The organism is Streptomyces sp. NPDC032472 (assembly GCF_040636955.1).
Taxonomy (GTDB): domain Bacteria; phylum Actinomycetota; class Actinomycetes; order Streptomycetales; family Streptomycetaceae; genus Streptomyces.
In genome coordinates this window covers 57,672-169,174 of record NZ_JBEZVK010000009.1, presented here as the reverse complement: position 1 = coordinate 169,174, position 111,503 = coordinate 57,672, and the positions used below count along the sequence as shown (strand labels likewise).

The 111,503-nt window shown below is 72.6% G+C and carries 76 protein-coding genes and 1 pseudogene (1 of these 77 only partly in view); 46 read left to right on the top strand and 31 right to left on the bottom strand.

The window, feature by feature from the left end; genetic code table 11:
* Positions 1-125 precede the first annotated feature (125 nt).
* Together AB0F11_RS08415 and AB0F11_RS08410 are read right to left on the bottom strand one after the other, a co-directional pair.
* On the bottom strand, positions 126-788 hold the full coding sequence (locus AB0F11_RS08415) for a TrkA family potassium uptake protein (protein ID WP_053691455.1): 663 nt from the start codon (positions 786-788) through the stop codon (positions 126-128).
* Positions 785-1,453 carry a TrkA family potassium uptake protein gene (locus AB0F11_RS08410; protein WP_362169722.1) on the bottom strand — a complete coding sequence of 223 codons (669 nt, stop codon included), beginning with the start codon at positions 1,451-1,453 and terminating at the stop codon, positions 785-787. Before AB0F11_RS08410 ends, AB0F11_RS08415 begins: the two co-directional genes overlap by 4 nt.
* A 197-nt stretch (positions 1,454-1,650) precedes the next feature.
* On the opposite strand from AB0F11_RS08410, the gene AB0F11_RS08405 reads away from it, so the two are divergent.
* The 12 genes and pseudogenes from AB0F11_RS08405 to AB0F11_RS08350 all read left to right on the top strand — a co-directional run.
* Positions 1,651-3,699 (top strand): APC family permease, encoded by a 2,049-nt coding sequence (locus tag AB0F11_RS08405; protein ID WP_362169721.1) that lies wholly within the window; start codon positions 1,651-1,653, stop codon positions 3,697-3,699.
* A 113-nt stretch (positions 3,700-3,812) separates the two neighbouring features.
* Positions 3,813-5,150, top strand: a complete 1,338-nt coding sequence (locus AB0F11_RS08400; RefSeq protein WP_362169719.1) for a TRAM domain-containing protein — start codon at positions 3,813-3,815, stop codon at positions 5,148-5,150.
* A 387-nt stretch (positions 5,151-5,537) separates the two neighbouring features.
* The gene (locus AB0F11_RS08395) at positions 5,538-5,831 is read left to right on the top strand and encodes a transposase (RefSeq protein WP_362169717.1); all 294 of its coding nucleotides are present in this window, start codon (positions 5,538-5,540) and stop codon (positions 5,829-5,831) included.
* Entirely contained in the window at positions 5,824-6,159 is a 336-nt protein-coding gene (locus tag AB0F11_RS08390) for a transposase (protein WP_362169715.1), read from the top strand. The genes AB0F11_RS08395 and AB0F11_RS08390 overlap by 8 nt, the downstream gene beginning before the upstream one ends.
* 105 nt (positions 6,160-6,264) lie before the next feature.
* Entirely contained in the window at positions 6,265-6,432 is a 168-nt protein-coding gene (locus AB0F11_RS08385; protein WP_362169713.1) for a DDE-type integrase/transposase/recombinase, read from the top strand.
* A gap of 62 nt (positions 6,433-6,494) precedes the next feature.
* Entirely contained in the window at positions 6,495-6,734 is a 240-nt protein-coding gene (locus AB0F11_RS08380; protein WP_362169712.1) for an integrase core domain-containing protein, read from the top strand.
* 346 nt (positions 6,735-7,080) lie between these two features.
* Positions 7,081-7,731 (top strand): hypothetical protein, encoded by a 651-nt coding sequence (locus AB0F11_RS08375; RefSeq protein WP_362169710.1) that lies wholly within the window; start codon positions 7,081-7,083, stop codon positions 7,729-7,731.
* An 11-nt stretch (positions 7,732-7,742) separates the two neighbouring features.
* On the top strand, positions 7,743-10,484 hold the full coding sequence (locus AB0F11_RS08370; RefSeq protein WP_362169708.1) for a TIR domain-containing protein: 2,742 nt from the start codon (positions 7,743-7,745) through the stop codon (positions 10,482-10,484).
* A 58-nt stretch (positions 10,485-10,542) separates the two neighbouring features.
* Positions 10,543-11,325 (top strand): hypothetical protein, encoded by a 783-nt coding sequence (locus AB0F11_RS08365; RefSeq protein ID WP_362169706.1) that lies wholly within the window; start codon positions 10,543-10,545, stop codon positions 11,323-11,325.
* Positions 11,326-11,363: 38 nt separating this feature from the next.
* Entirely contained in the window at positions 11,364-14,174 is a 2,811-nt protein-coding gene (locus tag AB0F11_RS08360; RefSeq protein ID WP_362169704.1) for a TIR domain-containing protein, read from the top strand.
* Positions 14,175-14,379: 205 nt separating this feature from the next.
* Positions 14,380-14,889 carry a hypothetical protein gene (locus tag AB0F11_RS08355; protein ID WP_362169702.1) on the top strand — a complete coding sequence of 170 codons (510 nt, stop codon included), beginning with the start codon at positions 14,380-14,382 and terminating at the stop codon, positions 14,887-14,889.
* A gap of 152 nt (positions 14,890-15,041) precedes the next feature.
* Positions 15,042-15,802, top strand: a pseudogene (locus AB0F11_RS08350) (AMP-binding protein); the annotation flags it as partial.
* Positions 15,803-16,798: 996 nt separating this feature from the next.
* Here AB0F11_RS08350 and AB0F11_RS08345 read toward each other — a convergent pair.
* Positions 16,799-18,931 (bottom strand): UvrD-helicase domain-containing protein, encoded by a 2,133-nt coding sequence (locus AB0F11_RS08345; RefSeq protein ID WP_362169700.1) that lies wholly within the window; start codon positions 18,929-18,931, stop codon positions 16,799-16,801.
* 103 nt (positions 18,932-19,034) lie between these two features.
* Between AB0F11_RS08345 and AB0F11_RS08340 the strand changes: the two genes are divergently transcribed.
* The 5 genes from AB0F11_RS08340 to AB0F11_RS08320 all read left to right on the top strand — a co-directional run bounded on the left by AB0F11_RS08340 (position 19,035) and on the right by AB0F11_RS08320 (position 31,004).
* The gene (locus AB0F11_RS08340) at positions 19,035-21,623 is read left to right on the top strand and encodes a DUF262 domain-containing protein (RefSeq protein ID WP_362169698.1); all 2,589 of its coding nucleotides are present in this window, start codon (positions 19,035-19,037) and stop codon (positions 21,621-21,623) included.
* A 144-nt stretch (positions 21,624-21,767) separates the two neighbouring features.
* Positions 21,768-22,268 carry a DUF4365 domain-containing protein gene (locus AB0F11_RS08335; protein WP_362169696.1) on the top strand — a complete coding sequence of 167 codons (501 nt, stop codon included), beginning with the start codon at positions 21,768-21,770 and terminating at the stop codon, positions 22,266-22,268.
* The gene (locus tag AB0F11_RS08330; protein ID WP_362169694.1) at positions 22,265-23,416 is read left to right on the top strand and encodes a hypothetical protein; all 1,152 of its coding nucleotides are present in this window, start codon (positions 22,265-22,267) and stop codon (positions 23,414-23,416) included. The genes AB0F11_RS08335 and AB0F11_RS08330 overlap by 4 nt, the downstream gene beginning before the upstream one ends.
* Positions 23,417-23,541: 125 nt before the next feature.
* Positions 23,542-26,802 carry a DISARM system SNF2-like helicase DrmD gene (gene drmD, locus AB0F11_RS08325; RefSeq protein ID WP_362169692.1) on the top strand — a complete coding sequence of 1,087 codons (3,261 nt, stop codon included), beginning with the start codon at positions 23,542-23,544 and terminating at the stop codon, positions 26,800-26,802.
* Positions 26,799-31,004 carry a hypothetical protein gene (locus AB0F11_RS08320; protein ID WP_362169690.1) on the top strand — a complete coding sequence of 1,402 codons (4,206 nt, stop codon included), beginning with the start codon at positions 26,799-26,801 and terminating at the stop codon, positions 31,002-31,004. The genes drmD and AB0F11_RS08320 overlap by 4 nt, the downstream gene beginning before the upstream one ends.
* A 28-nt stretch (positions 31,005-31,032) precedes the next feature.
* On the opposite strand, the gene AB0F11_RS08315 is transcribed toward AB0F11_RS08320, so the two are convergent.
* From AB0F11_RS08315 to AB0F11_RS08305, 3 genes are read right to left on the bottom strand one after another with little or no spacing between them, the layout of a single operon-like run.
* Positions 31,033-31,263 carry a hypothetical protein gene (locus tag AB0F11_RS08315; RefSeq protein WP_327133903.1) on the bottom strand — a complete coding sequence of 77 codons (231 nt, stop codon included), beginning with the start codon at positions 31,261-31,263 and terminating at the stop codon, positions 31,033-31,035.
* 10 nt (positions 31,264-31,273) lie between these two features.
* Positions 31,274-31,411: a hypothetical protein gene (locus AB0F11_RS08310; protein ID WP_362169689.1), complete on the bottom strand. Its 138-nt coding sequence runs from the start codon at positions 31,409-31,411 to the stop codon at positions 31,274-31,276.
* Positions 31,408-31,635 carry a hypothetical protein gene (locus tag AB0F11_RS08305; protein WP_362169688.1) on the bottom strand — a complete coding sequence of 76 codons (228 nt, stop codon included), beginning with the start codon at positions 31,633-31,635 and terminating at the stop codon, positions 31,408-31,410. The genes AB0F11_RS08310 and AB0F11_RS08305 overlap by 4 nt, the downstream gene beginning before the upstream one ends.
* A 168-nt stretch (positions 31,636-31,803) precedes the next feature.
* Here AB0F11_RS08305 and AB0F11_RS08300 point away from each other — a divergent pair, with 168 nt between their 5' ends.
* The 7 genes from AB0F11_RS08300 to drmC all read left to right on the top strand — a co-directional run bounded on the left by AB0F11_RS08300 (position 31,804) and on the right by drmC (position 42,900).
* A complete protein-coding gene (locus AB0F11_RS08300; protein ID WP_362169686.1) occupies positions 31,804-32,598 on the top strand; it encodes a helix-turn-helix transcriptional regulator in 795 nt (264 codons plus the stop codon).
* The gene (locus tag AB0F11_RS08295; RefSeq protein WP_362169684.1) at positions 32,574-32,777 is read left to right on the top strand and encodes a DUF397 domain-containing protein; all 204 of its coding nucleotides are present in this window, start codon (positions 32,574-32,576) and stop codon (positions 32,775-32,777) included. The genes AB0F11_RS08300 and AB0F11_RS08295 overlap by 25 nt, the downstream gene beginning before the upstream one ends.
* Before the next feature lie 251 nt (positions 32,778-33,028).
* A complete protein-coding gene (locus AB0F11_RS08290; protein ID WP_362169683.1) occupies positions 33,029-33,865 on the top strand; it encodes a hypothetical protein in 837 nt (278 codons plus the stop codon).
* Positions 33,866-34,021: 156 nt separating this feature from the next.
* Entirely contained in the window at positions 34,022-36,241 is a 2,220-nt protein-coding gene (locus AB0F11_RS08285; RefSeq protein ID WP_362169681.1) for a hypothetical protein, read from the top strand.
* 121 nt (positions 36,242-36,362) lie between these two features.
* The gene (gene drmA / locus AB0F11_RS08280; protein WP_362169679.1) at positions 36,363-40,229 is read left to right on the top strand and encodes a DISARM system helicase DrmA; all 3,867 of its coding nucleotides are present in this window, start codon (positions 36,363-36,365) and stop codon (positions 40,227-40,229) included.
* 2 nt (positions 40,230-40,231) lie between these two features.
* Positions 40,232-42,142 carry a DUF1998 domain-containing protein gene (locus tag AB0F11_RS08275; protein ID WP_362169677.1) on the top strand — a complete coding sequence of 637 codons (1,911 nt, stop codon included), beginning with the start codon at positions 40,232-40,234 and terminating at the stop codon, positions 42,140-42,142.
* Positions 42,139-42,900, top strand: coding sequence for a DISARM system phospholipase D-like protein DrmC (gene drmC / locus AB0F11_RS08270; protein ID WP_362169675.1), 762 nt, complete (start codon positions 42,139-42,141; stop codon positions 42,898-42,900). The genes AB0F11_RS08275 and drmC overlap by 4 nt, the downstream gene beginning before the upstream one ends.
* A gap of 69 nt (positions 42,901-42,969) precedes the next feature.
* Here the strand turns inward: drmC and AB0F11_RS08265 are convergent, their stop codons facing one another.
* From AB0F11_RS08265 to AB0F11_RS08185, 17 genes are all read right to left on the bottom strand, one after another.
* Positions 42,970-46,869: an AAA domain-containing protein gene (locus tag AB0F11_RS08265; protein ID WP_362169673.1), complete on the bottom strand. Its 3,900-nt coding sequence runs from the start codon at positions 46,867-46,869 to the stop codon at positions 42,970-42,972.
* On the bottom strand, positions 46,866-47,297 hold the full coding sequence (locus AB0F11_RS08260; protein ID WP_362169671.1) for a hypothetical protein: 432 nt from the start codon (positions 47,295-47,297) through the stop codon (positions 46,866-46,868). Before AB0F11_RS08260 ends, AB0F11_RS08265 begins: the two co-directional genes overlap by 4 nt.
* A gap of 313 nt (positions 47,298-47,610) precedes the next feature.
* Positions 47,611-48,891, bottom strand: coding sequence for an MFS transporter (locus tag AB0F11_RS08255; RefSeq protein ID WP_362169669.1), 1,281 nt, complete (start codon positions 48,889-48,891; stop codon positions 47,611-47,613).
* On the bottom strand, positions 48,888-56,114 hold the full coding sequence (locus AB0F11_RS08250) for an amino acid adenylation domain-containing protein (RefSeq protein ID WP_362169667.1): 7,227 nt from the start codon (positions 56,112-56,114) through the stop codon (positions 48,888-48,890). The genes AB0F11_RS08255 and AB0F11_RS08250 overlap by 4 nt, the downstream gene beginning before the upstream one ends.
* Complete coding sequence (locus tag AB0F11_RS08245) at positions 56,107-64,005, bottom strand: amino acid adenylation domain-containing protein (protein ID WP_362169665.1); 7,899 nt, start codon at positions 64,003-64,005, stop codon at positions 56,107-56,109. Before AB0F11_RS08245 ends, AB0F11_RS08250 begins: the two co-directional genes overlap by 8 nt.
* 65 nt (positions 64,006-64,070) lie before the next feature.
* A complete protein-coding gene (locus AB0F11_RS08240) occupies positions 64,071-65,798 on the bottom strand; it encodes a condensation domain-containing protein (RefSeq protein ID WP_362169663.1) in 1,728 nt (575 codons plus the stop codon).
* Positions 65,799-65,850: 52 nt separating this feature from the next.
* On the bottom strand, positions 65,851-67,377 hold the full coding sequence (locus tag AB0F11_RS08235) for an AMP-binding protein (RefSeq protein ID WP_362169661.1): 1,527 nt from the start codon (positions 67,375-67,377) through the stop codon (positions 65,851-65,853).
* Positions 67,378-67,435: 58 nt separating this feature from the next.
* Positions 67,436-68,746, bottom strand: coding sequence for a PLP-dependent aminotransferase family protein (locus tag AB0F11_RS08230; protein ID WP_362169660.1), 1,311 nt, complete (start codon positions 68,744-68,746; stop codon positions 67,436-67,438).
* The gene (locus tag AB0F11_RS08225) at positions 68,743-69,810 is read right to left on the bottom strand and encodes an alpha-hydroxy acid oxidase (protein ID WP_362169731.1); all 1,068 of its coding nucleotides are present in this window, start codon (positions 69,808-69,810) and stop codon (positions 68,743-68,745) included. Before AB0F11_RS08225 ends, AB0F11_RS08230 begins: the two co-directional genes overlap by 4 nt.
* Positions 69,811-69,845: 35 nt before the next feature.
* Complete coding sequence (gene hppD / locus AB0F11_RS08220) at positions 69,846-70,928, bottom strand: 4-hydroxyphenylpyruvate dioxygenase (protein WP_362169658.1); 1,083 nt, start codon at positions 70,926-70,928, stop codon at positions 69,846-69,848.
* Positions 70,925-71,743 (bottom strand): alpha/beta fold hydrolase, encoded by an 819-nt coding sequence (locus AB0F11_RS08215; RefSeq protein ID WP_362169656.1) that lies wholly within the window; start codon positions 71,741-71,743, stop codon positions 70,925-70,927. The genes hppD and AB0F11_RS08215 overlap by 4 nt, the downstream gene beginning before the upstream one ends.
* Positions 71,740-73,560, bottom strand: a complete 1,821-nt coding sequence (locus tag AB0F11_RS08210) for a non-ribosomal peptide synthetase (RefSeq protein WP_362169654.1) — start codon at positions 73,558-73,560, stop codon at positions 71,740-71,742. Before AB0F11_RS08210 ends, AB0F11_RS08215 begins: the two co-directional genes overlap by 4 nt.
* The gene (locus AB0F11_RS08205; protein ID WP_362169652.1) at positions 73,553-74,674 is read right to left on the bottom strand and encodes a TauD/TfdA family dioxygenase; all 1,122 of its coding nucleotides are present in this window, start codon (positions 74,672-74,674) and stop codon (positions 73,553-73,555) included. Before AB0F11_RS08205 ends, AB0F11_RS08210 begins: the two co-directional genes overlap by 8 nt.
* Complete coding sequence (gene ddaH, locus AB0F11_RS08200) at positions 74,671-75,519, bottom strand: dimethylargininase (RefSeq protein ID WP_362169650.1); 849 nt, start codon at positions 75,517-75,519, stop codon at positions 74,671-74,673. Before ddaH ends, AB0F11_RS08205 begins: the two co-directional genes overlap by 4 nt.
* 4 nt (positions 75,520-75,523) lie before the next feature.
* Positions 75,524-75,736 (bottom strand): MbtH family protein, encoded by a 213-nt coding sequence (locus AB0F11_RS08195; RefSeq protein WP_362169648.1) that lies wholly within the window; start codon positions 75,734-75,736, stop codon positions 75,524-75,526.
* Positions 75,737-75,747: 11 nt separating this feature from the next.
* The gene (locus tag AB0F11_RS08190; protein ID WP_362169647.1) at positions 75,748-76,062 is read right to left on the bottom strand and encodes a hypothetical protein; all 315 of its coding nucleotides are present in this window, start codon (positions 76,060-76,062) and stop codon (positions 75,748-75,750) included.
* A 9-nt stretch (positions 76,063-76,071) separates the two neighbouring features.
* Positions 76,072-76,275, bottom strand: coding sequence for a hypothetical protein (locus tag AB0F11_RS08185; protein WP_362169645.1), 204 nt, complete (start codon positions 76,273-76,275; stop codon positions 76,072-76,074).
* Positions 76,276-76,594: 319 nt separating this feature from the next.
* Here AB0F11_RS08185 and AB0F11_RS08180 point away from each other — a divergent pair, with 319 nt between their 5' ends.
* Positions 76,595-77,572, top strand: a complete 978-nt coding sequence (locus tag AB0F11_RS08180) for a helix-turn-helix transcriptional regulator (RefSeq protein ID WP_362169643.1) — start codon at positions 76,595-76,597, stop codon at positions 77,570-77,572.
* 180 nt (positions 77,573-77,752) lie between these two features.
* Entirely contained in the window at positions 77,753-81,268 is a 3,516-nt protein-coding gene (locus AB0F11_RS08175) for a BTAD domain-containing putative transcriptional regulator (protein ID WP_362169641.1), read from the top strand.
* Here AB0F11_RS08175 and AB0F11_RS08170 read toward each other — a convergent pair.
* Positions 81,252-81,446, bottom strand: a complete 195-nt coding sequence (locus AB0F11_RS08170) for a hypothetical protein (RefSeq protein ID WP_362169639.1) — start codon at positions 81,444-81,446, stop codon at positions 81,252-81,254. The two genes, AB0F11_RS08175 and AB0F11_RS08170, sit on opposite strands and share 17 nt — an antisense overlap.
* Positions 81,447-81,715: 269 nt before the next feature.
* A complete protein-coding gene (locus AB0F11_RS08165; RefSeq protein ID WP_362169637.1) occupies positions 81,716-82,690 on the bottom strand; it encodes a ScbA/BarX family gamma-butyrolactone biosynthesis protein in 975 nt (324 codons plus the stop codon).
* A gap of 104 nt (positions 82,691-82,794) precedes the next feature.
* Between AB0F11_RS08165 and AB0F11_RS08160 the strand changes: the two genes are divergently transcribed.
* From AB0F11_RS08160 to AB0F11_RS08150, 3 genes are all read left to right on the top strand, one after another.
* On the top strand, positions 82,795-83,475 hold the full coding sequence (locus tag AB0F11_RS08160) for a ScbR family autoregulator-binding transcription factor (RefSeq protein WP_362169729.1): 681 nt from the start codon (positions 82,795-82,797) through the stop codon (positions 83,473-83,475).
* Positions 83,472-84,455 (top strand): NAD(P)-dependent oxidoreductase, encoded by a 984-nt coding sequence (locus AB0F11_RS08155; protein WP_362169635.1) that lies wholly within the window; start codon positions 83,472-83,474, stop codon positions 84,453-84,455. The genes AB0F11_RS08160 and AB0F11_RS08155 overlap by 4 nt, the downstream gene beginning before the upstream one ends.
* Positions 84,456-84,573: 118 nt before the next feature.
* A complete protein-coding gene (locus tag AB0F11_RS08150) occupies positions 84,574-85,941 on the top strand; it encodes a phosphomannomutase/phosphoglucomutase (protein ID WP_362169633.1) in 1,368 nt (455 codons plus the stop codon).
* A gap of 97 nt (positions 85,942-86,038) precedes the next feature.
* Here the strand turns inward: AB0F11_RS08150 and AB0F11_RS08145 are convergent, their stop codons facing one another.
* The gene (locus AB0F11_RS08145; protein ID WP_362169632.1) at positions 86,039-87,286 is read right to left on the bottom strand and encodes a transposase; all 1,248 of its coding nucleotides are present in this window, start codon (positions 87,284-87,286) and stop codon (positions 86,039-86,041) included.
* A gap of 300 nt (positions 87,287-87,586) precedes the next feature.
* Between AB0F11_RS08145 and AB0F11_RS08140 the strand changes: the two genes are divergently transcribed.
* The 11 genes from AB0F11_RS08140 to AB0F11_RS08090 all read left to right on the top strand — a co-directional run bounded on the left by AB0F11_RS08140 (position 87,587) and on the right by AB0F11_RS08090 (position 100,879).
* Positions 87,587-88,207 carry a TetR/AcrR family transcriptional regulator gene (locus AB0F11_RS08140; protein ID WP_362169630.1) on the top strand — a complete coding sequence of 207 codons (621 nt, stop codon included), beginning with the start codon at positions 87,587-87,589 and terminating at the stop codon, positions 88,205-88,207.
* A 62-nt stretch (positions 88,208-88,269) separates the two neighbouring features.
* A complete protein-coding gene (gene galU / locus AB0F11_RS08135; RefSeq protein ID WP_362169629.1) occupies positions 88,270-89,181 on the top strand; it encodes a UTP--glucose-1-phosphate uridylyltransferase GalU in 912 nt (303 codons plus the stop codon).
* Positions 89,182-89,382: 201 nt separating this feature from the next.
* The gene (locus AB0F11_RS08130) at positions 89,383-90,444 is read left to right on the top strand and encodes a ParB/RepB/Spo0J family partition protein (protein WP_362169627.1); all 1,062 of its coding nucleotides are present in this window, start codon (positions 89,383-89,385) and stop codon (positions 90,442-90,444) included.
* Between the two features lie 77 nt (positions 90,445-90,521).
* Positions 90,522-91,940 carry an MFS transporter gene (locus AB0F11_RS08125; RefSeq protein WP_362169625.1) on the top strand — a complete coding sequence of 473 codons (1,419 nt, stop codon included), beginning with the start codon at positions 90,522-90,524 and terminating at the stop codon, positions 91,938-91,940.
* 117 nt (positions 91,941-92,057) lie between these two features.
* A complete protein-coding gene (locus tag AB0F11_RS08120; RefSeq protein ID WP_362169623.1) occupies positions 92,058-92,855 on the top strand; it encodes an SDR family oxidoreductase in 798 nt (265 codons plus the stop codon).
* A gap of 8 nt (positions 92,856-92,863) precedes the next feature.
* Positions 92,864-94,123 (top strand): MFS transporter, encoded by a 1,260-nt coding sequence (locus tag AB0F11_RS08115; RefSeq protein WP_362169622.1) that lies wholly within the window; start codon positions 92,864-92,866, stop codon positions 94,121-94,123.
* A gap of 9 nt (positions 94,124-94,132) precedes the next feature.
* On the top strand, positions 94,133-95,824 hold the full coding sequence (locus AB0F11_RS08110; protein ID WP_362169620.1) for an FAD-binding protein: 1,692 nt from the start codon (positions 94,133-94,135) through the stop codon (positions 95,822-95,824).
* Positions 95,825-96,138: 314 nt separating this feature from the next.
* A complete protein-coding gene (wecB, locus tag AB0F11_RS08105) occupies positions 96,139-97,335 on the top strand; it encodes a UDP-N-acetylglucosamine 2-epimerase (non-hydrolyzing) (RefSeq protein WP_362169618.1) in 1,197 nt (398 codons plus the stop codon).
* Positions 97,336-97,358: 23 nt separating this feature from the next.
* On the top strand, positions 97,359-98,153 hold the full coding sequence (locus tag AB0F11_RS08100) for a hypothetical protein (protein ID WP_362169616.1): 795 nt from the start codon (positions 97,359-97,361) through the stop codon (positions 98,151-98,153).
* Entirely contained in the window at positions 98,150-99,466 is a 1,317-nt protein-coding gene (locus AB0F11_RS08095) for a VCBS repeat-containing protein (RefSeq protein ID WP_362169614.1), read from the top strand. The genes AB0F11_RS08100 and AB0F11_RS08095 overlap by 4 nt, the downstream gene beginning before the upstream one ends.
* A 144-nt stretch (positions 99,467-99,610) precedes the next feature.
* A complete protein-coding gene (locus AB0F11_RS08090; RefSeq protein ID WP_362169612.1) occupies positions 99,611-100,879 on the top strand; it encodes an acyltransferase in 1,269 nt (422 codons plus the stop codon).
* A gap of 16 nt (positions 100,880-100,895) precedes the next feature.
* Here the strand turns inward: AB0F11_RS08090 and AB0F11_RS08085 are convergent, their stop codons facing one another.
* Positions 100,896-101,837 carry a helix-turn-helix transcriptional regulator gene (locus AB0F11_RS08085; protein ID WP_362169610.1) on the bottom strand — a complete coding sequence of 314 codons (942 nt, stop codon included), beginning with the start codon at positions 101,835-101,837 and terminating at the stop codon, positions 100,896-100,898.
* A 178-nt stretch (positions 101,838-102,015) separates the two neighbouring features.
* On the opposite strand from AB0F11_RS08085, the gene AB0F11_RS08080 reads away from it, so the two are divergent.
* The 4 genes from AB0F11_RS08080 to AB0F11_RS08065 all read left to right on the top strand — a co-directional run bounded on the left by AB0F11_RS08080 (position 102,016) and on the right by AB0F11_RS08065 (position 105,966).
* A complete protein-coding gene (locus tag AB0F11_RS08080) occupies positions 102,016-103,434 on the top strand; it encodes an MFS transporter (protein WP_362169625.1) in 1,419 nt (472 codons plus the stop codon).
* Positions 103,435-103,544: 110 nt separating this feature from the next.
* Positions 103,545-104,450, top strand: a complete 906-nt coding sequence (locus AB0F11_RS08075; RefSeq protein WP_362169608.1) for an alpha/beta hydrolase fold domain-containing protein — start codon at positions 103,545-103,547, stop codon at positions 104,448-104,450.
* Entirely contained in the window at positions 104,447-104,974 is a 528-nt protein-coding gene (locus AB0F11_RS08070; RefSeq protein WP_362169606.1) for a hypothetical protein, read from the top strand. The genes AB0F11_RS08075 and AB0F11_RS08070 overlap by 4 nt, the downstream gene beginning before the upstream one ends.
* Before the next feature lie 20 nt (positions 104,975-104,994).
* Entirely contained in the window at positions 104,995-105,966 is a 972-nt protein-coding gene (locus tag AB0F11_RS08065) for an LLM class flavin-dependent oxidoreductase (RefSeq protein ID WP_362169604.1), read from the top strand.
* A 34-nt stretch (positions 105,967-106,000) separates the two neighbouring features.
* Here the strand turns inward: AB0F11_RS08065 and AB0F11_RS08060 are convergent, their stop codons facing one another.
* Genes AB0F11_RS08060 through AB0F11_RS08050 form a run of 3 tightly spaced genes read right to left on the bottom strand, consistent with a single transcriptional unit; the run spans position 106,001 to position 109,084 of the window.
* Positions 106,001-106,852: an ABC transporter ATP-binding protein gene (locus AB0F11_RS08060; RefSeq protein WP_362169602.1), complete on the bottom strand. Its 852-nt coding sequence runs from the start codon at positions 106,850-106,852 to the stop codon at positions 106,001-106,003.
* A 1-nt stretch (position 106,853) separates the two neighbouring features.
* Positions 106,854-107,936 carry an iron chelate uptake ABC transporter family permease subunit gene (locus tag AB0F11_RS08055; RefSeq protein ID WP_362169601.1) on the bottom strand — a complete coding sequence of 361 codons (1,083 nt, stop codon included), beginning with the start codon at positions 107,934-107,936 and terminating at the stop codon, positions 106,854-106,856.
* On the bottom strand, positions 107,933-109,084 hold the full coding sequence (locus tag AB0F11_RS08050) for an iron ABC transporter permease (protein WP_362169599.1): 1,152 nt from the start codon (positions 109,082-109,084) through the stop codon (positions 107,933-107,935). The genes AB0F11_RS08055 and AB0F11_RS08050 overlap by 4 nt, the downstream gene beginning before the upstream one ends.
* Before the next feature lie 205 nt (positions 109,085-109,289).
* Here AB0F11_RS08050 and AB0F11_RS08045 point away from each other — a divergent pair, with 205 nt between their 5' ends.
* A complete protein-coding gene (locus tag AB0F11_RS08045; protein ID WP_362169597.1) occupies positions 109,290-110,309 on the top strand; it encodes an iron-siderophore ABC transporter substrate-binding protein in 1,020 nt (339 codons plus the stop codon).
* A 20-nt stretch (positions 110,310-110,329) separates the two neighbouring features.
* Here the strand turns inward: AB0F11_RS08045 and AB0F11_RS08040 are convergent, their stop codons facing one another.
* On the bottom strand, positions 110,330-111,271 hold the full coding sequence (locus AB0F11_RS08040; RefSeq protein ID WP_362169596.1) for an iron-sulfur protein: 942 nt from the start codon (positions 111,269-111,271) through the stop codon (positions 110,330-110,332).
* A gap of 227 nt (positions 111,272-111,498) precedes the next feature.
* On the opposite strand from AB0F11_RS08040, the gene AB0F11_RS08035 reads away from it, so the two are divergent.
* Positions 111,499-111,503, top strand: the 5' end (the start) of a protein-coding gene (locus AB0F11_RS08035) for a siderophore biosynthesis protein (RefSeq protein WP_362169594.1). Its footprint extends 1,180 nt past the window's final position; the window shows 5 of its 1,185 coding nt (coding positions 1-5); the start codon lies at positions 111,499-111,501; its stop codon lies beyond the right edge, outside the window.

The window sequence follows — 111,503 nt, the reverse complement described above, 5'->3', positions numbered from 1 at the left end:
CGCCGCGGGGGCCCGCGGCGGCGGCGCCCGGGCCGGGGGTTTTGTTACCGGGGGGCCCGGGGGGGGGCCCCGCCGCGCCCCCCCCGCCCCTTCCCCGTGTCGCTGTGTGCCGGCTCGCGCAGCCGTCAGTGGCGGGCCTGGAGGAGGTCCTCCAGCTGCTCCTCACGGGCCTGCGCGGCCACGAACAGCAGCTCGTCGCCCGGCTCCAGGGTCTCCTCCGCGTGCGGGGTGAGGACCCGGTTGCCCCGGATGATCGTGACCAGCGAGGTGTCCTCGGGCCAGGTGATCTCGCTGATCTGGGTCCCGGCGACCGAGGAGTCGGCCGGCAGGGTCAGCTCGACGAGGTTCGCGTCGCCGTGGCTGAAGCGCAGCAGGCGCACCAGGTCGCCGACGCTGACGGCCTCCTCGACCAGGGCGGACATCAGGCGCGGCGTGGAGACCGCGACGTCGACGCCCCAGGACTCGTTGAAGAGCCACTCGTTCTTCGGGTTGTTCACGCGCGCCACGACGCGCGGCACCCCGTACTCGGTCTTGGCCAGCAGGGACACGACCAGGTTGACCTTGTCGTCGCCCGTCGCGGCGATGACCACGTTGCAGCGCTGGAGCGCCGCCTCGTCCAGCGAGGTGATCTCGCAGGCGTCGGCCAGCAGCCACTCGGCCTGCGGCACCCGCTCCACCGAGATGGCGGTCGGCGCCTTGTCCACGAGGAGCACCTCGTGCCCGTTCTCCAGGAGCTCGCCCGCGATGGAGCGGCCCACCGCGCCGGCTCCGGCGATCGCGACCCTCATGCGTGTGCCTCCTCGGGGCCCTCGGCGAACGCCGCCTCGACCTTGTCGATCTCGTCCGTGCGCATCATCACGTGGACGAGGTCGCCCTCCTGCAGGACCGTCTGCGACGTCGGCAGCATGGCCTCGCCCAGGCGGGTGAGAAACGCCACGCGGACGCCCGTCTCCTCCTGGAGCTTGCTGACCTTGTGGCCGATCCACGCCGCGGAGGTGTGCACCTCCGCGAGCTGCACGCCGCCGCTCGGGTCGCGCCACAGCGGCTCGGCGCCCGAGGGCAGCAGCCGGCGCAGCATCTGGTCGGCGGTCCAGCGCACGGTCGCCACGGTGGGGATGCCGAGGCGCTGGTACACCTCGGCGCGCTTGGGGTCGTAGATGCGGGCGGCGACGTTCTCGACACCGAACATCTCGCGGGCCACGCGGGCGGCGATGATGTTGGAATTGTCACCACTGCTGACCGCCGCGAAGGCGCCCGCGTCCTCGATTCCGGCCTCGCGCAGCGTGTCCTGGTCGAAGCCGACGCCCGTGACGCGGCGGCCGCCGAATCCGGCTCCCAGCCGGCGGAATGCTGTGGGGTCCTGGTCGATGACCGCGACCGTATGCCCCTGCTGTTCCAAGGTCTGCGCGAGGGCGGAGCCCACCCTTCCGCAGCCCATAATGACGATGTGCACGGCCGTCCTTCCGGCTGTCAGCGCTCGCTGGTTCCCAGCCTCATTGCATCTCTGGCTTAACAGGGTCTCAGACCATGGCTCAAGCTACACACGGGTGGTCACCGATGTGACCTCTTGCGGCGCAGTGGGCGACTCAATGCCGCGGAATACGGGCGGGGGGTTCGTCAGCCGGATTTCGAACGCTTACGATCCTTCCCGTGTCCAAACTGACCGACGTGCCCAAACGGATCCTGATCGGCCGGGCGCTGCGCAGCGACCGCCTCGGGGAAACCCTCCTCCCCAAGCGGATCGCCCTTCCCGTCTTCGCATCCGACCCGCTCTCCTCCGTGGCATACGCCCCCGGCGAGGTCCTGCTGGTCCTGTCGATCGCGGGTGTGTCGGCGTACCACTTCAGCCCCTGGATCGCCCTCGCGGTCGTCGTGCTGATGTTCACCGTGGTCGCCTCCTACCGGCAGAACGTGCACGCGTACCCCAGCGGCGGCGGCGACTACGAGGTCGCCAATACCAACCTCGGACCCAAGGCCGGTCTGACGGTCGCGAGCGCCCTGCTCGTCGACTACGTCCTGACCGTCGCCGTGTCGATCTCCTCCGGAGTGGAGAATCTCGGCTCCGCGGTGGATTTCGTCATCGAGCACAAGGTGCTCTCGGCGATGATCATGATTCTGCTGCTCACGCTGATGAATCTGCGCGGCGTGAAGGAATCCGGGAAGCTCTTCGCGATCCCGACCTACGTGTTCGTCGGCGCGGTCTTCGTGATGATCGCCTGGGGTGCCTGGCGCGGCCTCGTCGCCGGCGACACCATGCAGGCCCCGACCGCCCACCTGGAGATCAAGGCCGAGCACCAGGGGCTGGCCGGCTTCGCGCTGGTCTTCCTGCTGCTGCGGGCCTTCTCCTCCGGCTGCGCCGCCCTCACCGGCGTCGAGGCCATCAGCAACGGCGTGCCCGCCTTCCGCAAGCCCAAGAGCAAGAACGCCGCCACCACGCTCGCCCTGATGGGCGCCCTGGCGGTCACCATGTTCTGCGGCATCATCGGCCTGGCCCTGGCCACCGACGTGCGGATGGCCGAGAACCCGGCCGAGAACCTGCTCGCGGGCGGGGTCCCGGTCGGCCCCGAGTTCGTCCAGAACCCGGTGATCTCCCAGGTGGCCGAGGCCGTCTTCGGCTCCGGCAGCTTCCTGTTCATCGTGCTCGCGACCGCCACCGCGCTCGTGCTGTTCCTGGCCGCGAACACCGCGTACAACGGCTTCCCGCTGCTCGGGTCGATCCTGGCCCAGGACCGGTACCTGCCGCGCCAGCTGCACACGCGCGGCGACCGGCTCGCCTTCTCCAACGGCATCGTGCTGCTCGCCGGCGCCGCCATGCTGCTCGTGTGGATCTACGACGCCGACTCGACCCGGCTGATCCAGCTCTACATCGTCGGCGTCTTCGTCTCCTTCACGCTGAGCCAGATCGGCATGGTCCGGCACTGGAACCGCCACCTGAAGACCGAGACCGACCCGGCCGGCCGCCGCCGGATGTTCCGCTCCCGGGCGATCAACACCTTCGGCGCGATCTTCACCGGGCTCGTCCTGGTCGTCGTCCTGGCCACGAAGTTCACGCACGGCGCGTGGGTCGCCCTGCTCGGCATGCTGATCTTCTACGGCACCATGACCGCGATCCGGAAGCACTACGACCGCGTCGCCGAGGAGATCGCCGCCGCGGAGGGGCCCAGCGACGACAGCGTGCGCCCCTCCCGCGTCCACTCCATCGTCCTGGTTTCCAAGGTGCACAAGCCCACCCTGCGCGCCCTGGCCTTCGCCAAGCTGACCCGCTCCGACACCCTCGAAGCGCTCAGCATCAGCGTCGACCCGGCCGAGACCAAGGCCCTGCGTGACGAGTGGGAGCGGCGCCGGATCAACGTGCCGCTCAAGATCCTGGACTCCCCGTACCGCGAGATCACCCGCCCGGTCGTCGAGTACGTCAAGGGCCTGCGCACCGAGAACCCGCGCGACGCCGTCAGCGTGTACATCCCGGAGTACGTCGTCGGCCGCTGGTACGAGCACCTGCTGCACAACCAGAGCGCCCTGCGCCTGAAGGGCCGCCTGCTGTTCACCCCGGGCGTGATGGTCACGTCCGTCCCCTACCAGCTGGAGTCCTCGGAGCTGGCCAAGCGGCGGGCGAAGAAGCGGCAGGAATGGAACGCCCCGGGCGCCGTCCGCCGCGGACCGGTGGACACGCCCCGCCCGAAGGACCGCGCGGCGAAGTAGCGCACGCACGTGCGCACGAGGGTTGGCGAACGGCCGGACGGAACCCACGTAGACTGATGGGTCGACCGTCCGGCCTTCGCCTTGGACCCCTGAACCTTGGAGCACTCCCCACCATGACCCTCCCCGAGCAGAACGAGAAGCAGTCCTTGGTCGGGGAGGAGTACGAGGTCGAGGTCGGCCCCGTCGCGCACGGCGGCCACTGCATCGCCCGGACCGCCGACGGCCGGGTCCTGTTCGTCCGCCACGCCCTGCCCGGGGAGAAGGTCGTGGCCAAGGTCACCGAGGGCGAGACGGACTCCCGCTTCCTGCGCGCCGACGCGATCACCGTCCTGACCGCCTCCAAGGACCGCGTCGAGGCCCCCTGCCCGTTCTCCGGCCCCGGCAAGTGCGGCGGCTGCGACTGGCAGCACGCCAAGCCGGGCGCCCAGCGCCGGCTCAAGGGCGAGGTCGTCGCCGAGCAGCTGCGCCGCCTGGCCGGGCTCACGCCCGAGGAGGCCGGCTGGGACGGCACCGTGGTCCCGGCGGAGGGCGACAAGCTCCCGGCCGGCCAGGTTCCGCAGTGGCGCACCCGCGTCCAGTACGCGGTCGACGAAGAGGGCCACCCGGGCCTGCGCAAGCACCGCTCGCACGACATCGAGCGGATCGACCACTGCATGATCGCCGCGCCGGGCGTCTCGGAACTCGGCATCGAGAAGCGCGAGTGGCCCCAGATGGCGACGGTCGAGGCCATCGCCGCGACCGGCTCCCAGGACCGCCAGGTGGTCCTCACCCCGCGCCCCGGCGGCCGCCTCCCCCTGGTCGAGCTCGACAAGCCGGTCTCGGTCCTGCGCGTCGAGGAAAAGGACGGGGGCGTGCACCGGGTCCACGGCCGCCCCTTCGTCCGCGAGCGCGCCGACGGCCGCACGTACCGCGTCGGCATGGGCGGCTTCTGGCAGGTCCACCCCCAGGCCGCCGACACCCTGATCAAGGCCGTCATGCAGGGCCTGATGCCGCGCAAGGGCGAGATGGCCCTCGACCTCTACTGCGGCGTCGGCATCTTCGCGGGCGCCCTGGCCGAGCGCCTGGGCGAGACGGGTGCCGTCCTCGGCATCGAGTCGACGAAGCGCGCGGTGGAGGACGCCCGCCACAACCTCGCCGACTTCCCCCGCGTCCGCATCGAGCAGGGCAAGGTGGAGTCCGTCCTCCCCCGCACCGGCATCACCGAGTGCGACCTGGTCGTCCTGGACCCCCCGCGCGCCGGCGCCGGCAAGCAGACGGTCCGCCACATCGCCGGCCTCTCGGCCCGCCGCATCGCGTACGTGGCCTGCGACCCGGCAGCCCTGGCCCGAGACCTCGCGTACTTCGCCGAAGCCGGCTACAAGCCCCGCACCCTCCGCGTCTTCGACCTCTTCCCGATGACCCATCATGTTGAGTGCGTGGCGATCCTTGAGCCGATTGGAAAGGGCATCTGACCTGCAGGTTAGGGCAGTGTGCGTTATGCGCGCTGTGGGCGCTACGGGCGATATCTTGACGCCGATTTGACGCTCGTGACGCACGTTTGACGCACGCCCAGCGTTTTCCTGATGAGGCGTCAGCACGAAAAGGCCGCCTTCCGCACCAGGGTGAAGTCCTGGTGCGGAAGGCGGCTTCTTCATGCTCGTCGTACTCGGCGAGGCTCCAACCCGGCCCGGGTTCACGGACCTGGGTCCGACTGCGTACGGTGACGGCCGTGACCGGATTCGGGGCATCCTGCGTGCCGGAAATAGATCTAGCTGGCTGTGTGTTGGCGGTAGGTCGGTACGGAGGGGGAGGTGTCGGGTGTCTCTCCCCTCGTAGCGTGGAGACCGTGACTGCAGGGGATGTTGAGAGTCATGGCGGAGAAGCGACGAAAGTTCGAGCCGGAGTTCCGTGAGGGGGCTGTACGGATCGTGACGGAGACCGGCAAGTCGATCCCTGAGGTCGCGGAGGGCTTGGGGATCAACGAGACCACGCTGGCCAGCTGGGTGTCCCGAGCCCGCCGGGCGGGGACCGCGCCGACGGGCGCGAGCGATGAACTGAACGGCTGCGGCGGGAGGATGTCCAGCTCAAGCGGGACAACAAGGAACTGGCGATGGAGCATGAAGTCCTCAAACGCTGCATGGTCCTGTGGGTGAAGTAGCCGTGGCGGACCCGGCGGCCGTCGTCGGGGTGATCAGCGACTTCAGGACCGAGCACGGCATACCGCATCGCCTGCCATGCCCTGGGCATGAGCGAGTGGTGGTTCTACAAGCATCGCAACCGCACCCCCACCCGGCGGGAGGTACGCCGTCAGCAGCTGACGGAGGCGGTCACGGAGGAGTTCGCCAAGTCCGGCGGCACGGCTCTCCGAAGATCTGGATCACGCTGGTCAGACAGGGGTGGCGGGTCTCGGTGAACACCATTGCCAAGCTCATGGCCGAGCTCGGCCTCATCGCTCGGAACGTCCGCCGCCGGCGAGGCTGACCCGGCCCGGGAAACGGCTGGTGAGCCCGGACTTCGTGCACCGCGACTTCACCGCCGAGGAGCCGGACCTGGTGTGGTGCGGGGACATGACTGAGATCGTCACCAGTGAGGGAAACCCTCTACCTGGCCACGGTCATCGACCTGTCCTCCCGCCGCCTGCTCGGCTACGCGATGGGAGCCCGCCACGACGCCGACCTGGTCGTCGCCGCCCTCAACATGGCCGCGGCCACCCGGGGAGGCGACGTTCGCGGAGTGATCTTCCACAGCGACTGAGGCAGCGAGTACAGCACGCGGAATTTCCATCGTGCCTACCGCAAGCTGGGCGCACCCAGTCCATGAGCCGCGTCGGATCATGCTTCGACCACGCCGCGAGCGAGGCCTTCAACAGTGTCCTGAAGGTCGAGTGCGTCCACCGGCGCGCCTTCACCACCCGCACCGAGGCCCGGATCAGGATCGCGACCTGGATCACCGACTTCTACAACGCAAGACGGCTACACAGCGTGTGCGGCTGGAAGAGCCCGATCGACTACGAACACGACTACAAAGCCGGCCTCACCGAGGAAGTGGCTGCATAGGAAGGCCTCCAAGTTCGGAGGGGATTGGCAGAGTTCATGTCCCCCCTCGGACACCAGCAGGAACCCCACTTCGGTGGGGTTCTTCTGCGTTTCCGGGGCTGCGAGGCGGGCAGGGCACGTGGATGCCGGCCCCTGCAGTTCGAGGGCCCAGGATCACGACGCGGTGGTTCCGGTTCCGGATGGTCGGGTTTCGCGGAAGCCGTCCCCTGCAAGGCATGCGCCTGGATACCATTCGGCCCTGCTTCCCAGTCGATCAGTGTTGTTCCGGCACAGGGGGAATGCCATGCCTCCCAGTACTCAACGGCCTTTACGTCGGCGGTTACCGCGGTGCACGCGCGGCTCGGCCGTGCAGCGGATCGCGGTGCTGGTCCCGGCTCTGGCGCTGGTGTTCGTCAGCGGGTGCACGGACGGCACGGACGCGGACGGCAAGAGCACACGCGGCACGAACGGATCGACCCGATCGGCAGCGCCCTCCCCCGCCTCGTTCCCCTCCGTTCCGCCGGAAGCCGCTCACTGCCCGGGTACGGTTCTCGATCACCGGGACGTCAGCCATCCCGACCTCGGGGCGGTCCGCGTGTTCCTCATCCGGCGGACCGGTTCCGGCGCTTCCACCGGATGCGTCGCGTCCGTCACCGGTAGCGGCAAGGCACTGGCATCCATCGACGTGGACATCCACGAGAACGATCTGCATTTCGCCTCGCCGGAATCCGACGCCACCAAGAACACCTTCGTGATCTACAACCCCGGACGCTATGAGGGGGTACTGGTGCTCGTACCCGCCAAGGACGGGTTCGAGGACGTGAGGTGGACCGACCTGGACATCCACTATCGCGGCGGCAGGTACGCCTTCTACCACGCACGGCTCGCCGGCCCCGGCGCAGACGGTCGGTACACGATCATCCAGTCCCAGAACTCGTGCAACCCCAGCTGTGCCGACGGCGCCACATCCAACGTCACGCTGCACTGGAACGGCCACGAATACCTGCCGACCGGATGAGGACGTGGCACATGGCCCGCCGCTGGCGGCTCAGGGCCGAACTTGGGTACGGCGCCTTTCTCTCCTACAGCGGAGAGCGCGACCGGGGATGGCTGCCGCATCTGCGGCGGGCGATCGAAAAGCAGTCCCGCCCCTGGTACAAGCCGCCTCGGATCAGGGTGTTCCTCGATGACAGCAGCATTTCGATCGGTCCCCAACTCTGGGGAAAGATCGAGGCCGGCCTCGCCCGCTCGGACTGGCTCGTGGTCATGGCGTCGCCGGAGTCAAAGGCCTCGGTGTGGGTCGACCGGGAAATCGAATGGTGGTTGAGGCACAAGTCGGTCGACACCATCCTGCTCCTCGTGACCGCGGGGCTGTTGGTATGGGACGAGCAGCGCGGCGACTGGGATCCGGAACTCTCGACGGCGCTGCCCGCCCGCCTGTTGGGACGGTTCACGCAGCAACCCGTCTGGAAATCCCTGGCCCTGCGCCAACCCGAGAACGGCACCGGTCCCGTGCCGGACGTGGACGACGTCGCACTCGGTATCGCATCCGTCGTACGCGGCCTCGCGGAGGAGGACCTCAGGTCGGAGGGCATCCGCGACACCCGGCGCAATCTGCGGACGGCCAGGATCACCGCGGCCGTACTCGGCTTGCTCCTCCTGGTCGCCAGTACGGTGTCCGTGATCGCGCTGATCGCGCGGGCCGAGGCAGCCCGCCAGCGGGACCACGCCGTGGCCCAGCAGTTGATCGGCCAGAGTTCCTTCCTCGCGATCCGTGACCCGTTCGGCGCCCGGCTGAAGGCGTTGGCGGCATGGCGCATCGATCCCACCCCGGAATCCCGCCTTGCCGTGCTCAACGCCGCCGCCAACCCGGCATCCGGACTGCTCGCCCATTCCTGGCCCGTGAAGTCCGTGGCATTCAGCCCGGACGCCAAGACCATTGCCACCGGGAGCGACGACGGCGTCGTGCGGCTCTGGGACGCGGCCACGCAGCGGAAGATCGGGGAGTACATCGGGCACCACCAAGCCGTCACCTCGGTGGCCTTCGGACCGAGTGGCGAGACCCTGATCAGCTCGGGCTTCGACGGCACTGTCCGGCTCTGGAGCATCGCCGACCACAAGCAGATCGGTGACGCTTTCGATGCCCGAGCCGGGATGATCTCCTCGGCCGCCCTCAGCCCGGACGGAAGGACTCTCATCCTGGTGGGCGACGGCTCCTCCGGGGCCGTACAGGTGTGGGACGTGGCGACGCACCGCCGGATCGGCGATCCGCTGGGAGGTCGTGCCTACGGCTCCGGCACCGTGGCTTTCAGCCCCGACGGCAGAACCTTCGCAACCGGTGCCCGCAACGAGGTACAGCTCTGGGACGCCGGTTCCCATGCCCCTCTCGGCACGGCACTGACGATCAGCGACCACCAGGTCTCGTCCGTCTCCTTCAGCGGTGACGGCCGTACCATCGCCGCCTCCGATACCGACGGCAGCGTCCAGCTCTGGGACCCCGCCACCCGGGCCCCGATCGGGAAGCCGTTCGCCGCAGATGCCGGATGGGTCGGCTCGGTGGCCTTCAGTCCTGACGGTGCGGTGTTCGCCGCCTCGTACGCCGACGGCAGCGTGCGGCTCTGGGACATCGTGGGGCACACCCAGGTGGGAGCTCCGCTCACCGGCCACATCAGCAACGCCCGGGCCGTGGCCTTCAGCCCGGACGGTTCGACCCTGGCCAGTGCGAGCGACGACACCACTGTCCGGCTGTGGGACGTCCGCGCACAACGGCAGATCGGAACACCGGTCGGTACCGGGGGCCACGGGGCGGCGGCGTTCAGCCCTCGTGGGCATCTCCTCGCCATGGGGGGATCCTCCTACACGGTGCGCTTCTGGGACATCGCCTCACGTCGCCAAATCGGTGATCCGCTGGTCTCCCGTGACGTGGACGCGGGTTCTCCCTTCTCCCTCAACCCCGATGGCACCGTGCTCGCGACCACCTCGTTCGCAAGCGACTACGCCGTGACGCTCTGGGACACCACGACACACCGCCGGATCGGCGAGCCACTGCCGACCGGCGACGGCTACATCCGTGCGATGGCTTTCAGTCCCGACGGCAAGAGCTTCGCCACGTCCGGCCGAGACTCGGTGCGCCTATGGGATCTGGCAACGCACGGCCAGATCGGCAAGGAACTCGCCGTCAGCTCGTGGAGACTCGACTTCAGCCCCGACGGCCGCACCCTCGCCACCAACACCGCCGACGACACCGTGGCCCTCTGGGACGTCGCCACGCAGCGACGGATCGGCGAGACGCCCCCGAGCCACACCGCGCAGATCAACGAGGTCACCTTCAGCCCTGACGGCACGATGCTGGCGACCGCGAGCCGCGACAGTACCGTCCGGCTCTGGAACGTGGCCACGCGCGAACAGATCGGGGAGCCGCTGACCGGGCACCGCGGCGGCGTGACGTCCGTCGCCTTCAGTCCGAACGGGAGGACGCTGGTCACCGGCAGCATGGATCACACGGTCAGGCTCTGGGACGTCACCACCAGGCAGCAGATCGGCGCCCCGCTCGAAGGGCACAGCGCCGACGTCACCGGTGTGGGATTCGGTCCCGCCGGCAAGACGATCGCCGCTTGGGGCAAGGAGGACACGCTACGGCTGTGGGACGCCGAGCCGACGGTGGACCCGGTGGACTCGCTGTGCCGGTGGGCGAGGGGCGCCTTCGATGCCGGCCGGTGGCGCGAATACGTACCCGCGGGCCCCGCTTTCCAGCCGCTCTGTCCGCGTTGACCCCTCGCGGGCTATGTTCTTCCTACAGCGGAGCACGACGCGGGGAACGGACGAGACGATGAGCGACCAATTAGCGCAATCCAGAGCCCGGTTCGCGGGTGGGAGGCGCATCCTCGACAGCACCCTGCTCCGGCTCGTCGCGGCCACGGCCGTCGGCGCGCTGACGGGACTCGTCCTCTTCAGCCTCACCCAGGTGACCAACCGCAGCCTCTTCGTCATCACGGGCGCCGTCGCGGGTGCGATGGCCGTCCTGGTCGTGCAGTGGTATCAGCGCACGGCACGCCTCACCGAGGTCAAGGTCTCCGTCCCCCAGCTGAGCGAGCTCACGTTCGCCGTCAACAACGACTCCCGCCAGGTCGCCTGGCAGATGTTCGTCGAAACGGTGACCCGCGTGTCCACGCAGCCCCTGGCCAGCGACGAGGGAGTCGTCCGGGAAGCGCTCACCTCCATGTACGGGCTGTTCGCGACGACGCGCGAGACCCTCAAGACCGCCCGCCCCTCGGCCCCCGTTCCCGGCGGGCAGACGGTCGAGTACCTGGCGATCACCATGCTGAACCGCGAGTTGAGGCCGTTCCTATCCCAATGGCACCCCCGGCTGCGGGAATTCGAGCGGGCCCATCCTGACGGCCCGGAGTCCGGCTGGGCCGACAACGCCGCCTGCCGGGCGGAGTTGCAGCGGGTGCAGCGTGACATCCACGCCTACGCGGTGGGCTTCGCCCGTCTGGCCGGTGTACGGGAAGCCGAGTCGATGATCGGCCAGGTTCCCGCACCTCGTGCCCCAGACGACCGGTCCGAGAGGAGCGCCAGTCCCTCGGCGGACAGCACCCGGCGCCCGCGCTGAACGCCCCGGAGGCCACGGGCGGCGGCACCGCCACGGGCGTGGAGCGTGAGGCCGGGGAGCCGACCGGATACGACGCCTTCATCTCCTACAGCCACAGTTGGGACAGGAAGCTCACCAAGGCCTTCCAGAGCCGATTACAGACCTTCAACCGGCCCTGGTACAGGTCGAGAAGCCTCAGGCTGTTCCGCGACGAGACCAACCTGGCGGCAAGCCCCCATCTGTGGCGCGAGATCGAGCGGGGACTCACCGGGTCCCGGTGGCTCGTACTGATGGCCAGCCCGGCCGCCGCAGCTTCCCCCTGGGTCCGCAAGGAGATCCGCTGGTGGCTCACCCACCGGTCGGCGGACACGCTCCTCATCGCCTGGACCGACGGAACACTCGTCTGGGATGACTCACGGACGTCGTTCGACTGGTCGAGGACCGACGCCCTCCCGCGCGAGGAGATGGACGGCGTCTTCGACCAGCAGCCCCGCTGGGTCGACCTGCGCTGGCTGCACGGTCCGGAGCAGACCGGTGTGGCCGACCCGCGGTTGATCGAGTGTCTGGCGGAGTTCGCGGCGCCGATCACGGGCAGGTCCAAGGACGAGGTGATCGGCGACCACATACGCCAGCACCGCCGGACGCTGCGCCTGGTGTGGTCGACCGTCGCCGTGCTCACCGCTCTGCTCCTGGTCGCGATTGCCGGGGGCGTCACGGCGTACCAGCAGCGCAACGCCGCTCGGTCCCAGGCCCTGATTGCGCAGTCCCGTCAGCTCGTCGCGGAGGCTTCGTTGATCAGCGACACCCAGCCCGACCTGGCCCGCCAACTGCTGGTCCAGGCCTACCGGCTCGCTCCGACCGCCGAGGCGGCCGGGGCTCTCGTCGGCAGCCGCAGCCTTCCCCGCGTCATCGACGGGATCGGCGCTCCTCGCGGGGTCGCGTGCAGCAGCGGGGGGCTCCTCGCCGTGGCCGATGACCGGGTACGGCTCTACGATCTGGCCACCGGCGCACTCCGCGCCTCACTGGAGGAGCTGGACAGCAGCGTCGCCGCCGTCGCGTTCAGCCCGGACGGACGACTTCTGGCGATCGGCGACGCCGACGGCGGGGTCCGACTGCTTGACGTGACGTCAGCGGACACGCCCAGGACCGTGGCGGTCGTGGCGGCGGCGGAGGGCAGCACGAAGGAACTCGTGTTCACCCCCGCCGGCAGGCTCGTCGTCCTGACCGCCACGGGCGGGTCCGTGCTCGACATCGAGGACCCAGCCCGCCCCCGTTCCCTGGGGTCCCTGCCCCCCGACACGATCGCGGCCGGTCCCACGGGCTCGCTGGTCCTCACGGAGTCGCATGAAGACCTCTCGCTCGGACTGTGGACCCTGTCCGACTCGGCCCGAGCGAGCCGGGTCGCCACCCTCGCCCCTCCGTCCGACCGTGCGCTCGTCACCAACGCCCGCGCCGCGTTCAGCGCGAACGGCCACCTTCTGGCGGTCGGCGGTGCGGACAACCGGGTGCGGCTGTGGGACGTCGCCGACCCCACCCGGCCGGCGCTCCGCTCGGATCTGCACACGCAGGGGCGCGACGGCGTCAGCAGCCTGGAGTTCTCCTCGGACGGGACCGTCCTGGCCCTGGGCGGCCGCGACGGAGTGATCACCCTGTGGGACGTCGCCGACCCCTTCCGCCCCCACGCCGGTGCGCGCCTGACCGGCTACCCCGGATTCGCGTCCGTTTCCGGCATCGCCTTCGGCCCTGACGGGCAGACCCTGGCATCCATCGCGAGCGACCGGGAGCGGCGGACGTCGGCAAGGGTGTGGGCCGTGTCGGGCTACGACAGGACCTCCACCCTCACGATCCTGCCGACTGAGGGAACGTTCCTTCCCTCCTTCAGTCCTGACAGCCGGCTGCTGGCCGCGGGCGGAGAGCCGACCACCGTGTGGAGGATGGACGACAAGCCGGGACCCCGTCTTGCCGCCACCGTCGAATCCTTCAATGCCGGCGGTCAGGCTGCGGCCTTCGGCCGGGACGGCCGCACCCTGTTCTCCGGTCTGCCCGTGGTCGCGTGGGACATGACCGACCCGGCGGCTCCGCGGAAGGTGACCCCACAGGCCACGCGTGCGGACGGTGGTACGGGCATCGGCGTGAACCCCGTGCTTCCGCTGCTGGCGACGGGGACAGGGCCGCATTCCCGTTCAGCCGTGCCCTTGGGAACCGTGCAGCTGTGGGACGTAGGCGACCGGACACGGCCCGTGCTCGTCGACACCCTCGGGGGTGCCGCGGTCGGCCGCCAGAGCATCTCGTTCAGCCCGGACGGCGGACTCCTGGCGGCGCCGACCGACGAAGGAGGCGTACGGCTGTGGAACATCGCCGAGAACACCCGACCCACGGCCGCGGGAATCATCGACGTGGCGGGGGCGCAGGCCACCGCATTGGCCTTCGCCCCCGACAACCGCACCCTGCTCGTCGGCGACGACAGCGGGGCGATCACCACCTGGGACGTCTCACGTCCCGCGCGGCCGTTGCGCAGGGGCAGTGCCGCCCCGCACGCCGGCCAGATCAGCGGATTCGCCCATCACCCCGACGGCGCGCTCGCGGCCGGCGCCGCGGAGGACGGGCGCATCCGGCTGTGGGACACGAGCGACCCGGACCACCTCGTGGAGATCGCCTCGCTCGCCACCGGCGGCCTGTACCCGCAGGCGTCCCTCGCGTTCAGCCCGGACGGCAGTCTCCTCGCGGCCAGCGGCGACCGGGGCACGCGGCTGTGGAGCGTGGACCCGGCCGCGATCCTGCGGCGGTTGTGCGCGGAGTCCTCCCGCATCACCCGCGACCAGTGGAACCAGTACCTCCCCGACCAGCGGTACGACCCGCCGTGCGCCTGAGCGCACGAGAACGGAGGACACGATGACAAGCGGCTTACGGCGCGGAACCACCTCGTCCCTCGCGCTGCTCACGCTTCTCCTGCTCATCGGCGCGTGCGGCTCACCCCGCCCGGCTCCGCCCGTCCCACCCCTCACTCCCTCGTCCGTCGCCCCGGTGCCCGACTCCCCCTCGCCCTCCCCTTCACCCTCGCCGGCTCAGGGCCCGGTGCTCGTCGGCCCGGCGCCGGCCGATCTCCATGATGTGGATTGGTCGAAGACCCCTGTTCCGGGCGAGTTCTGCGGCGTCCCGGGACTCGTCACGCTCGACGCCGAGGGAAACGCCACCGCGACGTCCCGAACGTGGGGCACCGTGCGCATCCGACGGGGGACCAGGGTCGCGTACGGCGACACGGACGGTGACCAGCGCGACGAGGCGGCCGTCTACATGGGGTGTGATGACAACGGGTCGACGATGAACGGACAACTCGTCGCCGCATACGTCGTGTTCACGCATCAGGGGAACGGCCTCGCCGCGCTCGGTGCGATCACGCCGCAGCAGAAGTCGGCCCTGTACATCACCGCGCTCGTCGGACTGGAATTCGCGCCCGGCCGTATCACCGCGCACGAGCGTTGGTACCGCCAGACCGACGCCCACTGCTGTCCCAGCGGAAACGCCGATACCGTCTGGACACGGGAAGGGGACCGCCTGACGCCGGGAGCACCCCGTGTCGTCTGATCGGGCCTCCGCAGGCGGCCCCGGTCGGGGGCCCGTCCTCCACCGGGTCCTGGCGCACCTCCCTGGGGAGGTCTTGTGGAGGTCTTCGATCGGTGATCAATCGCGGGGAGGTGTGGGGTAGCGTCGCCGCGCTGCGCGGAGAGGAGCGGGGCATGCGCGAGATCACCGTCCCACCAGTCGTCATGGCGGCGCCCGTCGGCGGGCTCGCCGACGCCGTCTTCCGGCATGCCCAGGAGGATCCCGGCCGGGTGGTGCTCGGGCGCAAGGTCGACGGGGCCTGGCGGGACGTGACGTCCGGGCAGCTGGCCGCCGAGGTGCTCACGCTGGCGAAGGGGCTGCTGGTCCAGGGGGTCCGGTTCGGGGAGCGGGTCGGCGTCATGTGCCGGACCCGGTACGAGTGGACCCTGTTCGACTTCGCCCTGTGGGCGATCGGTGCCCAGCCCGTCCCCGTCCACCCGACCTCCTCCGTCGAGCAGGTGCACTGGATCCTCCAGGACTCCGACTGCACCGCCTGCGTCGTCGAGGACGAGGACCAGGCCATGACCGTCGGGTCCGTCATCGAGCGGCTCCCGCACCTGCGCCGGTTGTGGCAGCTCGACACCGGGGCCGTCGAGGTGCTCGTCGCGGACGGCCACGGGGTCGCCGACGACCTGGTGCACCGGCACCGCGCCGCTGTCACGCCCGACGCCGTCGCCACCGTGATCCACACCTCGGGGACCACCGGCCGCCCAAGGGCTGTGTGCTCACCCACGGCAATTTCATGTACGAGGCCGACACGATGGTGGCCCGCTGGAAGTCCGTCTTCCAGGCCGGGCCCGGGGAGCAGCCCTCCACGCTGCTGTTCCTGCCGCTCGCCCATGTCTTCGGGCGGATGGTGGAGGTGGCGGCCGTCCGGGCGCGGGTCAAGCTCGGGCGTCTGCGCCTCGCGGATGACCCGCTCGTACATCAGCAGTACATCGGCGTCGTCGGCCAGGTCGTATTCGTAGTGCGGGCCCCAGTCCAGGTGCCGGGGCAGAACCACGAGGCCGTCCGCCGACCCGCTCAGCTCCGCGAGCGAGCCAGGCAGGGTGTACGGCCGAAGCTGTGCGTACCTGCTGCTCATGCTCACCGGCATGCCCGAAACCGGGGCCCTGCGGTACGCATACCCGCGAGGGCGGCGCTCCCGGGAGCCCGCCGAGGCAGGGCACGTGGCACGCCTGCCTCCGCGTTCCCAGCATCTGCCCTGGCTGGGCCCGGGGCGTTTCGCCTCCCGCGAGCGCTGGCGATTAAGATTCCATCCCCTGCTGGATGGGCGCGGCAGCCACACGCGAGAGGCGGAGTGAGCGTCTCGGCCAGATTCCTGGTCAGGCCGGCGTGGCTCTCCGCGCGGTGTCCCCATTCGCGCCCGAGTCCGTTCCTGGGTGGCTTGAGGCCCTCTTTGCCGGCCGACAAGAGGCGGCGCAGAGCGTCAGCGCGCCGCACATAGCGCCGACTCTCCACGTAACGCGCACGGGCAGCGTGTCCAATTTGCGCCTTGCGTGCCTCTGACCTGCGGGTTTCTTTGACGTGTTTTTGATAGATCTTATTTCGATGACCCACCACGTGGAGTGCGTCGCGATCCTTGAACCGATCCGCGACGACGCCTGACCTGGGGTTTCAGTAGGAAACGTCGCGGTCTTCGCCACAGTCGGAAGCCCGTCGTCGCTCCCGTCCCGTCCAGGGACGCGACGGGACCGGGTGTTGGCCACAGCGAGGCCCTGGACGTCCAGGAGAGGCCGACAGCGGCCCGCGAAGCCGATCTCCCGGTGGCCACCTTCGGAGTGCCAAAGACAGCCGGTTCTCGGTGGCCTGCTGCCGAGACGACCCACCGGCCTCCTCGGGCCGGTGGGTCGTCTTTCGTTCGACCTTCCGCACGCCGGCGCAGTCTGCCTCACGGGGCGAGGAACGGGCTCGGTACGCCATGCCAGGAGACCCGCAGGACCTCGCGTGCGCGAGTGCAGGCGACGAAGAGAAGACTCAACTCGCTGAGGAGGTCTTCCCGGTGTTGCCGGGGGTCCACTTCTGCGGGCGTCAGAGCCGAGGGCAGAGGGACGATGCTGTCGTTCACTCCGGCCACAGCGACGAAACGGAACTCCAGCCCCTTCATACGGTGCATGGTTCCGATGCAGACGCCGTTGCCGGACGCCTGGGCCGTGCCGAGGAGGCGAACGGGCAGATCGGCTTGTTCCAGCGCGTGCGCGATCTCCTTGCCCAGTTGCAGGTACCGGACGGCCACCCCGATCTCGCTGGGTGCCACACCGTCGTCCACCCACTGGGCGATGCACGACGTGAGGTCCGCGATCTCTTCGGCCCTGTCGGCCGATGCCCTCAGCTCGGGGTGCCCGCCATTCAGCACGGACCGGTAACCCGTGAGCGATTCGGTTCCGCCGTCCATGTCGTCCAGGCTCTCCCCGTTCAGCAGGGAAGCCGACCACTGCAGGATCTGGTGTGTGGTGCGGTAGTTGATGCGCAGCCGGTGGGATCTGCCGCTCACGTTCACGCCGAGGCTGCGCAGTGACACCTTGTTGCCGTAGATGCGTTGGTGCGTGTCGCCGGCGATGAACAGATCGTCAGGCCCGGGTGTGACCGATGCCCGCAGCAAGCGCCACTGCGCCGGGTGGAGGTCCTGGGCCTCGTCGATCACCACGTGGCGGAACGGGCGGTCGGTGCGCGGCTCCAGCAGCCGGGCGGCCTCGGCGCACACCTGCAGGAAGGTCCACTCGCCGGCCTGGCGCAGTTCCCGTGTGAACCCCTCGACGGCTCGCCAGACCTGGGCGCGCCGCAGCGGGCTCAGCGCGGTGCCCCGGCCGGTGCGTGACGCCTTGAGGTAGGCCTCGGGTGAGCGCAGGTCCTGGGCCAGGACGACCTGTCGCCATTCCTGGTCGAGGAAGATGTCGCTGTAGTCGAGCCCGAGTCTGCGGGCGAGGGCGTTCCAGCGGGAGTTGATCTCCTTCTGGCTGGTCAAGATGGTCAGCGGGCCGCCCCGGTCCTCGCGCACGAGCTGGTTGGCGAGGGCGTCGACATTGACGACACGGATCTTCGCGCGCAGCGCCTCGTCCGGGATGAGCAGTTCGAGTCCGTGGCGCAGATCGGCTGCGAGATTCCTGGTGAAGGTCGTGAGCAGCACCGATTCGTCGGGTGCGTCGTCCGGCAACTGTTGCGCCAGATGGAGAGCACGGTGCAGGGCTACCACGGTCTTGCCCGTCCCGGGGCCGCCGGTCACCCGGGCAGGCCCGTTGTAGGACGCGTGGTACGCGATGCGCCGCTGACTGGGGTGCAGAAAGACCCGCCACGCATCGAACGGGCGGGACAGGACGTCCAGGAGCTCCTCGGGCCCGGAGAGCAGGGCGATGCGCCCCTGCGAGCGGGCCATGGCGGCGGTGAGTTCGTCCTCGGCCGCCGTCTGCTGCGCCGCGGTGGCGGCGGCCCGCTCGGCGTGCACGGCCACGGATTCGCGCCAGACGTCCTCAGGAGTCAGCCCTGCGGCCAGGCCGGCGAGTACGTCGTACTGCTGCTCGGGAAGGATCTTGCGGAGCGCGTCGAGATGGGTCTCGGTGCTGAGGTTCCTCACGAGAGGGAGCAGATCGGGGTCGATGCCGAGGCGTGTCAGCTCCTTGTCCGCGACCTCGCTGAAGAGCCGGCTTTCCATCGCGGTCGGGGCGTGGTGCACGTCGGCGGCGGCTTGCTCCAATGCGATGTCGTCGCGCAGTTCGATGCCCTGGGTCGCAGAGTTGACGGATGCCCGATGGCTCAGTGCCCAGGCGATGGCGTCGTCGTGCGCCATGACCTTCAGGAGAAGGAAGCTGTCTCCGGAGTCGGGTGCGAGAACGACGCCGCGCATGAACTTGCCGACGCGGATGGTGCGGATCCGCGAGTCTCGGGGATTCTCCAGTTTTTCCAGGTGAAGCCCGGCATGGCGGTGTTCGCGGAATTTGGCGAAGACCTCGTGGACCCGTTTCTGGACGGGCTTCTCCAGCTTGGCGAACTCCAGGAGGAAGTCCTTGTGGATTCCGAGTGTCGCCATGTGTGCCCCCGGGTCGTGCGTATGCCGACGTTTCGACTGATCACCGTACGGTACGGGGCGACAATGGCTGGTCGAAGTCGAGGGGTTGGGGGAGAGGACGGTCATGCACGCTCAGGAGACCACATTCAGCAAGCTGGTCCAGGGGGAGCAGCAGTTCCAGGTGCCGCTCTACCAGCGCACCTACAGCTGGCAGCGCGACGAGCTGCGCCAGTTGTGGGACGACGTGCAGGAGCTGGTCGAGGACCGGCAGGATGGGCGGCCCGGCTCGGTCCACTTCCTCGGTTCGGTCGTGCTGGCGCCCGAGCGCGTCGTCGCCGGCGGGATGCAGCGCTGGCTCGTCGTCGACGGTCAGCAGCGGATGACCACCCTGATGCTCGCGTTCACGGCTCTGCGGGACCACCACCGGGACCGGGGCTCGGCGAAAAAGGCTGCCCGGATCAACGACCTCATCCTGGTCAACACGTATCAGGACGGATACGACGGATATCGGCTGCTGCCGACGCAGGCGGACCGTGAGGCGTACACGGCCTGCGTGGACAGCCTCCCGAAGGCCGGCGGCGCCGGAAACGTGGGCGCTGCCTACCGCTTCTTCGTCGCTGCCCTGGCCGACGGTGCCGAGAGTGGTGGTGAGGCCTGGGTGGACGCGGTCGAGTCCGTCCTCGGCGACTGCCTCTCGATCGTGGCGATCACCGCCGCCGAGGGTGACAACGTCTATCGCATCTTCGAGTCCATCAACAACACCGGCGTGGGGCTCAGCCAGAGCGACCTGCTGCGCAACTACCTCTTCATGTGTCTGCCGAGCAGGGGCGAGGACGTCTACCGCAAGCGGTGGCTCCCCATGCAGGAGCTGCTCGGCCCCGCCCATCTGGAGCTGCTGGTGTGGCTGGACCTCGTCGTCGGAGGGAACAGCCGGGCCCGGCAGAGCGAGATCTACCGGGATCAGAAGAAGCGCCTGGAGCCGCTGAGCGGGGACGAGGCGGCGCTGGAAGCCGAGATTGCCCGGTTCTCCCGGCGTGCCGACCGTCTCATGCGGATCCTGGAGCCCGAGAGGGAAGGCGATCCCGGGCTGCGGGCGGTACTGGAGCGCCTGTCGCGTTGGGGCGGCCAGACGCACTACCCGCTGGCCCTGCACCTCCTGGACCTCGTGGACGAGGGCCGGACCACGGCCTCGGAGGCGGCGGACGCGCTCGCCTTCGCGGAGAGCTACATGGTGCGGCGCCTCTTCGCGGGCCTGTCCACGACGGGCAGCAACCGGGTGTTCATGGAACTCCCCAAGGAACTGGACAAGGACGGCTCCCCGGCGGAGGCGGTACGCCGGTTCCTTTCGCGCCCCCGTACGGGCGCCCGTGTATGGCCGGGCGACGACGCGGTCCGCGAAGCCGTCCGCACCCGCCCCTTCTACAAGACCGGACGCAGCAACCAGCGCTTCCAGATCCTGCGCAGACTGGAGGAGAGCTACGGTTCGAGCGAGCCCGTCGACTACGACAAGGCGCCGCTCACCGTCGAACACGTCCTGCCCCAGAGCCCGGCCCAGCAGTGGTTCGACCTGCTGGCCGAGGAGGCCGCAGACGGCGAGAGCCCCCAGGAGATCCACAACCTGCTCGTGCACACCCTCGGAAACCTCACTCTCTCGGGTGAGAACGCACGGCTCTCCAACCACCCCTTCCACCGCAAGCAGGAGCTGCTCGACTCCAGTGCGCTGCGGATGAACCAGGAGATCGCCGCACAGGAGCGCTGGGGCCGCAGGGAGATCCTCGCCAGGGCCGAGGACCTGGCCGACCGGGCCGTGAGGCTGTGGCCCGGGCCTTTGGAGGGAGTCGTGCAGTCGGACGACGAGTGGGCGGGCTGGCGGGAGTTGCGGGAGATCCTGCTCGCCGTGCCGGCCGGGACCTGGACCTCGTACGGTGAACTGGCCGCACTCATCGGTACCAGTGCCATTGCGGTGGGCAACCACGTGGCGGCCAGGCCGGGACTGCACTGCGCCTACCGCGTGCTGACCGCCGACGGCCGCATCGCGGGCGGATTCCGGTGGACCGACGACCGCCACGGCGGGGATCCCAAGGCCGTCCTGGAGGCCGAGGGCGTGCCCTTCGACGGAAACGGCCGCGCCTCCAAGGCCCATCGGTTGAGCAGCACCGACCTGGCCGTCCTGGTGGGCAGGGAGCTGCCGGAGGAGACCCCGGCGGCGTCGGCCGTATCGCAGACCGGCGGCGACGAGGCCGGCACCCGCTTCGAAACGCTGCTGCATGCGAACCAGACGCCGGCCGTCGCCGAAGGCGTCCTGGCAGCACTCCGCTTCTGGGAGGAGCAGGGCGGCCACCGGGTCTACGGCAAGGCGAACGAGACCAGCTGCTTCCCGACCGTTGACACGGGCGGGCCGGGCTCGCCGCGTGCTCTGTGGCCGATCGGCATCTACCCGGTGACCGGGACGGCGGAGGTCGTCTTCCAGTACCTCAAGCGACGCCCGCCGTTCGACGACGAGCCGCTGCGCCGCGCCCTGATGGAACGGTTCAACGCCATCGACGGTATCGACCTCGCCGAGGCCAAGCTCGATCTGCGTCCCTCCTTCCCGCTGGAGGTCTTCGCCGCGCACCCCGAAGAGATCCGTTCGGTACTGGAGTGGTTCATCCACGAGGTCGCTTTGGCAGAAGCCCGGCGCCCGATCGACGATGACGCCTCGGCGGTGTTCTGACACTGCGGCGGACGGACGTGCTCAGCTGGCCGGTTCCGGCCCTTACCGGAAGATCACTGCTCGGGTAACCTGCCCGGGCAGTGATCGGTGTCACTCCGGACGTGGGTGCGTGGCGGGTGGCCTGCGACCGGAGCACGGGGGCGCATGGAGCTCAACAACCACCAGGGCTGGTACGGAGAGACCTTCGTGGCCGCGATCGCCGCGGCGGCCGGATTCCAGGTGGCTGTGCCCTATCCGGACATCGGCAAGGACCTGATCCTGGGCCGGGACCACGAGGAGCCCGAGCTCGATGTCCAGATCGCGCTCCAGGTGAAGACGCGCCGGGTCGAGGGCCTCGAGGACACCGACACCGGGTTCAAGGTCACGCTCTCGGTCGCGCAGTTCAAGCGCCTCCGCGGCAAGCGGCAGGTGCCCGTCTACCTGGTTGTCGTGCTGGTGCCCACGGACCCGGCGGACTACATCCACACGGATGAGAACGCCCTCGTCCTGCGCCGCTGCGCGTACTGGGTCTCGCTCGAACACCACGTCCCCGCACAGGCCGGCCGGGACAGCGTCACTGTCACTGTTCCGCGCGACAATCTGCTCACGGTCGACGCTCTGCACGAGTTCTTTTCCCGGGCGTGTGAGGAGGTGCCCGCACCATGACCGCGATCGGCGTACCCGAGGACGAGCTGGAGCGGCTGCGACCGCAAGACGTCGCGTACTACCTCCGCAGCAGAGGTTGGCAGGAGGCAGGCCAGGTCCGCTACAGCCGCCGCTGGGAAAGGGACTGGGCCGGGCGGGCGCGGCGACTGCTGCTGCCCATGGACACCGATCTGGCGGACTTCACGGACCGTATGGCGGATCTCGTCGGCGCGCTCGCCGAGCTGGAGGCTCGGCCGCCGACGGCCGTTCTCCAGGATCTGCGGGCGACCGGTCTCGATGTCCAATACATCAGGACCATGCCCGGCACACCGTCCGGCACGATCCCGGTTCAGGCGGGAGTGCTCGCCGTGACCAGTGCCCGGGACCTGCTGATGGCGGCGGCCTGCCACACCATCGAGCCAAGGCTCGTCCAACCGCGCCGGAAGCCTCGCGCGGCACGCGACTTCGTGGACAGTGCCCGCTTCGGACCCACCGCGGCGGGCAGCTACATCCTGAGCGTGCAGGTGCCGCTGCCGGAGCGGAACGTACAGCCGTCGCTCTTCGGCGACGACCCGGAGCCCTTCGCACGGAGCGTCTCGCGCAGGATGTACCAGGCAGTGGCGGCGGCCCGCACAGCGGCCGAGTACGCGATGGATGCAGATGACTCGGCGCCCTTCGCGGATGCCGTCGTCGACGGCGTCTCCGCGGACCTGTGTGAGGCGCTCGCGGGCCTCGGCGGGCACGACGGCCGGGCCACGAGCACCGTGCATGCCTTCTCGATCGACTTCGCATGGTCGCCGAGGTGGCGCGTACCGCCCATGGAAACCGTGGCTGCGTTCACTCCCCGCCTGGTCCATGTCCTCCGCGAAGGGGCGCAGGACCTGCGCCAGCAGGAGCCGGAGCCCGGCGTAACCGTGATCGGCCGCTCGACCAAACTCAAGCGCGCCGCGGAGTTCGGTCCCGGCGAGGTGACGGTGGAGGCGGTCGTACTCGGTGTGGCGGGGAAGATCGGCCCGAAGCGCCAGATCCATGTGACCTTGGCTGAGGACGAGTACACCCGTGCCACCGATGCGCATGCACAGGGGAGGACCCTCAAGATCGAAGGCGATCTCGCGCGCCGGGGCACCTATTACGAGCTGACCCGCGTCACCGCCTTCGACGTGCTGTAACGGCCAGGCCGCAGCCGGTGCACCGAAGTTCCACGAGCATGGCAGGGCGGCCTTTCGTACGTGTTTGAATGACTGTGTTTGACGTGAATCGCCCTGGCGGGGCGGTATGGAGGGGCGGAGACCCGATGACGACGCCGACCACCGACCTGGCGGGTGTGGCGCAGCGGGCGGTACGCCGCCGTGCCGCCGCGCAGGACCACACTGCCGTCCCCGAGATCAGCGATCTCGTCGAGGTGCGCGGGCAGCGCTGGGTCGTGGCCGATGTCGATCACGGCACGGGATCCCCGGCGATCAGCGCGCCCGGTACCCTCGTCACGCTCAACAGCGTCGAGGACGGCCGCTACAACGACACCCTCACGGTCATCTGGGAGATCGAACCGGGCCGCCGCCGACTCCCCGCCGGCTCCCTCCCCGAGGTCACCGCGCACCACTTCGACCCGCCGGAGCGCCTGGCCGCCTTCCTGGACGCCGTCAGGTGGTCCGCAGTCACCTCGGCCGACGTACGCACCCTCCAGGCGCCCTTCCGCTCCGGCGTCGCCGTCGAGCCGTACCAGCTCGAACCCGTCTCCCGGGCCGTGGCCGCGCCCCGTGTGAACCTGCTCCTCGCGGACGACGTCGGCCTCGGCAAGACCATCGAGGCGGGCCTGGTCGCGCTGGAGCTGATCCTCCGCAACCGCGCCCACAAGATCATGATCGTCTGCCCGGCCGGCCTCACCGTGAAATGGCGCGACGAGATGTCCGAGAAGTTCGGCCTCGACTTCACGATCATCGACTCCGAGCGGGCCGCCGAGGTCCGCCGCAGCCACGGCAGCGCCGCGAACCCCTTCAACATCCATCCGCGCAGCATCGTGAGCCTGCCCTGGCTGCGCGGCCCGAAGGCCCAGCGGCTGCTCGCCGAGGTGCTGCCCGCCCAGGACGCCGAGGCGATCGTCCCCGGCAAGCGGGCCTTCGACCTGCTCATCCTCGACGAGGCCCACCACGTGGCGCCGTCAGCGCCCAAGCAGTACTACCCCGTCGACTCCCAGCAGACGAAGCTGATCCGCCGGCTCGCCCCGCACTTCGAGCACCGGCTGTTCCTGTCGGCCACCCCGCACAACGGCTACCAGCAGTCGTACACGGCCCTCCTGGAGATCATCGACAACCAGCGCTTCGCACGCGGCGTCGAGCCGGATCCGCAGGCCGTCGAGGACACCGTCGTCCGCCGCCTCAAGACCGACATCCGCGACCCGGAGACCGGCGAGCGGCGCTTCCTGGAGCGCCGCACCACCTCGCTGCCCGTCGAGTACACCGAGGACGAGCGCCGCATCCACGCCCTGCTCAAGGAGTACGCCCAGCTCCGCCGGGCCAAGCTCGGCACCCGGTTCAAGGGCGGCCGCAAGGCGGCCGACCTGGTCACCCTGCTGCTCAAGAAGCGGCTGTTCTCCTCGCCCGACGCCTTCGCCCGCACCATCGAGGTCTACCTGGAGACCCTGCGGACCAAGAAGCAGCAGGCGGCCGAAGAGGTCGAGGACTGGCAGGAGACCTTCTTCGACGACTACGCAGACTACGACGACGAACCCCTCGCCGAGGCCGAGGACGACGCCATCGCCCGAGCCACCACCCTCCAGCCCAGCACGGACGGCGACGAGTCCGCCCTGCTGGAGCAGATGCGCGACTGGGCCCAGCGCCACCAGGCGCAGGCCGACTCCAAGGCCCGCGAACTCATCACCTACCTCAAGGCCAACTGCCTGGCCGAGGGCGGTCACTGGCTCAACGAGCGCGTGGTCGTCTTCACCGAGTACCGCGACACCCAGATCTGGCTCCAGAACCTGCTGCGCGACCACGGACTCGGCGGCGACCGCGTCGCCCTCCTGCACGGCGGTCTGAACGCCAGGGATCGGGAAGATCTGCGCCTCGCGTTCCAGGCCGATCCCACCGAGAACCCCGTACGCATCCTGCTGGCCACCGACGCGGCCAGCGAGGGCATCGACCTCCAGCGGCACTGCCACCGGCTGGTCAACTACGACATCCCCTTCAACCCCAACAAGCTCGAACAGCGCATCGGCCGCATCGACCGCTACGGCCAGCGCACCGCCCCCGAGGTCGTGCACTTCGTCGGCAGCGGCTACGAGAAGAGCACCGACACCTACGAGGCCGACCTCGAATTCCTGGCCCGCGTGGCGGTCAAGGTCGCCCGAATGGAAGAGGACCTCGGCAAGGTGAACGCCGTCCTCGCCGACGCCGTACAGCGCCGGATGACCGGCGACCTCGGCACCGATTTCGACGTGGAGCGCGCCGAGGTCTACGCCGGCCGCAAGGCCAGGAAGAACGGCGGGAACGTCGCCGCCGAGCGCGACGCCCAGGCACAGGCCCAGCGCCTGAGCGAGCAGGTCGCGGGCGCGGTGGCCACTCTCGGCATCACCCCCGAACGGGTCGCCCGCGTGGTCTCCACCGCGCTGCCGCTCGCCCGTCAGCAGGACATCCGGCCCGTCCTCGACGACAAGGACGGGGCCGAGGGCTTCTACGAGGTCCCCACCCTCACCGGTTCCTGGGAGCGGGCCGCCCACGGCCTCGCCGACAAGCTGCGCCCCGAGATCCAGCGCCCGATCACCTTCGCGGCGGCGGGCCTCAAGGACCGCGACGGCAAGGAACGCGACGACGTCGTCCTCGCCCACCTCGGTCACCCACTCGTCGCCATGTCCACCCGGCTGCTGCGCGCCGCCGTGTGGAACAAGGAACAGACGGGCCTGGCCCGCGTCAGTGCCGTGATCAGCGACCACCCGGAGCTGGAGACCACCCTCGTCGGCGGCTTCGCCCGCTTCGTCCTCGTGGGCGCCGACGGCGTGCGGCTGCACGAGGAGGTCCTCCAGGCCGGCGGTTGGCTCCGCGCGGCGGAGGGCACCGGCCAGCCTCGCTTCAGCCGCCTGGAGAAGGTCACCACGGTCCGCGAGATCCTCGACGACGCCTTCGCCGACCACGCCACCCAGGCCGCCCCGCTCCTGCGCGGCAAGCTTGCCGATGCCTGGCCGCACGTCAGCGAGGGCCTGGTCTCGGCGCTGGAGTGGCGGGCCCGCAATCGCCAGACCGCACTGGAGACCCGCCTGGAGACCCGCCGCCGCGACGAGGCCGAGCGGATCACCGCCCAGATCGACCGCTTCCGCGAATCCCTGCGCCGGGCCATCGGCAACCCCGCGGAGCAGGAGGAGGAAGGCCAGCTGGAGCTGGCCTTCGACGAGGTCGAGCAGCAGCGTCGGGACCGGGAGAACTGGGAACAGCGCCGGGACGCCCTGGAGAGCGAGAAGCAGCGCGAGCTCGCCGCCATCGCCGCCCGGTACGACCGGCCCAAGGCCCTGCTGTTCCCCGTCGCCGTCGTCTTCGTCGTTCCCCGCCGGGAGGCCGTGAAGTGAGCACCACCCACCGTACGAACATCGGCCGCGGACGGACCCGGAGCGGAGCCCCCGCCCCCGACGGCCGACAGGACCACCTGGACTGGCTCAGCCTGGTCGACGTATCCGGCCCCTTCCTGACCCTGCCCGTCCTGCTCAAGACCTGGCCGCAGCTCGACTCCATCGACAAGCCGCTGCGGGCCCGGCTTCGCTACGAGCACGGCGTTTGGCAGTCCGACCCGGCGGCCGGGCAGAAGGCCTGGACGGACTTCGTCCTGAACGAGCTCCTGGGCTGGGGCGACGCGATGCGCGAGGGCACGGAGCTGTCCGAGGCGCTTGCCGTGGACGTCCCCGAGCACGACGAGCGGATCGCCCCCACCTTCGCCCTACTCGAACCGGGCAGCACCGCCGAGGACACGGCCGGTCTGGTCGCGGACTGCGCGATCCTCGGCATGACCGTCCCCGCGGGCCGGCACCCGTCCCAGCGCGTCCCCGGCTCGGCCTGGGCGGCGACCCCCGTCGACCGCATGGCCCACCTGTGCCGCCACCACGGGGTGGAGCTCGGTCTGGTGACGGACGGCCGCTGGTGGACCCTGGTGTGGGCGCCGCGCGGCGGTGTCACCACGTCGGCGCTCTTCGACACGGTCGCCTGGACCGAGCCGGTCGAGCGGGTCGTCGTACGCGCCTTCCTGTCGCTGCTCAGCCGTCGCCGGTTCTTCGCCGTCGAGGACGCCGAGACGCTGCTGCCGCTGCTCAAGGAGTCCCTGGACAGCCAGGAGGATGTCACCGACGCCCTCGGCGTACAGGTCCGCCAGGCCGTCGAACTGCTGGTGGAGGCCATCGGCCGCGCCGACGTCGCCGAGCGCGCGCGGGGCGGCAAGGGCCTCGTTGACGTACCGGCCCAGGACGTCTACCGGGGCGCCGTCGCCGTCATGATGCGGGTCGTCTTCCTCCTCTTCGCCGAGGAGCGCGGGCTGCTGCCGAGCGACAACGAGCTGTACGTGCAGGCATATTCGGCGGGGCGGCTGTGCCAGGAGCTGGAGGACCGGGCCCGGGAGACCACCGAGGACGACCTGGAGCAGACCGGGGTGGGCTGGCACCGGCTCATCGCGCTCTTCAACGCGGTGTACGGGGGAGTGGACCACCCGGCGCTGCGGATGCACGCGTACGACGGCTCGATCTTCGACCCGAACGCCTTCCCGTGGCTGGAGGGCCGGGGCACGGCTGAGGGCGACCCGACGGACCCGCTGCCGATCGACGACCGGACCGTCCTGCACATGCTCCAGTCGGTGCAGCACGTCTGGATCGGCACGGGCAAGAAGCGGGAACGCCGCCGGCTGACCTTCCGGACGCTGGACGTCGAGCAGATCGGTTACGTGTACGAGGGTCTTCTGTCCTACCAGGGCCGCCGGGCGGAGGACACCATCGTGGGCCTCGTCGGCAAGGCGGGCCTGGAGGCGGAGGTGCTGCTGACCCGGCTGGAGGCGCTGGCCCGTACGGAGGGCGAGGGGCTGGGCGCGGCGCTGGCGGAGGAGTACAACAAGACGACGGGACTGGGCAGTCCGGCCAAGGTGACGAAGCTGCTGGAGCCGCTGAGTGATGTGGAGCGCGCTGCGGCGCGGAGCAAGCTGCTGGCGGCGACGGGCAGCGATGCCGAACTGACCGAGCGGCTTCTGCCGTTCTACCGCCTTATCCGCCGTGACCTGCGTGACCTGCCGGTCGTGATCGGCGCGGGCGGGCTGTACGTCACGGAGTCCTCGCTCCGGAAGAACACCGGGACGCACTACACCCCGAAGTCCCTGGCCCAGCAGGTCGCGGACGGCGCGCTGGAGCCTCTGGTCTACGAGTACGGCCCGCTCCAGACGGCGGACCGCACCCAGTGGCGCCCCAAGACGGCGGACGAGATCCTGAAGCTGAAGGTCGCGGACATCGCGATGGGCTCGGCGGCGTTCCTGGTGGCGGCCTGCCGTTACCTGGCGGGCGCGCTGGTGGAGGCGTGGAGCCGGGAGGGCGACGCGCGGGCGGTGAAGTATGTGGCGGCGGCGGACTCGCTGTCGGCGTCGGCGGTGGAGGCCGAGGCCGAGCCGGTGATGGTGGAGGCGCGTCGGCAGATCATCGAGCACTGCCTGTACGGCGTGGACATCAACCCGATGGCCGTGGAGATGGCGAAGCTGTCGCTGTGGCTGGTCTCAATGGACCGGGACCGACCGTTCACGTTCCTGGACGACCGCCTGGTGGCGGGGGACTCGCTGCTGGGCATCACGTCGGTGGAGCAACTGGAGGCGATGCACCTGGATCCGGTGCGGGGGCGTCGGATTCACGGGGGCGGCATCGACTTCACGGGTGGTGTCCGGCAGATCATCGCGGAAGTCGCGGAGGAGCGCCGCAAGCTGGCCGGCATCCCGGGCACGGGGCTGGAGGAGCTGGAGCTGAAGCGCGCCATGCTGGCCTCCGTGAGGGAGAAGACCCGCCAGGCGAGCGTCTTCGCTGACTTGGTTGTGGGAGCGGCGCTGGCAGGTGCGGGGCGGGCCGAGAAGGATCAGGACCAACTGTCGTTCGCGGCAGTGACGGCAGCGCACGCGGTGTCCGATGCGGCGGACGACGAGGAGCTGGCGGCTGCTGAGCTGCGGCGGGCCGAGACGCTGGCGCGGGGGTGGCTGGCCACCGGGAAGCCGGCGGGGGCGTTCGAGCGCGAGCCGGTGCATTTGCCGCTGGTGTTCCCGGAGGTCTGGGACGAGCGGGGCGGGTTTGACGCGGTGGTGGGTAATCCACCGTTCCTCGGGGGCAAGAAGCTAACCGGTCCCTTTGGGGTTGCTTACCGTGAGTACCTAGTTAACGGGTTGGGAAGAGGAGCTCGGGGCAACGCCGACCTGGTGGCGTATTTTCTTCTGCGTGCGCACGATTTGTTGAATGCCACGGGCCAGACAGGTGTGATCGCTACGAATACCCTTGCTCAAGGGGACTCTCGCGAGGTGGGTCTCGATCAGCTGGTCGCTGGCGGCACGGAGATTCGACAGACCGTGAAAAGTGCTCCTTGGCCTTCGCGTAGTGCTGTACTTGAATACTGTGCGGTCTGGACGAGTCAAGCTCCGGTTGCGGACGGTGCGCCACGAGTAGCTGACGGTGTGCCGGTGAGGGGAATTAACTCATCGTTGGACTCTGCTTCTCGGGTAGCAGGGTCAGCCAAGCGGCTGATAGGGAGTTCAGGGGTCGCGTTCATTGGGTCCTACGTTCTTGGGCTTGGTTTCATGGTGGAACCGGACGCGGCTCAGGGGTTGATCGCAAAGGATGAGCGATACCGTGACGTGCTGTTTCCCTACCTCAATGGACATGACCTCAACTCCAGCCCGGACGGCTCTGCAAGCCGGTGGGTGATCAACTTCCACGATTGGAGCGAGGAGCGCGCGAAGCTATATCCGGAGGCGTATAAGCAGGTTCTACAGCGGGTGAAGCCCGAGCGTAGCGGGAAGGACCCTCGAACCTATGCCGGCCTCATGGACCGCTGGTGGCTGTACTGGCGACCTCGGGGTGAGCTACACGAAGCGATCCGAGGCATGGATCAGGTGCTTGCAATCACCTTGGTTAGCAAGGTTGTCATGCCTGTCATGGTCCCTACGGGGCAGGTCTTTTCCCATATGCTTGGCGTGTTCGCCACTGACGATGTCGGAGCATTGGCACTTCTGAGTAGCGCACCCCACTATTGGTGGGCCATAAGTCGAGCTTCCACTATGAAGGGAGACTTGCGCTACACGCCATCCGACGTATTTGAGACCTTCCCGCGGCCGGAAATGAGTAGCGAGCTCAGGGGCATTGGCTACCGGCTTGACATCCGACGTCGGGAGATCATGCTTGACCGAGGCGGCTTGACGGCCACCTACAACCTCGTCCACGACGAAGCCTGCACAGACTCGGACATTGCCGAAATGCGCGAGATTCACCGTGCCATCGACGAGGAGGTCGCACGCGCCTACGGCTGGGACGACCTCCTGAGTCAGCCCGGCGGCCTCGACCACGGGTTCCACGACACCCGGCAGGGGCCCCGCTACACCGTCGGGCCGGTGGTCCGGCAGGAGATTCTTGACCGGCTGCTTGAAGAGAACCAGCGGCGTTACGCGGCCGAAGTCGCCGCCGGTCTGCATGACAAGAAGGGCGCCAAGAAGAAGGCGGCCCCCGCTCAGCGGAAGTCGAAGCCTCCGGAGGAGGAGCCGCCGAGCCTGTTCTGAGTGTGAGGACGGGGGAGCGGTGGGCCGGTCAGCGCCAGTGGCGTACCGGTCCGCCGCCGGCGTTCCGATCGCGGGAAACCTTGATCGCGACCCACGGGCCCAGAACGAAGACGTTCCCGTCCTCGAACTCCAGCCGTTTCCGCCGCCCCCGCAACTCCCTTACATCCCGCACCCGGTGCGGGATGCCGCCCACGGCGATCACATCCCCTCGCCGCACCCCATCGGGCATGACCTCTAAGGTCTGCATCACGCGCTGCATGCCCAGCCCCCTACCGCCGAGGCGCAAGGCTTCGCTTGTTGGCCTCGCGGACCTTGGCCAGTAGTGCCTCGCGGCGTACGGCGTCGGTCGCGACGTCTTCGCCCGAGTCGGCCTGCTCCTCCGGATCGGGTGCCGACTCCTCAGTCACTGGGCGCACTTCCTCAGGGCTGCTGCCAACTTCCACGCCACATCGGCCCGGCAGCATCCGAGTTCCACCAGCGGCGACAGGTACTCGCTCGTCAGGGACACCAGATCGCCACCGAGCGACGGCAGCACGACATCCACCCCCGCCAACGCCTCGCGCAGCTCGTCCCGTGCCGCCTCCGCCTCCCGCGCCTTCTCAGTCGCGCGCCCGCGCTTGCCCGCATCCATGTCCGCCGTCCTCCTTGCCGATCACTGTCTTTCCGTGATGAGCATGGAGGCGTAGCGCTACGCTCACCAGGGGTAACGGTTTTCGGAGCATCGGAACGAAAACGGGAGTCGCAAGTGCCCGCACCGAAAGAACTCGACCCGAGTACATCCCTGGCTGCGCTCTACGGCGTGAAGCTGCGCAAGCTCCGCATCCGCGCTGGGCTCACCCAGAAGCAGTTGGGCGAGAAGCTTCCGATCGCGCACAGCAGGATCGCTCAGTTCGAGCTGGGCAACGAGGTGCCTCCGGAGGATGTCAACGGCCGCTTGGACGAGTTGCTCGACGCAGACGGCGACTTGATCGACCTGTGGAGTCACGTCAAGCCGACGCCGCACCCGCAATACGCGCGCAGATTCATGGATCTTGAGCCCAAGGCCGTCAAGATGCTGAAGTTCCTGTCGCAGACTGTGCCTGGCCTGCTGCAGACAGAAGCGTACGCCCGGGCGCAGATGCGCATCGGAAACCCCCGAGACCCTGCCGCGCGGATTGAGGAGCGGGTGCGTGCCCGGCTGGGGCGGCAGTCGATCCTCCACAGCAGCCAGCCGCCACTGCTCTGGTGCATCCTAGATGAGGCTGTCCTGCGGCGGCCGATCGGAGGCCCGCTTGTGATGGCAGAGCAATTGGCCCACCTGATCGCCTGGGCCCAGACACCTCATGTGGTCGTGCAGATGCTGCCGTTCGCGGCGGGCGGCCACCCCATGCTCGCGGGATCGCTGACGGTCATGAGCTTCAGGCGCGGGCCTGACGTGGTCTACGTAGAGGGCTCCCGCACCGGCGAACTGGTGAAGGAGACGGAAGAGGTTGCCCAGTACGCCCTCACCTACGATCTGTTGCAGGCGAGCGCATTGTCACTGGACGAATCGCTGACCGCCATCCACGAGTTCATGGAGGGGTACCGAGCATGCGCACCACACGCATTGCGCTGAGCAAGGTCAGTTGGCGCAAGAGCACTTACAGCAGTGACGACGGCGGTGACTGCCTGGAGTTCGCCGACGACATCCCCGGCGCCGTGCCCGTCCGCGACAGCAAGGCGCCCGCCGGTCCCGTGGTCCTCTTCGGGGACGCCGCCTGGAGTGCCTTCGTTCAGCACGTCCGAGAGGCGTAGGGCGGTTCGCCGCCGGGGCGCGGATTCCTGGACCCCGGTGCGGCGCGCCGCCCTTCAAAGGAACGGGAGAGAACCCACCCAACCAAACCGGTGGTCCAACTCCCCTCGCTACACGATCGGGTGAAGGGCGCGACGCGCACCCTGACCGGTGGGGTACGGTCGGCCGCAACAACCTCACACATGCAGACGGCCCCCGACAGGACGGCAATCCTGGCGAGGGCCTGACCGATCCGGAAGAGCGAAGCTTCCCGATGGCTGATCCACAGTCTAACGCGGTCGCGCCCGCGCGCCCCGCGAATCCGATCCCCACGGACGCCCCCAGCGCCGGGGTGATCCACTTCCGTCACCGCCACACCGACCGGTTCACGGTTGTCGGCAACCACCTGGCCCAGCACCGGCAACTCTCCGCCGTCGCGATCGGGCTCGCCGTGTACATCCAGTCCGTTCCGGACGGTGTCAGCGTCACGGCCAAGGCCCTCACCCTCCGCTTCCGCGAAGGCGAGGTCACCATCCGTCGAGCCCTCAACGAGCTTGAGCAGGCCGGATATCTGGAGCGCCGGAGGATCCCGCTCGGTGGCGGCCGTTTCGCGACCCGCACCCTCGCCTACGACAAGCCCGGCTGTGGTGCAGAAGCACCTTCAGCCGCGCCGGTTCGGCAGGAACGAGCCGCGCCGCCCGAACCCGAGCCCGAGCCCGTCCCACCGCCGGCCGCGGGCCCGGCCTCGGACCTCCTGGCCCGGCTGCGGACCGTCGACGCCCGCCTCGTCCTCTCCGTGCGCGACGTCCAGCGGCTGACGCCCGCCGTCGAGGAATGGCTCGCTCGGCACGCCACCTCCGAGCAGATCACCCGTACCCTCACCGCCAACCTGCCGCCCGCACCGGTCCCCATCCACCACCCGCCCCGCTTCCTGGAGCACCGGCTCACAGCCCTCCTGCCGCCACCCCTCCCGGTGTCCGCTCCCGAGCCGCAACGCCCCCGCCCCGCACCCCTCATCACGTGCGACGGCTGCGAACGTGCCTTCCGCAGCCGCGTTCCCGACGCCCGGTGCGGGGACTGCGGCCCCGCGCCGGACCGGTCCGCGGCGTGAGCAATTGCGCCCGCTCCCGACAGATGTGGGCTTTGCCCTGGTCAGGGGGCGCGAGAAGGGTGATCATGGAGTGACTGTCAGTGGGGGCCCGTAACGTCGAGCGAGTCAGTCACCGACCGTGGCCGCATGCCCCCGTCTCTGGAGTGTCGCCCGACCATGACATCTGCCGCGCCGTACGCCTCCACTTCCCTGGCCGATCTCCTGCCCGCCGTGCGCTACGCCGATCCGCAACTGCTCGCCGCCCGGCTGGAGGACGTACGGCTGCCTCTCGGCTGGTGGCACGCAACCCCGTTGATGGAGATCGAGCGCGTCATCGGAGCCGAGGCGCTCAGTCACCAGGTGGCGCAGGCGTTGCGGTCGCTGTGGCCGCATGTGGAGCTCGGGGACGTGCTCCCCGTGCTGCGGCTGCTCGGTACCCCCGGGGCCGAGCCGGGGAAGACGGTGGCGCAGGTCGCCCGGGAGGCAGGGCCCGGCGTGGTGGACGGGGACCGGGTTCTTGCGGCGGCGTTCGGTTCGATCCTGGACCGGCTGCACCAGCGCGGCGTGCCCCGGGAGGAGAGCGAGGGCGCACGCGTACGGGATGCCGTGGCCGTGATCGCCCGGTGGCTGCCGGCGGACGCACCGGCCGAGGTACGTGCGGCGCTCGCCGTGCTCCAGGGGGTGGAGGAAGAGCCGGAGGACGGGCCGTCGCCGGTGTCGGTACCCGAGCCCGTCGAAGAGCAGGCGGCCGAGGATCAGCCCCCGGCCGCGGAAATTCCGGCGCCCCGCGAGGACTTCGAGGACCGCGACCCGGCCGAAGGCGACGAGGAGCCGCATGTCGGCGACGATGCGAGCCCGACGCCCGCCCCCGCGCTGATGGCAGAGCCGCTCGCCGCCTTCAAGCGACTGGTCGGCGGCTGGGACGAGCGCGCACTGGTGATCGCCGGACAGCGGATGTTCACCGACGAGCCGGTGAAGCTCCAGGTCCTGGGCGAGCGGTTCTCCGTCAGCCGGGAGCGGGTGCGGCAGCTGGAGCGCTCCGTGGCGGACTCCCTCAGGCAGTGGATGGTGGCCGACGCGGACGGCCGGGCCTTCGCCGGGCACCTGGCCGCCGTCGCCGAACAGCTCGGTACCGTGGGCCGGGTGGCCGAGGTGCACGCCCTGCACCCCGACCACGCCCGCCCCGTAGAGGTGGTGGGCGTCCCCCTCGGGGACATCGTGGCCCGGCTGCTGCCCGGAGGGACCCTCGACGGGACCTGGATCGTGCAGGGCGACGCAGCCGCACTGCGGGCGGTCATGCAGGAGGAGCTGCTCGCCGCCTGCGGGGACACCCCCTTGGCCTGGGACGACGCAGTGGCCCTCGGGCTGCGGTACGGAGTCCGGGGCGAGGTGCTCGCCGCCTGGGCGGCCGAGATCGGTCGCTTCCAGGTGCGGGAGGGGCGGCTGCTGTACTGGGGGCGTTCGCTCAACGACCGGGCCGCCGCGGTGCTCGGCCTGCAGGGGACGCCGATGTCCATGGAGGACATCCACGAGCAGCTCGCCGACGGCACCGCCATCAACAGCATGCGCAACCAGATCTGGACCGACGAACGCTTCATCCGGCTCGACCGGAACCTGTACGGACTGCGCGCGTGGGGCGGCGAGGAGTACCTCGGCATCCGGGAGATGATCGCCCGTGAGATCGCCAGCGCGGGTGGGGAAGCCGAGGTGAACGCGATCGCCGAGGCCATCAGCTCCCGGTTCGACGTGTCGGCGGCATCGGTCCGCACCAACCTCGGCGGACCCGGGTTCGCCCGCACCCGCCGCGGCTGGGTCCGCGTCGCCGACGAGCCGGGCGAGCAGGACGCGCCGTACGTGCCGCGCAACGACGTCGCCGCTACGCGACGCTGCTTCGTCGGAGCCGACGGACGCTGGTGGTACCGGATGGAAGTGACCGGCGACCATCTGCGCGGCTCCGGCTTCCCGGTGCCCGCAGGCTGGGCCGCCCACGTCGGAGCCGCCCCCCACCGCGAACCGGTCCCGCTGCGCCACGAGGCCGGAGAGACCTCACTCACCTGGCGAGCCCAGCCCACCTTCGGTTCGGTGAAGCCGCTGCTGGAGCACATCGGAGCGACCGTCGGCGAACAGGTCTTCCTCAACGTGACCGACGGCCGGCTCAACGCGCTGCGGCTGCCCGTACCGGGAGACGGACTCAGCCCCGAGGGCGGGGCTGCCCGGCTCACCGGCTGGACGGCCGCGGTGATCCCGGCGGAGGCGGTCGAGGTCATCGCCCGGCGCATCGGCATGGAGCCGGGCCAGGACGCTGCCGCCTTGCTGGAGCGACTGGCTGAGCGCGGCGACAAGGACATCGGTGAACTGCTCGAACAGGCCCTGTCCCGTGCGGTAACGGCATTCTGATGTCGAAGGCGCTCGCTAGCATCGGGTTCGTGACCGGCCGTCACGGTCCGGGCAGCGTCGGCCGCGCTGTGGGGAGGGGCTCGCGAGGGCACCGCGCGCAGGACGAAAGAGGGAGGCACTGATGGCGACGGGAAAGACCGTCGAAGTCCCGGGCAGCACGCGCGGATCGACGGAGGAGGACCTCCTCCAGCGGGTCCGCGAGGTGGCGCAGGAGTTCGTACCGGCGTCCTCGTACGAGATCCGGGACGACCTGGGCGAGCTCATCAGCCGGGACTTGCTCGGCCCGTGGGACGGACCGGACGAGGAGTTCGACCACCGGGCCGCCGGCCCCCGCGACCGGTATCTGGTCGGGCGCATCGGGCCGAAGCGCGCCCTCAGCACCACCCTCGCCGCCGCCGACGAGCAGCTCCTCGACGACTCCGACGGCGAGGGCGACGGTACCGACCAGGGGCTTCCGGAGCGGCTCACCACCCAGAACGCGGGGCGCATGTGGGCCTCGTCGATGGGCCTGATGTTCGCCGTCCCGGCGACGGACGACGCGGCAGCGGTTGCCGTGCGGGTCCGCTGGGGGCAGTACCACCGTGCGCAGGTCCTGGGTGACGACGGCGTTGCACGTGCCACCTGGACCCGGGAGCAGGTGGAGAAGCTCGTCACCGTCCCGGTCGACGGAGTGCCCCGCCAGGTGCTGCCGCTCACCGCCGACCAGGAGGACGCCCCCGGTGTCCGGCTGGTCGCCGAGGTGCGCAACCGGCCGGGGGCTGCCGGGCCGAGCCGAGTCGTCGAACTGTCCCTCGTGAACGCGCAGGACGAACCCCAGCAGGCCAAGGACGCGGCCTGGCTGTTCCAGGCCGAACTGCACGTCACCGCCACCGACGGCAAGGCCCCGGTCTTCCTGCCGATCTCCGACCCGCTGGACGAGGCAGAGAAAGCCGCCCAGGACGCGCTCGGAGCGGCCGACCTGGAGGAGCAGCACCTGACGCTGCTCTACCGCAACCACCTGAAGCACGCGGCGGGCCGAAACGTGGCCGTTGCGGTCACCATCGACAAGGGGGAGCGCAGGGCCCACGCCCTCACGACCACCTGGCTGCCGGTCCACGACGTGCCGGCCACGATCGCCCCGTCCGGGGCGGAATCGCAGCACCTCGACGGCATCGAGCTGTCCATGGACGAGCTCGCCGTGCTCCCCCCGTCCGCGCTGAGCGACGCGCTGGCTCCGCTCGCCAACGGTTACAGCGCCTGGCTCGACGAGCGGGAGGCGCAGGCAGAGCAGCTGGCCGGGGCGCTGCGCACCAGTGCCCTCGACGCGGTGAGCCGGGCCCGTGACGTCGCCGTCCGGATCACCCTCGGCGTGGACGCCCTCTCGAACCCCGAACGCCCCGAGGTGCTGGAAGCGTTCCGCTTCGCCAACCGGGCGATGGCCCTCCAGCGGCGACACACCGCCATCGCGGCCCTGCGGGAGCGGGAGGGCCTCACGTTCCAGGAGGCCAAGAAGCGCATCGACGCCGAGGGGGCGGAGGCCGCGTCGTGGCGTCCGTTCCAGCTGGCCTTCGTCCTCCTCAACCTCCGGGCGCTCGCCGACCCGACGCTGAAGGAACGCGAGGCGGGCCCGGACGGCATCGTCGACCTGCTGTTCTTCCCCACCGGCGGTGGCAAGACCGAGGCCTACCTCGGGCTCGCGGCCTTCACCTTCGCCATCCGTCGGCTCCAGGGGACGATCGGCACCGGGGAGGACGCCCGCAGTGGCGAGGCCGGCGTCGCCGTGCTGATGCGGTACACCCTGCGGCTGCTGACCGCCCAGCAGTTCCAGCGTGCGGCGGCGCTGGTCTGCGCCGCCGAAGTGCTGCGCCGCGAGGCCTACGACGGCGGCGACGTGCGCTGGGGGACCACCCCCTTCCGGATCGGCCTCTGGGTGGGCGGCGCGGTTTCCCCGAACGGGTTCGACGAGGCTCAGAAGCAGATCGCCGAGGCTAAGGACAACGGGGACGGCAAGGGCGCGAAGGTCCTCCAGACGCTGGCCTGCCCCTGGTGCGGCTCCGCACTGAGCGCCCAGCGCGACCTGCACGCCGACGAGGACCTGCGCCGCATCCTGCTCTACTGCCCCAACGGCGAGGGCAAGCAGGCCTGCCCGTTCTCGCAGCGCCGCTCACCGGGCGAGGGACTGCCCATCCTGACGGTGGACGAGGAGATCTACCGGCTGGCTCCCAGCCTGCTGATCGCCACCGTCGACAAGCTGGCGCAGCTGCCCTGGCGCGGCCAGGCGGGCATGCTGTTCGGGCGGGTCACCGACCTCTGCCCGCGGCACGGGTACCGCCACGCGGACCTCGACACTCGCACCAAGTGCGGGGACAAGCACCAGGCCAAGGGCAAGCACGCGGCGGTGAAGAGCAAGCCGGTGACGCGGCTGCGCCCGCCGGACCTGATCATCCAGGACGAACTCCACCTGATTTCCGGCGCGCTGGGCACGACCGTCGGCCTGTTCGAGGCGGCCGTCGACGAGTTGTGCGGCTGGCAGGTGCAGGACGCCTACGGCACGACCGTCCGGGTCGGCCCCAAGATCGTGGCATCGACGGCGACGACCAAGCGGTCGGCGGACCAGATCAACGGCGTCTTCGCGCGGAAGTCGGCGATCTTCCCGCCCCAGGTCATCGACATCGGCGACACCTTCTTCTCCCGGCAGGTTGAGCTCTCGAAGGAGGCACCGGGGCGGCGCTACCTGGGCATCTGCGCCCACGGCGTCCGTATGAAGCAGGCCGAGATCAGGGTCGCCGAGATCCTCTTCCTGGCCGGCCAGACCCTCTTCGACCGGCACGGCAAGCCCGCGGACCCGTACATGACGCTCGTCGGCTACTTCAACGCGACGCGGGAACTCGCCGGTATGCGGCGCTTCCTCGACGACGACATCGCCACCCGCGTACGCATCCACGGAACCCGCAAGGGCCTGTCGAACCGCCTCCTGCGGCGTACGGAGATGCTGTCCGTCCAGGAGCTGACCTCGCGCATCTCCTCGGCGGACATCACCGAGGTGCTGTCCCGTCTGAAGGTGCCCTTCGACGAGTCCATGGACACCACCGTGCGGCGCCAGGCGGTGGCCGACGAACTGCGGGCGGCCGCACAGCACAAGCAGCGCATCGACGTCTCGAAGCTCGGACTGCGCAACGAGGGCACCGGAGCCGTTGACGCGGTCATCGCGACCTCCATGCTCCAGGTGGGGGTCGACGTCTCACGCTTCGGCCTCATGATGGTCGTGGGCCAGCCCAAGAACACGGCCGAGTACATCCAGGCGTCCTCGCGCGTGGGCCGCGACGCCCAGCGCCCGGGACTGGTCGTGGCGCTCTACAACTGGACGCGGCCGCGGGACCTGGCCCACTTCGAGAGCTTCGGGCACTACCACGCCACCTTCTACCGTCAGGTCGAAGCCCTGTCCGTCACCCCGTTCGCCCGCCGGTCCCTGGACCGTACGACGGCGGCGGCCTGGATCGCCGCCGTGCGCAACGCGACCACGCCCCACTCCCGCAACCACGACGCCTACGACATAGACCCGGACGGCCCGGTCGCGCGGCAGGTCACCGAGCGGTTCCTGGCCCGCGCCGAGGCCGTCGGCGGGCCGCGCGCCCGCACGTATCTCGGGGAGCGCATCGAGGTCCTCAAGGACGCCTGGGCGCACAAGAAGCAGGGCTCCGCCCGCCTCGGATACGAGGAGGCGGCATGGCAGGGCCAGCGGCTCAGCGGGCTGCTCAACAAAGCCACCGGCGCCACCTGGGACGAGCTCACCGTCGCCCAGTCGATGCGTGAGACGGAGAACGAGATCAACCTGCTCGTGCCCGGAGCAGGTCTCTACGACGTGGTCGGCGGGGCGCCCGCGTGGAGCTACGCGGCCGGGGCGGGCCAGGCCGACCCGGACGGCGAGGACTCGCCCGAGGGAGACGAAACGGGCGCCGTGCTGGACGGCAAAGCCGACAAGGCCGGCCGTCAGGGGAAGAAGGCTTGAGCATGACGGACAAGACACAGCACCGGCGCCGGGTCGGATCCGTACGCCCCAGCCACCTCATGTACACGGGCGGCGTGGGCGCCCTGGTCGACCTGCCCAACTTCGCCGTCCTGGTGCGGGGGATCGACGACTGGCAGTACGACACCTTCGAGTGGGCGGACCTGAAGGAGCCGCGGCTGCTGCGCGCCGTCAACGGGCTGATAGGCGACCCCTACGGCGCCCAGGTCATCCAGCTGCGGCCGGCACCCTGGATGGACGGCACGGACAACGACCCCAACGGACCCGCATCACGTGTCGGCGTGCCGGTCCTGCCCTTCCCCCAGTGGCTGCGCTGCACCGCGTGCAACGCCCTCGGCGGCCTCGACTCCAAGATCTTCAAGTTCGAGAACGCCAAGCCCCGGCGGCCCGACCAGGCGCGTTTCTTCCACGAGAACTGCACGGCCAAACGCAAGGGCAAGGGACCGCTGGCCGTCGCGGCGCGCTTCGTGCTGGTCTGCCAGGCCGGGCACCTGGACGACTTCCCGTACGCGTCGTTCGTCCACCGGGGCGGGAACTGCGCGGAGGCCAGCCACCCGCGGCTGGAGATGCTCGACCACGGCGGCAACCAGGCGGCCAACGTGAAGGTGCGCTGCGTGAACTGCGGCAGCGAGCGCAACATCCGCGACGCCATGGGGCAGCGCGGCGAGATCACCCTGCCGCACTGCCGGGGACGCCACCCCCACCTGGCGACCTTCGATCCCGCAGGCTGCAAGCAGCGGCCTAAGCCGCTGGTCATCGGCGCCTCGAACCAGTGGTTCGCGCAGACCCTCAGCGTCCTCGCGGTACCGCCGACCAGCGGCAGCGCTCTGCAGGGCAAGGTGGAACAGCTCTGGGAGCAGCTCCAGAAGGCGAAGTCGCAGGATTTCCTCGACATGGTCTGGGAGCTTCCGCAGTTCAAACCGTTGCATCAGTGGAGCCAGGCCGAGGTGTTCGAGGCCATCGAGGCGCATCGGGCCGCGACGGCGGATCCCCAGCCCTCGGGAGCCGCCTCGTACCCGGACCTGCTCACGCCCGAATGGGAGATCTTCACCAGTTCGCAGCTTCCGGAACCGACCGAGGACTTCGCGCTGCGCGACGTCCCTGTGCCGCCGGCCCTCGAGGGGGTCTTCTCCCATGTCGTCCAGGCTGAGCGACTGCGGGAGGTGCGGGCGTTGATCGGTTTCACCCGGCTCGACGCCCCGGACCCCGAAGATCCCACTCTGGTGGCCCGCGCACCTCTCTCCCGCAGCCGCGTTCCCGCCTGGGTGCCGGCCAGCGAGGTGCGAGGCGAGGGTATCTTCCTGCGGGTCTCGGACGAGCTGATGGCCGGCTGGGAGCAGCGGGTGGCCGGCACCGCGGCGCTCGCGGCGCACCGGGACGCCTACGTCGAGTTCCGCCGCAACCGTTACTCGGGCCGCGTCGAGGACACCGACGACCCGCTGCGCGGCTGGCCTGGCGCCCGGTACATAGCGCTGCACACGCTGTCGCACCTGCTGATCCGGGCCATTTCGCTGGAATGCGGATACTCCTCGGCGAGCCTCTCCGAGCGTATCTACGCCGGCCGGGACGACGACCGGCGTACCGGCATCCTGATCTACACCGCAGTCCCCGACGCCGAAGGGACACTGGGTGGCCTGGTCGCCCTCGCAGAACCGGAGAAGTTCAGCAGGGTGGTCCGGCGGGCCCTCCATGATGCCGAGCGGTGTTCCTCCGACCCGCTGTGTGCGGACCGGCTGCCCCGGCCCCCGCACGAGGACTTCCTGCACGGCGCCGCATGCCACGTATGCCTGTTCGTGTCGGAGACCACCTGCGAGCGCGGCAACCGGTTCTTGGACCGGCGGTTCATAGTCCCCATCGACGACCCGGACCTCGTGCTCCTCCAGGGCCTCAAATGAGATGGGCACGGCTGCTCAAGGCCGCCGCGGAGGCGGAGGCGGCCGCAGGGATCCTTGCGCTGGGCGCACTGGCCGACGGCATAGCAGCCGGACAGACCCGCGCCACGCTGCTCACGGTCAGGTCGGCCTCCGCCTACGCGGAGGCTGCGGCCTCCGTGCTCGACGCGATGGACGCGGACGGCCTGTCCCGGGAGGAAGCCGCCGCCTGCTTGCACGGTCTGGCCGCCGGCTACGCGCAGCGTGACCGTGCACAAGAGGTCTCGCTGGTGTGGAGCGGCCCCTCCTCCCACCGGGTGCCCGTACGGTCCACGGACAGGGCGCTCCTGGGGCTGATAGCCGAGGCGCGGACAGAGCTGATCCTCATGACCTATTCGGCACGGCGGTACCCGCCTTTGACAGAGGCGTTGCAGGATGCCGCGGTCCGGGGGGTCGGCGTGGACATCGTCGTCGAGACGCTGCAAGGCGCGGGCAGCGCCCTGTCCGGGGACGAGCCGGCGAGCGCGTTCACCGATGTGCCGGGAGCACGCCTGTGGCACTGGCCCCTGGACAAGAGGGCGGAGCCCGGAGCCAAGACGCACGCGAAGCTTGCAGTGGCCGACCGGCGGACGCTGCTGACCACCAGCGCCAACTTCACGCAATCGGGAGTGGACCGCAACATCGAGGCCGGAACGCTCATCAGAGGTGGCTCCGCGCCGACGCGGGCCGCGGAACACGTGTCGGAACTCCAGCGCACGGGCGTCCTCCAGCGCTTCTGGTGACGTCGCTGCGGGCGATCCGAATCCAGCGGGGTTGTGGGGCCCGACGGCCTCCGTTCCGGGTGGGAGGGGTCAGGGGAAGAGGAGGTCCAGGAATGGCTGCCCCGCCGGCACCCGCCAGGCCGGCAGCCGTACCGTTCGGGCCACCGGTGCCGGCTTCGCTCCCCGTCCGCCCGACGGCAGCCCGATCAGCAGGTCCCCGCGTGCGTGGGTGAGCCGCAGATGGCGGGCGGGATCCTGCCCGGGCGACGGGCCGGTGTCGATGAGGACAGCCGTGTTCTCCCCGTCCAGGGTGAACAGCAGGTCCACCGTGTGCCCGCCGACCACCGCCGCGCGTTCCAGGTCGGTGATGCCACGGGTACCGAGGTACTCCTGGAGCCGGTCGGCGAGCTCCTCGCGGAATCCGGGCGACGCCGGGGTACCGGGGACCGCGTCCTGGTCTGCGGAGGCTCCCGCGTGCAGCACCGTCGAGCGCTCCGCGAGCAGGGACGGCAGCCCAGCCTGCCCCTGCCAGAAGCGATGGCTTCCAACCGTGATCAGCTGCGACTTCGCCCGGGTGACCGCGACGTTCCAGAGGTTGACCTGGCTCGCCACCCAGTGCGTCGTCTTCGGCGGGGTGTTGTCCGTGGCCACCGGGCTCAGGACCATGACGTCGCGCTGACCGCCCTGGAAGGCGTGCACCGTACCGACCCGGACCCGGTCGTCTCCGGCCCACACCCGGGACAGCGCCTCCTTCTGCGCGCGGAAGGGCGTCACCACCCCGACCGTGGCGTCCTCGGGCAGCCGTGCCAGCAGCTCGTCCACCGTCCGCCGCACCTGGTCCGCCTCGGCCTGGTTGCGCCAGGACCGGCCGCCGCTGCCGGCCGCGGACTCGCCGTACGGCACGTCCACCCAGCCGAGCACCGGAGCCGGATCGGCCGCCCCCGCCGGATCGACCGGCGGGACCTGCCTGCGGACATCAGTGAGGACCTGCAACTGGCCCGCGTAGCAGTAGCCGTTGACGACGTCCGCGATCTGCGGATGACACCGGTAGTGCTCGTCGAGCAGCAGCGCCGCCTCACCGTGCTGCGCCGCCGCGTGGTATGAGGCATACACGTGGTAGGCCAGCCGGTGGTCTTCCAGCTGCGCGGCGGTCAGGCCCGCCCGCACCCGGGCCTGCCGCTCCTGCTCCGGACTGATCCCGGGAATGTGCCCGAGCTGCATCGGGTCGCCGATTACAAGCGCCCGCTTCGCCCGGAACAGCAGCGGCAGCACCGACGGGATCGAGCACTGGCTCGCCTCGTCGATCACCACGAGATCAAAGAGCTTGGGGGCGAGTTCGAGCTGGCGAACCGAGTGCGTACTGATGGCCCACCCCTTCAGGTGCGCCATCAGATTGCGCTGGCTCTTCTGGAAACCCGAGCGCCGGCGCAGCGCCTGGAGCCGCTGGTTCATCAGCGACCGGCCACGCACCATGCCCTCGGCCGCCACGGCCTGCGCCAGCTCCCCCGAGACCGCGGACGACGCCGCGGCGTCCTCCAGCCGGGCCTGCTTCAGCGCCTCCTCGTCCCAGGCCAGATGTGCTGGTACGAGCTCCCGCAGGGCCCGCTCCACCGCCACGGCTTCCGCGAGGTCGAGCAGCAGCTCGGGCGGGGCAGGTCGCTCCGCCGCCCAGGCTGGCCACGAAGCCTCGGATTCGCCGCCGTCGCCGGACGAACCCGCGAGGGCTGCGAGAGCCCGTCCGCGGCGCCACCGGCCGAAGGTCAGCCAGCCGGCTCCGGCGGCCCTTCGGGCACGCTCCTCCCAGCGGGCGAGCTCAACCGGACCCTCCGTCTCCCAGGCGGCCTCCAGCAGTCGCACGGGCAGTGCGAGCCCGTCCGCCTGCCGGGCCCGCTCCCGGACCAGCTCCAGCAGGCGCGCCTCCTCGCCGATCCGCCCTGCCGCCTCCACCCGGAGCGCGGCCGTACGCGCGTGGCGGTTGCGCAGCTCACCGGCCACGGTCGCGGCACCCCGGGCCGGGGCCGCGGCCGGCTCGGCCAGCAGTCCGGCCAGCTTCTCGGCCTCCCGTTCCCTCGCTTCCACGTTTCCGGTCCGCATGAGCAGGCCGGGCGAGATCTCGTCGCACCGCTCGGCCACCACGTTGACGGCCTCGTTGTTCGTGGACGCGACGAGAACGGACTGCCCCGAGGCGACGGCGGTCGCGACCACGGCCGTCACCACCTCGCTCTTGCCGGTACCGGGCGGGCCGGTCGCGACGGTGAGCCGACGGGTCATCGCCGAGGAGACCACCTGCTCCTGGCTCTCGTTGCACGGGCCGGGGGACACCACCGCCACGGCCGTTGCGTCACGATCCGTCCCGTCACCGCGGTCACCGCCGCCGGTCAGGAGGGCTTCCAGGGCAGTGCCCGCGATCTGACCGGCACGTGTGGACATCTGGAGCAGGTTGTCGACCAGGCCCTCGGTCGCGACCCGCTCCATGCCGGAAGGCGCGAGCAGCACGGCGGCGTTGTGGGCGCCGGGTCGCAGCGAGTCCATCACGGACCGCTCGCTGAGCGAGGCGAGGTCGAGGGGCTCCAGCTCCGGAACGCCGAGCTCGGTCAGGAGCTCCCGTACCGCCTTGACCATCTGGGTGCCGTTGCCCTCCTGCCAGCTCGGCTGCCAGCGGGCGAGCAGCTCGGCGGCCTCGTCGTCGGACAGCAGCTCGGTGATCACACCGGTGTGCAAGGAGGGGACCCCGCTCGGACGCAGCAGGTCGCGGCCGTTCTCGTCCGGGCTGAGCTCCATCGGCTGGACCAGCAGCGGCGCGATCCGTACTGCCGCCCGCCGGCGGCCGTCCCCGCCGCGTTCGGGCAGGGTGATCGCGGGATACCCGTACCAGTACTCCTGGAGCCCGGCCCCGTCGGCCTGGGCACCGGTGCTCTTCGGCTTGGGCAGCTGCCCGGGGGCGGGGAAGGAGTGCCCAACCCCGGACTGGATCGACTCCGGGCCCTGGCCCAGCAGGAAGTATGCGGAGCCCCGGCCGCTGTCGCGGTCGGGGAGCATGCCGGACGCCGCCTGGGCGCCGAGGCAGTGCGCGTAGTACCGCAGCAGCCGCTGCGCGTCGACGCCCTCCCCGGCATCCTGGGCGACCAGCTGCCGCGCCTTCAGCAGGGCGGGGGAGACCCCGGACCGAGCAGCGGCCCCGTCCGTGTCGCGCGGCGCGTCGGGGAGACGGACCGGGCGGGCGACCGAGCGGGCGAAAGGCAGCGAACGGGTGGCCCGGATCGTCGACTTGGTCGGCCGCTGTTCCTCGGGAACGCCCCTGATCACCATCTGCGCGGTCAGGTACTCGAAGAGGTCGTCCGGGGTGACCCAGCCGCTCTCCTTGATCCTCCCGCTCCGCAGCCCCTCCACGATCTCCCCGGTGAACCGGGAGGTACCGAGGGACGACCCTTCCGGCGCCATCGCGGACGCGGCCTGGAGGGCGTCGGAGGCGGTGATGAAGTACACGCCGGTCGGGCGCAGCAGCGTACTGGGCGCGGGCTGGTCACCGGTGTCCGTGTCCGTGCCGCCCTTGGCCGTCCAGCCCTGGACGACGGACCCGCTGGAGCAGCAGTCCAGCAGCACGAGCTTGGACGCGGCCCGGCAGGACGTGAGCATCCGCTCCAGGAACTCGGCCGGGACCGCCGTGCCCGGCAGGTCGTCCGGGTCGGCGTCCCGGGTCAGGAAGTAAAGCTGCCCATCGGCCTCGCAGAACTGGCCGTGGCCGCTGAAGTAGAGCAGCGCCGTCTCGCTGGACTGCCGCTCCTCCAGGAACTGCTCGACCGCGTACAGCATTTCGGCGCGGGTCGGCTCGGCGACCATCGCGCAGTCGTTGTACATGCCGATCTCGGTGCTCTCCAGCACCGCCCGCATGTAGTGCAGGTCGGCCCGGACCGGCGGCAGGTCGTGGTAGCGGTCGCTGTCGTACGTGGATACGCCGATGAGCATGGCGTACCGGTCGTTGTCGCTCACTGTGCGCCCGGCCCCGCCTCGCCGCCGTCCTCGTCCTGGTCCTCGCCCCGGGCCTGGGCCGCACCGTCGGCGAGGAACCGGTCGATCAGCTCGCTGTCGGACCGGGCCTCCTTGCCGGACACGCGAAGCGTTGCCCCGTCCGCCCGGGTGATGACGATGGTCCGCTGGGGGACGCGGGCCAGCCAGACTTGGATGCCGGCGGCGACGAGCGAGCCCCCGCTGAAGACCAGCCCGAGCAGGTCGGTGACCGGTCCGCCCTTGAGGGACTCGTCCTCGGCCCGGGACTGCGGGATGTCCAGTGCGGCCTGCGTATCAGCCTCGGCGAGGGCGGCGAGCAGCTCGCGCGCCTCGCGCCGGGCGCGCAGCGGGTCCTCGTCGACGATGGTGATGCGGTGGCCGACCGCGGCCGGGTCGGTGGTGGTGCTCACGTTCTTCGTCCCCCTTGATCTTCCCCGCGTGGCGGACACACGGACGGGGGAGCGTACCGAAGACCCCTGGCAATGGACCCGCCACTTTCCGAAAACCTGCTGGTCATTGGCGTGAAACGGCCAGCTCCGCCTAGACGGTCTCACTGGGGGCAGCTGTCCGCGGCGCCGCCGCCCGCCGGCTCGCCAGCCCGGGGGTGCCGCCGCCGCGCTGCCCTTGACACAGGTGTCTGCTGTCACGACTTCGCAGGCCGCTGAACGCACCCAGCGAGTGTGTGTGATGTGAGGCAGCCTCGTCTGCCGGGTGCCCGAGCGCTCACGGGGTGACCCCGTTTTCCTTTCTGGCCAGGGCCGGGGGAGTTGGGAGGTTGTGGGTGGTGTGGAGGGGGCCGGTGAGGAGGAGGAGGGCGGACAGGGCGTTGGCGGCGTAGAGGAGCCAGAGGGCGTTGCGGTCGCCCAGGAAGGTGCCCAGGGCGCCGCCGAGGAGGCTGCCGACCGGGATCGTGCCGTACATCACGAAGCGGATGGTGGAGCTGACCCGGCCCAGCATGTCCGGGGGGCAGTAGGCCTGGCGGAAGCTCACGATGATGACGTTGCCGGCGACGACCCCGGTCATCAGGCAGAACTCGCCGACCAGGAAGGACAGCAGGCCCATTCCGTTTGTGGTGAGCGGGATCAGCAGGCCGAACGGGCCCCCGCAGAAGGCGCACAGCAGGACCGCCCGGGCCGTTCCGAAGCGGCGGGCCAGGCGCGGCGAGACCACCGCGCCCAGGACCCCGCCCAGCCCGGCCAGCGCGATCAGGACGCCGATCAGCGCGCCCGGGGCGCCCACCGTCCGGCTCAGGAACAGGATCGACAGGGACTGCGCCCCGCCCAGGAAGAGGTTCATCGCCGCGTCGCAGAGGAGGATCGTGCGCAGGAACGGGTCGTGGGTGAGGAAGGCCACGCCCGCGCGGATCTCCGAGGCCAGCGACCGTTCCCTCGCGGCCCGTTCCTCACCGCCCGGCGGGGCCTCCGGGGTGCGGATGCGCAGGAGCAGCGCCGCCGAGACCAGGAAGCTCAGCCCGTCGGCGAGGAAGCCGGCCGCCGCGCTTCCGGCCTGGGCCAGCGCCCCGCCCGCGCCCGGTGCGACGACCTCCGCGACCGATTCGCTGGTCTGGAGCCGGGCGTTGCCGTCGGCGAGCTCCTCGTGCGGCAGTACGGTCGGCAGGTACGCGCTGTAGGCGGCCCGGAAGAACACGTCGGCCGTGCCTGACAGGACCGCCACCAGGATGAGTTGCGTCGTTGTCAGGAGGTTCAACGCCACCGTTGCGGTCAGTGACAGCATCAGCAGCGCCGACACCGCGTTGCACACGATCATCACCGGCCGGCGGCGCATCCGGTCGGTCCACGCCCCCACGGGCAGCCCGAACAGCAGCCACGGCACCCAGGCCGCGGCGCCCAGCACCCCCATGGTGAAGGGCCCCGCGTCCAGGGTGTCCACCGCGATCAGCGGCAGCAGCACCCGGGTGGCCGCGCTCCCGAACTGGCTCACGGACTCCCCCGCCCACAGCAGCCGGAAGTCCCTGCGGCGCAGCGCGCCGCGAACGGCGCTCACCGGCCCACCGTGCCCTCGCCGAGCAGCGCGGCGATCTCGGCGGCGGGCTTGGGCGCCATCATCTCGCCGTGTGCGCAGGCAATGTGGTGGTGGGTGACCGGGCCCGTGACGTACGGCTCCCACACCCGCGGCCCGGGCGCGTCCGGCTCGTGGGCGGCGACGGCCAGCGTCACCGCGCCCCGGAACACCCCCGGACGGTGGGCGGCGGCCAGCCGGTCGTGGTGGACGTAGGCCCCGCCCAGGGCGGCGACGCTCTCCCCGTCGAAGACCGACAGCGGGCCCTCCTCGGCGGCGGCCGCCGCCACCAGACCGGCGAGGGTCAGCGGACCCCCTCCGGCCGCGCCGCCCTGCTCACGCGGCGGATAGCCGAGCGATTCCAGCAGGTCGCGCAGCGGGTCCGCGGCCACGGCCGCCGTCTCGCCGGGGGCCGCCGGATACCCGTCGAGCAGGGTGAGCGCCGCCACCTCCTCGCCGTCCTGCTGGAGCGTCACGGCCACCGCGTGTGCGACCACCGCCCCGAAGGACCAGCCCAGCAGGTGGTACGGGCCGTGCGGCTGCACCGTGCGGATCCGCGCCGCGTACTCCGCTGCCATCTCCGCGATGCTCCCGGGCCGCGCCCCCGGCTCGCTCAGCGCCCGCGACTGCAGGGCGTGTACGGACCGCTGCGGGTCCAGGTGCTCCAACAGCCCCCGGTACACCCAGCCGGTGCCCGCGCCCGGGTGGACGCAGAACAGGGCGGGCGCGCCGGGCGCCCCCGTGCGCAGCGTGACCAGCGGCGCCAGCGGGTCCGCGTCCCCGCCGGGGACCCCGCCGCCGGAGCCGGAGCGGGCGGCGAGCCCGGCGACCGTGGGCGCGGCGAACAGGTCCTGGACCCCGAGCTCCTCGCCCAGCGCCTCGCGCACCCGGGCCATCAGCCGGGCCGCCAGCAGGGAGTGGCCGCCCAGGTCGAAGAAGCCGTCGTCGGCGCCCACGGCGTCCGCGGGCAGCCCCAGCACCTCGGCGAACAGCCCCGCCAGGACCTCCTCCCGCCGGCTGCGCGGGGCCCGGCGCACCCGGCCGTCCCCGGCCGCGCCCGGCTCCGGCGCGGGCAGCGCGGCCCGGTCGAGCTTGTCGTTCGGGGTCCGCGGGAAGGCGTCGAGCACGACGAACGCCGACGGCACCATGTGCGCCGGGAGGGTCGCAGCCAGATGGGCGCGCAGCCCCGCCGCGTCCACCGCGGGGGCCGTGCTGCCCGGGGCCGGGACCACGTACCCGACCAGCCGCTTCGCACCGCCGGGGCCGTCCTCCCGCACGGTCACCGCGGCCCGGTCCACTCCGGGCGCCGCCGCGAGCGCGGCCTCGATCTCGCCGGGTTCGACGCGGAAGCCGCGGATCTTGACCTGGTCGTCGGCGCGGCCGAGGTACTCGATGCGGCCCTCGCGGTCCCGGCGGACGAGGTCGCCCGTGCGGTACATGCGGGCCCCGGCCTCGAACGGGCAGGCCACGAAGCGCTCCGCCGTCGTCCCCGGGCGCCGCAGGTAGCCCCGCGCCAGCCCGGCACCCGCCACGTACAGCTCGCCGGGCACCCCCGGCGCCACCGGGCGCAGCGCCGCGTCGAGCACGTAGGCGCGGGTGTTGGCGACGGGAGCGCCGATGAGCGGGCGCTCACTGCCCGCGGTGTCCCACCACAGGGCGTCGACCGTGCACTCGGTGGGTCCGTACAGGTTGTAGGCGAGCATCCCCTCCGTGGCGCGCAGCCGGCTCCACAGCCCCTCGCCCGCGGCCTCCCCGCCGATCAGCAGCAGCTGCGGCGGGGCGTCGAGCAGGCCCTCCTCGATGAGGTGCTCGGCGTGCGTCGGGGTGGTGTCGACGACGTCGAGGGCGGCGTCGGCGACGTACCGGACGAAGGCGGCGGCGTCGCGGCGCACGGCGTCGCCGATGAGGTGGAGTTCGTGCCCGGCGACCATCCACATCAGGGCGTCCCAGGAGGCGTCGAAGGACAGCGAGGCCACCAGCGCCACCCGCAACTGCCGTCCGGCCGCGCTCCGTTCCGCCTCGGCCATGGTGTGGGCGCGGTGGTGGGCGTACAGGTTGCGCAGCGCCGCGTGGTCGACGACGACGCCCTTGGGCCGGCCCGTGGACCCGGAGGTGTACACGACGTAGGCGGCGTCGCCCGGCCGGGGCCGCCGCAGCGGCCCGGCACCGGGCGCGGAGGCGGCGCCCGCGTCCTCCTCGTCGGTGAGGACGAGCGGGACCCGCGCCGGCTCCGCCAGCGGCAGCAGCGGGGCGGTCGCGCAGTCCGTGACCAGCAGCGCCGGGGCGGAGTCGGCCAGCATGTGCGCGATTCGCCCGGCCGGGTATCCGGTGTCCACCAGGACGAACGCCGCACCGGCCTTGAGGACGGCCAGGATCGCGGCCACCGCAGCCGGGGAGCGCGGCAGGGCGACGGCCACCACCCGCTCCGGACCCGCCCCGGCCCGGACGAGACGCCGGGCGAGCCGGTCGGACCAGGCGTCGAGGGCGGCGAAGCCGATCCGCTCGGCGCCGTGCACGAGCGCGGTCGCGTCCGGGGTGCGGGCGGCACGCGCCGCGAACAGCTCGGGCACGGTGGCGTCCGGCACCGGCAGCGCGGTGTCGTTCCACCCGGTCAGCACCCGCCGGCGGGCCGCGGGGGTCAGCGGGTCGGCGGCGCCGACCGGCAGCTCCGGCGCCGCCGCGAGCAGCCGGACCATCCGTACCAGGGCCGCGGCGAGGTCTTCGGCGGTGGCGTGGTCGAACAGCTCGGCCGCGTACTCCAGGAAGCCGGAGATCCCGGCGGGGCGGCCCTGGGCGTCCCGGTGCTCCTGGACGTCCAGCGTCAGGTCGAACTGGGCGACGTCGAAGCGGAACGGCTCGGGGCGGACGTCGAGGCCGGGCAGCGCGAGCGTCCCGTCCTCGCCGTCCTGCACCTGCAGCAGCACCTGGAAGAGGGGGTGGCGGGCGAGGGACCGCTCGGGGTTGAGCGCCTCCACGACCCGCTCGAAGGGCACGTCCTGGTGCTCGTACGCGGCGAGGTCGGTGTCCCGGACCCGGCCCAGGAGTTCGGCGAAGGTCGGATCGCCGGAGACGTCGGTGCGCAGGACGAGGGTGTTGACGAAGAAGCCGACGAGGTCGTCCAGGGCCTCGTCCGTACGGCCCGCGACGGGCGTCCCGATCGGTACGTCGGTCCCCGCGCCGAGCCGGGACAGGGTGACGGCCAGCGCCGCCTGCACCACCATGAAGAGGGTGCAGCCGTGCCCGCGGGCCAGTTCCAGCAGCCGGCCGTGCAGCTCGGCGTCCAGGGCGACGGGGACGGAGCCGCCCACGAAGTCCGCCACAGCCGGGCGCGGCCGGTCGTAGGGCAGGGCCAGCTCGGCGGGCGCACCGGCCAGCGTGCCGGTCCAGAAGGCGAGTTGGCGCGAGAGCGGGCTCGCGGGGTCGTCCTCCGCGCCGAGCAGCCCACGCTGCCACAGCGTGTAGTCGGCGTACTGCACCGGCAGCGGTTCGAAGGCGGGCGCGGAGCCCGCGCACCGGGCGGCGTACGCCTCGGACAGGTCCCGGAACAGCGGCCCCCAGGACCACCCGTCGAGCGCGATGTGGTGCACCACCAGGGCCAGCACCCACTCCTGCGGCCCGGCAGCGAGCAGCGCCGCCCGTACGGGGGGCCGCGCGGCCAGGTCGAACGGGCGGGCCAGCAGGGCGTCGAGGGCCCCCGCCGTCCCCTCCGGGCCGCACTCCACCAGCTCCAGGGGTACGCCGCCCCCGGCGGGCAGTACCCGCTGGTACGGCTCGCCCGCCGCCTCCGGGAACACCGTGCGCAGGGCCTCGTGCCGGTCGGTGACGTCCCCCAGGGCCGCGGCCAGCGCCGCGGTGTCCAGCGGGCCGCGCAGCCGCAGCGCGAACGGGCAGTGGTAGCCCGCGGACTGGCCCGCCCGGCTCAGGAACCACAGCCGGCGCTGGGCGGCCGACAGCGGCGGGGCCTCGGGCCGCTCGGCCGCCGCGGTCAGGGCCGGACGGGGGGCCGCCCCGGCTGCGGAGCCCTGCGCGAGGCAGGCGGCCAGCCCGGCCACCGTCGGGTGTTGGAACAGCTGCCGGATGCCCAGGTCGCCGCCCAGGACGGCCCGGATCCGCGAGAGCAGCCGGGTCGCGAGCAGCGAATGGCCGCCCAGCTCGAAGAAGCTGTCCTCGGCGCCCACCGACGGCAGCCCGAGCACCTGCGCGAACAGCTCCGCCAGGAGCTCCTCGCGGGGCCCGCGCGGGGCGCGGGAGGAGAGCAGCGCCCCGAAGTCCGGCGCGGGCAGCGCCGCCCGGTCCAGCTTGCCGTTCCGGTTCATCGGGAAGGCCTCCAGGACCACGAAGGCCGAGGGCACCATGTGGTCCGGCAGCTGCGCGGCGAGCCGCCCGCGCAGCGCACCCGGTTCGGCGCTGCGGCCCGCGGCCGCCACCACGTACGCCACGAGGCGCTTCCCGGCGGGCCCGCCGTCCCGGGCGAGCACCGCGGCCTGCGCCACCTCCGGGCAGGCCCGCAGGGACGCCTCGATCTCGCCGGGCTCGATGCGGAAGCCGCGGATCTTGACCTGGTCGTCGGCGCGGCCGAGGTACTCGATGCGGCCCTCGCGGTCCCAGCGGACGAGGTCGCCGGTGCGGTACATGCGGGCCCCGTCCTCGAACGGGCAGGCCACGAAGCGGCCCGCGGTGAGGGAGGGCCGGTTCAGGTAGCCGCGGGCCAGGCTCGGTCCGGCCAGGTACAGCTCGCCCGGGACGCCGGGGGCGACGGGCCGCAGCCCGGCGTCCAGTACGTACGCCCGGGTGTTGGCGAGCGGGCGGCCCACGAGCGGCTCCTCGCTCAGGGCGGCGTCCCACCACAGGGTGTCGACGCTGCACTCGGTGGGCCCGTACAGGTTGTGGCAGAGCATCCCCTCGGCGGCGCGGACCCGCGTCCACAGGGCCGCGCCCGCGGCCTCGCCGCCGAGCAGCAGCACCTTGGGCCGGTGCGCGGGGTCGTCCAGCAGGCCCTCCTCGACGAGCTGTTCGGCGTAGGTCGGGGTGACGTCGAGGGCGTCGATGCCGGCGCGGGCGATGTGCCGGACCAGCGCGGCCGCGTCGCGGCGGGTGTCGTCGTCGACGAGGTGGAGCTCGTGGCCGGCCACCATCCACAGCAGCCCCTCCCACGACGTGTCGAAGGACAGCGCGGCCGTCAGCGCCATGCGCATCCGGCGCCCGCCGTGCAGCTCCTCCGCGCGGGCGATGACCCCGGCCCGGTGGAAGGCGTACAGGTTGCGCAGCCCCGCATGGTCGATGACGACGCCCTTGGGCTCGCCGGTAGACCCCGAGGTGTGGATCACGTACGCGGCGCTGCCGGGCAGGATCCGGCGGCCCGGGACGGGACCGGCGGCGTCTGCCGGGACCGGGCCCGGCGCGTCGACGAGGACGCGGACGGCGCCGGTGTCCGGGAGCCCCGGGGCGGTCGCGGCGTCGGTGACGACGGTGGTCGTGGTGGACAGCAGCCGGGCGATCCGCTCGGCCGGGTAGTCCGTGTCGACGGGGACGAAGGCGGCGCCCGCCTTGAGCACCGCGAGCAGCGCCACGACGGAGTCGGCGGACCGGGGCAGGGCCAGGGCCACCAGGTGTTCCGGGCCGACCCCGTGCCCGGCGAGCCGGTGGGCCAGCGCGTCGGCGCGGGCGTCGAGTTCGGCGAAGGTCAGCGCGGTGTCCCGGAAGACGAGGGCGGTCGCGCCGGGGGTGCGGGCGGCCCGCTCCTCGAACAGCTCGGGCAGGGTCCCCGAGGGCACCGGCGCGGCCGTGTCGTTCCAGCCGGACAGGACCAGCGCGCGCTGCTCGGCGGAGAGCGGGTCGGCCTGCCCGACCGGGGCGCAGGGGTCGGCGGCGAGGCGCTCCAGCACCCGGGCGAGGGCGGCGGCGAGGTCCTCGGCGGTGGCCCGGTCGAACAGGTCCGTCGCGTACTCCAGGGCTCCGCCGATCCCGGCCGGGGCGCCGTCCGGGCCCCACCGCTCCTGGAAGTCGGCGGTGAGGTCGAACTTGGCGACGTCCCAGGCGGCGGACTGCTCCGCGCACTCCAGGCCGGGCAGGGCGAAGGCGGGGTCCTCGCCGCTGTCCAGGGTCATCATCACCTGGAAGAGGGGGTGGCGGGCGAGGGACCGCTCGGGGTTGACCGCCTCGACGACCTGCTCGAAGGGCACGTCCTGGTGCTCGAAGGCGGCGAGGTCGGTCTCCCGCACCCGCTCCAGGAGCTCGGTGAAGGCCGGGTCCCCGGAGAGGTCGGTGCGCAGGACGAGGGTGTTGACGAAGAAGCCGACGAGGTCGTCGAGGGCTTCGTCGTCACGGCCCGCGACGACGGTCCCGATCGGGATGTCGGTGCCGGCGCCGAGGCGGGACAGGAGGACCGCCAGGCCGGCCTGGAGGACCATGAAGAGGGTGCAGCCGTGCTGTCGGGCCAGTTCCAGCAGTCGTCCGTGCAGCTCCGCGTCGAGCTCCAGGGGGACGGAGCCGCCCGCGAAGCTCGCCACCGCGGGGCGCGGCCGGTCGGCTGGCAGGGCCAGTTCGGCCGGGGCTCCGGCCAGCTCCTGCTTCCAGAAGGAAAGTTGACCGGCGAGCAGGCTCTCCGGGTCGTCCTCCGCGCCCAGCAGCTCGCGCTGCCACAGCGTGTAGTCCCGGTACTGCACCGGCAGCGGCTCGAAGGCGGGCGCCCCGCCCGCGCACCGGGCGGCGTAGGCGGCGGCCAGGTCGGCCAGGAGCGGCCCCCAGGACCAGCCGTCGGTGGCGATGTGGTGGATCACCAGCGCCAGCACCCACTCCTCGTCGCCCAGGGCGAAGAGGCATGCCCGCACCGGGAGTTCGGCGGTGAGGTCGAACACGTGCCCGGCCTCGGCGGCCAGCGCGTCGGCGAGCTCCGCCTCGCCGAGGCGGACGACGGGCAGCTCCGGCGCCCGGTCGGTGATCTGCTGCACGGGCTCGCCGTCGACCTCGGGGAAGAGCGTCCGCAGCACCTCGTGCCGCCCGGTCAGATCGCCGAGGGCCGCGGCCAGCGCCTGCGGGTCCAGCGGGCCGCGCAGCCGGGTGGTGAGCGGGCAGTTGTACGCGGCGCCGGTCTCGCCGAGCTGGTTGAGGAACCACAGCCGCCGCTGGGCGAACGAGACGGGGAACACAGGACCTCCAGGGGCGTGCGGGGTGGTGCGGGGGACGGGGGCGGGGGACGGCTCAGGCATCGGCGGCGCGGCGGAGCGTGGGACGGGCCTTCGGCGCGTCGGCGAGCAGGGCGGCGGTGCGGGCGGGGGTCGGGTGCTGGAAGAGCTGGCGGATCTTCAGCTCCCGCCCGAGTTCGGCCCGGATCCTGCTGATCAGCCGGGTGACCAGCAGGGAGTGGCCCCCCAGGGCGAAGAAGTTGTCGTCCGGGCCGACCTCGTCCCGGCCGAGGATCTCGGCGTACAGGGCGCGGACGCGTTCCTCGGTGCTGCCGGCCTGCTCCGCGGCCGGCTCCGGCGCGGCGGGGGCGGCCGCGGCCGTGCGCGGCGCCGGGCCGTCGACCGAGCCGACCGCCTGCTCCGGGGCGGCCGCGAGACCGCGCAGCACCAGGGCCAGGTCCGCCGCCAGCCGCTCGGCACTCGAACGGTCGAACAGCTCGGTGGCGTAGGTCAGTTCGCCCACGAGGCCCAGCGGGGTGCCGTCGGCGGCGCGCTGCTCCCCGAGGTCCACGCCGAGGTCGAACTTGGACACCGCCCACTCGACGGGGTGCGGCTGCGCCGTGAGGCCCGTCAGGCGGGGCAGGGCGGGCGGCTCGTTCTGCACCTGGAGCAGCACCTGGAAGAGCGGGTGCCGGGCGAGGGACCGCTCCGGGTTCACCCCCAGCACGACCCGCTCGAAGGGCACGTCCTGGTGGGCGTAGGCGGCGAGGTCGCTCTCCCGGACCCGGGCGAGGAGGTCCGCGAAGGTCGGATCCCCCGAGACGTCGGTGCGCAGGACGAGGGTGTTGACGAAGAAGCCGACGAGGTCGTCGAGGGCTTCGTCGTCACGGCCCGCGACGACGGTCCCGATCGGGATGTCGGTGCCGGCGCCGAGGCGGGACAGGAGGACCGCCAGGCCGGCCTGGAGGACCATGAAGAGGGTGCAGCCGTGCTGTCGGGCCAGTCCCAGCAGTCGTCCGTGCAGCTCCGCGTCGAGCTCCAGGGGGACGGAGCCGCCCGCGAAGCTCGCCACCTCCGGGCGGGGCCGGTCGTAGGGCAGGGCCAGCTCGGCCGGGGCCCCGGCCAGCTCCTTGGCCCAAAAATCGAGCTGACGGGTCATCAGTGCGTCCGGGTCGCCCTCCGCGCCGAGCACGGACCGCTGCCAGACGGTGTGGTCCCGGTACTGCACGGGCAGCGGCTCGAAGGCGGGCTCCGCGCCCGCGAGGCGGGCGGCGTACGCGGTGGCCAGGTCGGCCAGGAGCGGCCCCCACGACCAGCCGTCGGTGGCGATGTGGTGCACCACCAGCACCAGCACCCACTCTTCCCGCCCCAGCTCCAGCAGCCGGGCTCGCAGCGGCAGTTCGGCCGAGATGTCGAAGCAGTGGCCCGTCACCTCCCGTACCGCGCCCGCGACGGCACCGGCCTGCGGGACGGCGAGGACCTCCAGCGGCACCTCGGCCGCCGCGCCCTCCAGCAGCCGGATCACCGGCTCGCCCCCGCACTCGTCGAAGACGGTCCGCAGCACCTCGTGCCGGGCCACCACGTCGCCGAGCGCCGCCCGCAGTGCCGGAGCGTCCAGCGGACCCCGCAGCCGGTAGGCGAAGGGCACGTTGTGGTGGCCGGACGGGCCCTCCGCCTGGTGCGCGAACCACAGCCGGTGCTGCGCCGAGGACAGCGGCGCGCCCTGCCCGGGCTCCGCACGGCGCAGCGGCGGCCGCGCCCGGTCGGCGCTCCCGGCCAGCTCCGCGAGGGCGGCCACGGTCTGCGCGCGGAAGACGTCGCGCAGCGACAGCTCGACCCCGAGGGCCGTACGGATCCGGCTGACCAGCCGGGTCGCCAGCAGCGAGTGGCCGCCCAGGTCGAAGAAGCCCGCGTCGGCGGCGACCGCGTCGAGGCCGAGCACCTCGGCGAAGAGCCCCGCCAGGATCTCCTCCCGGGGCGTTCGGGGGGCACGTCCGCCGGAGGCGGCCAGCGCGGGCTCGGGCAGGGCCCGGTAGTCCACCTTGCCGTTGGGGGTCAGCGGCAGCGCGTCCAGGACCAGGACGTACGAGGGCAGCATGTAATCCGGCAGCAGCCGCTCCAGCCGGCGCCGCACCGAGGGCCCGGAGACCTCCCCGACCACGTACCCGGCCAGCCGCTTCTCGCCGTCCGCGGCGGCCCGTACGGCGACCACGGCCTGGCGGACGCCCGGGCAGGCGGCCAGCGCGGCCTCGACCTCGCCGGGCTCCACGCGGAAGCCGCGGACCTTCACCTGCTCGTCGGCCCGGCCGAGGAACTCCAGCAGCCCGTCGGCCCGCCACCGGGCGAGGTCGCCGGTGCGGTACATGCGCGCCCCGGGCGCGCCGAACGGGTCGGCGACGAACCGCTCCGCGGTGGCCGCGGGCCGCCGGTGGTAGCCGCGCGCCACTCCGGCGCCGGCGAGGTACAGCTCGCCCGGCGTGCCCGGCGGCACCAGCCGCAGCCGCTCGTCCAGCACGTACGCACGGGTGCCGTCCAGGGGGCGGCCGATCGGCACCGGGCCGTCGGCGTCCGCGGCGCCGGTGATCAGGTGGGCGGTCGCGCACAGGGTCGCCTCGGTGGGCCCGTACAGGTGGCGGACCACGGTGTCCGGGCAGGCGGCCAGCACGGCGCGGACCGCGGCGGGGCTGACGACGTCGCCGCCGGTCAGCACCTCGCGGACGCCGGCCAGCAGGCCGGGGTCCTCCTCGGCGACGACGCGGAACAGACCGGCCGTCAGGTGCACGGCGGTGATGCCCGAGCCGCGGATCAGGGCGCCCAGGGCGGCGACCGTCGGCTCGCCCTCGGGGGCGACGACGACCTGCCAGCCCGACAGCAGCGCGACCCACAGCTCGTAGTCGGCGATGTCGAAGGCGTGCGGGGCGTGGAACAGGACGCGTTCGGCGCCGCGGGTGTGCCAGCCCCGGTCGGCGACGAGGTCCAGGACGTCCCGGTGGGTGACGGCGACGCCCTTGGGCTCGCCGGTCGAGCCCGAGGTGTGCATCAGGTAGGCGAGCTGCCCGGGCGGGCACGCCGCGGGCACGAACTCCCCGCCCTCCGCGTCCGCCGCGGCGGTGTCCGCCGCGGTGACCAGGACCGTACGGGCGCACTCCAGGCCGAGCGGGGCGAAGGCCTCGTCGACCAGCAGGACGGGGCAGCCCGCGTCGGCCAGGATCTTCTGCATGCGCGCGGCCGGGTGCCCCGTGTGCAGCGGCACGTACGCCCCGCCCGCCTTCAGGACGGCCAGCATCGCGACGACGACCTCGGGGGAGCGGCCCATCAGCACGCCGACCGGGGTCTCGGCGCCGACCCCGTACCCGGCCAGGCGCCGGGCCAGCCGGTCCGCGCGCCGGTCCAGCTCCCCGTACGTCATCTCGTCCGGGCCCGCGACGAGGGCCACGGCGTCCGGGTGCAGGGCGGCCCGGCGGGCGAACTCCAGGTGCACGGCGCCCGCCGCGGTCCGCTGCGGTCCCTGCGGCAGCCAGGCGCCGAGCAGCTGCTCGCGCTCCTGCTCCAGCAGCACCTCCAGCGCCGAGACCCGGCCGCGCGGCGCGCGCACCGCGGCCCGCAGGACTCCCCGCAGCCGCTCCACGAGGGCGCGCACGGTGGCCTCGTCGAACAGGCCCGTACGGTACTTGGCGACTGCACGCAGCCCCTCGCCCGCCGAGCCCGCCTCGGTGAACTGCAGCGCCAGCTCGAACTCGGCCTGCGGTACGTCGACCTCCTCGGTCACCGCGGTCAGCCCGGGCAGTTCCAGTGCAGCCGCGGAGGTCGCCCGGCGCATCGTCAGCGCCACCTGGAACAGCGGGTGGTGGGAGAGGGAGCGGCGCGGGTTGACCGCCTCGACGACCTGCTCGAAGGGGACGTCCTGGTGGGCGAAGGCGGCCAGGTCGGTGTTCCGGACCCGCTCCAGGAGTTCGGCGAAGGTCGGATCGCCGGAGACGTCGGTGCGCAGGACCAGGGTGTTGACGAAGAAGCCGACCAGCTCGTCCAGGGCTTCGTCGCCGCGGCCCGCGACGACCGTCCCGATCGGCACGTCGGTGCCGGCGCCGAGCCGGGACAGCACCACCGCCAGAGCCGCCTGGAGCACCATGAAGACGGTGCACCCGTGCGCCCGGGCCAGCGCCTCCAGCTCCGCGGTCAGCGCCGCGTCCAGGCCGAATCCGAGGGCGGCGCCCGCCGGGTCGGCCACGGCGGGCCGGGGCCGGTCGGTGGGCAGCGCGGGCTCCTCGGGCAGTCCCGCCAGCGCGGTGCGCCAGTGGGCCAGCTGTTCCTCGGCGACGTCGGCCAGCAGGGCGCGCTGCCAGAGGGTGTAGTCCGCGTACTGCACGGCGAGCGGGGCGCGCGGGGCCGGGCGGTCGCCCGTACGGGCCGCGTAGGCGTGCGCCAGGTCGTCCAGCAGCGGCCCCCAGGACTCGCCGTCGGTGGCGATGTGGTGCAGGGCCAGCACCAGCATGTGCTCCTGCGGCCCGCAGGCCAGCAGCGCGGCCCGCAGCGGCACCTGCACCGCCAGGTCGAAGGGGCGGCCCGCGACCTCGGCGACGAGCCCGGCCGCCCCGTCGGCGCCGGCCGCGTCGAGGAGCTCCAGGGCCGGCGGGGCCGGGGGCAGGACGACCTGACGGGGCTCGCCGTCGGCCTCCGGGTGGACGGTGCGCAGGATCTCGTGCCGCTCGGCCAGGTCGGCCAGCGCCCCGCGCAGCGCCTCCACGTCGAGCGGACCGCCGAGCCGGACCGCGACCGCGCTGTGGTAGGCCGGGTTCGGCCCTTCGAGCCGGCCCAGGAACCACAGTCGGCGCTGCGCCGGGGAGAGCGGCAGCTGCGCCGGGCGCGCCTGCGGCCGCAGCGCGGGACGGGCCCGGTCCGCGCCGTCGATCAGCGCGGCGAGCGCGGCCGGAGTGCGGGCGGTGAACACCTCGCGGATGCCCAGCTCCGCGCCGAACGCCCCGCGCACCTGCGCCACCAGCCGCATCGCCAGCAGCGAATGGCCGCCCAGCTCGAAGAAGTCGTCGTCGGCGCCCACCTCGGGCAGGCCCAGCACCGACGCGAACAGGCCCGTGAGGATCCGCTCCCGCTCGGTGCGGCCGCCGCGGCCGCCGCGGCCGCCGGTGCGCAGGGCGGGGGCGGGCAGGGCACGCCGGTCGAGCTTGCCGTTCGGCGTCACCGGCAGCTCGTCCAGCACGACCACGGCCGGGACCATGTGCTCGGGCAGCGCGGCGGCCAGCTCGCCGCGCACCCCGGCGGGGGTCGGCGCGGCGCCCGGGCGGGGCACCACGTACGCCACGAGCCGGGGGTCGCCCGGGCGGTCCTCGCGGACGACGACCGCCGCGTGGGAGACGCCCGCGCAGCCGGCAGCGGCGTTCTGCACCTCGCCGAGTTCGATGCGGAAGCCGCGGATCTTGACCTGGTCGTCGGTGCGGCCCAGGTACTCCAGGACGCCGTCGGCCCGCCAGCGCACCAGGTCGCCCGTGCGGTACATGCGGGCCCCCGGTTCGAAGGGGCAGGCCACGAACCGGTCGGCGGTCAGCCCGGGCCGGCCGAGATAGCCGCGGGCCAGCTGCACGCCGGCCAGGTACAGCTCGCCCGCGGTACCGGGCGCCACCGGGGCGAGCCGGCCGTCCAGGACGTACGTACGGGTGTTGGCGGCGGGCCGGCCGATCGGGACGGTGGCGTCCCCGGCCCGGCAGGGCCAGAGCGTGACGTCGACCGCGGCCTCGGTCGGGCCGTACAGGTTGTGCAGCTCGGCGCCGGGCAGGACCCGGAAGAAGGCGTCCTGGGTGTGCGGCGGCAGCGCCTCGCCACTGGCGATCACCCGGCGCAGCGAGCGGGCGCCCGCCGCGGCGGGCTCGCGCAGGAACACGTCGAGCATGGACGGCACGAAGTGCGCGGTGGTGACGGACTCACGGGCGATCAGGTCGGCCAGGTAGGCGGGGTCCTGGTGGCCGCCGGGCTTCGCGACCACCAGGGTCGCCCCGGTCAGCAGCGGCCAGAAGAACTCCCACACCGAGACGTCGAAGCCGCTCGGCGTCTTCTGCAGCACCCGGTCCCCGGCCCCCAGGCCGTACTCCCGCTGCATCCACTCCAGCCGGTTGACGATGGCCCGGTGCGGGACCAGCGCACCCTTGGGGCGGCCGGTGGAACCGGAGGTGAAGATCGCGTACGCCGGGTGGTCGGGAAGGACCACCGGCCGCGGTGCGGGATCGGCTGCGGGGAGCGGGGCGTCCAGCCGCAGCGTCGGCGTCCCCGGCGCCTCCCAGCCGGTGCTCAGCACCAGTGCCGGGGCGGCGTCGGCCATGATCCCGAGGTTGCGCTCCGCGGGCTGGCCGGGGTCGACGGGCAGGTAGGCGGCGCCCGCCTTCAGCACCCCGCACAGGGCGACCATCAGGTCGAGGGAGCGCGGTACGGCGACCGCGACCAGGCTCTCCGGTCCGATGCCGCGGGCCGCGAGCACGTCCGCGAGGCGGCCCGCCCGCTCGTCCAGCGCCCGGTAGGTCAGGGACTCCCCCTCGAAGACGACGGCGGTGGCGTCCGGGGTCCGGGCCGCCTGCTCCGCGAGCAGCGCGGTCAGCGTCGTCTCCGGGAGGGCGGCGGCGGTGTCGTTCCATTCGGCCAGGACCCGGTGGCGCTCGGCCGCGGTCAGCGCGTCCAGGACCTCCACCGGCGCGTCCGGGTCGGCCGTCCAGCGCTCCAGCAGCCGCACCAGCCGCTCGCCCAGCTCCCGCACCCGCTCGGTGCCGATGAGCCCGGGGTGGTGGCTCAGCCGCAGCCCGAGCGCCGCGCCCGGCTCGACCACCAGGGTCAGCGGGAAGTGCGTGGTGTCCCGGAACCGGATCCGCGCCTGAAGGCCGAAGCCGGGCAGGTCGAGGGCGTAGTCGCTCATCGGGAAGTTCTCGAAGACCAGGTTCGTGTCGAAGAGGGCGGACGGGGAGCCGGCCAGCTTCTGGATCTCCGTCAACCCCAGGTGGTCGTGGTCCACCAGCTCCGCCCGCTCGCGCTGGAGCTCCGCGCAGACCCGGCGCAGCGGGGCGGCCGCGTCGATCCGGGCCCGCACGGGCACGGTGTTGATCAGCATGCCGATCATCCGCTCCGACCCCGGCAGTTCGGCGGGGCGGCCGCTGACGGTGAGACCGAAGACCACGTCGTCCTGCCCGGTGGCGCGGGCCATGAGGACCGCCCAGGCACCCTGGACCACGCTGGTCAGCAGCAGCCCGCACTCCCGGGCCCGCGCGGTCAGCGCCGCCGTCCGCTCCTCGTCCAGCCGCACCACCACGTCCTCGGGGGTGGCGCCGGGGGAGACCCGGCCGGCGCCGTCCGCGATCCGGCAGGGCGCACCGAGACCGGCCAGGGCGGTGCGCCAGGCCTCCTCGGCGGCGGGCCGGTCGCAGCGCGCGAGGTGCGCCAGGTACTCCCGGTAGGGCCGCACCGGCTCCGGCTCGCCACCTGCGTACAGGGTGAACAGCTCGCGGAAGAGCAGCCCGAACGACCAGCCGTCCAGCAGAATGTGATGGGCCGTCACCAGGAGTCGGTGCCGGTCGTCCGCCAACCGCAGCAGCGTGAACCGCAGCAGCGGCGGGCGGCGGCTGTCGACGCCCTGGGCCCAGTCCTCCTCCGTCAGCTCCGCGGCCCGCTCGTCGGCCGCCCCGGCGGGCAGGGCGCCGAGGTCGTGCTCCTGCCAGGCCGGCTCCACGTCCCGGCGGACCACCTGGACGGGGTCGCCGTTCTTGCGGTGGGTGAGGACCACCCGCAGGTTGGCGTGGCGGCGCAGCAGCTCCCCGGCGGCCCGGCGCAGCCGCCCCGCGTCGAGCGCCCCGTCCAGGTCGACGGTGAACTGGGCGATGTAGAGGTGCTTGGAGTCCTCGTCGTACCCGGAGTGGAAGAGCATGCCCTCCTGCAGCGGGGAGAGGGGCAGGACGTCCTCGATGGCCGGCCGGCTGGTGTTCATGGCTGATGTCGCTTTCTGGGAGACCGCGGGAGGGCGGCGGCGGGGAGGGTGCGGTCCGGTCGGGGTCAGAGGAGGTCGAGGGAGGCCGCGAGGTCGTCCAGTTCGTCCTGGCCGATCGCGGCGAGCGTCAGGCCGGAGGCGGGCGGGACGGTGGACGCGGCCGCTGGGCCGGTGCGGTCGGCGTGGACGACCAGGGCGCCGAGCATCCGGAACCAGCCCTCGGCCAGCGCCCGGACCTCCGCCTCGTCGTGGACGCCGTCGGCCCAGGCCCAGTCGGCGTGCAGGACGGGCCCGTCCGCCGACTCCAGGACGAAGGCGTTCACCTCGACGGCGTGCGCCATCGGCATGCCCGGGCCGGGGGCGTCGAGCCGGGCCCCGTGGGCGGGCAGCAGCTGCCAGTCGCCGCCGCCCGGACCGCCCAGCCGGCCCAGGTAGTTGAAACCGAGGCCCGCGGGCTCCGCCGCGGCGAGCTCCTTGCCGGCGACCGGGTCGAGGTGGCGCAGCAGGCCGTACCCGATGCCCTTGCGCGGGATCGCCCGCAGCTGCTCCCGGACCCGCCGCAGCGCCTCACCGGCGGTGGGGCCGCCGTCCTCGGCGTCCGCCGCGGCCAGGCCGTCCAGGGCGAAGCGGGTGGGGAAGAGGGTGGTGAACCAGCCGACCGTACGGGAGAGGTCGGCCTCGACACCGATGTCCTCCCGGCCGTGGCCCTCCAGCTCCACCAGGACCTCCGGGCCGCAGGGCCGCCACCGGGCCAGGGCCAGGGAGAGCCCGGTCAGCAGCACCTCGTTGGCGTCGGCGCCCAGCCGGTCGGCCACCGACGTCAGCAGCGGCCCGGCCGTCGCCGCGGGCAGGCTCAGGGCGAAGTGCCCGGCGCGGTCCTCGTGGTCGCGGGCCGGGTCCAGCGGGCGGCGGCCCGCGATGCCCGCACCCGGCCGCACCACACGGCTCCAGTACGGGGCTTCGGCCGCGGTACGCTCCCCGGCCGCCTCCGCGGCGAGCAGCTCGGACCAGCGGCGGAACGAGGTGGCCACCGGCTCCAGGGCGCCGGCGGGGGCCCGTCCGGCGGCGACCGCCTCCCAGGCCCGGGCGAGGTCGCCGGTCAGCACCCGCCAGGAGATCCCGTCCACGACCACGTGGTTGACGACCAGGGCCAGCGCCCCGGGCAGCCCGGCTCCGGCGTCGAACCAGACGGCCTGCACGATCACCCCGCCGCCCACCGAGAGCCGGTCGCGGGCCGCGTGCACCTCCCGCCCGACCCCCTCGACGGTGGCCTCGCGGCCCTCCGTCGCCACCCGGCGCAGGCACTCCGCGGCGCGCACCGACCCGGCCGGGCGGGCCCGCCAGCCGGAGCCGTCCCGGACCACGCGCAGCATGTCGTGCCGGTCCAGGACCGCCTGGAGCACCTCGGCCGCGCCCGCTTCGGTCAGCCCGGCCGGGGTCCGTACCACCAGGTACTGGTGGTAGCGGTCGGCGGGCCCGCCGCGCTCGTCGAGCCAGTGCATCACCGGCGTCGGCCGGACCGGCCCGACCCCGTCGTCGGCACCCGGCCGGGCGGACCGGGCCAGCGGCCGGGCGGCGGCGGCCAGGGCCGCCACGTCCGGCAGGGTCAGCACGTCCCGGACGGTGATGCGCAGCCCGGCCCGGCGGGTCGCGCCGACCACCTGCACGGCGATGATGCTGTCACCGCCGAGCGGGACGAAGCCGTCCTGCGGGCCGACCTCCGGGATCCCGAACAGGTCCGCCAGGACACCGCACAGGATCCGCTCCGCCTCGGTCACGTCGATTCCCCTCATGGTCTTCCTCGTTCTCGTTCTCCGCGGGCCTCCGCGGGCCTGCGCGTGCTTGTCAGACGGCGGTGCGGGCCGGGGCGAACAGGGCCCGCAGCGCGGCCCGGTCGACCTTTCCGTTGGCGGTCACCGGCAGGTCCTCCACGGGCCGGAAGTGCCGGGGCACCATGTACGCGGGCAGGTGCGCCGCGCACGCCGCGGCCAGCTCCCCGGGCCCGGGGCCGTCCGCCCCCGTCCGGGTCCACACCGCTGCGAGCCGGCGGGAGCCCGCGACCTCCACCGCCACCACCACGGCCCGGCGGACCCCCGGGACCGCGCCCAGGACCGCCTCGACCTCGCCGGGCTCCACCCGGTACCCGCTCACCTTGAGCTGGTCGTCGGCCCGGGCCACGAAGTGGAAGTCCGCCCCGTCGAACCGGACGACGTCCCCCGTGGCGTACGTGCGGCGCGGGGTCCCGTCGCGGTGGGGCAGGGTCCGGAAGCGGGTCGCGGTCAGCTCCGGGTCGCCCAGGTAGCCGAGGCCGACACTGCCCCCGCCGACGACCAGCTCCGCCTCCTCGCCCGCCGCGAACGGCCGCAGCACGCCGTCCGCCTCGCGCAGCAGCTCCGCCCCGGCGACGGCACCGCCGATCGGCGGGTGCTCGGGCCAGGACGCGGCCTCCCGCGGGTCCAGCCGGTACTGCGTGACCACGTGGGTCTCGCTGGGCCCGTACTCGTTGACCAGGGCGACCCCGGCGGCCGCGCAGAACCCCCGCACCTCGGAGTTGACGACGAGGCGCTCGCCGGCGACCGCGATCTCCCGCAGGTCGGGCATCGCGTCCGGTTCGAACGCGGCGGCCGTGGCCAGCGCGTGCAGCCCCACCACCGGCAGGAACAGCCGGGCGACGCGCTGTTCGCGGATCAGGTCCATCAGCGCGAAGGGGTCCTGGCGCTCCTCGTCGCCGACCACGACCAGCGCGGCCCCGGCCAGCCAGGTGGTGACGATCTCCTCGTAGCCCACGTCGAAGCCGATCGAGGCCGCCTGGAGGGTGTGCGGCGGGCGGTCGTGGGCCCAGTGCCGCACGTGCCAGTCGCCGAGCGCGGCCAGCACCGACGGGGGAACGGCCACCGACTTGGGCTCACCGGTCGATCCGGACGTGGGGATGACGTACCCGACGGTCCCCTCGCGCAGCTCCTCCAGCGGGGCGCCGCGCAGCTCGCCGAAGGCGACCTCGGCGGGGCCGAGCCCGGTCGGCGCGGTGTGGTCGGGACGGACCAGCAGGGCGCAGAGCCGGGCGATCCGCGCGGCCCGCGGCGCGGGCATGCCCGGGTCGACGCAGACCACGCCCAGACCGGCCCGCCAGGCGCCGAGCACCGCGGCGCAGCGCTCCCAGGACCGTTCGCCGTGGACGGCGACCACGTCGTCCGGTCCCAGGCCGCGGGCGGCGAGCCCGCCCGCGATCTCGGCGGACAGCCGGTCGAGTTCGCCGTACGTGTGGGCGACGCCGCCGTCGACGACGGCCACCGCCGCGGGGTCGCGCCGGACGGCACGGATCAGGGGCCGGACGAGCGAATGCCGCGGTCCGCGCGCGTCGTCGGTGTGCATGGACGTCCCTTCTGGGGATGGTGCGAAGAGGGGGAGGGGTGCGGGCGGGACGACGGGCTCAGCCATGCGGTGCCGCGCCGTGCTCGTCGATCAGCGCCGCCAGCCGGTCGAGCCCGTCCTCGATCCGGTCGGGGTCCAAGGAGCTGCACGACAGCCGCAGTTGGCGCCCGGCCCGCTCGTGGTCGCTGAAGTGGCGCATCGGCGTGAAGAGCACCCCGTGCCGGACGGCGGCCTCCTCGACCAGGGCTTCGGTCACCGGGAACGGCACGTCGAGCACGACGAAGAAGCCGCCCCCGGGGGTGATCCACCGGACCCCGGGCGTCCGGGCGAACCGCCGGTGCAGCCCCTGGAGCAGACAGCGCAGGTTGCGCCGGTAGACGTCGATCTGGCGGCGGTTGGCCTCCAGCAGGCTGCCGTCGTGCTCCAGCAGCATGCCGCCGACCAGCGCCTGCGTCACCGGCGGGGTGTTGACGGTCAGCATGCTCTTGGCCCGGGCCAGCTCGTCGGCCAGCAGCGCCGGGCCGCCCGCCCCCGTGACCCGCTGGTCCGCGACGGCGAAGCCCACCCGGGCGCCGGGGAAGCAGGTCTTGGCCAGCGAGCCCAGGTAGACGACCCGCTGCCCGGTGTCGAGGGCCTTCAGCGTCGGCGGCCGGGAGCCGTCCGCCACCCGGAAGTACCCGTACGGGTTGTCCTCCAGCAGCAGCATGTCCTCCTGCTCCGCGAGCTCCAGCAGCTCCCGGCGCGTCTGCACCTCCAGGGAGTGGCCGCTCGGGTTGGAGAAGTCCGGCACCAGGTACAGCGCCCGGGGCCGCTCCCCGGCCGCGCGGACCTCGCGGACCCGCTCGCGCACCTGCTCCGGACGCACCCCGCGGGCGCCCTCGGGTACCGAGCGCACCGGGAGGTCCAGCAGCCGGGCCGCGCCCGTCAGCCCGACGTACGTCGGGTCCAGGGCCAGCACCACGTCCCGCGGGCCGGCCTTCAGTGCGCGCAGCACGAGCCACAGCGCCTCCTGCGCGCCCACCGTGACCAGGACGGCCTCCGGGTCGCAGACGATGCCCTCGTCCCGTTCGAGGTGACGGGCGATCAGCTCGTGCACGACCCCCTTGGTGCGGCCGTACTGGAACAGCTCCCGCCGCACCCCGGCCCCGTCGTAGCCCTTGTCCGCGGTGAGGTGGTGGATGTACGTGTCGAGGTAGCGGTGCAGGTCGGACGGGTCGAAGAAGTCCTCCGTCGGCCGCCCGGGGGCGAAGGACACCGCCTCGGGGAACCGTCCCGCGATCTCGTTGAGGAAGGTCATGGACAGCAGCGCGGGGTCCGCGAGGGACGCGTGCAGATCGGCCCGGTCCAGGGCCACGGCCGTGCGGGTCACCGGCCCGCCCCCAGAGCCGTCAGCCAGGGTGCGTCGGCAGGGGTGCCGCAGCCCGACAGCTCCAGGGCGGAGCGCAGTTCGGCCGCCAGCAGCCCCAGCACCCGGGACACGCCCTCCGCGCCGTCCGCGGCCAGGCCCCACAGGACGGGGCGGCCCAGCAGCACCCCGTCCGCGCCGAGCGCCAGGGCCTTCAGGACGTCGGTCCCCCCGCGGATCCCGCTGTCCAGCAGCAGCCGGCAGGACGGCGGGACCGCCCCGCGGACCGCGGGCAGCATGTCCGCGCTGGCGACCGCGCCGTCGAGCTGGCGGCCGCCGTGGTTGGAGACGACGACGGCGTCCGCACCGGCCGCGGCCGCGATCGCGGCATCACCCGGATCGAGGATCCCCTTGACGATCAGCGGCAGCCCCGTCTGCTCCCGCAGCCGGGCCAGGTCGTCCCAGCCCAGGGCGCGGGCGAAGGACTCGGCGGTGTGCTCCGCCACCGCGCACGTCCCGGCCCGGCGCTCGGCGGCCCGGCGGGTCGTGGCCGGGTCGAGGTGCGCGGCCGCCACACCCGCCGGCAGGGCGAAGCCGTTGCGCAGGTCGCGCAGGCGCCGGCCCATCGACGGGACGTCGACCGTGACCATCACCGCGGCGCAGCCCGCGTCCTCGGCGCGCCGCACCAGCTCGGCGGTGAGCCCCGGGTCCCGCTGGCAGTACAGCTGGAACCAGGTGACCCCGCCCAGCGCCGTGACCTCCTCCACCGGCACGCTGCTCAGCGTGCTCAGGGTGAACGGCACCCCGGCGGCCGCCGCCGCGCGGGCCGTGGCCAGCTCGCCCTCGGGGTGGAGCAGCCGCTGGTAGGCCATCGGCGCGACCGCCACGGGCAGGGCCGCCCGGCCGCCCGGCAGTTCGGCCGCGGTGTCGCAGCCCCCGGGGCCCGACAGGACACGGGGGACGAGGCGGATCCGGTCCAGGGCAGCCCGGTTGGCGGCCAGGGTCAGCTCCTCGCCGCTGCCGCCCGCGATGAAGTCCCAGACCTCCGGGGGCAGGGCCCGGCGGGCGGGACCGGCGAAGTCCTCCAGCCGGACCGGGACCGGCGCGGTGTCGTGCCCGGCGCTCACCGCAGGACCTCTCCAGCGCCCAGCCGCTCGGCCTCGACGGCCTCGTACAGGGCCTTGATGTTGCCGTTGCCGAAGGTGCGGGCGCCGAACCGCTCGATCACCTCGTGGAAGAGGGTGCGGCGGGGGTGGGTGGAGCGGGTGAAGATCTGGAAGAGCTGCCCGTCGTGGTCCTCGTCGACCAGGACGCTGATGCGCTGCAGCTCCTGCGTGGAATGCCGGGCCAGGTCGAGCCGGTCCGCGAGCATCGTGTAGTAGGCGTCGGGGACGCTCAGGAACTCCACGCCGCGCTCGCGCAGCGCCCCGACCGCCCGGACGACGTCCTGGGAGGCGAAGGCGATGTGCTGGACGCCCGCGCCGCCGTGCTCGGCGAGGAACCGGTCGATCTGCCCCGGCTCGCGGGAGGTGTCGGGCTCGATCAGGGTCAGGGTGACCTCGCCGGAGGCGCTCTGCACCACCTTGGAGTCCATGGCCTGCGCGCCGACCCGGATGAGCTCCTGGAAGATCATGCGGAAGCCGAGGACGCGGGTGTAGAACTCCACGGTCCGGGCGAGTTCCCCGGCGGGCAGGCAGACCGCGAAGTGGTCGAGCTCCTCCAGGAGTTCGCCGTCCGCGTCCGGTGCGGCGGCGTCCGGCAGCGGGGTGAAGCCCGGGGGCAGCCCGGCCGGGTCCGGCTCGACGAGGGTGTGCACGACGTCGCCGAACCCGGCGACCACGGCCCGGGTGCGGCCGTCGGGGTCCCGGCGCGGCACCGCCAGGGGGACCGCGCCGCGGGAGACCGCCTCGTCGAAGACGGCGGTCACGTCGGGCACGCTCAGCGCGATGTCGGCGACGCCGTCGCCGTGGGCCAGGACGTAGGCGGCGCCCGGGTGGTGCGGCGAGACGGCCTGGGTGAGGACGAGGGAGATCCGGCCCTGGCGCAGGAGCAGGGACTCCGCGTCGGCGGACGCGGCGCGGGCGACCGCACGGAACCCGAAGCGGCCGGTCATCTCGGCCGCCGCCGACGCGAGGTCGGCGACGTAGGACTCGACGTGGCTGATGCCGAAGGCGGGGGAGAAGGTCATGGAGCTGCCGTTCGTCATGGGGCCGCCGTCCCTCGCGGGGCGGCGGACACGGAGAGGACGGGGGCGGGGGCCGCGGCGGCCCCGGTCGTCAGGGAGGTGATCCGGGCGGGCAGGCCCCGCCACACCTCCGGGGTGTAGAAGTGGCCGCCGGGCAGGACGTCGTGGCGGAACGGGCCGTCGGTCAGCGCCGCCCAGCGCGGACCCGCGTCCTCGCCGATGACCGGGTCCGCGTCCCCGGAGAACACCTGGAGCGGGACGCCGGTCCGGGCACCGGGGGTGTGGGTGAAGGTGTCCCGGGCGGCCAGGTCGGCCCGCATCAGCTCCACGGCCATCTCGGTCAGCTCGGGCTCTTCGAGGACGTGTTCGGGCAGCAGGCCGTGGGTGCTCATCCAGCCGAGCAGCTCCTCGTCGCGCTGTCCCTGCGCCAGGAACCGGTCCCGGTCGGTGACCCCGCGGTCCGGGGCGTTGCAGGCGGAGACGACCAGGGCGCGGGGCGCGGGCGCGCCCGCCGCGGCGAGCCGCACGGTGACGTCGAAGGCCATCCAGCCGCCCATGCTGTGCCCGAACAGGACGTACGGGCCCTGCCCGGCCACCGCCGCGACCCCGGCGGCGGCGTCCGCCGCGAGCTCGTCCCAGGTCCGGGCGAACTCCTCGGCGAACCGCCCCTCGCGCCCCGGATAGCAGACGGCCACCAGGCCGGCGCCGTCCGGCAGGGCCGGGATCCAGTCGTGGAAGGTGGCGGTGCCCCCGCCGCAGAAGCCGAGGCAGACCAGGGTGGGCGCGCCGTCCGCGGTCTCCTTCAGACGCACCGCGGTGGTGTCGAGGACGCTCACGAGGCCTCCCCGGCGGCCAGCGCGTGCACCGACTGCGCGTGCCGGGCCAGGTCCGCGAGGACGGGGAAGCGGTAGACGTCCTTGGTCCGCAGCGCGATCCCGGCGTTCTTCTTCAGCCGGGACACCACGCGCAGCGCCAGCAGCGAATGGCCGCCGAGCGCGAAGAAGTTCGCCTCCGCATCGACGCCGTCCCGCCCGAGGACCTCGGCCCACACGGCCGCGATCAGCTCCTCCAGCGGGCCCTCGGGGGCGCGCCCGGAGGACTCGGACCCGGCCGCGGGGGCCGTCGGCAGCGGCGGCAGCGCCTCGGTGTCCACCTTGCCGTTCGGCGTCAGCGGGAGCGCGTCGACCGTGACGAAGACGGACGGGACGAAGTACGCGGGCAGCGCGGCCCCGCAGTGCCGGCGCAGCTCCGCGTCGGTCACCCGGGCCCCGGGAGCCAGGACGCAGTACGCCGCGAGGAGGGTGTCGCCGTCCGGCCCGGTCCGGGCCACGGCGACGGCCGCCTCCACCGCCGCGTGGCCGCGCAGCCGGTCCTCCAGCTCGCCCGGCTCCACCCGGAAGCCGCGGACCTTGAGCTGCCGGTCGGTGCGGCGCAGGAACTCCAGACCGGAGTCGGCCCGCCAGCGCACCAGGTCGCCCGTGCGGTACATCCGGCTGCCGTCGGCGGCGAAGGGGTCCGCGACGAACCGCGAGGCGGTCAGCCCGGGCCGGCCGACGTAGCCGACGGCCACGCCCGGACCGGCCAGGTACAGCTCGCCCGTGGCGGCCGGCCGCAGCGCCTCGTCGAGGACGAGGGCGCGGACCCCGGCCAGCGGCTCGCCCAGGCGCGGGGCGGCCCCGGTGATCCGGGTCGCGGTGGCGTCGACGGTGCACTCGGTCGGGCCGTACAGGTTCCAGGCCTCCACGGACGGGTCCTCGGCCAGCGCCCGCCACATCGCCGCCGGCACCGGCTCGCCGCCCAGCAGCAGCCGCAGCGGACGCCCGGGCCGCAGCCGCGGACCGGTCAGCTGCCAGTGCGAGGGGGTGCAGTCGAGGTCGGTCACGCCGTGCGCGTCGAGCAGTGCGTCCAGCCGGGCCGGGTCCGTACGGTCCTCGTCGTCCAGGACGACCAGGGTGTCGCCGCGGCACACGCGGACCCACTGCTGCACGGACGCGTCGAAGGACAGGCTGGCGTTCCAGGCGACCACGCGGTGGCCGGACGGGTAGACGCCCCGCTCCTCCAGGCCCGCGACGAGTGCGGCGACGCTGCCGTGCGTGACCTCCACGCCCTTGGGCAGGCCGCTGGAGCCCGAGGTGTGGATGACGTACGCCGCGGTGGCGGGGTGCCCGGCACGGCCGGACGGCTGCCCGTCGGCCTGCGCGGCAGGCGCCGCCGTGTCCGCGTCGGCCGTGTCCGCGTGCGCCGTGTCCGCGTCGGCCGTGTCCGGGACGGCCGTGTCCGGGTCCAGGACCGGCAGGCCCTCGGCCCACTCGGCCGAGGCCCCCGCCCGCGCAACCACCGCACGCAGCCCGGCGTCGGCCGCGATGTGCGCGAGCCGCTCTCCGGGGTACGCCGGGTCCAGCGGGACGTAGGCCGCACCGGCCCGCCACACCGCCAGCGGGGCCACGGCCCAGCCCGTGCCGCGGGGCAGGCTCACGCCGACCCGGTCGCCCGGGCGGACGCCGAGCGCGCGCAGCGCCGCCGCCAGCCGGGCCGTGCGCCCGGCCAGCTCCTCGAAGGTCAGGGAACCGTCCGCGGCGTGCACCGCGGCCCGGCCGGGGAAGGTCCGGGCGGTCTCCAGGAACCGCTCCACCAGGTTCGCCGGCTCAGCCACGGGACACCGCCGCCACGGTTCCGGCGCGCGGGGCGACGGTCGGGGCGCAGTCCGCCACCGCGACCGGGTCGCCCATGGCGACGACGATCCGCCGGTCGCCGCGGAAGGGGTCGCGGCCGTGCGCGGTCAGGACGTTGTCGACGATCAGCAGGTCCCCCGGCTGCCAGGCGCGACGCACGGTGGCCCGCTCGTAGGCGGCGTTGACGGCCGCCAGGTCCGCCTCCGTCAGCGGGACGCCGTCACCGAGACCCGTGTCGAACGGCAGCCCGTCCGGACCGAGTTCGTCCAGCAGCACTTCGCGCAGCTCCTCGTCCAGCGAGAAGCGGTTCCAGAACGCCATGTGGTTGAACCAGACCTCGTCGCCGGTCTGTTGGTGGCGGACGATGCCGGGCCGCACCTGGCTGGTGCGCAGCGTCCCCTCTTCGTCCCAGGCGCAGGCGATGGCGTTCTCGGCGCAGTACGCCTCGACCTCCTCGCGGGTGGTGGCCCCGAAGGCGGACTGCCAGGCGACCGAGAGGGTCTCGGAGTAGGTGCGGGTCAGGACCCAGCCGGAGGCGCGCATCCGCTCGACCAGAGCGGCGGGGAGCGAGCGCAGCACCTCGCGGCAGTCGGTGACGGGGGTCGCGCCGCCCTCCTCGGGGGCGGTCAGGCAGCCGAAGAGCAGCAGGCCGGGGAAGGTCAGCGTGTAGCTGTTCTCGTTGTGCGGGCGGATCGCCTGCGCGGCGGGCAGGTCGGTGGAGGAGAAGACGCCGGAGCCGAAGTCGCTGCGGGGGGTGGCCTTCTCGCGGTACGGGGTGGCCCGGCGGACCAGCTCGTCGCGGACGACGGCGAAGTCGTCGACGCTGCGGACCGGCAGCCCGCTCACGTACACGGCGCCGAACCGGTCGAGCCCGGCGCGCAGTTCGGCGCGGTGCTCGGCGAGCCAGTCCCGCGCGGCGGCCGCGTCGGCCAGCTCGGGGGCGCGGACGGTGGCCGGGGCGCCGGGCTCGGTGAGCCAGTCGAGGACGCCCGCGAAGGGGACGGCCCCGGCGGCGGTGGCCCCGCCAGCGGTGGCCTCGGCGGCAGGGGCCTCGGCGGCGGGGGCCACTGCGGGGGTGGTCGGGTGCGGGCTCATGCGGCACCGCCCGCGGCCGGCGCCTGCGCGGCGTGACGGAGCTCCAGGGTGCAGCACTTGACGCTGCCGCCGCCCTTGAACAGTTCGGACAGGTCGACGCCGATCGGCGTGAAACCGCGCTCGGCCAGCCGGTCCGCGAGCCCGCGGGCGGCCTCGGCGAGCAGGACGTTGCGCCCGTCGGAGAGCGCGTTCAGCCCGAAGACCTCGGCGTCCTCCTCCGTGGCCAGCAGCGCGTCCGGGTACAGCTCGCGCAGCACCGCCTGCGACTCGGCCGAGAAGGCGCCGGGGAAGTACATGATCTCGTCGTCGTCGAGCACGGCGAGGGCGGTGTCCAGGTGGTAGAAGCGCGGGTCGACCAGGGTCAGGCCCACCACCGGGGCGCCGAGCACCCGTTCGGCCTCGGCGTGCGAGGCCGGGTCGGTGCGGAAGCCGGTGCCCGCCAGGATCCGGGACCCGGCGACCAGGTAGTCGCCCTCGCCCTCGTTGACGTGCTCCGGGGCGACCACCTCGGCATAGCCGTTGGCCTCGAACCAGGCCTGGTAGGCGGGGGCTTCGGCGGCGCGCTCGGGGTGGCGGAAACGGGCCATCAGGACGCGGTCGCCGAGGACGGTGGCACCGTTGGCCGAGTAGACCATGTCGGGCAGCCCCGGAACCGGGTCGATCAGGTCGACCGTGTGCCCGAGCTCCCGGTAGAGGGCGTACAGCCGCTCCCACTGCAGGACGGCCAGGTCGGTGTCGGTCGGCTTGGCCGGGTCCATCCAGGGGTTGATGCGGTAGTCGACGGTGAAGTGGGACGGGCGGCACATCAGGTAGTGCCGGGGACGGGCGGTGCGCTGGACGGTCATCGGCTCAGACCTCCCCGAGCGCGGCGACCAGACCGGCCGGGCGCAGATCGGTCCAGGTCGTCTCGATGTGGTCCAGGCAGTCCTGGCGACCGGCCGGGCCGTGGGTGGCCGTCCAGCCGGCGGGCACCTCGATCGAGGCGGGCCACAGGGAGTGCTGGTTCTCCTGGTTGACGAGGACGAGGTAGGTGGCTTCGTCGTCCTCGAAGGGGTTGGTCACAGGTGCTCCTGTCACGTCGTGGTGGTGGGTGTCGCGCCGGGTCGCGCGAGGCTGGTGGGTCCGGTGGCGAGGTGCCAGCCGTGGAAGGGGGAGGGGGGCGCGAGCGCGCGGCGGCAGATGGCCAGCGCGGCCTCCGCGGCGGTCGTCCCGGGCGTGGCCACGGTGAAGAGTCCGAGGTCCACGCCGTGCGGACCGCTCCGCACGCTGATGTGCTCCAGGCGCTCCCCCGGGCGGGCCGCGCCCCGGAGCAGGCGGAGCAGGAGGCCGTCGTCCGCGGGACCGGGGCCGGGCCCGGGCGGGACGAGAGAGATGAGGGTCAGCTCCACGCGCCCGGGTCAGTCCCAGATGAGGCCGTACGTGACCGCGCCCGGGGCGGCCGGGAGGGGCGCCGAGGCCGCCCGGACGGTGCCGGCCCCGGCCGTGTCCGCACCTGACGGCCCGCCGACGGTGAGCGCGAGCGCGGCGCAGGCGAGGGCCGCGACGACGGCCACGGCAGCGGTGCGGACCGGACGGGCGGCGGTGTGGACGCGAGAAGTCATGGAGGTGCCCTCATCGGGAGTGGGGAAGGGGTGCCGAGCGGCACGCCTCCATCCTGGCCAAGGTGTTGACCTGGGGGAACGGGTTCAGGGGTGGCGGAAGCGGCCTGGACGCTTTGGGACACCCGCCCCCGGCCGAGCCCTCGGCCGGGCCCCCGGCCGGGCACCGCCGAGGCGCCGTCGACGGCCGGCCGGAGCCGTGTCGACGAGCTGACCGGAGCCGCGTTGACGCGCGTAGAGGGCGCGTTTATGTCACGTAGATCTCCCGCAGGCAGGCTGCTCGCAGATCGACGGGGGCGACCGCATGCGAAGAGGGGAACCGATGTCCGTGACGCTCGGCCTGGAGGAGCTCGACCAGACGGTGTACGAGGAGATGCTGGCCCGGCCCGAACTGGGCCTGGCCGAACTCGCCGCCCGGCTCGGGGTGGAGCCCGACCGGGTCCGCGACTGCCTCGACCGGCTGTTCGCGCTGCGCCTGGTCCAGGCGTCCTTCGAGACGCCCGGCCGCTTCACCGTCGTCGACCCGGTCCTCGGGATGCAGCGGCTCCTGGACCAGCAGCACGAGGAACTGGTGCGCCGGCACCGCCAGGCCGCGGGCCACCAGCAGGCCCTGGTCCGGATCCTCGCGGGCGCCGGCCCCGGCGGCCGCCCGGCCGAGGGCGTCGAGCGGCTGGCCGGACTCGACGCCGTGCAGCGGCGGTTGGAGCGCCTGGCGCTGGAGGCCAGGACCGAGGTGCTGACCTTCATGCCGGGCGGTCCCCAGTCCCCGGCCGCGCTGGAGGCCGCCGAACGCAACGACGCCCTCGTGCTCGGCCGCGGCGTCGCCATCCGCACCATCGGGCTGGACCTCGTCCGGGAGGATCCGGGCACCCTGCGTTACAGCCGGGCGCTGCTCGCGGGCGGCGGGGCCTTCCGTACGGTCGCCGCGCTGCCGACCCGGATGGTCCTGGTCGACCGGACCCACGCCCTCGTGCCCATCGACCCGGCGGACAGCCGCCAGGGCGCGCTGTTCCTCTCCGCACCCGGCATGATCGCCCCGCTGGTCGCGCTCTTCGAGCGGGAGTGGGGCGCGGCCGTGCCGCTGGGCGCGGATCCGTCGGAGGCCGTGTACGTACCCACTGAGCAGGAGCGTTCCCTGCTGGGCCTGCTGGCCGAGGGCCACACCGACGAATCCGCCGCCGGACAGCTGCACATCTCGGCCCGCACCGCCCGGCGGATCATGGCCTCGCTGATCGAACGGCTGGGCGCCCGCAGCCGGTTCGAGGCCGGGCTGCGCGCGGCCCGCCTGGGATGGGTGTGACCCGGACGCGGTCCCTCCCTTCCGTCGCGCGGGCCCGGCCGGGCCGCCGCCGCGCCGCCGTGACCGATTCCGATGGGATGGTCATATGAACCGCTTAGGATGACGCTCCGTACATCGGCGGGCCAGGACGACTGGGGACCAACCGCCGTGTGGAGCTGTGCACGCGCACAGGGGGAACTCGTGGAATTCTTCGTGCTCGGTTCCGTGGGCGTGGCCCACGGGGGACCGGTGCTGACCGGTGGTCCGCCACAGCAGCGGGCGACCCTCGCCGTCCTGGTGCTCCGCGCGGGCCATGTCGTGCCGCTGCACGAACTGACCGCCGCGGTCTGGGGGGAGTCCGCCCCGGGCTCCGCGGTGATGATCCTGCGGACCTACGTCTGGCGGCTGCGGAAGCTGCTGGAGGGCGGGGAGTCCGGGAAGACCGGGGCCCAGGTCCTGGAGTCCGTGAACGACGGCTACCGGCTCGCGGTGCCGCCGGGCTCGGTCGACGCCGTACGGGCCGAGGAGCTGGCCGCGAGGGCCGCGCGCGCCCACGCGGCCGGGGAGCTGGAGGTCTGCGCCGAAGCCCTGGCCGAGGCCGGGTCCCTGTGGCGGGGCGAGCCGCTGGCCGGGGTGCCGGGGCCGTTCGCCGAGAGCCAGCGCTCGCGCCTCGCGGAACTGCGGCTGCACCTGCTGGAGGAGCGCCTCGGGGTGGACCTGCTGCTCGGGCGGCACGAGCGGGCCGTCCCCGAGCTCACCGCCCTCATCCGCGAGGAGCCGCTGCGGGAGCGCCCGTACGGGCTCCTGATGCGCGCGCTGTACGCCGCGGGGCGCCAGGGCGACGCCCTCGCCGTGTTCGGCCGGGCCCGCGAGGTGCTGGCCGACGAACTCGGCCTGGACCCGGGCCCGGACCTCCGCTCCCTGCACGCGCGCATCCTGTCGGGCGACCCGGCCCTCCTCCCCGCCCCCGCATCCCCGGCCCCCGTCCCCGGGGGCCGGCCGCCCGCACGGCTCCCGGCCGCACCCTCCGGCGCCGCGCCGACGGCACCCGCGGGAGCGCACGGTGTCGCCCCGGGCGGCGTACCGGCTTCCGGCGGCGCGCCTGCGGGACCCGAGGGGTTCCCGGCGGCGTCCGCCGGGGCCGCCGGGGCACCGGCCGGGTTCGCGGGGGTGGCCGCCGGGCCGGCGGGTGAGTACGCCGCGGGCGCGGCCGGGGCGGCGGCGAGTGCTGCGGCGAGTGCTGCGGCGGGGGCTGCGGCCGGGGCGCACGGTGTCGCCGCGGGCGGCGTGCAGGCCTCCGGGGGCGCGCCTGCGGGACCCGAGGGGTTCCCGGGGGCGGCTGCCGGTCCGGCAACGGTGTCCCCCGCCGGGGCACCGGCCGGGGTCCAGGGGGCGCAGGGGCACGGGCCTGCCGGTGTGGTTGCCCGGGCTCCCGGGGACCCGGGAGCCGGCCACGCCGGGGTCCGGGCCGGGCTGCAGGGCGGGGCCCCTGGCCCGGCCCGGGCCGCGGTGTCCGGGGCTGCCGTGGCGCCTGACCTCGCTCAGGGGCAGGGCGCGGCCGCGGCCGCGGCCGGGTACGTCCGGCCCGCCCAGCTCCCGGCCGACATCGCCGACTTCAGCGGCCGTGCCGCCGAACTCGCCGCCCTCACCGGCGCCCTGAGCGACCCGGCCCGCACCGCCCTGGCCGTCGCCGCCGTGAGCGGGATGGGCGGCATCGGCAAGAGCGCCCTGGCCCTGCGGGTCGCGCACCACGTCAAGGACGCCTACCCCGACGGCCAGCTCTACGCCGACCTCCGCGGCACCGGCAGCGACCCCGCCGACCCCGGCACCGTCCTGGCCAGCCTGCTCGGCGCACTCGGCGTGCCCCGCCGAGAGGTGCCGCCCTCGACGGAGGACCGCGCCCGGCTCTTCCGTACCGTCCTGGACGGCCGCCGGCTGCTCCTGCTGCTCGACGACGCCCGGGACACAGCCCAGGTCAAACCGCTGCTCCCGGGCGCCGCGGGCTGCGCCGTGGTCGTCACCAGCCGGGCCCGCCTGGGCGGGCTGCTGTCGGGACGCCACGTCCAGCTCGCGGAGTTCACCCCGGCGGAGGCGCTCGGGCTGCTGCGCCAGATCGTGGGCGCCGACCGGGTGGACCGGGAGGAGGAGGCCGCGGCCGCGCTGGTCGCGGCCTGCGCCCGGCTGCCGCTGGCGGTCCGCATCGTCGCCGCCCGCCTCGCCGCCCGGCCCGGATGGACCGTCGCGCACCTCGTGGCCCGCCTCGCCGACGAGCGGCGCCGGCTGACCGAGCTGCGGGCCGACGACCTGGCCGTCGCCGCCGTCTTCGAGCTGGGCTTCCGCCAGCTGACCGGGCCCCAGGCGAGCGTGTTCCGCCGGCTCGCCCCCGTCTCCCGGCCCGGCATCGGGCTCGCCGCGGCGGCCGCCGCCCTGGACCTGGCCGAGCCGGAGGCCGAGGAGCTGCTCGAAGCCCTGGTGGACGCCGCCCTGCTCGAATCACCGGAGCCGGGCCGCTACCGCCACCACGAGCTGGGCCGGGACTTCGCGCTCAACCTGCCCGCCCCGGCCCGCGGGCCCGGCCTGCCGGTGCAGCACCGCCTCCTGCAGCACCTGCTGGGCATGGCGGCCGAGGCCTTCCAGTGGATGATCCCCGGGGACCCGGTGCACCGCTCGATCGTCGCGGCGGCCGCCGAACCGGGGGAGGGACGGCTCGCGGACCTGACCGAGGCCCGCGCCTGGGTCGTCGCGGAGTTCGACTGCGCGCTGCACGCCGTCCAGCTCGTGGTGCGGCGGCCGGACGCCGCGGACACGGAGCAGCTGACGATGGCCGCCGACCTGCTGGTCGCGCTCAGCTCGTTCGGACAGGACATCCCGTACGCGCGGATCACCGCGACCGCCGCCGAACTGGCCCGGGCCGCGACGCTGCGCGGCAACGACCGCGCGGCCGGGCGCGCCCACTTCCTCACCGGGAACGCGGCGCTCCAGGCCACCGATCTGGGCCGGGCCCGCGCCGCCTCCGAGCTGGCCGTGCGGGCCTGCCGCCGGGCGGGCGACCGGGCGATCCTGCAGCAGGCGTACAACGACCTCGGGGTGATCGCCCAGTTCGAGCACCGCTTCGGCGAGGCGGCCGAGTGCTTCGACGAGGCGCTCGTCCTGGCGCGGGAGCAGGGCCACCGCTCGGGCGCCCTGACGATCACCCTCAACGCCGCCCTGGCCCGCATCCGCGGCGGCCGGGCGGCCGAGGCGCTGCCCGCGTGCGAGGAGGCCCTGCAGGCACTGCGGGAGATGGCCGACCACCACGGGGTCGCCCACGCGCTGTGCGTGCGCGGGCAGGCCCTGCACGAGCTCGGACGGCTGGAGGAGGCGCTGGCCGCGTACGAGGAGTGCCTCGACCTGTGCGACGCGGTCCGGATCCCGGGCCAGCGCGCGCAGGCCGACTACCGCTGCGCCAGGACGCTGAGCGACCTCGGCCGGACCCGGGAGGCGCTGGAGGCCTCCGCCCGGGCCGTGGCCCATCTGCGCACGGTGCCGGGCCGGGGCCGCGACCGCGGCTACGCCCTGCTGATCCACGCAGGGGTCTGCCTGGCGGCGGGCCGGCGCGAGGAGGGGCTCAGGCACGCGGGCGAGGCGCTGGAGGTGTTCGAGCGGGCGGGCCTCCCGGAGGCCGAGGAGGCCCGCACCCTGCTGGAGACGGGTGTGGCGGTCAGGCCCGGCTGTTGAACTCGTTGTGGTCCAGGCGGGGGCGGGGCGTGGTGTTGCCGTCGGCCGAGACGCTCGTGCCGCGGTCCGCGGTGAGGGCGGGGGCGCCGGCGGTGGCACCGACGGCGAGCAGCGCGACGAGCGCGGCCGGGACGAGGAGGGCCAGACGGCGCGTGACGGACGTGCGGGTGTGCGGCACGGTGGATCCTGTCTGTCGGTCCAGGTGCCGTGCGCGGCCCCTGGCTGGCTTGCGGGCTGTTCTGCCGAGGAGACTCGCAGCCGTCCATCTACGTTTCATATACGCCGCCGGCGGCTGCCGCCGTGGGGCCGGCACGGGACACGCCGACGGCCCGCCTGCAGAGGGCCGTTCTCCGGAGACGGGGCCGCGCCGGGGTTCGCGCCGGGCGGGCGCGGCCCGGACGGGGGGAGGGCAGGAGGACGGTGGGCCGCCGTCCTCCTGCCCGGGGGTCAGGCTGCGGCGCAGGTGTGGGCCGGTGCGTCGGCCGTGGTTGTGGTGACGGTTGCCGTGGCGGTGAAGACGACCGCGCCGTCCTGGTGGGCTGCGACGCGGACCGGGAGGCGGTCCGTCGGCTCCTCGGTGACCGGGCTCGTCTCGATCCAGCAGGGGGAGTTCAGCTCGGCATATCGGAAGAAACGTATCTCCATGTCGGTCAGGACGCCCTGCCGCGGGAAGGCGCAGCCGTACGCGCCCTGGCGGACGGCCTCCAGGAGGAGCATCCCGGGGGCGTGGTCGACGGGGTGGTCGAAGAGGATCGGGTGGTTCAAGTCGGTCCGCAGCAGCGTGCGGTGGGTGGAACCGCTCGGCGCGAGCACCACGTCGTGGAAGCGGTCGCGGCCCACGCGGCGCGGCGCGAGCGGCGGCGCGAGCGGCGGCGCGAGCGGCAGGGCGCGGGCGGCAACCTGTTCCAGATCCGCATAACCCCCGCGCAGGCGCTGGTAGATGGCGGGCGGCTGGTTGGTGAAGGCGGCCTCGGCCGTGCCCAGGAGTTCGCCGTCGCGCGTCGCCGTCACGTGCATGCTGAGCCCGGCCAGCCTGCTGCCCCGGCGCGTGATGCCCGAGCACCGGACGTGCAGCGTGATGTCGGCCGGGGTCGGCCCCACCACCAGTGCGTCGGGATTGACGGAGTAGCTGAACGTGTCCCAAATCTGCCGGTGCCCGAACGGGACCTCGTAGGCGATGTGGCTCAAAAGCGGGATCGCCTGGCGCACGGACTCGGCCAGGAGCAGCGGGTCGTGACGGCCCGCCACCGGAGTGTAGAAGCTGTGCGTGCGCGGCCACTGGGCGGTGATGGCGTACTCGTCGGCTCCGACGGCACGACACCCGGTGAGCAGCACTTCCGAGTGCGCGCTCTTGTGTACGTACTCCCGAGGCAAGGCGCTGGTGAGCGCGGCAATCGACGAAGCTCCATGTCTGGCTAACACGGTCACGATCAAGGCCCCCTAGAAACGGCGTTGCGAACTGGTGCTTGAGTGCGTCGAGACTTAAAATAGAGGATGTTCGTTTTTTTTGTCGAGGGAGTTGAGACATCGTGTCAGAGCGCAAGCGGCAACGCGCACCACAGCAGCGGGCGGTCCAGACGAGGGCGGCGATCCTGCGCGCGGCCGCGGAGGTGTTCGACGAGTTCGGCTTCAGCGGCGCCAGCATCAGCAAGATCATGCACCGGGCTGAAGTCACCCAGGGCGGCATGTACTTCCACTTCGGCTCCAAGGAGGAGCTCGCGTACGCCGTGATGGTCGGCCAGGGCGAGGGGCTGGTGTTCCCGGCCGGCGAGGACGGCCTGCAGCACCTGGTGGACATCACGCTCTACCTGGCCGAGCAGCTCCAGCACAATCCGGTCCTCCGGGCGGGCGTACGACTGGCCGTGGAGCAGGGCGAGTTCGGCTTGCGCGACGACGTCGCCTACCAGGCCTGGCTGCTCGAGTTCCGCCAGCAGCTGCGCTTCGCCCGCGCCAAGGGAGAGCTCCAGCCGGACGTCGACGACCACGAGCTGGCGTGGGTGTTGGTCAGTTCCTTCACCGGTGCCCAGCTCTTCTCCCAGGCGTCGACCGGGCGCGCGGACCTGCCGCAGCGGATCGCCGTCCTGTGGCGCTACCTGCTGCCCGCCGTGGCCGCCGACGGCGTCCGCGGCGCCATCCGCCTGACGCTGCCCCCGGCGGACCCGGCCGCCGCGACGGATGCGGACCCGGTGCAGGAGAAGTCGGCGTGAGCGTGCACCGCGTCGTCGTCACCGGGGCCACGGGCTTCGTGGGCTCGGCCGTGGTGCGCCGCCTGGCGGCAGCGGACCCGCACATCGAGGTGCGGGCGGTCTCCCGTACGCCTGCACCGGCCGCCGAGGCCGGCATACCCGGCGCACCCGGCGCACCCGGCGTGCGCTGGGTGGACGCCGACCTGACCGTCCCGGAAACCCTGCGCGGCGTGTGCGACGGCGCGGACGTCGTGCTCTCCCTGGCCTCGCACATCGGCCCGGAGCCGGAGCTGTGCACGGCGGTCAACACCGCCGGCACCGCGGCCGTGGCGGCCGAGGCGCAGCGCGCGGGAGTTGCGCGGATCGTCCACCTGTCGACCTGCGCGGTCTACGGGCCCGGCCCCCACCGCGGCCAGGACGTCGGGGAGCTGGTCCCCGCACCGGTGTCCCCGGCCAGCCGCAGCCGGCTGGCGGGCGAGGAACCGGTGCTCGCCGCGGGCGGGCTCGTCCTGCGCGCGGGGCTGGTGCTCGGGCCGGGCGACCGGTGGGTCGTGCCGGCGCTCGCCGACGCCTTCCGGCGCGTACCGGCGCACTGGGACGGCGGAGCGGGGACGGCCTCCTTCGTCGACGTCGACGACCTGGCCCGGCTCATCACGGCCTGCGCCCTCGGCGCGGGCGACTCGGCCGGGGCGGCGGGCATCCTGCACGCACACCACCCCGTTCCGGTGCGCAACGCGGAGCTCATGGCCGCACTCGTCGAGCACCGCGTACTGCCGGGGCGGCCCGCCGCGGACTGGCCGTGGGAGCGGTGCCTGGAGGCCCTGGCGGAGAGTCAGGGCTGGGTCAGCGAACGGCAGTTCACCCTCCTGGCGGGGGACCACTGGTACCGCGCCGACGCGGCGTGGCGGCTCACGGGCACCGACCCGGGGCCCGGACCGCTGGCCCGGCTCGGCGCGGCCGCACGGTGGTACCGGGGGAGGGGTGCCCAGGCTCCCGGCTGACGGGGCCGCACGCCGCGGCGAAATGCCAAAGCCTCGCCGCGATCGGGCCGGGCGGGCGCCGCGGGGAGGCGGCCCGGGTAGCGTCCCGATCCGTCCCGTCATCCCTGAAGGAGCTGAAATGCCCGACCTTTCGAACATCGTCAAGGCGTACGACATACGCGGTGTCGTGCCCGACGAGTGGGACGAGTCCCTGGCCGAGCTGTTCGGTGCGGCCTTCGTCGAGGTCGTGGGCGGCTCGGCGGTCGTGGTGGGCCATGACATGCGGCCGTCTTCGCCCGGTCTGTCGGCGGCCTTCGCGCGGGGCGCGGCGGCTCGCGGCGCGGACGTCACGCTGATCGGCCTCTGCTCGACGGACCAGCTGTACTACGCCTCCGGTTCCCTGGACCTGCCGGGTGCGATGTTCACGGCGTCGCACAATCCCGCCCGGTACAACGGGATCAAGCTGTGCCGGGCGGGTGCGGCCCCGGTGGGGCAGGACACGGGCCTGTCGCAGATCCGCGAGCTGGTGGAGAGGTGGCTGGACGAGGGCGCCCCGGCGGCTCCGGAGGGCACGGTGGCGGGGACGGTCTCGGAGCAGGACACGCTGGCCGGTTACGCGGACCGTCTGCGGGGCCTGGTGGACCTGGCGCCGATCCGCCCGCTGAAGGTGGTCGTCGACGCGGGCAACGGGATGGGCGGCCACACCGTGCCCACGGTCTTCGAGGGCCTGCCGCTGGATCTGGTGCCGATGTACTTCGAGCTGGACGGTACGTTCCCGAACCACGAGGCGAACCCGCTGGACCCGAAGAACATCGTGGACCTGCAGGCGCGTGTGCCGGCGGAGGGCGCGGACCTGGGGATCGCGTTCGACGGCGACGCGGACCGCTGTTTCATCGTGGACGAGCGCGGTCAGGGCATCCCGCCGTCGGCGATCACGGCGCTGGTCGCGGCCCGGGAGCTGGCCCGCAACGGCGGGTCGGGGACGGTGATCCACAACCTGATCACCTCGTGGTCGGTGCCGGAGGTCGTCCGGGAGAACGGCGGCACCCCGGTCCGCACCCGCGTGGGCCACTCCTTCATCAAGGAGGAGATGGCGAGGACGGGTGCGATCTTCGGTGGTGAGCACTCCGCGCACTACTACTTCAAGGACTTCTGGAACGCGGACACCGGCATGCTCGCCGCGCTCCACGTCCTGGCGGCCCTCGGCGGCCAGGACGGCCCGCTGTCCGCCCTGGTCGCCTCGTACGACCGCTACGCCGGTTCGGGTGAGATCAACTCGACGGTGGCCGACCAGAAGGCCCGTCTGGCGGCGGTGAAGGAGGAGTTCGCGGCCCGCGAGGACGTCACCCTCGACGAGCTGGACGGCCTGACCGCGACGGGCAAGGACTGGTGGTTCAACGTCCGCGCCTCGAACACGGAGCCGCTGCTGCGCCTGAACGTGGAGGCCCGTGACGAGGCGACGCTGGCCGGGGTCCGCGACGAGGTCCTCTCCCTCATCCGCGCCTGACGCCTGTCCGGGCCGGGCCGGGGCCGGCCCGGACAGGCCCGGAAGGGCGTCGGGCCGAGCACCCCGGGCGCGGCCGGCGGACAGCGGGCGGCGGCTCTCAGGCGGACCGGCGGGAACCGAGCGCCGTCGGGTAGACCGGGGGCAGGCCCGGGCGGTTCTGGCGGTCCCGCGGGGAGGGGACGCTCTTGTAGGCGTACGCCGCGGACACCAGGGTCATGTGGTGGTGCCAGCCGGGGAAGGAGCGGCCCGCGAAGTCGAGGAGGCCGAAGTCCTCCGCCAGGGTCCCCAGTGCCCGCCCCGCCTCGGTGGACTGCCTGGCCAGGTACAGCAGGTCGTCCATCCGGTGCTCCGTCATGTTGGTGATCCAGACCGGGCCGCCCCGGTGGCCGAGCCCCGGGCGGCGCTCGCCGAACAGGCGGTAGGTCCCGCGCCCCGTTGCCGGCGTGCCCGTCTCCGCGCCCGGTACCCGGACCAGACCCGAGTGGATCCGCATCGGCTGCGCCCGTGCGGCGGGGCCGGTGAGTACCGCCGTGTACGGGTGGCGGGTGTTGCCCAGGCGGGCGAGGTCGCCCGCGGTGCTCTCGCATCCCGCCGCCCGGCCCGCGTCACCGCGGCCAGGGGCGAGCCCCGCAGCTCTGACGGTGAGGGTGGGCGGGACGGAGACCAGGAAGTCGTGGCCGCGCCGGGCCAGCGCGCCCAGCAGCGCGGCGGCGCCGGTCAGCCGGCTCAGGTCGGCGACCACGGGGGCGTGGGCCGCCGAGGTGTGCGCGGCGATCGACTCGACGAGTTCGAGGACGAGGGCCTCCGGCGCCCGGTGTGCGATCCCGGGGGTGATCCGGGCCCGACGGCGCTGGCCGGGGTCGTCCGTCCAGGCCTCGGGGAGCATGAGCCGCCAGTCGACGGGAACGCTCGTCGCGCCCAGGGACAGGAACAGGCCGAGTCCGAACTGGCCGTTGACGGTTCGTCCGGCGGCGGGGTCGAAGCGGCGGTGCACGCCGACCGAGTGCTCACCGCGCTTCGGCAGGACCGCCTGGCCGATGGTCCAGGCGTGTACCGGGTGGCGTTCCTCGACCCAGTGCAGCAGTTCCAGGCGGGCCTGGTCCCAGTCCCAGGGGCTGGCGTTGATGAACTGCTGCAGGGACTGGGAGGCCGTGGGCGAAGCGCTGACGGAGGCGGCGAGCCGGCGCACGGACTTCTTGCCCGGCGTGGTCAGCAGCCCTTGGAGGTAGGCCTGCGCCCAGCGTCGCTGGTCGGCTCGCGGTAAGTGGCCGAAGAGGCGTTCCGTGTACCCGTCCAGCGCGGTGTCCATGGAGACCAGGGCTCTGGGCCGTGTGTCTGCCGTCATCTCTCCCCCTTCACTGCAGGCGCCGGTGTGTGGCGGCGAACTCCGGCCAGAATACAGAACGTTCGTTTTTTTTCTAGCTCAGGGCTGGCGTCCGTCCCGCGACTTGGGCACGTTGGAAGCCGGGGCGGCCGGCGCCCCGGGCGGCGCGGCGGGCGGGGGCTGCTTCTTCGCCAAGTCCGCGTTGTACGCCGGCGGCGCCCGGGAAAGGCTGGGGGCAGCCTCGCGGGCCCGTATGCCCGGCGAGTCGGGAACGACCTGGACGTCAGTGAGAGTGCTGCATTGGTAAAGCAAGAGCGCGGATTGCTCACCCGGAAACACCTCATCGCGGTGGCCGGCGTCGAATTCGACCGCAATGGATACGAAGGAACGTCGTTCACGCGGCTGAGCCGCTCCGCCGGAGTGTCGGTGGGTGCGCTCACTTTTCATTTCTCGTCCAAGGCGGAACTTGCCTTTGCCGTCGAGGAGTCGGGCCGGGCCGCCACCCGCGCGGTGGTCGAGCGCGTCATGGTGGGCGGCGGCCCGGCGCTGGACACCCTCGCCGCGCTCGTCGTCGCCCTGGGCTCGCTCATCGAGACGGACCCGGCCGTACGGGCCACGGCGCGGCTGACCCAGGAACGGGCCGGTGCCGGGGCCGGCCCCGAGTGGTACGGCTGCTGGCTGCCGGCGGCCGGGGTCCTGCTCGACCGGGCGAGGAGCGAGGGCCGGCTGCGGCCCGACGCCGACCCGCGTCCGGCCGTGCTGCTGCTGGCGCACCTGGTGGGCGGCACCGTCGCGCGCGTGCGCCACGGCCGGATCCGCCGGCCCGGTGCGGCCGTGGGCGAACTGCGGGAACTGTGGCGCGTGATCTGCCGCGGTATTGCGTCTCCGGCCGAGGGCTGCGGCCCGTGCCGAGACGCTCCGACCGGAAATGAAAATGCCTAAGTAGGCCTGAAGGGAAGGAAATTCAGGCCGAAGGGCGGCACGTCGCGCCTAGCCTCGGTGGCATGAATTCCTCATCTCACCGGATCACGAAGGCAGTCGTCCCCGCCGCCGGTCTCGGCACGCGTTTTCTCCCGCTGACCAAAGCGACCCCGAAGGAAATGCTTCCGGTCGTCGACAAGCCGGCCATCCAGTACGTGGTGGAGGAGGCGGTCGCGGCCGGCCTGTCCGACATCCTCATGGTCACCGGCCGCAACAAGCGGGCCCTGGAGGACCACTTCGACCGCAACTACGAGCTGGAGGAGGCCCTCCAGCGCCGGGGCGACCAGGACAAGCTCGACAGCGTCTGCGCCTCCACCGAGCTCGCCGACATCCACTACGTGCGCCAGCGCGACCCCAAGGGCCTCGGGCACGCCGTCCTGTGCGCCGCGCCGCACGTCGGCCGGGAGCCGTTCGCCGTCCTCCTGGCCGACGACCTGATCGACCCCCGCGACCCGCTGCTGTCCCGCATGGCCGAGGTCCGGGCACGGCACGGCGGCAGCGTCGTCGCCCTCATGGAGGTCGAGCCGGAGGTGATCCACCAGTACGGGTGCGCCGCGGTGGACCGCTCGACGGCCGGCGCCGGAGCCGGCCTGCGCATCACCGACCTCGTGGAGAAGCCTGCCCCCGGCACCGCGCCGAGCAGCCTCGCCATCATCGGCCGATACCTCCTCGACCCCGAGATCTTCGACGTCCTGCGGGCCACCGAGCCGGGGCGCGGAGGCGAGATCCAGCTGACGGACGCGCTGCGCGCCCTCGTCGAGGCGGGCAGGCCCGTCCACGGCGTCGTCTTCGACGGCCGGCGCTACGACACCGGGGACCGGGCGGAGTACCTGCGGGCGACGGTCAGGCTCGCCTGTGAGCGCGACGACCTGGGGCCCGAATTCCTCTCCTGGCTGCGCGAGTTCGTGGGAACGCAGCAGCTCGTGGGGGTCTGAGCCGCCTCGCGGTGGGCGACCGCTGAACTTCCCCGGTCGCCCACCCCGGTCCCCGGCCACTCGGGCAAGTTGCCGAAATAGCGCCGGGCTTCGCCGCCAGCGCAGGTTACCGAACAGTAGTTACGTAATTTCTTCCCCGGAGTCGTCGAACGAACGCCGCCGACGTCCCGGCCACCGAGCGCACGGAAGGAGGTGAACCACATGCAGAACCACATGCACCCCACACACCGCCCGAGCAAGCGGACCGCACTCCACATGGTCCAGGCGGTGTCCACGGCGGGCACCCCCGCCGCCGTGGCCGAAATCCCCGTCGGCGCACTGCACTGCGCTGACTCCCCGCGCACCGTCCAGGTGGACGAGAGCCACGCACAGGCCCTCGCCCAGTCCGGCCGGGCCCTCCCCCCACTGCTCGTGCACCGTCCGACCATGAGGGTCATCGACGGAACGCACCGGCTGAGGGCCGCCGTACTGCGCGGGCAGCCCACGGTGGACGTGACGTACTTCGACGGCAGCGCCGAAGACGCGTTCGTCCTCTCGGTGGAGGCCAACATCAGCCACGGGCTGCCGCTCACCCACGCCGAGCGGACCTCCGCGGCACTACGGATCCTGCGCTCCCACCCCGACTGGTCCGACCGCGGCATCGCGCGCCGGACCGGTCTGGCGGCCAAGACCGTCGCGGGCCTCCGCCGCCGCGAGGCTCCGGCGGCCGAGCCGCCGGGAAGAGTCGGCCAGGACGGCCGGATACGGCCGTCCGACCCGGCGCGCGGCCGAGAGGCCGCCGCCCGGCTGCTGGCGGGGCGCCCCACCGCCTCGCTGCGGGAGATCGCCCGGGAGGCGGGCATAGCGCCGTCGACCGTACGGGACGTCCGACGCCGGATCGGCGAAGGGGCGGACCCCGTGCCCGCCACCCAGCGCCGTCCCGGGACCACCGCGGGCCCGCCCCCCGTCGGGCCCGCGACCCCGGGACCGGGCCGGGCCCCGAACCGGGGCCCGGCCCCGGGCCCGGGACGCGGCAGAGCGCTCCCGGGCCTGGTCGCCGGCCTGTGCAAGGACCCCCTGCTCAGGCTGAGCGAAGCCGGTCGGCTCCTCCTGCGGATGCTCGACCTCCATGTGAGCGGGCTCCGCCACTGGGAGCGGATCGTCGCCTCGGTCCCCCCGTACCGGGCCGAGACCGCGGCCGCCGCGGCCGCCCAGTGCGCCCGCGACTGGCAGGAACTGTCCGAGGAGCTGGGCCGCCGCGCCTCGGAGGAGGCCCGCGCCTGAGCGCGCCTCCACCCCCAAGTACCGGCTCTCCCTGCGGGAGGGCCTCCGTTCAAGTGTGTGTGAAAGGAAGTCTGGCGATGTCGGTTGTCGAGGGTGCTCGGGTTGCGGAGGGTGTGGGGGAGGGCCCGGTTCGTTTGGACGGGCGTTTGAGGTTGGTGCTGGTGGTGCTGCTGGTGGCGCAGTTCATGCTGGCGGTGGACTTCTCGATCCTGAATGTGGCGTTGCCGGTGATCGGTGACGGGCTGGGGTTCTCGTTGTCGAACCTGCAGTGGATCGCGACGTCGTTTGCTCTGTGTGCGGCGGGGTTCACGTTGTTGTTCGGGCGGGTTGCGGATCTGTTCGGTCGGCGTCGGTTGTTCCTGGTGGGTCTGGCGGTGCTGGGTCTGTCGTCGTTGGCGGGTGGTCTGGCGAGCAGTCCTGAGATGTTGATCGCGGCGCGTGTGTTCCAGGGTCTGGCGACGGCTGCGGTGACGCCGGCGGGTCTGTCGCTGCTGACGACGTCGTTCCCGGAGGGTCCGCTGCGGCAGAAGGCTCTGGGGTTGAACGGTGCGCTGATGTCGGCGGGGTTCACCACGGGTGCGATTTTGGGTGGTGTGTTGACGGACCTGCTGTCGTGGCGGTGGGCGTTCTTCATCAATGTGCCGGTGGCGCTCGCGGTGTTGTTCATTGCTCCGGCGGTGATCAAGGAGTCGCGTCCTGATGTGCGTCCGCGTCTGGATGTTCCGGGTGCGACGGCGGTCACGCTGGGTCTGCTCGCTTTGATCTACGGGTTGACGCAGGCGGGTGAGCTGGGCTGGGGTTCGGTGTCGGCGCTGGGGTGGCTGGCTGCTGGTGTGGTGTTGCTGGTGGCGTTCTATGCGGTCGAGTCGAAGTCGGCGGCGCCGCTGGTTCCGGTGAGTGTGCTGAAGAAGAAGACGGTGGCGTGGGGGAACATCGCGGGTCTGATCGCGTTCCTGACGGAGACGAGTCTGGTCTTCCTGATGACGCTGTATCTGCAGGAGGTGTTGGACTTCTCGCCGCTGACGGCCGGTCTGTCGTTCGGTGTGCTGGGTATCGGGACGGTGATCGGTGGTTCGATTGCGCCGCGGGTGATCGGTGCGACGTCGACGCGGGCCACGCTGGTCATGGGTGGTCTGTTGCAGGCGGTGGCGACGCTGAGTCTGGTGGCGTTGGGTGAGACGTCGGCGAGCATGTGGCTGCTGCTGGTGGCGACGTTCGCCGGTGGTGTCGGGAACATGCTGGTGATCGTCGGGTTCATGGTGACGGCGACGACGGGTCTGCCGGACCACGAGCAGGGTATGGCGACGGGTCTGGCGACGATGACGCAGCAGATCGGTATCACGATGGGCACGCCGATCATGTCGGCGATCGCAGCGGCGAACGCCGACATCCATGCGGGCATCACCACCGCGGTGATCGTGAACACCGCGATCGTGCTGGTCGGGACCCTGACCACGGTCCTCTTCCTCCGCACCAAGCACACCGCCACCGCCTGACACACCCGCTCTCTCCCCTCCCCCCTTCCCCCCTCCCCCTCCGAGAGGCGGCCCGGCCGGGCCGGGCCGCCTCTCCCTCCCCCCACTCACACAGGTCTCCTTCTCCCAAGGAACGTGATGGACCTCCGTATCGAAGACCGCGTCTACCTCGTCACCGGAGCATCCTCCGGAATCGGCGCGGCGACCGCCCGCCTGCTGGCGGCCGAGGGCGCAACCGTCGTCGGTGTCGCCCGCAAGCCGTGGACCCCCGAGGCCCCCGGCGGACGCAGCGGCACCGTCAGCACCGTCACCGCCGACCTCACCGACCCCGACGCCGCCCGGCAGGTGGTCGACACCGTGCTGGACCGCCACGGCCGACTCGACGGCCTGGTCAACAACGCCGGCGCGCTGGAATCCCGTACCGGCTTCCTCGCCGTGACCGACGAGCAGTGGCACGACACCTTCGAGGTCAACTTCCACTCCGCGGTACGCGTGACCCGCGCCGCCCTCCCCGCGCTGCTGGAGGCGGACGCCGGTGGTGCACTCGTACACATCGCCAGCGAGGCCGCCCGCTTCCCCGACCCCGGCATCGTCGACTACGCCGCCACCAAGACGGCGCTGCTCTCGCTCTCCAAGTCCCTGGCCGCGGAGTTCGGGGCTCGCGGAGTGCGCTCCAACGTGGTCTCCCCGGGCCCCACCCGTACCGCCCTCTTCGACGCGCCCGGCGGCTTCGCCGAACAGCTCGGCCGGCGCTTCGGCCTCCCCGCCGACGAGGCCGTGGACCACTTCATCCGCGAGGAGCGCCGGCTCCCGAGCGGCCGCATCGGCACCCCCGAGGACGTCGCCCGCATCGTCACGTACCTGCTGTCCCCGCTCGCGGGCCAGGTCACCGGCGCCGAATGGAGCGTCGACGGCGGCGCCCTGCGGCAGATCTGACCGGGCCGATGCGACTTCCCCTCCCGCTCCTCGCCCTCGCGATCGGTGCCTTCGGCATCGGGACCACCGAATTCGTCATCGTCGGCCTGCTCCCGGACGTCGCCGGCGACCTGTCCGTGTCCATCCCGTCCGCCGGCATGCTGGTCACCGGCTACGCGCTCGGCGTGGTCGTCGGCGCCCCGCTGATGACCGCCGCCGGTGCCCGGCTGCCGCGCAAGACGATGCTCGTGGTGCTCATGGGCATCTTCATCGCCGGCAACCTGCTGTGCGCGCTGGCCGGCGACTACTCCGCCCTCATGGCCGGCCGGCTGATCGCCGCCCTCACCCACGGCGCCTTCTTCGGGATCGGCTCGGTCGTCGCCGCCGACGTGGTCGCCCCCGACCGGCGGGCCAGCGCCATCGCACTGATGTTCACCGGCCTGACCCTGGCCAACGTGCTCGGCGTCCCGCTCGGCACCCTGCTGGGCCAGCAGTTCGGCTGGCGCTCGACGTTCTGGGCCGTCACCGCCGTCGGAGTCGTCGGCATGCTCGGCATCATCGGACTCGTACCGGCGCAACCCAAGCCGCAGGCCGGCGCGCTCCGCGGTGAACTCGCCGTCTTCCGCAAGCCGCAGGTATGGCTGGCGCTGACGACGACCGTGCTCGGTTTCGGCGGCGTCTTCGCCTCCTTCACCTACCTCGCGCCGATGATGACCGAGCTCGCCGGGTTCTCCGACAGTGCGGTCGCCTGGCTCCTCGTCCTCTTCGGCGTCGGGCTGTGCGTGGGCAACGTGGCGGGCGGCCGGGCCGCCGACCGGTCCCTGATGCCCAGCCTGTACGTGATCCTCGGCGGCCTCAGCCTGGTGCTGGTGGTGTTCACCTTCACCTCGCACGCCGCCCTGCCCGCCGCGATCACCCTCGCCGCCTTCGGCGCGGTCGGCTTCGCGACGGTACCCCCGCTGCAGGCACGTGTGATGCAGCAGGCCGCCGGGGCCCCGGCCCTCGCCTCCGCGGCGAACATCGCGGCCTTCAACCTCGGCAACGCCCTCGGGGCCTGGCTCGGCGGCCTCGCCGTCGCCCACGGCCTGGGCTGGACGGCGCCCACCTGGATCGGCGCCGCCCTGGCGGCGGCCGGCCTGGGCACGGCGGCCCTCTCCGGGCGGCTCGACCGCAGGAGCGGGCCGCGCCCGCTGCCCGCGGAACCCCTCACCGGTCCCGGTGACTCACCCGCCGCGGCGGGTGCGGCCGGAGCCGGGTACGGCACCACGTCATCATCGAACAGGAGTTGAGGAAGAACCATGAACGGTGTCGATCGCCGGACCATGCTCACCCGCAGTGCGGCCGTCGTCGGAGGCGCGGCAGTGGCCGGCGCGCTCGGCAGCCAGGCCGTGGCCGCCGCGGCGCCCACGCCGGGCTCAGCGAACGCGGCGGCCGGTGCGGCCGCGGGCAGCGGATCGGTCGTCAAGCCGGGAGACCCCCGGTACCCGCTGCTGACCACCGGCAACAACCAGCGCTTCGTCGCCCGCCCCGACTACGTCAAGATGGTCCGGTCGACCGCGGACGCCGAACGCGCCCTGCGCGACGCGGTCCGGGCCGGCAAGCGCGTCTCCCTGCGCAGCGGCGGCCACTGCTTCGCCGACTTCGCCGCCCATCCGGAGACCGAGGTCATCCTCGACTTCTCCGAGATGACGTACGTCGGCTACGACCCCGCCTTCCGGGCCTTCGTCGTCGAACCCGGCGCCCGGCTGATGAACGTCTACGAGGCCCTGTACAAGGGCTGGGGCGTCACCATCCCCGGCGGCATCTGCTACAGCGTCGGCGCGGGCGGGCACATCGCGGGCGGCGGGTACGGCCTGCTCTCCCGCGCCCACGGCCTGGTCGTCGACCACCTCTACGCCGTCGAGGTGGTGGTGACCGACGGCAAGGGCGGCGTACGGACGGTCGTGGCGACCCGGGAGAAGAACGACCCGAACCGGGAACTGTGGTGGGCGCACACCGGCGGAGGCGGAGGCAACTTCGGCCTCGTGACCCGCTACTGGTTCCGCTCCCCGGACGCGAAGGGCACCGAACCCTCCCAGCAGCTGATATCCCCGCCGTCCACCGTCCTGGTCAGTGCCGTCGACTTCCCCTGGGAGCAGCTCACCGAAGCCAAGTTCACCCGGCTCCTGAAGAACTTCGGGGCCTGGCACGCGGCCAACAGCGCGCCGGACTCCCCGTACCGAAACCTCTCCAGCCTCTTCAACGTCAGCTCCAAGGCCCACGGCAGCCTGGGCATGTTCACCCAGGTCGACGCGACCGTACCGAACGCGCGCAAGCTGCTCGACGACTACCTGGCGGCGATCACCGCCGGAACCGGGGTCACCCCCAAGGCCCTGACCCGCCCCACCGGCGAGCTGCCCGCGATGCCGCAGTTCGCCGAGCCGAAGACACTGCCATGGCTCCAGGCGACCCGGCTGGTCGGCACCAACAACCCGACCATCACCAATCCGACGTCCCGCGGCGGCCACAAGTCCGCCTACATGAAGCGGAACTTCTCCGACCACCAGATCGCGACGCTCTACCGCCACATGAGCCGGCCGGACTTCACCAACCCCGACACGATGCTGGTGCTGTTCTCCTTCGGCGGCCAGGTCAATGCCGCCGCGCCCGACGCGACCGCCAACGCGCAGCGCTCGTCCATCTTCAAGATGTGCTTCCAGACCTTCTGGGAGGACGAGAGCGAGGACAACTTCTACCTGGGCTGGCTGCGCGACCTGTACGAGGACTTCTTCTCGGCGACCGGCGGCGTGCCGCTGATCGACGACAACACCGACGGCTGCTACATCAACTACCCCGACCGCGACATCACCGATCCGCACCACAACCGCTCCGGCGTGCCGTGGACCACGCTCTACTACAAGGACAACTACCCGCGCCTCCAGCAGGTGAAGAAGCGGTACGACCCGTCCGACTTCTTCCGCCACTCCATGTCCGTCAAGCCCGCCCGCTGACCCCTCTTCCCCTCTTCCCTCCTTCCCGCCCTCCGCAGAAGCCCTGTGCCCGGTCCCCGGTGCACGGGGCTTCTGTCGTTCCCCCGCGCTGCTGTTCGAGTGGCCGCGCGGGGGTTCGTTGACTCCCCGAGCCGCTCCGGGAAAGCTTGGTCCTGGCCGGAAGAGAGCAGCCGAAAACGCCTCTCGTGAGAGACCCGATCCCCTGGCCACCACCCACGGAACAGCCCTCGGCACCGCCATGCCGAGCTCCCGTCATCCCTGCACGCCCTGGCTCGAATCCATCCGTCATGGAAGAAATGGAAGAAGAGGAAACCATGCGTTCCGTCGCCGTAGTCCTCGGCACCCGGCCCGAAGCCATCAAGTTCGCCCCGGTCATCCGCGCCCTCCAGGACGACCCGCGCTTCGCCCCCGTCGTGATCTCCACCGGCCAGCACCGCCAGATGCTCGACGAGACCCTCGACGCCTTCGGCCTCACCGCCGACGTCGACCTCGACGTGATGGCTCCCAAGCAGACCCTCTCCCAGGTCACCTACCGCTCGCTGCGCGGCCTGGAGGACTACTTCGTCGCCGCGCCCGCCGACGCCGTACTCGTCCACGGAGACACCGCCACCACCCTCACCGGGGCCCTCGCCGGCTTCCACCAGCGGATCCCCGTCGTCCACGTCGAGGCCGGCCTGCGCAGCGGCCGGCTCGGCTCGCCCTTCCCCGAGGAGGGCAACCGCCGGCTCGTCGCCCAGGTCGCCGCCCTGCACCTGGCCCCCACCCCGGGCAACCTGGCCAACCTGCTCCGCGAAGGCATCGCCGCCGACACCATCACCGTCACCGGCAACACCGTCATCGACGCCCTGCGCTGGGCCAGCGGCCGCGCCGACGACTACGGCGACCCCGCCCTGGCCGACCTCGACGAGGACCCCCGCCGCATCGTCCTCGCCTCCGCGCACCGCCGCGAGGCCTGGCCGCACCTGCCGAAGATCGGACAGGCCCTGGCCCGGATCGCCGACGAGCCCGGCGTCCGCGTCGTCGTCCCCCTGCACCGCAACCCCGTCGTCCGCGAGGCGCTGCTTCCGTACATCGGCGCCCACCCGGCCATCACCGTCGTCGACCCGCTGCCCTACCTCAGCTTCTGCAAGCTCATGGGCCGCGCCGACGTCATCGTCTCGGACAGCAGCGGCAGCCAGGAGGAAGGGCCCGCCCTCGGCAAGCCCACCCTCGTCCTCGGCAACGTCACCGAGCGCTCCGAGGCCATCGTCGCCGGCACCGCCTGCCTCGTCGGCACCGAGACCGAGGGCATCGTCGCCCACACCCTGGAGATCCTGCGCGACCGGCAGGCGTACGACCGCATGGCCAACGCCGCCAACCCGTACGGGGACGGCTGCGCCACCGAGCGCACCGTCGCCGCCCTCGCCCACTTCTTCGGCATGGGGCCCGCCCCCGAGCCGTTCGTCCCCGAGACCGCCGTCGACGAGCTCAGCGTCGAGCTCGCCCGCACGGCCGACTTCGCCCGCACCTGAAGCCACCGAGAGGAAGCGCCCGCATGCGTGCCACACCGTCCGCCACCGAACGCCCGCTGAACTTCAGCTCCCCGTACCTGAGGGCCGCGCTCGTCCGAGACGCCGTGGACTACACCGTCGAAGGCCGCACCATCGTCGTCAACCCCGGCGTAAAGCCGGTGACCATAGCGGAGGAGCCCCGTAAGACCATCCCCCCGCTGTCCTCGACGGTGCTCGCCGACACCCGTATCGAGCAGGCCGACGCGCTGATCCTGCTGCGCAGCGCCGGCGAAGGCGCCGACGTGGCCGGCATCGTCGACCAGCCCGGCTGGTCGCACCTGGCCGACACGTCCGACCACGGGGACTTCCCCCGTGAGACCCCGCTCTACCGCAGCTCCCAGGACGACATCAACACCGTGCTGTTCGACCCCTCCTACGTGCTCGGCGAAAGCGAGACCGAGGGGTACCTGCGGGAGTTCAACGTCCGCGCCAACCTGTGGTTCTCGCCCGCCGGCACCGACTGCTTCATCCACAACAAGCACGACTTCATCGAGGTCCACACCCAGGTGCACGGCCTGGGCCGCATGCAACGGTTCCGCAACCAGGACCAGGCCTCCCTGTACCAGGACGTCCTGATGAGCCCCGGCTACACCACACCGGACCCCTTCTGCGCCACCGGCCCCCAGTGCACCTACCACTACCCCATGCACCAGTACCGGGCCGACACCGACTGCATCTGGCTCGCCATCGAGTACCACCCCGTACCCCGCGCCCTGCGCACGCTCCCCACCACCCCTCCCGCCGCCCGCCCCTCGACCCTCCTGGAGACCCGCTCATGACCGCCGCCGACAAGAACACCGAACACACCCTGCGCGCCCCGAAGTTCACCGCCGAGCTCGTGGCCGGCCAGCTGCGCGACGGCTACTGGCTGGAGGCCCCGGACATCAACGGCGACGGCAAGCCCGACCTGTTCGGCTACGGCCTGCGCCTCGGCGAGATCTACTGGTACGCCAACGACGGCGACTGGACCCGCCGCCTCATAGCCGACCGCATCAACATGCCCGTGGGCGCCGACTTCGCCGACGTCAGCGGCAACGGACATCCCGACGTCATCGTCTGCTACGACCTCTACGGGCCGATCGGCACGATCGTCGACGCCAACACCGAGGGCGGGAAGATCGACTGGCTGGAGAACCCGGGCACCCCCGACAAGGACGAGTCGCGCTGGAAGCGCCACTACGTCGGACGCGCCACCGGTATGCACCGCCTGCGCGCCGGCCACTTCACCCGCACCGACCGGCTCCAGATCATCGGCCTCCCCATCGTCGCCAAGGAGGACGTGCACGCCGTCCTGCCCGTCGTGCTCTTCACGCAGCCCGACGACGTGCACACCGCCGAGGAATGGCCGATGACGATCGTCGACGACAGCCACTTCCGGATGATCCACGGCGCCGAGAAGAAGAAGGGCCTCATCCCCGGCTCCGACCTCGAGTCGATCCTGTTGGCCTCCGACGAGGGTGTGACCTGGCTCTACTACGACGAGGCCCGCCAGGAGTGGATCCGCGAGCTGATCGGCACCGGCGAGCTCACCCAGTTCGAGCAGACCGGCTTCCGCGGCAGCGGCGACCTGAACGCCGGCCGCCTCGGCGACGACCCGATGGCGTACGTGGCCGCCGTCGAGCCCTTCCACGGCAACACGGTGGCCGTCTACACCAAGGCCGCCGACGGCGACGGCCAGGGCTGGAACCGCGTCCTCCTCGACGTGTACGGCGACCCCAACGAGAACGGCGAGGGCCCCGGCCACCAGATCGTCTGCGCCGACTTCGACGGCGACGGCGACGACGAGTTCCTCGTCGCCCTGCGCGGGCCGTGGCCGTGGCAGGGGGTCATGTACTACAAGGCGATCGACGCCGCGGCCGGCATCTGGGCCAAGTGGCGCGTCTCCGAGGAGTCCGTCGCCCGTATCGCCACCGCCGACTTCAACGGCGACGGCCGGCTGGACTTCGCGACCATCGCCTACTCCGTCCAGAACTACTACGTGGCCAAGGACGCCAAGCTCATGCTCTACCGCAACGAGATCGAGCAGGTCGGGCAGGTCGGGCAGGCCGGGCAGGCCGGGCAGGCCGAACCGGCGGGGCAGAGCGGGCAGTAGGCCGGGCCCGAACCCCCAACGGGCAGTCCCGCGACGCGACGCCCCTTCGCGCCGCCGGGGCCCACCCGCCGCACGGGCGGGACACGGCCCCGGCGGCCGACCCTCACGAAACCTCTTCCGACCTCTTCCGAAAGAGCGATCCCTGTGGCCTCCACGACGTCCTCCGACGCCGCGAAGCGGGCGAAACTGCCCTCACTGACCGGCCTGCGGTTCTTCGCCGCACTCTCCGTCTTCTTCTTCCACTCGTCCCTGACGGACTCCCCGATCCCGCCCAACGCCCCGATCAACCCCTTCGCCGACGCGGAGGTCGCCGACTGGTTCTCCACCGCCTTCGGCAAGGCCGGCTACCTGGGCGTCTCCTTCTTCTTCGTCCTGTCCGGCTTCGTCCTCGCCTGGGCCGCCAAGCCGGGGGAGCGGGCCACCGCCTTCCTCCGCCGCCGACTGCTGAAGATCTTCCCCAACCACGTCGTCGTCTTCACCGCCGCGATGATCCTCTTCGCCGGCGCGGCCGTCACCGGCGTGGCCGACTGGCTGCCGAACCTCTTCCTGATCCACACCTGGTGGCCGCAGCCCACCGTCAACCTCAGCGTGAACCCGCCCAGCTGGTCCCTCGGCAGCGAGCTCCTCTTCTACGTGCTCTTCCCGCTGCTGATCGGCCCGATCCGCAAGCTCCGCCGCGGCACCGCCCTGTGGGGCTGGAGTGCCGCGATGATCGCCGGAATGGTCGCCGTCCAGCTGATCTCGACCTACCTCGTCCCGGACACCCCGAAGTCCACCATCACCCCGATCTCCGGCATGCAGTTCTGGTTCGGCTACCTGCTGCCGCTCGGCCGCCTCTTCGAGTTCGCCCTCGGCATCCTGCTCGCCCGGATCGTCCTGGCCGGCTTCTGGCCGCGCCGCGTCGGCTTCGGCGTCTCCGCCGTCCTGACCGTCCTCGGCTACGCCGCCGCGCTCGTCGCACCGTTCCAGTACGGCTTCGTCGTCGCCACGATCATCCCGGTCGGCGCGCTGATCGGCGCCACCGCCTCCGCCGACGTGGAGGGCCGCCACACCTTCCTGCGCAGCCGCGTCATGGTCTGGCTCGGCGAGGTGTCCTTCGGCTTCTACCTCGTCCAGGGCGTCACGATCTTCTACCTCCGCTCGCTGTTCGGTGAGCACACCTTCAGCGTCCCGATGGCCCTGCTGGTCGTCGCCGGCTTCTTCTGCGCCTCGCTGCTGGGCGGCTGGCTGCTCTACCACTTCGTCGAGATGCCCATGATGCGGCGCTTCGGCCGCAGCAAGGCCTCCCGTACGGCCAGGATCCCGGCGCAGACCCGGGCCGAGGCACCGGCCCCGGCGCAAGGGGCTGCGGCCGGCCTCGCCGCCGCCGACGCCGAACCGCACGTGCCGGCCACCGCGGGCCGCACCCCCTGACCGGCACCCGCTCTCCTCAGCGCTGCCGCTCGCTGCCCGAGCCCGAGCCCGCGTCCGCGTCCGCATCCGCGGACGCGGGCTTCGGGTTTTCCTGCGCCGGCCCCTGCGCACCGGCCGTCAGGCTCGCCAGCATCCGCAGCGCCGCATCGGAGGGCGAGCCGGCCGGAGCCGTGTAGAGCAGCATCCGGTGATTGGTGCCGTCCGTGAGGTGCAGGTTCTCGAAGTCGAGGGTCAGCGGGCCGACCACCGGGTGGTGCAACTCCTTCGTCCCGACCGTGCAGTCGCGCACGGGGTGCTTGGACCACAGCGTCGCGAAGTCGGGGCTCTGCAGCATGAGCGACCCGATGAGCTCGGCGAGCGCCCGGTCCTCGGGGTTGCGGCCGGCGACCAGACGCAGCGCCGCGAGCGCCACGCGCGCCTCGTTCCTCCAGTCCGTGTACAGCTCCCGGGTGTGCGGGTCGAGGAACAGCATCCGCGTCAGATTGGGGCGTACGGCCGGCTCGTCGGGGCTCGTCGGGTCGAGATGGCCGGCCAGCAGGGCGTGGCCCAGCGGGTTCCAGGCCAGCACGTTGTTGCGGCCGTCCAGCACCACGGCCGGGACCTGCGGCATCGCACCGATGAGCCGCTTCGTGGTCTCCCGGGCGTACTCGGGCCGGGGCGACGGGGTCCGCTTGGCCCGCGGCGGCCGGGCCAGGTTCAGCAGGTGCGCGTGCTCGTCCGGCGTCAGGTTCAGGGCGCGCGCCAGGGCGTCGAGGACGCTGTCCGAGGCGTTCGTGCTCTGTCCCTGCTCCAGGTGCGTGTAGTACGTGATGCTCACACCGGCGAGCAGGGCCAGCTCCTCGCGCCGAAGCCCGGGCACCCGGCGGCGGGTGCCGTGCGAGGGGAGACCGACGTCTTCCGGCTGGAGCTGGGCCCGGCGCGTACGCAGGAACTCGCCCAGGGCGGTAGGTGTGTCCATGTCCTCCAGTCTGCCGGGGGAGCGCGCAGGGCGCTGCCCGTAAGGGTGGCCCTGCGAGTGCTAGCTTGCCCGGCGCCAGCAGAACCAGGGGGCTGGGTAACCCCCGCCGACCCGTCCACAGTCGATTCCGGAACACGAACTCCCGTGTCGTGTCGGTCGGAAGGGATGTGTGAAGACGATGTCGGTTGTCGAGGGTGCTCGGGTTGCGGAGGGTGTGGGGGAGGGCCCGGTTCGTTTGGACGGGCGTTTGAGGTTGGTGCTGGTGGTGCTGCTGGTGGCGCAGTTCATGCTGGCGGTGGACTTCTCGATCCTGAATGTGGCGTTGCCGGTGATCGGTGACGGGCTGGGGTTCTCGTTGTCGAACCTGCAGTGGATCGCGACGTCGTTTGCTCTGTGTGCGGCGGGGTTCACGTTGTTGTTCGGGCGGGTTGCGGATCTGTTCGGTCGGCGTCGGTTGTTCCTGGTGGGTCTGGCGGTGCTGGGTCTGTCGTCGTTGGCGGGTGGTCTGGCGAGCAGTCCTGAGATGTTGATCGCGGCGCGTGTGTTCCAGGGTCTGGCGACGGCTGCGGTGACGCCGGCGGGTCTGTCGCTGCTGACGACGTCGTTCCCGGAGGGTCCGCTGCGGCAGAAGGCTCTGGGGTTGAACGGTGCGCTGATGTCGGCGGGGTTCACCACGGGTGCGATTTTGGGTGGTGTGTTGACGGACCTGCTGTCGTGGCGGTGGGCGTTCTTCATCAATGTGCCGGTGGCGCTCGCGGTGTTGTTCATTGCTCCGGCGGTGATCAAGGAGTCGCGTCCTGATGTGCGTCCGCGTCTGGATGTTCCGGGTGCGACGGCGGTCACGCTGGGTCTGCTCGCTTTGATCTACGGGTTGACGCAGGCGGGTGAGCTGGGCTGGGGTTCGGTGTCGGCGCTGGGGTGGCTGGCTGCTGGTGTGGTGTTGCTGGTGGCGTTCTATGCGGTCGAGTCGAAGTCGGCGGCGCCGCTGGTTCCGGTGAGTGTGCTGAAGAAGAAGACGGTGGCGTGGGGGAACATCGCGGGTCTGATCGCGTTCCTGACGGAGACGAGTCTGGTCTTCCTGATGACGCTGTATCTGCAGGAGGTGTTGGACTTCTCGCCGCTGACGGCCGGTCTGTCGTTCGGTGTGCTGGGTATCGGGACGGTGATCGGTGGTTCGATTGCGCCGCGGGTGATCGGTGCGACGTCGACGCGGGCCACGCTGGTCATGGGTGGTCTGTTGCAGGCGGTGGCGACGCTGAGTCTGGTGGCGTTGGGTGAGACGTCGGCGAGCATGTGGCTGCTGCTGGTGGCGACGTTCGCCGGTGGTGTCGGGAACATGCTGGTGATCGTCGGGTTCATGGTGACGGCGACGACGGGTCTGCCGGACCACGAGCAGGGTATGGCGACGGGTCTGGCGACGATGACGCAGCAGATCGGTATCACGATGGGCACGCCGATCATGTCGGCGATCGCAGCGGCGAACGCCGACATCCATGCGGGCATCACCACCGCGGTGATCGTGAACACCGCGATCGTGCTGGTCGGGACCCTGACCACGGTCCTCTTCCTCCGCACCAAGCACACCGCCACCGCCTGACACACCGCTTCCACTAAGGCAACTCCGCCTTGTGACGGCCCCACCCGCGCCGCGAACGTTGGCCCCAGGCACGGCCGCGTACCCCGGCGCCCCCCGGAAAGGACCCCTCGATGGCAACTCCCGCGCGATCCGCCCCCGGTGACAGCCGCGGCGCCGTCCGCTGGGAACAGGTACGCATCCCGTCCCCCGCAGGCCCGCTCCCCGCCCGGGTGTTCCGGCCCGAGACGGCTCCGCACGGCTGGCTGGTGTGGGCCCACGGCGGCAGCTGGCGCGCCGGGTCGGCATCCGACTGGCACCACGCGACCGCCGAGCTCACCCGGTTCTCCCGCTTCGCCGTCGTGAGCGTCGACTACCGGCTGGCCCCCGACGTACGCCACCCGGCCATGGTCGAGGACGTCCTGTCCGCGCTCGCCTGGGCCCGGGAGCAGGCCCGGTCCGAAGGCACCGGCCCCGTGCTCGCCGTCGGCGGGGACAGCGCCGGCGCCACCCTGGCCGCCTGCGCCGCCCTGGCCTGCCGCGACCGCGGGGAACCACTGGCGGCCCAGGTCCTCGCCTACCCGCCGCTGGACCCCGGCTGCGCGGGCGACTCGTACCACCGCTACCCGGACATGTTCCCCACCGCGGCCTTCCTGACCTCGGCCTGGCGGGCCTACCAGGCCCCCGGCCGGCCCCTCGCCGCCGACGGCACCCGCCTCTACAGCACCCCGCTGGAGGCCGCAGACCTCAGCGGGCTCGCCCCGGCCGTCCTGACCACCGGCGACCTGGACCCCGTCAGCGACGACGTGCACCACTACGCACGCCTGCTGCGGGCGGCCGGGGTGGAGGTCGCGCTGCGCGAGTTCCACCAGACGGGCCACGCGGCGTTCCTGCAGCCCGGCGCCGGCCCGGCCGCACGGGACCCGCTGTCCATGCGGAGCTGGCTCGGCCTGGCCCTGTACGAGCTCACCCACCCGGACAGCCCCGCTGCCCCCGACCCTGCCCCTTCCCTCTCCCCCTCCCGTCTGGAGCTGCCATGACCAACCGGATGCCCGCCGTCCCCAACCTCGACGCCCTGCTGCGCCACTTCGCCGACCTGCGCGACGGCGTCCACGGCGACGCCGTCACCCGAGCCGACAAGGAGGAGCACTTCCACACCGCCGCCCGGCTCCTGGACCCGTACGCCCGCCAGGCGCTGGGCGAGCTCAACGACGAACTGCTCCTCGGCCAGGGCGTGCTGGACGCCACGGGCGTCCAGCACGCCGACGACGGAAGCCTCTTCCACGCCTGGACCCTGTGGTGGGACGAGCAGTCGGCCGCCGACATCCCGCCCGTCACCCTGTACGCGCACTACGGCAGGGGCTTCCACCACCCGCACCTGCGCGGGGCCACCGTCTCCGAATGGCCCCTCAACGTCTTCGACGACGCGCAGGCCGCCGCCGAACTGCCCACCCTGCGTGCCATCGCCGCCGCCGACCTGCACAACCTCGTCTTCCGGGCGGACTTCAGGATCGTGCCCGCGACCATGGCCGGCGCCTCCGGCGTCCCCGCCCACCAGCACTGAGAACCGAAAGGCGACACCTCATGACGAAGCTGCGGCTGTCCGTACTGGACCAGACCCCGGTCGGCGAGGACCACACTCCTGACCAGGCGCTGCGCGCTTCCGTGGACCTCGCCCGCGCCGCGGAAGCACTCGGCTACACCCGCTACTGGGCCGCCGAGCACCACGGCTCCCCGGGCTTCGCGAGCAGCGCCCCGGAGATCCTGGCCGGAGCCCTGCTGGCCCACACGTCCCGGATGCGGATCGGGACGGGCGGCGTGCTCCTGCCCCGCTACGACCCGGGGAAGGTCGCCGAGGTCTTCTCCGTACTGGCCTCCCTGTACCCGGGCCGGGTCGACCTGGGCATCGGCCGGGCCGGCGGCCCCGCGCACGACTTCCCCGAGCGGCTGGCCCGGCTGCGCGCCCTGCTGGGCCCGGCCGGCGTCGTCCCGCACGCCCCCGTCGCCCCGCAGATGTGGCTGCTGGGCGCGGGGCGGGAGTCGGCGCGCCTGGCCGGGCAGCTGGGCACCGAGTTCGCCTTCGGGCACTTCTTCTCCCCTTCCGGCGGTCCGGCCGCCTTCGGCCACTACCGCGCCGAGTTCGAGGCCGCCACCGGACGGCGGACCCGCGGCGCGCTGGCGGTGCGCGTGGTGACCGCGGACAGCGCCGGCCGGGCGGAGGAGCTGGCCCAGAGCCTCCTGCTGTGGCGGGCCCGCAAGGACCTCGGCCACGACCTGCCGATGCCCTCGTACGAGACGACGCGCAGGCACCGGTGGACGGGCGCGGAACTGGAGCGGGCCAAGGTGCACCGAACCGCCCTGGTCTCGGGAACGCCCGAGCAGGTGCACTCCACGCTGACGGCGCTGGCCGTGAGCCACGGGGTGGACGAGCTGATCGTCAACACGCTGACGCCGGATCCGGCCGACCGGCAGCGCTCGTACGAGCTGCTGGCCGAGGTCTTCGACCTGCCGGCCGTGCACCCGGAACCGGCCGTCGCGGCGGCCGCCCGGCTCTGACCGGGGATGTGTCGGCCCACCCCGTTCCGGGGGGTCAGGACGGGTTCTTGCGGTGGCTGCCTCTGGGGATGATCAGGGGGGTGTCGGCCACTGGGCAGGGGATGACCTCGGCGTCCAGGGCGAAGACCTCTCGGAGCAGCTTCGGGGTGACGATCCGGGACGGAGGCCCTGCGGCCATGACGTGGCCGTCCCGCATGGCCACCAGGTGGTCGGCGTAACGGCAGGCCAGGTTCAGTTCGTGGAGGACCATGACGACGGTGCGGCCGTCGGTGCGGTTGAGGTCGGCGACGAGTTCCAGGACGTCGACCTGGTGGGCCAGGTCCAGGTAGGTCGTGGGCTCGTCCAGGAGGAGCACCGGGGTGTCCTGGGCCAGGGCCATCGCGATCCAGACGCGCTGGCGCTGGCCGCCGGAGAGTTCGTCGATCGAGCGGTCGGCGAGGTCGGCCGTGCCGGTGGCGGCCAGGGCCGCGTCCACGGCGGCCTCGTCCGCCGCGGACCACTGGCGCCACCAGCGCTGGTGCGGGGTACGGCCGCGGGCGACCAGGTCGCGCACGGTGATGCCGTCCGGGGCGCTGGGGGTCTGCGGCAGCAGGGCCAGGCGCAGGGCGAAGTCGCGGGCGGAGAGGGAGGCGATGTCCTCGCCGTCGAGGAGTACGGCGCCGGCGGCCGGCTCGAGGAGGCGGGCCAGGGCGCGCAGGGCCGTGGACTTGCCGCAGGCGTTGGGGCCGACCAGGGCCGTGACCTTGCCCGCCGGGATCGGCAGGTCGAGGTCCTCGGCGACGATCCGGTTGCCGTAGCCCAGGCGCAGGCCGGATCCGTGCAGGGCGGCGGCCCGGGTGGCCTGCAGCCCGCTGGCCGTGGGACGGGCGGTCGGTGGGGCGGTCATCTCAGCCTCCCTTTCCGGCCCGGTTGGCCCGGGCGAGCAGCAGCAGCAGGTACGGGGCGCCCACGGCGCCGGTGAGGACGCCGACGGGCAGTTCGGTCGGGGCCAGCACGAGGCGGGCGGCCAGGTCGGCGAGGACGAGCAGGACCGCGCCGGTGAGTGCGCTGGTCACCAGGGGGATGCCGGCGGTGCCGGAGAGGCGCCGGGCGATCTGCGGTGCGCCGAGCGCGATGAAGGCGATCGGCCCCGCGGCCGAGGTGGCCAGGGCGGTCAGGCAGGTGGCGAGCACCAGCAGCGCGATCCGCGAGTGCTTCAGCGGGATTCCGAGGCTGCGCGCGGTGTCGTCGTCGTACTGGAGCAGCTGGTACGGGCGGGCCAGCGCCAGCGTCAGCGGCATGAGCACGGCGAGGGCCAGCCCGGACCACTGGACGTGCTCGTAGCCGCGGCCGTTGAGGCTGCCGGTCAGCCACACCATGGCGCGGGCGGCCTGGTCGATGTCGGCGCGGGCCAGCAGCCAGCGGGTCAGGGCGATCAGGGCGCCGTTCGCGGCGAGGCCGACGAGGACGAAGCGGTAGCCGGTGATGGTGCCGTCGCGGTAGGCGAGCAGGTAGATCACGGCGGAGGTGAGCAGGGCGCCGGCGAGCGAACCGAACGGTACGGCGCCGAAGGTGGCCGATCCGGCCGAGGCGACCCCGCCGATCAGGATCACGCCGACCGCGCCCGCCCCGGAGCCGGCCGCGATGCCGATGAGGTCCGGGCTGGCCAGGGGGTTGCGGGTGACGGCCTGGTAGACGGCGCCGGCCAGGCCGAACGCGGCGCCGACCAGGAGGGCGGTCAGGGCGCGGGGCAGCCGCAGTTGACGGATGATCAGGTCCGAGGCGCCCCGGCCGAAGCCGAGGACCGCGTCGAGCACCTCGCCGATCGGGATGGCGTACGTACCGAGGGAGACGGAGGCGACGAGCCCCGCGAAACCGGTGACGGCGAGGCCGAGGACGACGAGGGCGGCGCGCGGGCGCACGGCGACGCCGATCGGGCCGGCTTCCAGGCGCAGCAGACCGTTGTGGAGCAGGCCCTTCCGCGGGCTCATCGGGTGCGCTCCTTCAGCTTGCCCCGCTTGACCAGGAGGGCGAGGAAGGGGGCGCCGAGCAGGGCGGTGACGACTCCGGCCTCCAGTTCGCCGGGGCGGGCGACCATCCGGCCGACGACGTCGGCGGTCAGCATCAGGGCCGCGCCGCCCAGCGCCGAACACGGCACCAGCCAGCGGGCGTCGGGTCCGGTGAACGCCCGCACGATGTGCGGCACGACGAGGCCGATGAAGGTGACCGGGCCGGCGGCGGCCACGGCCGTGCCCGCGAGCAGGATCACGGCCACGGCGCCCAGTGCCCGCGTGGCGCGGACCTTGGTGCCCAGGCTGCCGGCGAGGTCGTCCCCGAGTGCGAGCGCGTTGAGGCGGCCGCTCAGCCCGAGGGCCAGCAGCAGGCCGGCGAGGACGAACGGCAGGAGGTCCAGGGCCAGTGCGGAGTCGCGGCCGGCGAGGGAGCCGACCGCCCAGAAGCGGTACTGGTCGAGGGTGCGTACGTCGAGCAGGACGAGGGTGTTGGTGCCGGCGTCGAGCAGGACGGTCACGGCGGCCCCGGCGAGCGCCAGTTTGGCCGGGGTGGCGCCGCCGTAGCCGGTGCCGCCGACGGAGTACGCCAGCAGGCCGGCGAGCGCGGCCCCCAGGAAGGCGAACCAGATGTACTGGTAGGGGCTCGTCAGCCCCAGTGCTCCGATGCCGAGGGCGACGGCGAAGGAGCCGCCCGCGCTGACGCCGATGAGGCCCGGGTCGCCGAGGGGGTTGCGGGTGATGTCCTGTGCCACGGCGCCGGCCGCGCCCAGGGACAGGCCGACGACGATCCCGAGCAGCGTACGCGGCATGCGCAGCTCCCGGATCACCACGGCGTCGCCGTCCGTGGAGCCTGCCAGCGCGTTCAGTACGTCGGAGAGCGGAACGGACTTGGTGCCCACGGCCAGTGACGCGCAGACGGCGACGAAGAGCGCGCCGAGGAGACCGGCCGTCAGCGCGGCTCGGGAGGCCGTCCGGCTGCGGGGCCGGGCGGCGCCGTTTCCGGCGCCGTTTCCGGTGTGGTTTCCGGTGTGGTTTCCGGTGTGGTTTCGGCCAACGGCCGGGTGGGGCGGCGGCTCGGGGCGGCGGTCGGTGTCGGCCGCCCCTCCGGCGACGGGCTTCGAGGTCACGCATCACAAGGTAAGGGATGCCTAACCAAAGTGAAGGGCCCTTCACGGGGTGGATTCAGGCCCGGGCAGCCGCTATTCTCGCAGCGTGCCAGATAGGTAAGCCTTGCCTAAGTTCCTTTGGCCATGGGTTTCTCGTCGTCCCGTCATGTCCGGGGAACGCAAGGCCAGTTGCCCGTCTGCACCGTCAGCTCTTGGGGGAGACCCGATGAACACCTTCGTTCACCGCCGTCGGCCCGGCCGGATCGCCGCCGCCGTCCTGACGGCGGCCATGGCCTTCTCGCTGGCCGCCTGTGGCGGCGGCAGCGGGGACGGCAAGGCCGATGCCTCCGGCAAGCCGGCCGCCGCGACGGACGCGGGCTTCCCGCGCACCATCACCCACGACAAGGGCACCACCGAGCTCAAGTCCAGGCCCAAGCGCGTCGTCGCGCTGGACAACAGCCTGGTCGAGGCGGTCGTCGCGCTCGACACCCCGCTCGTCGGCGGCATCGGCTCGTACCGCGACCAGAGGGGCTTCCCCGCCTACCTCGGCGATGCGGTCAAGGACACCGCGGACGTCGGCCCGCTCGACAACCCCAACCTCGAGGCCATCGCCGCCCTCAAGCCGGACCTCATCGTCTCGGCGACCGTCCGCCACGCGGACCTGTACGACCGGCTGAGCCGGATCGCCCCGACCGTCTTCGTCAAGACGACCGGCCCGATCTGGAAGGAGAACATCACCTTCCTCGGTACGGCGCTGGGCCAGGAGGAGAAGGCCAAGGCCAAGCTCACGGCGTACGAGACCCGCGCCAAGAAGATCGGTGACGCCATCAACGCGAAGGGAGGCGGCAGCGGCGACGCCGGCAGGCCGACCGTCTCGATCACCCGCTTCGTGGACGGCCCGACCCGCATCTACCTGCCGAAGAGCTTCACCGGCATCATCCTGGGCGACATGGGCCTGCTGCGGCCGGAGAACCAGCGCGACACCGCGAAGTTCAACATCGAGATCAGCGAGGAGCAGATCCAGCAGGCCGACGCCGACCACATCTTCCTGACGGCCTTCTCGGGCGGCGAGGAGCGCAAGAGGAAGTTCATGGCGAACCCGCTGTGGCAGCGCCTGAACGCGGTCCGGAAGGGCAACGTCCACGAGGTCGACGACGCGACGTGGATGACGTCCGTGTCCCTCCAAGGCGCCGACAAGGTCCTGGACGACATGGCGAAGACCTTCCAGGTCGACCCGGCCAGGTGAGCCGAACGGCGTGACGCCGCTCAGCCCTCGTCCTCCAGCCGGCGCAGCCGCTCCGTGTCGCAGGTGCGCGGGCAGGTGCCGCACGGGCGGGCGGCGTCGAGCTTGTAGTACAGGCAGCAGCCGATCCGGGTGCGGGTCGGGTACCGGCGGCCGTCGCGGCCCACCAGCCGGCGGAAGTCCGCGCCGCGGGGGAACGGCGCCATGGCCGTGGGGAGCAACTCGCTCGCGGCGCTGACGGACCGTTCCTCCTGGCCGAGGACGCGGCCGAGGTACCAGATGCCGGAGACCAGGTCGTCTCCGACCATGCCCCACAGGGCCCGCGGCCCGCGCCGGACGTGCGGGCCGAAGGCGGCCAGGACCGGTCGCATGTGGTCGACCACGGCGGCCCGCAGCTCGGCGCGCAGCGCCTCCTCGTCGGGGACCGTGCGTACGCCGGACACCCTTGCGTCGGACATCCGTACGCCGGACGGCGCGGCGGGGCCGGCCGCCGGATCGGCGGGCAGGCAGGCGAAGGCGTGGCCCGGGGTCACCTCGTACGTGCCCGTCGCGAGGTCGACGCGGATCTCGGCCGGGCGGATGCGCGGGGCGCGGCGGTCCAGGTACCAGGCGCCGCTCATCAGCACGCCGACGGACCAGGCGTAGTCGTGCAGGGCCCGGGAGGCGGCGACGTCGGGACGGGGTTCGTGGCCGTGCCGCTCCCGGATGCGTGCGGCCTCGGCGTCGATGAAGGCCGTCCGGGCCTCCGGGTCCCTGACGAGCCGGGCACCCGTCACCCATCTGCCGTCCCCGGGCGCCCCCGCCTCGCCGTCGGCGCCCGCCTCCGCGCCGGCGTCCTCGCCCGCGATCCGCAGGTCCAGCGCCTCGCACAAGGCGGCGAGACGGCGGTACCCGGCGGCAAGTGGACTGCTGCCGCGCACGGCCGTGAGCGGCACCGGGGTCGGTGTGTCCAAGGGCGTCGTCATCGGCGTTCCTCACGAGCGAGCCGTGCGTGGTTTGGTAAGGCTTACCTTATCTTTCGGGTGATCGTCGATCAATCCACGGCAAGCCGTGCGCCTGCGGGGCTGGTTGATTACTTAGGTTTGCCTAACCTAAACTGCGGTGGCGGTGGGTGGTCCGGTCGTCGGCGTCGAGCCGACCGTTCCGTGACCACGGCTGCTCGCCACTGCGCGATCGGAAGGGGTCCTCGCCCGTGCG

What these genes read in the sequence shown, in the direction of transcription:
- AB0F11_RS08415 (WP_053691455.1), bottom strand. Translation starts at nt 788, where the DNA reads ATGAGGGTCGCGATCGCCGGAGCCGGCGCGGTGGGCCGCTCCATCGCG.
- AB0F11_RS08400 (WP_362169719.1), top strand. Translation starts at nt 3,813, where the DNA reads ATGACCCTCCCCGAGCAGAACGAGAAGCAGTCCTTGGTCGGGGAGGAG.
- AB0F11_RS08395 (WP_362169717.1), top strand. Translation starts at nt 5,538, where the DNA reads ATGTTGAGAGTCATGGCGGAGAAGCGACGAAAGTTCGAGCCGGAGTTC.
- AB0F11_RS08380 (WP_362169712.1), top strand. Translation starts at nt 6,495, where the DNA reads ATGAGCCGCGTCGGATCATGCTTCGACCACGCCGCGAGCGAGGCCTTC.
- AB0F11_RS08370 (WP_362169708.1), top strand. Translation starts at nt 7,743, where the DNA reads ATGGCCCGCCGCTGGCGGCTCAGGGCCGAACTTGGGTACGGCGCCTTT.
- AB0F11_RS08365 (WP_362169706.1), top strand. Translation starts at nt 10,543, where the DNA reads ATGAGCGACCAATTAGCGCAATCCAGAGCCCGGTTCGCGGGTGGGAGG.
- AB0F11_RS08345 (WP_362169700.1), bottom strand. Translation starts at nt 18,931, where the DNA reads ATGGCGACACTCGGAATCCACAAGGACTTCCTCCTGGAGTTCGCCAAG.
- AB0F11_RS08340 (WP_362169698.1), top strand. Translation starts at nt 19,035, where the DNA reads ATGCACGCTCAGGAGACCACATTCAGCAAGCTGGTCCAGGGGGAGCAG.
- AB0F11_RS08335 (WP_362169696.1), top strand. Translation starts at nt 21,768, where the DNA reads ATGGAGCTCAACAACCACCAGGGCTGGTACGGAGAGACCTTCGTGGCC.
- AB0F11_RS08330 (WP_362169694.1), top strand. Translation starts at nt 22,265, where the DNA reads ATGACCGCGATCGGCGTACCCGAGGACGAGCTGGAGCGGCTGCGACCG.
- drmD (WP_362169692.1), top strand. Translation starts at nt 23,542, where the DNA reads ATGACGACGCCGACCACCGACCTGGCGGGTGTGGCGCAGCGGGCGGTA.
- AB0F11_RS08315 (WP_327133903.1), bottom strand. Translation starts at nt 31,263, where the DNA reads ATGCAGCGCGTGATGCAGACCTTAGAGGTCATGCCCGATGGGGTGCGG.
- AB0F11_RS08305 (WP_362169688.1), bottom strand. Translation starts at nt 31,635, where the DNA reads ATGGATGCGGGCAAGCGCGGGCGCGCGACTGAGAAGGCGCGGGAGGCG.
- AB0F11_RS08295 (WP_362169684.1), top strand. Translation starts at nt 32,574, where the DNA reads ATGCGCACCACACGCATTGCGCTGAGCAAGGTCAGTTGGCGCAAGAGC.
- AB0F11_RS08290 (WP_362169683.1), top strand. Translation starts at nt 33,029, where the DNA reads ATGGCTGATCCACAGTCTAACGCGGTCGCGCCCGCGCGCCCCGCGAAT.
- AB0F11_RS08285 (WP_362169681.1), top strand. Translation starts at nt 34,022, where the DNA reads ATGACATCTGCCGCGCCGTACGCCTCCACTTCCCTGGCCGATCTCCTG.
- drmA (WP_362169679.1), top strand. Translation starts at nt 36,363, where the DNA reads ATGGCGACGGGAAAGACCGTCGAAGTCCCGGGCAGCACGCGCGGATCG.
- AB0F11_RS08275 (WP_362169677.1), top strand. Translation starts at nt 40,232, where the DNA reads ATGACGGACAAGACACAGCACCGGCGCCGGGTCGGATCCGTACGCCCC.
- drmC (WP_362169675.1), top strand. Translation starts at nt 42,139, where the DNA reads ATGAGATGGGCACGGCTGCTCAAGGCCGCCGCGGAGGCGGAGGCGGCC.
- AB0F11_RS08250 (WP_362169667.1), bottom strand. Translation starts at nt 56,114, where the DNA reads ATGCCTGAGCCGTCCCCCGCCCCCGTCCCCCGCACCACCCCGCACGCC.
- AB0F11_RS08245 (WP_362169665.1), bottom strand. Translation starts at nt 64,005, where the DNA reads ATGAACACCAGCCGGCCGGCCATCGAGGACGTCCTGCCCCTCTCCCCG.
- AB0F11_RS08240 (WP_362169663.1), bottom strand. Translation starts at nt 65,798, where the DNA reads ATGAGGGGAATCGACGTGACCGAGGCGGAGCGGATCCTGTGCGGTGTC.
- AB0F11_RS08235 (WP_362169661.1), bottom strand. Translation starts at nt 67,377, where the DNA reads ATGCACACCGACGACGCGCGCGGACCGCGGCATTCGCTCGTCCGGCCC.
- hppD (WP_362169658.1), bottom strand. Translation starts at nt 70,928, where the DNA reads ATGACGAACGGCAGCTCCATGACCTTCTCCCCCGCCTTCGGCATCAGC.
- AB0F11_RS08205 (WP_362169652.1), bottom strand. Translation starts at nt 74,674, where the DNA reads ATGAGCCCGCACCCGACCACCCCCGCAGTGGCCCCCGCCGCCGAGGCC.
- ddaH (WP_362169650.1), bottom strand. Translation starts at nt 75,519, where the DNA reads ATGACCGTCCAGCGCACCGCCCGTCCCCGGCACTACCTGATGTGCCGC.
- AB0F11_RS08185 (WP_362169645.1), bottom strand. Translation starts at nt 76,275, where the DNA reads ATGACTTCTCGCGTCCACACCGCCGCCCGTCCGGTCCGCACCGCTGCC.
- AB0F11_RS08180 (WP_362169643.1), top strand. Translation starts at nt 76,595, where the DNA reads ATGTCCGTGACGCTCGGCCTGGAGGAGCTCGACCAGACGGTGTACGAG.
- AB0F11_RS08150 (WP_362169633.1), top strand. Translation starts at nt 84,574, where the DNA reads ATGCCCGACCTTTCGAACATCGTCAAGGCGTACGACATACGCGGTGTC.
- AB0F11_RS08145 (WP_362169632.1), bottom strand. Translation starts at nt 87,286, where the DNA reads ATGACGGCAGACACACGGCCCAGAGCCCTGGTCTCCATGGACACCGCG.
- galU (WP_362169629.1), top strand. Translation starts at nt 88,270, where the DNA reads ATGAATTCCTCATCTCACCGGATCACGAAGGCAGTCGTCCCCGCCGCC.
- AB0F11_RS08130 (WP_362169627.1), top strand. Translation starts at nt 89,383, where the DNA reads ATGCAGAACCACATGCACCCCACACACCGCCCGAGCAAGCGGACCGCA.
- AB0F11_RS08125 (WP_362169625.1), top strand. Translation starts at nt 90,522, where the DNA reads ATGTCGGTTGTCGAGGGTGCTCGGGTTGCGGAGGGTGTGGGGGAGGGC.
- AB0F11_RS08120 (WP_362169623.1), top strand. Translation starts at nt 92,058, where the DNA reads ATGGACCTCCGTATCGAAGACCGCGTCTACCTCGTCACCGGAGCATCC.
- AB0F11_RS08115 (WP_362169622.1), top strand. Translation starts at nt 92,864, where the DNA reads ATGCGACTTCCCCTCCCGCTCCTCGCCCTCGCGATCGGTGCCTTCGGC.
- AB0F11_RS08110 (WP_362169620.1), top strand. Translation starts at nt 94,133, where the DNA reads ATGAACGGTGTCGATCGCCGGACCATGCTCACCCGCAGTGCGGCCGTC.
- wecB (WP_362169618.1), top strand. Translation starts at nt 96,139, where the DNA reads ATGCGTTCCGTCGCCGTAGTCCTCGGCACCCGGCCCGAAGCCATCAAG.
- AB0F11_RS08100 (WP_362169616.1), top strand. Translation starts at nt 97,359, where the DNA reads ATGCGTGCCACACCGTCCGCCACCGAACGCCCGCTGAACTTCAGCTCC.
- AB0F11_RS08095 (WP_362169614.1), top strand. Translation starts at nt 98,150, where the DNA reads ATGACCGCCGCCGACAAGAACACCGAACACACCCTGCGCGCCCCGAAG.
- AB0F11_RS08085 (WP_362169610.1), bottom strand. Translation starts at nt 101,837, where the DNA reads ATGGACACACCTACCGCCCTGGGCGAGTTCCTGCGTACGCGCCGGGCC.
- AB0F11_RS08080 (WP_362169625.1), top strand. Translation starts at nt 102,016, where the DNA reads ATGTCGGTTGTCGAGGGTGCTCGGGTTGCGGAGGGTGTGGGGGAGGGC.
- AB0F11_RS08075 (WP_362169608.1), top strand. Translation starts at nt 103,545, where the DNA reads ATGGCAACTCCCGCGCGATCCGCCCCCGGTGACAGCCGCGGCGCCGTC.
- AB0F11_RS08070 (WP_362169606.1), top strand. Translation starts at nt 104,447, where the DNA reads ATGACCAACCGGATGCCCGCCGTCCCCAACCTCGACGCCCTGCTGCGC.
- AB0F11_RS08065 (WP_362169604.1), top strand. Translation starts at nt 104,995, where the DNA reads ATGACGAAGCTGCGGCTGTCCGTACTGGACCAGACCCCGGTCGGCGAG.
- AB0F11_RS08060 (WP_362169602.1), bottom strand. Translation starts at nt 106,852, where the DNA reads ATGACCGCCCCACCGACCGCCCGTCCCACGGCCAGCGGGCTGCAGGCC.
- AB0F11_RS08055 (WP_362169601.1), bottom strand. Translation starts at nt 107,936, where the DNA reads ATGAGCCCGCGGAAGGGCCTGCTCCACAACGGTCTGCTGCGCCTGGAA.
- AB0F11_RS08045 (WP_362169597.1), top strand. Translation starts at nt 109,290, where the DNA reads ATGAACACCTTCGTTCACCGCCGTCGGCCCGGCCGGATCGCCGCCGCC.
- AB0F11_RS08040 (WP_362169596.1), bottom strand. Translation starts at nt 111,271, where the DNA reads ATGACGACGCCCTTGGACACACCGACCCCGGTGCCGCTCACGGCCGTG.